The sequence below is a fragment of the Xanthomonas sp. BRIP62418 genome (assembly GCF_003993495.1).
GTDB classification, from domain to species: Bacteria; Pseudomonadota; Gammaproteobacteria; order Xanthomonadales; family Xanthomonadaceae; genus Xanthomonas; species Xanthomonas euroxanthea.
On the sequence record NZ_QEZG01000019.1, the window covers coordinates 56,594 to 171,575 of the forward strand.

Here is a 114,982-nt window from a genome sequence, read left to right on the forward strand (position 1 = left end):
TGGAAGGTGATGCACGCACACAGCTGGCCTCGTACCCGCGCCATCGCCGGCAGCAGGTCGGCCAGACGCTGACGCTCAACGCACTGCTCAGCGGCAACGATGCGCGCGGTGCCACCCTGCTTGCCGCACAGGCCGGGCAGATCGACACAGCGAGCCTGCGCGTGATCGATCCGCAAGGAGGCATCCGCACGGTACCGATGGCAGACGACGGGCAACACGACGATGGTGCTGCCGGCGACGGCGTGTATGGCGGCACGTTCCAACCGACGGCCGAAGGCACCTGGATTGCGCAGGTGATGGTGCGCGGTCACGACCAGGCCGGGCAGCCATTCGTGCGGACCAGCGAGCACGTGTTGCCGGTGCTGGACACCTCGCTGCGCCTGCTCGGCAATGCCCTGAGCGCACGTGCGGCCGACGGCACACGGCTCAACATTGCCTTGCCCATCGCCGCACGCGGCAAGGCCCCGTCGCATTACCGCGTGTTCGGCCAGGTCTGGGGCACCGATGCCAAGGGCAGGCAGGTGCCGGTGGCGTGGATCGGCGGCATGCTGACACCGCAGCAAGGCCAGCTGCCGCTGAGCCTGGACGAACGCTGGGTCGCGCGTGCCGGTGCGCGTGCGCCGTTCACGCTGCGCGGGCTGCGTATCGAAGATCCGGACCATTACATCCCGCTGGTGCAGGCCGACACGCTGCCCTTGCAGCTGCCCGCGTTGCGCCGTGCCAGCATCGCGCGGTCTGCCGGTGCGATCGACGAAAGCATGCGCATGGGGCCGCGCCCGACAACGCTGGCCAGTGCCAGCGCAGTGGCGCAACCGCAGGCAGCCGGCTCGCAATTGGTCCTGGTGCACGGCTATTGCTCCAACGGCGTGTGGCCGCAGGCGCAGTTCACCAATGCGTCCTCGTTCCTTGATGCCAAACAAAACCGCAGCAACGACCAATTCGCACAACGGTTGGCGCAGTTCGCCAGTCAGTGGTCCTCGTTCGCGACGGTGGCACACAGCCAGGGCGGCATGGCCGCGCTGCATCTGTATACCTACTACTGGAGCGGGCTGGATAACGCCACAGGTGGACGGGTGATGCAGTCGGTCGGCACGCCGTACCAGGGCACCAATCTGTCCGGCATCCTGGCGGCGGTGGGCTCGTGGTTCGGGGTGGGTTGCGGCACCAATACCGACATGACCTACGACGGCGCCAAAGCCTGGCTGGCCGGCATTCCGGCCGATGCGCGCGCCAAGGTCAACTACTACACCACCTCGTTCGCCAAGACCAACTGGTACACCAACGACTACTGCAACGCGGCCTCGGACCTGGTACTCAACGACCCGGAAGATGGCACCGTGGAGCAGGTCAACGCGCAGCTGCCGGGCGGCGTGAACCGTGGCCACACCACCGGGCAATGCCACACCACCGGCATGCGCGACCCGGCGCAATATCTGGACGCAAGCCGCAATGCAGTGATGAACGCCAACGCCGCGAAGTGATGCGGCATCCATTGCAGGGTCCGTGGCCGCCCACCACGCACGCCGTACATGCGTGCGTGGTGGTTCCGATGCGGCCTGCCGCCTCGGCTCCTGCGAAGGTAGGCGGACAAGCCCGCGCTGCGACGAGGTCCGCGTGATGCGGGCAGCGCGCACCGCGCTGCCCGCCATCCACCGCCTGCACGGGCTGCACGGTCCCGACGACGACATTGACGAGCCTGCACCCCACCCTTCGTAGGAGCGTGCCAGCGCGCGACGCACATTGCCGAAGAGTCACCGACTGCAGGTCGGTGACCCAGCACACTCACACCCTCAACCAACGCGTCGACACCGCCACGCCTACCATCAACACCGCGACACCAAGCAAGGCGCCGACCAGGCCGATGCCATGCGCGGCGAAACCGATCAGCGCCGGCCCGGCCAGGATGCCGGCGTAGCCCAGGGTGGTGACCGCGGTGATGGCGATGCTCTCCGGCATGCGCGTCTGGTTGCCGGCCAGCGAGAACAGGGCCGGCACGATATTGGCGCAACCCAGCCCGACCAGCACGTAACCGGCCAGCGATGCCTGCCACGGGCTCACCAGCGTGAGCACCAGGAAGCCGGCGCTGGCCAGCAGCGCGCCCACCACGATCGAGCGGATGCGCCCCAGGCGCTCCACCACCGCATCGCCGAGCATGCGCGTCACCGTCATGGTCAATGCAAACGCCACATAGCCCACGCCGGCGGTGCTCGCGGCAACCTGGTGCACATCGGCCAGGAACACCGAGCTCCAGTCCAGGATGGTGCCTTCGGCCAGGAACACCACAAAGGCCAAGATGCCGATGAACAACACGATGCCCCTGGGCAGGGCCAGCAACGGCCCCTGCTGCGCCACGCGCTCGGTGCGCCAGTGGCGCACCGACAGCACGCCGACCACGAGCATGGCGATCACCCCGGCGAGCGCCGCGCTCAGCGGGGAAACCCGCGCCGACAGCAGCAAGGTCATCGCGCCGGCGCCAACGAAACCGCCGATGCTGAAGAACGCATGGAATCCGGACATCATCGCGCGCCGGGCATCGCGCTCGACCACCACCGCCTGCATGTTCATCGCGCAGTCCATCGCGCCCACGCCGGCACCGAACGCGAACAGCACCGCGCCCAGCACCCACGGATTGGCGACAACGGCCAGCAGCGGCAGGCTGATGCAGATCAGCGCCGCCGTCACCGCCATGACCGCACGGAAGCCGAAGCGGGCCGACAAGGCACCGGCCAGCGGCATCGCCAGAAACGAGCCTGCCCCCAGGCACAACAGGATCAGGCCGAGCGCGCCATCGTCCACGCCGGTCCTGGCTTTGGCAAACGGCACCAGCACCGCCCAGATCGCGGCAGCAAAGCCGGGAATGAAGAACGCCGCGCGGGTGGCGTGCTGTTGCGCGCGAGCGCTGGAGCCGGGGACAAGCGACATGCAGGCAATTCCAGGAGGGAGTGGCGGACGGAATGCGACGGTGGCGCCAGGCCGGCGCGTTCGCGGGCCGGGGGGGGCTTGAGCACCACGCCACCATGCGTGCTGCACGCGTCCCTGCGCCATGCGCAACGGTGCGCTAGCGAAACACCACCGTGCGATGGCCATTGAGCACGATGCGGTGTTCGACATGGCGACGCACCGCACGCGCAAGCACCAGCGATTCGGTGTCGCTCCCCAGCCGCACCAGGTCGCGCGGTGTCATCGCGTGATCCACGCGCGCCACGTCCTGTTCGATGATCGGGCCTTCGTCCAGGTCTTCGGTGACGTAGTGCGCGGTGGCACCGATGATCTTGACCCCGCGTGCGTGCGCCTGGTGATACGGCTGCGCGCCCTTGAAGCTGGGCAGGAAGCTGTGATGGATATTGATCGCGCGCCCCGCCAATGCGCGGCACAACGCCGGCGACAGGATCTGCATGTAGCGCGCCAGCACCACCAGATCGATCTGCAGCGCTTCGATGAGGGCAAGCAGCTGCGCTTCCTGCGCAGCGCGCGTGTCGGCGCTCACCGGCAGATGGTGGAAGGCGATGCCGTAGGAGGCGGCCAGCGGCGCGAAGTCGGTGTGGTTGGACACCACGGCGGCGATATCCACCGGCAATTGCCGGCTGTGCATGCGGAACAGCAGATCGTTGAGGCAATGCCCCTGCTTGCTCACCAGCACCAGCAGCCGCGCGCGACGGCGCGCATCGTGCAGCTGCCAGTCCATCTGGAATTCCTCGGCCAGCTGCGCAAAGCGGCGTTCCAGCCCGGCAATCTCGGTGCCCGGCGGCTTGTCGAAGTGCACGCGCAGGAAGAAGCGGCCACTCTCGTCGTCGCCGAACTGCTGTGCGTCGAGGATGTTGCAGGCCAGGTCGAACAGCAGCCCGGTCACGCGATAGACGATGCCGGTGCGGTCGGGGCAGGACAGGGTAAGGATGTAGTCGGAGCGCATCGGCACAATGATAGCCAATGCACCCGGCTGCGGGCGCAGTGCTTGCGCCCGTAACTTTCCCGTGCGGCTCAGCGCGGCGGCAGGCGCAGCATCAGTCGCCGGTTGATGTCATCCAGTTGCGCCATCGATGCCTCCACCGAGGTTTCCATCGCTTCCTGGGTGGTGATGTGCGCACGCAGATGCGCGGGGTCGGCCAGTTCGCCACGCACCAGGAACACATTCTCGCCCACCTCGCCGACGTGCCGGCTGAGCACCACGTAATCCACCTGGTCGAAGCCATGCTGCTTGGCCAGCGGCAGCAGGCGCGCGGCCATGCGCACACTGGCCTCGTCGGTGGGTTTGTCCAACTCGGCATCGAGCACGGCCACCGCTTCGCGGATCTGCGCAAACAGATAGTGGTCCGGATGCTCGGGATGGTCCGGGCCCACCGGGCCCTGGTCGACGACCGGTGCGGCGGTCATCGTCTACCACCGGCGCAGCGCAGTGCGCGCGGTGTGCGCCCGGTCGAACCGAGCGTGATATGCAGGTGTCGCATCGCATCCTCCCTGGAGCGGCGGCTGTCACGAGCCGGCATTTTAGAAGGTCTGCTGCATGTTTAGGTGAGTGAGAGATGGGTTGTGCTGCTTCGAAGCGACGCGGCCTGAGCGTGGGCGGCAGATGTCGCTGACAGCATGCGACATCTGCTGCATGGGCTTCGCCCCGTACCCTCACCTTGACCCCCGCTCCGCGCCCCCTGCCCGCGCCGGAGCGCAGACGCTTCAAGGCACGCACGCCAGTGACGCGCAAGCGGTGCGTTCCCGCCTCGCCGAGAGCGGGGCTAGCTCCGCCTTGCGGATGCGGCGATCAGGCCTGCCCTGCCCGCCGCGCCGATACCTCTGCCAGCACGGCCCAGTCGGCGTTGCCGTCGCCATGGGCGATCGCCTCGTCCAGGCCGGTGCGCAGCAACTCGCCCAGCGGCATCGGCACCTGCTTGTCGGCACCGGCCTGGATCGCCAGGTCCACGTCCTTGCGCCCCAGGGTGGCGGTGAAGCCGGCCGGCAGATAGGCGCGCTGCATGATCAGGCGGCCATAGCCCTGGTACGCGGGTGCGGCGAACAGGGTGCTGGTGAGCATGCCCAGGAACTGGGTGGCATCCACGCCGTGGCCGCGTGCCAACGCGCTGGCTTCGGCCATGGCGCCGATCGCGCTGGCCAGGCAGAAGTTGGCCGCCAGCTTGACCGCATTGGCCTGCTCGGGGGTGCGGCCGATCTCCCAGGTGCGTTGACCGAGCACGTCGAACATCGGCTGCACGCGCGCCAACGCTGCCTCGTCGCCGGCGGCCAGGATGTTGAGCTTGCCGGCTTCGGCCACATCGACGCGGCCAAGCACCGGTGCGGCCACGTAGGCCACGCCGCGCTCGGCATGCAGGGCGGTCAACTCGTGCGCCAATGCCACCGAGATGGTGGCCATGTTGACGTGCACGCTGCCGGCCGGCAGCGCGTCCAGCACACCATGCTCCAGCAAGGTCGCGCGCACCGCGTTGTCGTCGGCCAGCATCGAAAACAACAGCGGGCCATGCGCGGCGTCGCGCGGTGCATCCACCACCGTGGCGCCGGCCTCGCGCAGCGATTGCGCGCGCCCGGGCGAACGGTTCCACACACTCAGTTCGAACCCGCCGCGCAGCAGGTTGTGCGCCATCGGCAGGCCCATCGTGCCCAAGCCCAGAAATCCTATCGGCATCTGTTTTCCTTATTCGATCTTGCGTCAAGAGCGGCAATCCAGACACCGCACGCTCTGCTTCTTTACCACTCCCCGCGTTAATCAGCTGGCGAACACGCCACGCGCATCGCGTGGCTCGCAGCGCAGGTATTGCGGCGCGGGTGTGACCGAGGCGCCCAGTGCAGCGGCGGCATGCCACGGCCAGCGCGGGTCGTACAGGATGCCGCGCGCCAGCGCGATCGCATCGGCCTGGCCGTCCTGCAGGATCGCCTCGGCCTGGGCCGGCTCGGTGATCAGGCCCACGCCGATCACCGGCGTGTCGACCTGCGCCTTGATCTGTTGCGCAAACGGAATCTGGTAGCCCGCCTGCACCGGAATCTGCTGGCGCGGATCCAGCCCGCCGCTGGAGACATGGATGTAGTGCGCACCGCGCGCATCCAGCGCCTTGGACAAGGCGATGCTCTGCTCGACATCCCAGCCGCCCTCCACCCAATCGGTGGCCGAGATGCGCACGCCGATGGCGATCTTGTCCGACACCGCCGCGCGCACCGCATCGAAGATGCGCAACGTCAGCCGCATGCGGTTTTCCAGCGAACCGCCATAGGCATCGCTGCGCTGGTTGCTCAGCGGCGACAGGAACTGATGCATCAGATACCCGTGCGCGGCATGCAGCTCGATCAACTCAAGACCCAGGCGTTCGGCGCGCTGCGCCGCATCGACGAATGCCTGCACCACCGCATCGATACCGGCATCGTCCAATGCCTGCGGCAGCGGCTGGCCGTCACCGAACGCCAGCGCCGATGCGGACACGGTCTGCCAGCCATGCGCGTGATCCGGCGCGATCGCCGCGCCGCCGTTCCACGGCAGATCGGTGGAGGCCTTGCGCCCGGCGTGTGCCAGTTGGATGCCGATCGGCATCGGCGACCAGCGCCGCACCGATTGCAGTACCTCATCCAGCGCCTGCTCGGTGGCATCGTCGTACAGGCCAAGGTCCGCATAGGAGATGCGCCCCTGCGGCTGCACTGCGGCCGCTTCCAGGATCAGCAGGCCGGCACCGGATTGCGACAAAGTGCCCAGATGGATGCGGTGCCAGTCGCTGGCGCGGCCGTCCTGCGCGGAGTACTGGCACATCGGGGCGATGACGATCCGGTTGGCGAGCACAAGCGGACCGAAGCGGATGGGGGAGAACAGCTGGCTCAAGAGGGCATCCACAGATGACACGGGGGTGCCCATTGCACTGCGCCGCGCGCGTGGGCACAACCGCTGCGATGGATCACTGCGTCATGCCGAGCGCGCACTGGCGTCATCGATGCTGCGTGCAAGCAACGGATCGAACGGCGCGTGCAGGAATGCCAACGCCTGCGCGCACGACTGTTCGACCTTCAGGCTGAGCAGCTCGTCCGCGCGGGTGCGCCCGAAGTTGAGCGCGGCGATCGGCAGGCCGTTGCGTGCAGCGGTCTGCACGAAACGAAAACCCGAATACACCATCAGCGACGAGCCCACCACCAGCACTGCATCGGCCGCCTGCAGATGCGCAAACGCACGCTCCACACGCTCGCGCGGCACGTTCTCGCCAAAGAACACCACATCCGGCTTCAGCACGCCGCCACACACCGGGCACGGCGGCACCGCAAAATGGTCGAAGGCCACATCGTCCAGGTCCGCATCGCCATCGGGCGCCTGCGCCGCGTCCAGGTCGGCCCAGCCGGGGTTGGCCTGTTCGAGCAGCAGCTGGAAGTCGGTACGCGGCATGCGCCGCTCGCAGCCCATGCAGCGCACCACATCGAGCCGGCCATGCAGGTCGATCACCGCCTGGCTGCCGGCCGCCTGGTGCAGGCGATCGACGTTTTGCGTCAGCAGCACTTCCAGCTGGCCGCGCGCTTCCAGTGCGGCCAGTGCGTGATGGGTGGCGTTGGGCCGCGCCAGGCCGAAACGCGGCCAGCCGACCAGGCTGCGCGCCCAGTAGCGCTGCCGCGTGGACAGCTCGCCCATGAAGGCCTGGAACGTCACCGGTTGCGGGCGCTTCCAGCCGCCTTGCAGATCGCGGTAATCGGGGATGCCCGAATCGGTGCTGCACCCGGCGCCGGTGAGCACGAACAGGCGCCGGTGGCCTTCGATGAAGTCCTGCAGCGCGTTGCCGTCTTGCACCGGTGACGCCGTCATCGTGCAACTCCGGTGGCCATGAGGTAACTGTGCAGCAACACCACCAGTTGCGCCTGCAGCGGCGCAATCCGCACAGCCGGCGCGCCATCCTCGAGCAGGCTCTTCAACGGCCCGGTGATGGCCGCCATGCCGATCTCGGCCACCGCCTGGCAATCGTCGAAGCGCACATCCGAGGCGGTGGCGAGCGCGGCGGCGAACGCCTGCTGCGAGCGCCGGCGCGCCTGCGCGCCCAGGATGGCGCCACCATGCAGCTCGGCAATGGCGTACAGCGCACGCGAGACATCCACATGCTGCAGCTTGGCCTGCACGAAGGCGCGCACCAGCGCCTGGCACTGCTGCGCAAGCGTGCGCCCGTGCTGTTGCGCGCAGGCCAGCTCCACTGCATCGATCACCGTCTGCAGATGCCACTGCAGCAGCGCGATCAACATCGCCTGACGATTGGGGTAGTACTGGTACACACTGCCGACCGACACGCCGGCGCGCTCGGCTACCCGCGTGGTGGTGCAGCCCTGCAAGCCGTCGGCCACCAACACCTGGATGCTGGCCTGGCGAATGACCTCCACGGTGGCGCGCGAGCGCGCTTGCTGCGGGGCTTTACGCGGTGCGGGCAGGGGCAGGGAGGTGCTCACGAATGCGAATGTCCACACGGATGGATGGCACATAGTCTGGGGGCCTTCTGCCTGATTCCAAGGAAGCGCCTCGTCCAGCTCCGCATCGGTGGCGTTGATCGCCGACGCCGGCCGCGCTCGATGCCTTCACCGTCTGCCACGTACGGTTGAACCCGCTTGAAAACAGGCGCCACGTCACAAATCGTGGCACCGACTCACGCGGTTAGCGTGATCCGGTGCACACGCAACGCTGCGGAAACATGGCGCCGCGACAGTGGGCAGCTCCCCGCTACCCCCCATCCCTGCCATGCCCTACACCCACACCCGGACGCGCTCCGGAGTGCGTCGTGCCGTGTCGCGTCGTCCGCTCGTCGTCGCGCTGGCACTGACCCTGGCCACCCCCGCGCTCGCGCAGGAAGCCGCGCCCGCCACGCCTGCCACCCGCAAGAGCGAGGACGGCATCTTCTCGCTGGACCGGATGATCGTCACCGGCGCCGGCCAGGCCCAGAACCAGTTCGATGCCTCGTACGCGATCACCGCGCTGACCGCCGAGCAGATCGACAAGCTGGCCCCGCTCAACCTCGCCAGCCTGATCGGCTCGATGCCGGGCATCTATGCCGAATCCACCGGCGGCGAAGTGCAGAACGTCTACCGCATCCGCGGCATTCCCGACGAAGGCGCGTTTGCGGTGATCCAGGAAGACGGCATCAGCCCCTACCCGGACAACAACGGCTACTTCTACAAGACCGAAGGCCTGGTGCGCCCGGACCTGATGGTCGAATCGGTGGAGACCGTGCGCGGCGGGCCCTCGCCGATCTTCGCCTCCAATGCCGCGGCCATCGTCAACTTCGTCACCCGCCAGGGCGGCGACACACCCGAAGGCGCGGTGCGCACCACCGTCGGCGACACCGGGCTGTACCGGCTCGACGGCTATTGGTCGGGCAAGCTGGCCGACGGCTGGTATCTGGCTGCCGGCGGCTTCGTGCGCCGCAACGACGGCTACCGCGACGTGGACTTTCCGGCCGACGAGGGCGGGCAGTTCCGCATGAACCTCACGCACACGCTGGACCACGGCAAGATCACCTTCACTGCCAAGCATCTGGACGACAAGAATGCGTTCTACATGCCGATCCCGCTGTACGACCCGCGCGACACCACGCGTTCGCTGGACCCGTTGATCGACCGCTTCACCGGCACCTTGAGCACCGCGCAACTGAAGCGCGCCAGCATCGTGTCCAGCGATGCCAACGGCGCGCCGCAGCGCGAATTGCGCGACCTGTCCGATGGCCGCCACATGAAATTCAACCATCTGGGCGCGAACCTGGACCTGGCCTTCGACAATGGCTGGAGCCTGTCCAACAAGGCCATCGTCAATCGCCTGGACATGACCTTCGACGCGCTGTATTCCAGCAATGCGCCGCAGGACGCCAGCGCGTATGCCAACAGCCGCCGCGCTGCCGCCAGCGCCGCGTTTCCCGGCCTGAGCTCGCTGGGCTACGTCTACACCGACGATGGCAGCCGCTTCGATCCGGCCAGCACCGACGGCCTGGTGATCCAGGGCCAGTACCGCGCCATGAACGTGCGTGCCGATTCGTTTGCCGACGACCTGCGCCTGCATCGCCGCTTCGACTGGGGCGGTGACACCCACGACATCACGTTGGGCGTGTACGGCGCCTACTACGCGCGCTCCTACAATTCACGTTACCAGAGCTATCTGTTGGAGATGCGGCAGAACCCGCGCACCATCGACCTGCTCGGCTACGACGCGGCCGGCAACGTGGTCGGCGGCGTGACCAAGGACGGTGTGGTGATCTATGGCGCCGACCGCACCCAGGGCAAGGCCTACACCAGCATGCTGGCGCCCTACATCGCCGACACCTGGCAGGTGACCGATGCGCTGCGCCTGGAAGCCGGCGTGCGTCACGAGCGCTACCGCTACCGCGCCTGGAGCATGCTGCGCAGCACCGGCAACCTGGGCATGGCCGACACCCTGGCCGACGATGCCGCACGCCTGTTCACCGGGGCCCGCGCGCACACCGCGCTGGACGTGGGCGTGACCAACTGGACCGCGGGTTTCAACTACGACATCAACCCGACGGTCGGCATCTATGGCCGCGCCTCGCGTGCGCACCGCGCGCCCAGCGAGGGCGCCAACGAAGGCAACGTCAACATCCCCACCGCCGACCAGTTCGAGCTCGGCACCAAGCTCAACTTCGACACCCTGGACGTGTTCGCCACCGCCTTCTACACCAAGTACGACCCATACAACATCGGCACCAGCGCGGTGAACCCGCAGACCGGCGCGGCCGAATCCAAGGACTACCGCGGCAGCGTCACCAACCCCGGCATCGAACTGGCAGCGGTGTGGACGCCGGCGCAGTGGCTGCGTTTGGATGCCAACCTGACCTACAACGACACCAAGGTCTCCGACCTCACCGAGGTGGTGGCCAACGGAGCAGTGGCGGTGGTCGATGTGGACGGCAACATGCCCAACCGCCAGCCAAAGCTGTACGGCAATGCGGGCCCGACGCTGTACTTCACCACCGGTGCGTTCGACTGGGAAACCTCGTTGCGCTACGCCTACGTCGGCAAGCGCTACGCCGACCTGGAGAACACCACCGAGCTGGCCGCCTACGACACCCTGGCGGCCAACATCCTGGTGCGCAACGGGCCGTGGGATGTGCAGCTGTCGGTCGACAACCTGACCAACACCTTTGCGCTGACCGAAGGCAACCCGCGCACCGACACCATCTCCGGCCAGGGCACGCGCGAACCGATCTACGGCCGGCCGATCTACGAGCGCAACTCGCGGCTGGTGGTGACTTACCACTTCTGAGTGCACCGACGTCCGGGGTGTCGCAGCCTCGCTACCAGCGCTCCACTTCCCGATCCATCGCCTGCAGCGTGGCGTACGCACTGCAGGCCACAAGGACTGCCATGACACCTTCCCCTCTTGCCTGTGCGCTGCTGTTTGCGGCAGCGACCTGTTCCGGCAATGCCGCCGCCTGGGGCCACCGTGCGCACGCGGCCATCGACAGCGCCGCCGTGCAGGCACTGCCCGACGACGGCCCGGTCTTCCTCAAACAATACGCGCAGGTGATTGCCGACGGCGCCACGCTGCCGGACGGCTGGCGCAGCGAGAGCGAACCATTCCTCAAGATCGAAGAAGACCCCAACCACGGCTGGTTCCGCGAGCAGTTCGCCTTCATGCAACACCCGCCGCGCTCGCGTTACGCCTTCGTGCTGGCGCTGTATGACGAACAGCGGCGCATCGCCAGCAGCGACCCGCAACGGGCGCAGCGCATGAACGTACGCTGGGCCGGCACCTTGCCGTATGCAGCCACCGAAGGCTACCAACGCATCGTGGCGACCATGCGGCAACTGCGCGCGCTGCGTGCCAAGGGCCAGGACACCCGCGAACTCGAACGCACCTGCGCGTTCTATGTCAGCTGGTTCGCGCACTACATCGGCGATGGCGCGCAGCCGCAGCACGACAGCATCCACCACGACGGCTGGCAGGGGCCGAACCCGAACGGCTACAGCACCGACCCGAAGGTGCACGGCAAGTTCGAGAGCGATTACGTGGACAAGATTGCGCTGACCCCGCAGGACCTGCTGAGCCGCATGCCGGCCCTGGCGCATCAGCAGGGCGATGTGTTCGAGCAGATCCTGGACTTTCTCGACGTGGGCACCGGCCGTGTCGAGCAGGTCTATCGCCTGGAAAAGGCCGGCGCGTTCGACGATGCCTCCAGCAGCGACGGCCGCGCGATGGTCTATCGCACTGCCGGCGATGGCGCGGCGATGCTGCGCGACCTGCTGGTGCGCGCCTGGCGCGAAAGCGCGCTGCAACCAGAAACATCCACGCGGCCGCGCAGCATGGATCCCAGCCATCCGCAGTACGACCCGGCCACCGGATCTGCACCTGCCGGCAGGTCGCCCACCGCATGACCGCCGTAGGCGACATCGGCTTCCGCTAGCGGCGTGCCGACCCGCGCGCCGGCACCGCTCGCTGCGCGCCTGTCGGCAGGACGGCGCAGCGGGCCCTGCGGCTCGGTCCTGCCGTCACGCGGCGTCAATGGACCTTGTTGAGCTGTTGGACAAAGCGCAGCAGATCCCGATTGACAAGCGCTGCCACCGGCAACCGCGCGCGCCAGCTTTTACGATTCCCGATTCCCGATTCCACCAAGCCAACCACCCGCATGCCGGGCACGCCCATGCAACGCGCAGCTGGCGTCCATATCGGCCTCGGTGGTTCCCGGATGCTCGCGCCGGGCGCTCCGCATCATTCGCCGCGTGCGGGATGTGGCGCAAAGCGCCCGTACGGCCGCGCGTCGTCGGCGCGCTGGCGCAGCACGTAGGCCGCCGCGAAGGCGAGCGCCAGCAAGGTCAGGCACATGCCGACCAGGGCGCCCCAGCCACCGTGCTGCCAGAACCAGCCGCCGAGCGCGCCGATCACGCTGGAGCCGGCGTAGTACGCCAGCAGATACAGCGATGCGGCATGGCTGCGGTGCGCACCGCCGAGCCGGCTCACCCACGCGCTGGCGGCCGAATGCGCAATGAAGAAGCCGATCGTCAACAGCACGATGCCGGCCACCACCAGCGCCAGCACATGCGCCAGGGTCAGTGCCACGCCGAGCACGCACAGCACGATACCGGTGCTGACCACCGGGCCGCGCCCGAAACGATCCGACGCCGCGCCGGCCACCGACGAACTGACGATGCCGAACACATAGGCGCTGAAGATCATGCCGATCTGGCTCTGGCTCAGGCCGAATTCCGGCCCGCCCAGCCGGAAGCCGGCGTAGTTGTAGAGGCACACGAACACGCCCATCAGCAGGAACGGCAGCGCGAACAGGAACGGCAGGTTGCGGTCGCGCAAATGCCCGGCCCAGGCGCGCAGATGGAAGCGCAGATTGATGCCGTGCCGGCGCACGAAGTTGCGCGACGGCGGCAGCAACCAGAAGAATGCCAACGCACACAGCAGGTCGAACACGCTCAACATCGCCAGTGCAGTGCGCCAGTCGTAGTGATCGGTCAGCACGCTCATCACGATGCGTCCGCTCATGCCGCCAAAGGCATTGCCGGCCACATACAGGCCGGTGGCCGCGCCCATCTTGTTGGCCGGCAGCTCTTCGCCCAGGTACACCATCGCCACCGCCGGCACCCCGCCCAGCGCGATACCGGACAAGGTGCGCACCAGCACCAGCGCGCCCCAGTGCGGCAGGAAGGCGGCGAGCAGGTTGAGCAGCGCGGCCAGCGCGATCGACACGAACATCAGCCCGCGCCGGCCCAGGTTCTCCGACACCGCGCCGGCGCAGAAGATCGCCAGGGCCAGCGCGCCGGTGGCCAGCGACAGCGGCAGCGAGGCGGTGGCCGCGTCCACGCCGAAGGCGCGCGCAAACTCGGGCAGCACCGGCTGCACGCTGTACAGCAGCGAGAAGGTGGCAAAGCCGGCCAGGAACAAGGCCAGCCGGATGCGGCCGCTGGCGGGTGCGTCGGCGGCGGGTGCGTCGGCAGGGCCGGCGTGCGTGCCCGGCGAGCTGCCGGCGTGGCGATCAGGAGAGGACACGGGCGCAGCATCGAGACAGGGACGGCGAGTATTCGCCCGCTACGACCCCCTGTCCAATATATGATGCTGGCAGTTGCCATATGCAGGACAGATAGCATGGAACTTCGCCACCTGCGCTATTTCCTGGCCGTCGCCGAAGAGGGCAACTTCACCCGGGCCGCAGCGCGGGTGGGGATCGGCCAGCCGCCGTTGAGCCAGCAGATCCAGGCGCTGGAGCGCGATCTGGGCACGCCGCTGTTCCGGCGCACCCACAGCGGCGCCGAGCTGACCCCGGCCGGCGAGGCCTTCCTGGTCGAGGTGCGCCGCGTGCTCGCCGACGTGGAGCGCGCCGCAGAAACCGCGCGGCGGGTGGCGCGTGGCGAATCCGGCCGGCTGCGCCTGGGCTTCACCGCCTCGGCCGCGTTCAATCCGGTGGTGCCGCATCTGATCCGCGACTTTCGCCGGCAATGGCCGCGGGTGGAGCTGTTGCTGGAAGAAACCAATACCGCCGGACTGCTGGTGGCCCTGGCCGAAGGCCGCCTGGACGCGGCCTTCGTGCGCTACGGCCTGAGCACGCCGCCCGACCTGCAACTGCTGCGCTTTGCCGACGAGCCGATGAAGATCGCCGTGCCCACCGCGCATCGGCTGGCCGCCCGCAACAGCGCGCCGTTGGCGGCGCTGGCGGGCGAGCCGTTCATCCTGTTTCCGCGCAGCTTCGGTTCCAGCCTGTACGACGAGATCCTCGCCGCCTGCCGGCAATCCGGCGTGACCTTGCGCATCACCCAGGAAGCGCCCCAGATGTCGTCCATCGTCAATCTGGTCGCCGCCGAACTGGGCGTGTCGGTGGTGCCCGCCTCCACCGCGCAGCTGCAACTGCCCGGCGTGCGCTATCTGGAGATCGAAGGCCAGATGCCGCTGGCCCGGCTGGCCCTGGCGGTGTCGCCGGGCGCCCTGGACACCGCGCCGCTGGTCCGGCATCTGTGGGCGCTGGCGGAAGTGCTTTAAGCGAGGTTGCGTTGCGCCAATAACAGCGAACGCACCGCGGCTGTTGTAGGAGCGCACCTGGGCGCGATGTGGCTGTCCCGGTAACGCCCTCGCGCACGAGTGCGCTCCTACCCGCAGGCAGGCTTACGTTGCTGGGTCGCGTTCCTCACCACGGGCTCTAGCGCTGGCTTTTTTGAGCCGACATCTGACTAACACACCCTGTCAGCCACACAAGCGACCGCTGATCTTGTAGAAGTGCGCATGCGCACGATGCGGCTGGCCTGCAGACATCATCGCGACTGAAGCCTCTGCCACAGACATCACGCGCCTCGCTATCGCTGGCAGATGCTCTACAGAATTCGAACACATGGCTTGACCTCAACCGCGATTGAGGTCGTTCAATGCCCGCTTCTTCCACCACCTGCGCCTGCCATGCATCTTCGTCATCTGTTGCTGCCCTGCCTCGACCCCGACCTCAGCCTGCGCTTCTATCGCGACGTGCTGCAGCTGCCGCAACACGGCAACAGCGTTCGCATCGGCTGGAGCACGCTGGAATGCGTACAGGCACAGCAGCCGGTGGGCAGTGTGCATCTGGCGTTCAACGTGGCGCCCTCGCGCTTCGACGCCGCTGCGCAGTGGATTGGCGCGCGCAGCAACCTGCTTGCCGATCCGCACGGCCGCCGGCAGTTTCGACAGGATGGCGTGTGGCAATCGCACTCGGTGTATTTCGCCGGCCCCGATGGCGCGGTGCTGGAGTTGATCGCGCGCCAGGCCGTGCAGGACGTGGTCACCGGCGACGGCGCGTTCCACGGCGAAGAACTGCTGTGTCTGAGCGAGATCGGGCTGCCCAGCAACGATGTCGCGGTGGTGACCAGCAGCGTCGCCCATCACTTCGGCGTGCGGCCATTTGCGCCGGCGGTCGAGGGCTTTGCCGCGCTGGGCGACGATGATGGCTTGTTGATCGTCGTCGATCAGGCACGCCGCTGGTTTCCACAGCAGCGGCAGCTGCCATGGGCCAGCGGTGTGCGGGTCAGCGTGGATGCACCGCAACCGGGGCTGCGCCTGCGCGATGCGCAGGGCTGGGAGTTGCTGGCGGCGTGATCGCCCACGCCGCGCACGTCATGCCGCGGCTGCAGGCGCAGGCAGACGGAAGAATGTCCGCGCGGCCGCCGTGCTGTTGGCCGCAGTCAGCGCCACGTCCTCGCCACGATCGCGCGCAAGTTCTTCGAGGATATGCGACAGGAACCTTGGCTCGTTGCGGCGATCCTTGGGCATCGGCTTGAGCGTGCGCGGCAGCAGGTAGGGCGCATCGGTTTCGATCATCAACCGGTTGGCCGGAATATTGCGCACCAGCTCGCGCAGATGCGCACCGCGCCGCTCGTCGCACAGCCAGCCGGTGATGCCGATGTAGTAATCGCAGTCCAGGTATGCGAACAGCTCATCGCGGGTGCCGGTGAAGCAATGCACCACGGCCGGGCCGAGCCGGCCATCGAAGCTGCGCATGATCGACAGGAAATCGTCGTGCGCCTCGCGCTGGTGCAGGAACAGCGGCTTGCCGTTGTCGGCGGCCAATTGCAGCTGGCGCTCGAAGGCCTTGTGCTGCGCCGGGCGCGGGGCGAAATCGCGAAAATAATCCAGCCCGCATTCGCCCACCGCCACCACCTGCGGATGCGCCTGCAGCGTGCGCATTTCGGCCTCGCATTCGGCGGTGAATTCCACTGCGTGATGCGGGTGCACGCCGGCGGTGGCATAGAGGAATCCGGGGTGCTGCTGGGCCAGCTGCAAGGCCAGCGGCGAATGTTCCCGGCTGGCGCCAGTGATCACCAGTTGCGCAACGCCTGCCTCGCGTGCGCGTTGCAGCACTGCGTCGCGGTCGCGGTCGAAGGAGTCGTGGGTGAGGTTGGCGCCGATATCGATCAACTGCATGCTGCGGTGTCGCCTGAAAGAGCAGATGTGATTGTACTGGGTGGACGTTGCTCGCATCCGCCCTGCGGGCACCTTCTTCCGCAGGCGGGAGAAGGGAAACGCACTGCGTCAGCTGCGTGTCATCGGCATACCTGCATGCGAATGGCGGTACCTGTATGCCCTCATCCGCCCTGCGGGCACCTTCTCCCGCAAGCGGGAGAAGGGAGACACACGGCGTCAGCTGCGTGTTATCGGCGGTGCCTGCATGCGAGTGGCGGTACCTGTATGCCCTCATCCGCCCTGCGGGCACCTTCTCCCGCAGGCGGGAGAAGGGAAACGCACTGCGCCAGCTGCGTGTATCGGCGGTGCCTGCATGCGAGTGGCAGTACCTGTATGCCCTCATCCGCCCTGCGGGCACCTTCTCCCGCAGGCGGGAGAAGGGAGACGCACTGCGCCAGCTGCGTGTTATCGGCGTACCTGCATGCGAGTGGCAGTACCTGCATGCCATCGGCCTGCACGAACGCACGGCCTTTCCCCTCTCCCGCCTGCGGGAGAGGGGCAGGGGTGAGGGCCGCTTGCGCAGCACACTCACCCCACCACCGGCACCACCATCGCATCGATCTTCGCCGCCAGCGCCTGGATCGCCAGCTGCGCCGAGCGCGAGAGTTGCCGCTGCGGGGCCACGCACAGCGCCAGCGTCATCGGCTTGGTCAGGTGGCGGCGGAACGGCACGAACGCCAGCCGGCCGTCGGCCACATCCGGTGCGGCATCCAGCCACGACATCAGGCCCACGCCGGCACCGGCGCGCACCAGCCCGCGCAAGGTGCGCACGTCGTTGCAGTGGGTCAGCCGCTTCACGTCGATGTGCTGGCGCTGGTACAGCACCTTGGCATGCTCGCCGACGATCAACGGCGCGGCCGGCAGCAGCAGGCGATGCTCCAGCGTTTCGCTCAGCTGCAGCTCGGTGCGGGTGCTGAGCGGGTGGCCGACCGGCATCGCGATGCCCAGCGGGATGTCGGCAAAGGCGCGCACTTCCAGGTCCACACTGCTCACCGGGTCCAGCAGCAGGCCGATGTCCACATCGGCCGAGGTCACCATTTCCATCACCCGCTGGTTGCGCGCGGTGGACAGGTTGAAGGTGATGCCGGGGTACTCCTGCACCAGCGCCGCCACCGCCGCTGGCACCACGCCCTCGCTGAGCGCGTCGATCATGGCGATCTCCACATGCCCGCGGCGCAGCCCCTTGAGCTCGTCGAAGCGCTCCAGGGTGCGGGCGTAGGCCTTCTCCCAGCCGCGCACGTCCACCAGCAGCAGCTCGCCGGCGGCGGTCAGGCGCAGCCGCCCGGGCAGGCGTTCGAATAGCTGCGCGCCCAGCTCCTCCTCGGCCTTGAGGATCTGCCGGTCGATCGCCGAGGCCGACACGTGCAGCACCTCCGAGGCCTTGCGGATGCTGCCGCAGCGGGCCACCTCGATGAAGTAACGGGTGAAGCGGGAAAAGGTCAGCATGCGACGGGGCCCGGTTGGTGTTGCATTTTTTGCAATGGCTTGGCTGAAAATCGATGTTTGATAACACACCCCCGGCTTCCTAGAGTCAATCCGGCACCGCTCCCGCCCTCCGCCAGAGACTGGACCCATGGATGTCGCCGTCCCCGCCCTGCCGCTGCACTGCACCTTCGCCGCCGCCGATTGGCAACGCCTGGCCCAGCACTGGCACGCGGTGGCGCTGAGCAGCGAGGTGGGCGAGGCGCCATTCAAGGCCACCCTGCTGGACGAGCCGCTGGTGCTGTACCGGCTGGGCGAGGAGCTGGTGGCCGCGCGCGATGTCTGCCCGCACCGCGGCGTGCCGCTGAGCATGGGCACCGCCGACGGCGGCGGCGTGGTCTGCGCCTATCACGGGCTGCGCTTCGGCGCGGGCGGGCGCTGCAACCACATCCCGGCCAGTCCCAATCAGAACATCCCGGCCAAGATGCGCCTGCACACCTATGCGGTGGCCGAGCGCTATGGCTTGATCTGGGTCTGCCTGGCCAAACCGGCCGGCGTCAGCGAGGCCGAGGTGCAGATCCCGCCGATGCCGGGCTGGGACGAGGAGGGTTTCCAGCAGATCGTCTGCCCGGCGTTCGATATCGGCGGCAGTGCCGCGCGCCAGCTGGAAGGCTTCATCGACGTGGCGCATTTCGCCTTCGTGCACACCGCCACCTTTGCCCAGCCGGACAAGCGCGAGGTGCCGGCCTACACCACCACCGAAACGCCGACCGGCTTCAATGCCGACTATCTGAGCTCGGTGGCCAATTATTCGGTGGACATGCCGCTGCCAGACGTGGACCCCGACTTCCAGTGGCTACGCCATTTCGAGGTGCACCTGCCGTTCACCGCCACCCTCACCATCCACTTCCCGGTGCCGGGCAAGCGGCTGGTGATCATGAACGCGGCCAGCCCGGTGTCCAAGCACAAGACGCGCCTGCTGGTGCCGATTGCGCGCAACTTCGACACCCATCTGCCGGTGGAGGACGTGCACGCCTTCAACCTGCGCGTGTTCGAGGAAGACCGCGCCATGGTCGAGGCGCAACGCCCCGAATACCTGCCGCTGGACCCGCTGCTGGAAGTGCATATCCCGGCCGACCGCAGTTCCATCGCCTATCGCCGTGGCCTGCGCAGCCAGGGCTATAGCGACTTTTTCCTGCGTTGACCGCCGAGGAGCACGCCATGCAGTTGCACGAGGTGCGCGTTGCCGAGGTCGTCGACCAGGGCCATCGCCAACGCGCGATCCGGCTGGAGCCGGTCGGCGCGCAATTGCCGGCCTTCGAGGCCGGCGCGCATGTGGATTTGCATCTGCCGGACGGCATGATCCGCCAGTATTCGATCGCCAGCGCGCCGCATGTGCGTGACCACTATCTGCTGTGCGTGAAGCTGGCCGACGCCTCGCGCGGCGGCTCGCGGCATCTGTGCGAGCAGCTGAGCACCGGCGACCGCCTGCGCATCTCCACACCGCGCAACCTGTTTCCCCTGCATCCGGGCGAGCGCCATGTCCTGCTGGCCGCCGGCATCGGCATTACCCCGCTGCTGTCGATGGCCGAAGCGCTGGAAGCGCGTGGCGAGCCCTTCGTGCTGCATTACTACGCGCGCCGGCACGCCGATGTGGCGTTCGGGCAGCGGCTGCAGCAGGGCTTCACGCATGGCCAGGTGCAGGTGCATCTGAGCGACGGCGGCGAAAGCCCGCGCGTGCATGTGCCCGACGAACTGGCACAGGCACGTGCGCGCGACCAGCTGTACCTGTGCGGGCCGGCCGCCTTCATGGACCACTTCACGCTGCTTGCCAGGGCGCACGGCTGGACGACGGAGCAACTGCACCGCGAACACTTCGCCGCCGCCGAGCCCGGCATCGCCCACGATGCCGACAGCGCCTTCGAAGTGGAGCTGGCCGCCAGCGGCCGCGTGGTGCAGGTGCCGGCCGAGTGCAGCATCGCCAGCGCGCTGCTGGATGCCGGCATCGAGGTACCGCTGTCCTGCGAGCAAGGCATGTGTGGCGCCTGCCTGACCGGCGTGATTGCCGGAACGCCCGACCACCGCGACAGTGTGCTCAGCGACAGCGAGCACGCGCAGAACCGGCAGATCACGCTGTGCTGTTCGCGTAGCCGCACGCCGCGGCTGGTGCTGGATCTTTGAAGGTGCCTGTCTGTCGTGACTGCCTAAGCACTGACATTGCCACCACGGCTGTGCACGCGTGACGACTGCACTGACCGATGCAGCCGGCGACCACGGCGCATGACAACCCGCGATGCCGATGAGCCCGACATGCTACCCAGCGTCGCAAGGGCACAGTGCCCGTCCGAGACAGCGATGCAATGCGCACCGCGCAGGCTCCCGCGCGTATCGTGTGCCCGACGTCGGAGAGCGCTCCGTCCATGCAGCGCGATTGTTTGCAATCGCCGCTGTGCGTGTCACGCCAACTATGCGGACGCGCAGCATGCAATGCAGCGCGTCCGCAAGCCGCAGCGCTGGAAGCAAGGCTCCGCATCTGGCGGGCGACATGCGCAGCTACTCACGCGTTACGTCATGCAGCGAGGGGATGTCTTGCAGCCTCACCCGTGCAACGTGCGCCCGGCGTGATCTCCCGTGCCAACCTAAACCACCTCAACCGCTGGCCGTCCACCGCGCTGCAAGGCATGCTTTGCGTCTACCGGCGCCGTGATTGCGCCATTGTTTTTTCTTTCCGAGTTCTCCAACGCATGTCCATCGTTCATCGCAGCCTGCTTTTGGCGTTATGCGTCCTGTTGCCCACCGCCGCGCAGGCACGCAACCAAGCCTCGCCTGCACAGCAACGCGAGCAGCAGGTGGCGCAGCTGTTGCGCACCGCCGCCGATCACCCTGCACAACTGCGTGCCTGGCTGCAGGCGATGCCCAAGGGCGGCGACCTGCACAATCATCTGTCCGGCTCGGTGTATGCCGAGGACTACCTGCAGTGGGCCAGCGACGATGGCGCCTGCGTGCAACTGGACGAGCTGAGCCTGCGCGCGCCGCCGTGCGCCAAGGGCCAGGAGCCCGCACGCGACCTGGCCACGCGCAATGCCGCGCTGTATGGCCAGCTGGTGGATGCCCTGTCGATGCGCAAGTTCCTGCCCAGCCCGTCGCAGCCCACCGGACACGACCAGTTCTTCAGCACCTTCGGCAAGTTCGACGCGGTGGTGCGCATGCGCGTTGCCGACACCGTGGCCGCGGTGCTGGAACAGGCCGCGCGCGACCGCGTGCCGTATGTGGAAATCATCGCCAACCCGCCACAGATGGACCAGGCGGCAAAACAGATGCAGGCGTTGCCATGGAAGGGCGACGACGACGCGGCCAACCTGCGCGCCCTGCAGGATGCCTTGCCACCGCTGGTGCAGGCCGCACAAGGCGCGCTTGCCGACACCGACGCGCAGGTGCGCCGTGTGCTGCACTGCGACCAGCCCACTGCGCGTCCCGGCTGCCAGGTGACGTACCGCTACGTGCCTTATGTGCTGCGCGTGTTGCCGCAGCCGATGGTGTTCGGGCAGATGGCGCTGGCGCACGCGCTGATCGCCGCCGGCGGCAGCCGCGCGGTGGCGCTGAACATCGTCGCGCCCGAAGACAACCCGGTGGCGCTGGCCGATTACACCCGCCACATGGCGATGTTCCGCTTCTTCGCCACACGCTATCCCGACGTGCCGCTGTCCCTGCATGCCGGCGAGCTGGCACTGGGCCTGGTGCCGCCGGCGCAACTGCGCTCGCACATCCGCCAGGCGGTGGATGTCGGTGCACGCCGCATCGGGCACGGCGTGGACCTGCCCTACGAAGACGACGTCGATGGACTGCTGCAGCGCATGCGCGACCAGCAGGTTGCGGTAGAGATCAACCTCACCAGCAACGATGTGATCCTTGGCGTCAAAGGCGCCGCGCATCCGCTGGCGATGTATCTGCGCGCCGGTGTGCCGGTGGTGCTGTCCACCGATGATGCCGGCGTCTCCCGCGCGGACATGACCCACGAGTATCAACGCGCGATGCAGGAACAAGGCATCGATTACCCCACGCTCAAGCAGCTGGCCCGCAACGGCCTGACCTACAGCTTCCTGCCGGGCGCCAGCCTGTGGGATGCCGACAGTAACGCTGCGCAGGCCTGCGCCACCGCGTTGCAGCGCGACACCGATGATGCTGCCTGTCGAGCATTCCGCCAGGGCAGCGAGAAGGCACGGCTGCAATGGCAGCTGGAAACCGACCTGGCGCAGTACGAACGCACGCTGTTGCATGTAGGAGCGCGCCCGAGCGCGAACGGGCTTTCCCGGTAACGCCACATCGCGCGCAGGCACGCTCCTGCCAACGCGCCTTCCGATCCATCGCCGCTGCAATGCATCCCACCTTCCACGACAAAAACGCAATGACTCACCCACACACCCCCTCCTCCAAACGCCGCGTCATTCTCGAAGACGACATCGATGGCTTCACGCCTGCGCAGCTGTTGCTGTTGCAGTCGCCCGAGGTCGAGGTGCTGGGCATCAGCGCGGTCAGCGGCAACATCTGGCGCGACGAGGTGCTGGCGCATACCTGCCGCCTGCTGGAACTGGCCGGTCATCCCGATATCCCCGTGCTGCCCGGCCCGGTGCATCCGCTGCTCAACAGCGAGCTGGCCACCGAGCGCTGGGAAGCGCTCTACGGCAAGCTGGTCTGGAAAGGGGCGTGGACCAGGCACTGGGTGGACGGCGACACCGTGCAGAGCGCGCCGCGCTATCACGCCCACGACGTGGTGCCGGAGCTGGCACTGGGCAATCCCAGCGTGGTGCGCGCACGTGAGGAGCCAGCCGCGTTGTTCATGCTGCGCATGGTGCGCCAGTATCCGGGCGAGGTGAGCATCATCGCCACCGGCCCGTTGACCAGCCTGGCACTCGCGCAATCGCTGGATCCGGCCTTCGCCACGCTGGCGCGCGAGCTGGTCTACATGGGCGGCAGCCTCAACCCGCGGCAGCAACGCAACAGCATCAGCGCGCAGCAGTTCGCACGCGAGTTCGTCAACTCGCCCCGCCGCGAATTCAATATCCGCTGGGATCCGGAAGCGGCCAGCATCGTCATGCGCGCGCCCTGGCGCAGGATCACCATGGTGCCGGTGGACCCATCGACCGCAACCGAACTCACCCCCGACCTGCTTGCGCGCATGAGCGCTGCCGATACCAGCATCGGCCACGCATTGCGGCGCCGCGAACCGGGCTTTCCGATGTGGGACGAGCTGGCCACCGCGGTATGGCTGCGCCCGGAGCTGGCGACACGGACCGAAACGCTCTATGTCGATACCAACACCGCCTTCAATGCAGGCTACGGCGACATCCTGTCGTGGGCACCTGGGTATCAACCGGGGCTGGGCGAGCAGGCGCAGACGGTGGTGCACGCGGTGGATGTCCAGGCGTTCGAACAACTCCTGGTAGAGCGCCTCACTGCGCCGCAACCACCGGCAGTCGGATTGCCGCTACCCCTTCTCTCACCGGGAGAAAAAGCCTCAGGGACGGATGAGGCAGCGCCCCCGAGCCGTGGCGATTGACTGGCAATGCTGAAACGCCGCGCCTGTCATCCACCTTGGTCGTGGCAGCAACCGCAGCTCACTTGACGCATCTGTGCATCCTGCACCATCCGCCGCAGCCCAGCAGCCGGTTCAGCAGCGGCGCATTCGCACCACCCACAGGCCGCGACATCGACTCCCGACTCCCAAATCCCGACTCCCAGCCCTCGACCAGGTGACCCCATGCAACTTCCAGCGCAGTGGCAGGCCGGCATCGATCGCAATACCGAGGTGCTGCGTGGCCACGCGCAGCTGCTCGCCAGCTTCAACGCGCCTCGCCCCGCAGCGCCGGACACCACCACGCCGCGCGGGCTGATCGGCTCCATCGTCAGCACCACCCGCAGCCAGCCCACCCTGGCTGCACGCCTTGCCACCCAGACGCTGGCGCGCATCAACCAGGCCAACGACAGCCTGCGCGCGATCACCCGCCTGCTGCCCGCACGCGCCGCCGCCGATGCCGCGCGCGTGCAGGCCGCGCTGGCCGGCGGCAGCGACGGCGGTGCGTTGGCCGGCGTGCCGTTCGTGGTCAAGGATCTGTTCGACGTCGCCGGCCAGGTCACCACCGCTGGCGCCGTCATGCGCGCGCAGTGCGCGCCCGCCAGTCGCGATGCGGCCGTGGTGCAACGGCTGAGCGATGCCGGCGCGTTACTGGTCGGCACCGCCAACATGGACGAGTTCGCCTACGGCTTTGCCACCGTCAACGCGCACTACGGCACCACCGCCAACCCGCACGATCATCGCCATCTGGCCGGTGGCTCGTCGGGCGGCTCGGCCGCCGCGGTGGCCGCCGGGCTGGTGCCATTCGCGCTGGGCTCGGACACCAACGGCTCCATCCGCGTGCCTGCCGCGCTGTGCGGTGTGTACGGCCTGCGTCCCACGCACGGCGCGCTGCCGCTGGAGGGCGTGTTCGGCTTCGTCGATGCGCTGGATGTGGTGGGCCCGTTCGCCACCTCCATCGCCGACCTGCGCCGCGTCTACGAAGTGATGCTGGGGCAGCCACTGGCCCACTGCACTGCCGGCAACTTGCGCATCGCCCGCCTGGGCGGCTGGTTCCAGCGCAACCTGGATCCCGCGCTGGACGCCGGCCTGGGCGCATTGCTCACCGCCTGCAATAGCACCGCCCTGATCGAACTCCCCGACGCAGAGCGCTCCCGCGCCGCCGCGTTCGTGCTCACCGCCGCCGAGGGCGGGCACCGCCATCGCGCCGGCCTGGGCACGCACGCCGAGCAATTCGACCCGGCCACCCGCGACCGCCTGCTCGCCGGCCTGCAACTGCCCGCCAGCGCGGTGGCCGATGCGCACCGCTTCGCGCAGTGGTTTGGCGCGGCCATGCAACGGCTCTGGGACGAGGTGGATGTGTTGATTGCGCCGGCCACACCCTGCGTGGCGCCGCGCATCGACCAGGACAGCATCCAGATCGACGGCCTGCCGGTATCCGCACGCGCCAACCTGGGCATCTTCACCCAACCGCTCGGCCTGGCCGCGTGCCCGGTGCTGGCCGCACCGTTGCCGCGTCCTGGCCGCCTGCCGCTGGGCGTGCAACTGATTGCCGCACCCGGCCGCGAAGACCGCCTGTTCGCGCTCGCCGCGCACCTCGAACGCGACGGCCTGCTCGCCTTCAGCCCGCCAGCGGAGACACGCTGATGCTGCATACCTTGCGCGCACGCCGCGGCATGGTCGTGGCCCCGCATCACCTTGCCGCGCAGGCCGGGCGCGATGTGCTGCGCGACGGCGGCAACGCCATCGAAGCGGCCATCGCCACCGCCGCCTGCCTGGCCGTGGTCTACCCGCACATGACCGGCATCGGTGGCGACGGCTTCTGGCTGATCCACGACCCCGACGGCCGCGTGCATGCCATCGACGCCTGCGGCCGTGCCGCACAGGCCGCGACCCTGGACTTCTATCGCGGCCACGCCAGCATTCCGTGGCGCGGCCCGGGCGCGGCCAATACCGTCGCCGGCACCGTCTCCGGCTGGGCGCTGGCCCTGCAGCAGGCGGGCGGCGGCCTCTCGCTGCAGCGCCTGTTGCAGGACGCCATCCACCACGCCGGCGATGGCGTGCCGGTCACGCTGGGCGGCGCGCACATCGCCGCCAGCAAGAGTGCCGAACTGCGCGTCCAACCCGGTGCCTACGCCAGCATCTTCGAACCGCACGGCGCGCCGCTGCACGAGGGCGCACTGCTGTATCAGACGCAGCTCGCACACACCCTGCAGCGGCTGGCCGACCAGGGCCTGGACAGTTTCTATCGCGGCGCACTGGCCGAGGACATCGCCGCCGACCTGCAGGCGCTCGGCAGCCCGCTGCGCGCGCACGATCTCGCAAGTCATCGCGCCGAGCCCAGCGTACCGCTCTCGGTCGCCATCCACGGCGCACGCCTCTACAACCACGCGCCGCCCACGCAAGGCCTCGCTTCGCTGCTGATCCTTGCCTTGTTCGATCGCCTGCAGGCCGAACACGCCGACAGCTATGCGCACCTGCACGGCCTGATCGAAGCCACCAAACAGGCCTTCCTGATCCGCGACGCGCACCTCGGCGACCCCGCCTGGATGACGCTGGACGCACAGGCGCTGCTCGATGACAGCGCCGCGCTCGATGCGCTCGCCGCACGCATCGACATGCGCAGCGCACTGCCCTGGCCGCAGCCCTCGCAGGCCGGCGACACCGTCTGGTTCGGCGCCATCGATGCGCACGGCCGCGCGGTCAGCTGCATCCAGTCCACCTATTTCGAATTCGGCTCCGGCCTGGTGCTGCCGCGCACCGGCATCACCTGGCAGAACCGTGGCTGCAGCTTCCGCCTCGCCGCCGACGGCTGGAACGCGCTCGCCCCGGGCCGCAAACCCTTCCACACCCTCAACCCGGCCCTGGCCACCTTCGACGACGGCCGCGTCATGGCCTACGGCACCATGGGCGGCGAAGGCCAGCCACAAACCCAGGCCGCGATCTTCTCCCGCTACGCGCGCTTCGGCATGCCGCTGCAACAGGCCATCACCGCGCCACGCTGGCTGCTCGGCCGCACCTGGGGCGAAGACAGCACGTCACTGAAGCTGGAAGACCGCTTTGATCCGGCACTGGTGCAGGCACTGCGCGATGCCGGGCATGCGGTGGAGCTGTTGCCCGCCTACACCTCGGTGATGGGACACGCCGGCGCACTGGTGCGCGAAGTGAACGGCGTGCTCAGCGGGGCAAGCGATCCGCGCTCCGATGGTGCGGCGGCCGGGTGGTGATGGTCGGGGCTTGTCGGCGCTTCCTGCATCTGCCTCGGTGAGGGGTGGACGTTGTTGGTAGCCAGCTGCGCCATCGCGCCGGAGCGGCGGCTTGTACGCTGGCAGAGGCGAGCGCTAGCGATCAGGACTCCAGCCAGGGCGGAACATGGCATAGACTCCGGGCATGCTCTCCAAGGCGATGATGGCGGACCCAGCCGCGCCGATCGCTGCACAGGACGCGCTTGCTTTTTTGGGCATGCGGGGCGATGAAGAGGGATGTCGCCGCGCTTATTCGACACACGCATCAACCCTTCCACCAAGGAGAGCCACATGACAGAGCAAGACGACAATCAACCGAACCTGGAGGACGTCAAGCTGGCGTTCGACGGCCAGAGCGTGGATTGGTATCTGCAGAAGCTGGTCGCCACCGTCAACACCTCGAACGTGCAGTTCGGCATCACGCTGTTTGTCGAAGGCATCATTGTGTCGGGCCAGCTGGTCAGCGGGAAGCAGTACTTCGAGGCATTTGCGCAGGAATTCTCTGCCGCCTATCCCGGCGATGCCGAGGAAAAAGAGGATATCCGTCGTGCGTTTGCCAGCCACGCCAGCATCTACGACACCGAGGAAGATGCCGAGCAGAGCAGCACGCCGCCGCAGTTCCTCCACCTGATCGACTCGCGTTGCTTCTCGCCCGGCGGCCAGCCCCTGCCCAGCAACCGTGGCGTGCTCTGGCGCGGCAAGCTCAATGCCGTGTCCGGCTTCACGCTGGGATCGCTGTCGGCGGATTGAGCCTGGCAAGCTCCACGTTGGTGTGAGGTGCCTGTCATCTCACATTGGACTGTTGGAAATAACGCCAGGAGCACGCTCACGGCTGCACAGCAGCCAAGCGTGCTTGCGCTTGCTGACAACGGTGCGCTCGCCAACGCCTTCCGTTGGCTCTCGGCATCAGACCGGCGCTGCTCGAATGGCAGCAGCGCCGCGCAGCAATGCCGACGCAGACAGCTTGAGCGTGGGCCGCGGGCTGTGGCCGATGGCAAACGTTACTGCCGCGCAAGGCACGCGCGCTCGTGGGCTTCGTGATGCGCTTCAGAAAATCCGCTACCGCCCTCGCGTCGTTGCGTGGCACGAACTGGCCTCCACGCACTGCGCGCTGCATCGCGCAATCGCCGGCACTCACGGCTGCAAACGATCGCCCCGCCCCGCAACCAGTGACGAGGCCAGCAGCAACACGCTGGCACCGACGAAGGTGGCGCCGATCGACACATGATCCAGCAGGACGCCGCCTGCGGCACCACCCAGCAGGATGGAAAGCTGGATTGCGGCCACCATCAGGCCGCCACCGCTTTCCGGTGCGTCCTTGACGCAGCGGCTCAGCCAGGTGGACCAGGCCACCGGCATCGCCGAATTGAGCATGCCCCAGGCAATCATCGCCACGGCCACGGCCCACACCAGATGGCCGGCCAGCAGCATGCTGATGGTCGCCACACCCAACGCAACCGGCAGCACGCTGAGCAGGGTGAACAAGCGCTTGGGCACCAGCGCGGTGGCGGCATAGGTCCCGACGAATCCGGCCAGGCCCAGGCCGAGCAGCAGCAACGACAGCTGCGACACATCGACCTGCGCGACGGTTTCCAGAAACGGGCGGAAGTAGGTGAACGCAGAAAACGCGCCGGCAAACCCGAGCATTATCGCCAGCATGGCGCGCGCCACATACCCACGCTTCAATAAAGTGACGATGCCACCCAGCGAGGTGGCGCCTCGCGCGGGCATCGACGGCAGGCTGCGCCATTGCCAGAGAATGGTCAGCGCCACCAGTGGCAACATGCCCCAGAACACCCCGCGCCAGCCGATGGTGGCGCCCAGGTAGCTGCCCAGGGGCGCGGCGAATGCAGCAGCGACCGCGTTACCGATAAATATGATGCCCAAGGCCTTGGGCACCGCATGCTCGGGCATGATGCGCATCACCGTGGCAGTGGACAACGCCCAGAACCCGCCGATGGTGATGCCGAGCAGCGCGCGTGCCACCATCAACATGCCAAAGCTGTGCGCGTTGGCGATCAACAGCAGCGACACCAACATCACCCCGGTCAGGGCGAGCAACACATGGCGCCGGTTGAAGCGCGACGACAACGGTGCGATCAGCAGGCTGGCGGCCACCGCGAACAGGCCGGAGATCGAAATCGCCTGGCCGGCCATGCCGGCACTGGCGTGCAGATCTGCGGCGATCGGCGTGAGCAGGCTGACCGGCATGAATTCGGAGGCGATCAGCAGCGCAACGCAGAGCGACATCGAGCCGACCGCGCTCCAGGTCTGGCGTGTTGCGACAGGTGCGGCGCGCGAAGATGGATCGGTAGCGAGCGAACTGGCTTGCATATTTGGCCCTTGTGCGAAGTGGGATGCGAGACGAACGCCACGCCGCAAACGCGCTGACGCGGCGCTCGATGGCGAACGTGGTGTCCGGAAGGAATGCGCTGCAGGCAGCGATGCACTGCATCGACCTGCCACCGCAGCGACGCACGACGGGCGCAATGCAGCAACGGATGCTGCGGCTAGTGCGTGCATGTGTCTGGAGGTGCCGCAGCTTACGCAGGCAGTGGGCGGCGATAAAGCTGGTGGATTGGCACAGGCCTATGAAGCCGGCTCATCAACCGCGCATCCGTAGGTGATCGTGCAGCGTGATGCGCCACCATCGTTCGACACCGACTTCGGTTTGCGCGAGTGCAGCGCAGGCATGCGCCCATGCTGCGATCGCACCGGAACGATCGGTCGGTGCCACCTGTGCCGGCTGCGCGCACCGGTGCTGCCGGCAACGCGGCAGATCCATCAGCCTTTGTAGCGCAAGGCGTCGACCACCAGGTTGAAGGCGGAGGAGGAATGTCGGCGGCTGGGGTAGAACGCGTGCAAGCCCGGCCAGGTCGGCGACCAGTCCTTCATCACCCAGCGCAGCCGCCCGGCTTTGATGTGCGGGCGTGCCAGATCCTCCTGCACGAACGCGATACCGAAGCCGTCCACCGCCGCGTCCAGTGCTTCGTAAGTGCCGTTGAAGGTCAGCTGGCCGTCCACGCGCACGATGACTTCGCGGCCGTCCTTTTCCAGCTCCCAGGCATAGATGCCGCCGGCGGTTTTCATGCGCAGGTTGATGCAGCTGTGCGCGGTGAGGTCCTGCGGCGTCCTGGGAACGGGGCGGCGCGCAAGATAGGACGGTGCGGCGACGATGGCCATGCGCATGTCCGGCGCGATACGCGCGGCGATCATGTCCTTCTCGACCTGATCGCCCAGCCGCACACCCAGGTCGTAACGGTCGGCGACGATGTCGGTCAAGCCGTTGTCGACCACGATTTCGACCTTGATTTCGGGGTAGTCGCGCAGCAGCCCGGACAGCTTGGGCCACAGGATCGCGCGCGCGGCGTAGTCGGTGGCGGTGATGCGCACGGTGCCTGCAGGGGTGTCGCGCATGTCGCCGAGCGCAACCAGCGCCTCCTCGATTTCCGCAAAGCGCGGCGCCACCGTCTGGATCAGCCGCTCGCCGGCTTCGGTCGGCGCCACGCTGCGGGTGGTGCGGGTCAGCAGGCGCACACCCAGCGTCGCTTCCAGCCCGCGGATGGTGTGACTCAGCGCCGACTGCGAAACCCCCAGCTTGGCGGCAGCACGGGTGAAGCTGCCCTCGCGAACGATGGCGATCAGCGCCAACAGGTCCTTGAAGTTGTCGCGCGCCATTGGTGAATCTCTTTCATGGAATACGGGAAACTGTAGCAGTTGGTGCCATGGGGACCGCGTGGACTGCGCTTCTCCCGCTGGGGACGCTGATGCAGCGCCTGCACGCGACGAGCGTGCTTGCAGTGGTGCGACCGCGCCGCCAGCGCGCACCGGGGCGCTGCGCGGAGGTTCGGGTGAGGGCAAGTGGCCAAGCAGGCGAGGTGTCACTTCTGATGCCGCGTGGCGGCGCGTTTGTCATTGCAAGGGCTGAGAGCCCTGTGTGGCGCCCCCTCATCCGCCCTGCGGGCACCTTCTCCCGACGGGAGAAGGTGCACAACGCTGTGCAAGCTGCCTGTCGCATTTTTTGCAACGCGCACCCCTAAAAAAACCGCTTTGGGGTGACAGGGCCGGTTCGTATAGTCGAATCGACAGGCGCCGCCTGCCACGCGCGCCTGTCGCCACGATGTCGCCGGGCAATGGACCGCCCAGCGTGCTCCCCCCTTTCCACGCCGCCTGCGGAGGCCTCATGCACCAGTTCCTGTCGCATCGCGGTCCTGGCAGCGCCGGCAGAACACCACATTCGCACGGCACCCCATGCTGAGCGCGCAACGCACCTCATCCGCCCCCTGCTCGGGCGCACGCGCGGTTGCCCGCTGCGATGCCCTGGGACTTGCGCCCTACAGCGACACACCCGCCGGGCTGTTCCGCGCCTGGCTCAGCCCGGCGCATCGCGCCGCCGTTGCACAGGTGGGCCAGTGGATGCACCAGGCCGGCATGCAGGTGCGGCTGGATGCAGCGGCCAATCTGGTCGGCCGCTACGAAGGTGCACGCGCCGACGCACCGGCGCTGCTGATTGGCAGCCATCTGGACAGCGTGCGCGATGCCGGGCGTTACGACGGCCCGCTCGGCATCCTGCTCGGCATCGAATGCGTCGCCGCGCTGCATGCGCAGGGGCGGCGCCTGCCGTTCGCAATCGAGGTGATCGCCTTCGGCGACGAAGAAGGGTCGCGCTTTCCTGCCTCGATGTTCTGCAGCCGTGCAGTCGCCGGCACGCTCGACCCCGCCACGCTGGCGGTCACCGATGCGGCCGGCATCGACGTGGCCAAAGCGCTGGCGGAGTGGGACCTGGATATCGCGCAGATCCAGCAGGCCGCACGCGCGCCCGGCAGCGTGCTGGCCTATCTGGAAACCCATATCGAACAAGGCCCGGTGCTGGAAGCGGCAGGCCTGCCGGTCGGCATCGTCACCGCGATCGCGGCGCAGCGGCGCTTTGCGCTGCGCTTCGACGGCCGCGCCGGCCACGCCGGCACCACCACCATGGCCCTGCGTCGCGATGCATTGAGCGCCGCTGCCGAGGCCCTGCTGGCGATCGAAGGGATTGCACGCGCCGGCAGCGACGATCTGGTCGCCACGGTCGGCAAGCTCAACGTCGCACCCGGCGCCACCAACGTGGTGCCCGGCCGGGTGGACTGCACGCTGGACGTGCGTGCCGGCGACGATGCAACGCGCGATGCGGCAGTGCTGGAGATCGAACGCGCACTGGCCCGTATCAGCAAAACCCGCAACATCGCCATCGCCATCGACCCGTTGCAGACGCTGGCCGCCAGCCCCTGCGCACCGGCGCTGATGACCCGTCTGCAACACGCAGTCGCCGCACAGGGCATCGCGCCACGCCAGCTGGTGTCCGGCGCCGGCCACGATGCGATGGTGATGGCCGCGCTCTGCCCCACCGCGATGCTGTTCGTGCGCTGCGCCGGCGGCATCAGCCATCATCCGGACGAACACGTGGCCCCGGCCGATGCCGAGCTCGCACTGGCGGTCATGCGCCACTTCATCGAACACCTGGGAGATCCCCTTGTCACCTGATCTGCGTCACCTGCACACCTTCGGCGAGCTCGATCCCCCGCAACGGCTGTTGATGGGCCCGGGCCCGGTCAATGCGCATCCGCGTGTGCTGCGCGCGATGGCGGCCGACCTGCTCGGCCAGTTCGACCCGGAAATGACCACCTACATGAACGAGGTGATGGCGCTGTACCGGCCGCTGTTCGGCACCGAGAATCGCTGGACGTTTCTGGTCGATGGCACCGCGCGCGCCGGTATCGAAGCGGCGCTGGTATCGCTGGTCAGACCGGGCGACCGCGTGCTGGTGATCAACTTCGGCCGTTTCGGCCTGCTGCTCACCGAAATCCTCGGCCGGCTCGGTGCCGACGTGCACACCGTGGATGCGCCCTGGGGCGACGTGGTGCCGCTTGCTGCAATCGCCGAGGCGATCGAGCGCGTGGCCCCCAAGCTGGTCGCTACCGTGCACGGCGACACCTCCACCACCATGGCCCAGCCGCTGGATGGCGTGGGCGCGCTGTGCCGCGCGGCCGGCGCGCTGAGTTACGTGGATGCCACTGCCACCATCGGCGGCATGGAGATCGCCAGCGATCGCTGGGACGTGGACGTGGTCACCGGCGGCCTGCAGAAATGCCTGGGCGGGCCGTCCGGCTCGGCACCGATCACCGTCTCCAACGCGGCGGCCGAGGCGATCTTCGCGCGCCGCCATGTCGAACGCGGCATCGTGCGCGCCGACATCGTCAACGGCAGCGGGCCGCGCATCGCCTCCAATTATTTCGATCTGGCGATGATCATGGATTACTGGTCCGACAAGCGCCTCAATCACCATACCGAAGCCACCACCATGTTGTACGGCGCCCGCGAATGTGCGCGCGTGGCGCTGCAGGAAGGCCTGGACGCCCGCTTCGCCCGCCACGCCGCCGCCGGGCGTGCGGTGAGCGCAGGCATCCGCGCGTTGGGGCTGGAGGTGTTCGGCGACGATGCGCACCGCATGAGCAATGTCACCGGCGTGGTGATTCCACCCGGCATCGACAGCGATGCGGTACGCCGATGCATGCGCGAGGATTTCGAAATCGAGATCGGCACCGCGTTCGGCCCACTGCAGGGCAGGATCTGGCGCATCGGCGCAATGGGCTACAACGCGATGAAGCACAAGGTGCTGATCACCCTGGCCGCGCTGGAAGCGGTGCTGCGCGCCGAAGGCTACGCCTGCACACCGGGGCTGGCGGTGGACGCCGCCCTGGCGGCCTGGCACGCGGAGCCGCATGCATGAACACCGCGCGCGACCTGGTCGGCTATGGCGCCACCCCACCTGCGGTGCAGTGGCCCGGAGGCGCACGCATCGCGGTGCAGTTCGTCATCAACTACGAAGAGGGCGCGGAAAACTGCGTGCTCAACGGCGATGCCGGCTCGGAAGCCTTCCTGTCGGAAATGGTCGGCGCCCAGTCGCAGCCCGGCGCGCGCGCCATGGCGATGGAAAGCCTGTACGAATACGGCAGCCGCGCCGGCTTCTGGCGGCTGCATCGGCTGTTCACCACGCGCAATGTGCCGGTCACCGTGTTCGGCGTGGCGCAGGCACTGGCCTCCAACCCCGAGGCGGTGGCCGCGATGCAGGCGGCCGACTGGGAAATCGCCAGCCACGGCCTGCGCTGGATCGACTACCAGCGGGTGGACGAGGCCACCGAGCGCGCGCATATCGCGCAGGCCATCGCCGTGCACACCCGTGTCACCGGCAGCCGCCCACTGGGCTGGTACCAGGGCCGCACCAGCCCCAACACCGCGCGCCTGGTCGCCGAAGAAGGCGGCTTTGTCTACGACGCCGACAGCTATGCCGACGATGTGCCGTATTACGACACGCGCCACGGCCGCGCGCAGTTGATCGTGCCGTACACACTGGACGCCAACGACATGAAGTTCGTCGCCTACAACGGCTTTGCCGATGGCGAGCCGTTCTTCCGTTACCTGCGCGATGGCTTCGAGCAACTGCGCAGCGAGGGCGGCCGCATGCTGTCGATCGGCCTGCACGGGCGCATCGTCGGCAAGCCGGCGCGTGCCGCGGCCCTGGCACGGTTTGTCGATCACGTGCTGGCCAGCGGCGATGCCTGGATTGCGCGCCGCATCGATATCGCGCGGCATTGGCTGCAGGTCCATCCGGCATGAGCATCGACACCACCGACATCGACCTGCCCGAGGTGATCGCGCAAGTGACCGCGGCCTTCCATGCCTACGAACAGGCCCTGATGGACGACGACATCGCCGCGATGGATGCGCTGTTCCACCCCGCACCCAGCACGGTGCGCTACGGCGTGGGCGAAGTGCTGTACGGCATCGAGGCGATCCGCGCCTTTCGCATCGGGCGCGGCGGCTCGCCGCAACGCCAGCTCGTGCAGGTGCAGGTGCACGGCTTCGGTCACGACTTCGCCACCACACATGCGGAATTCGTTCGTGCCGGCAGCAGCGCGCGCGGCCGCCAGAGCCAGAGCTGGGTGCGGTTCTCCGACGGCTGGAAGGTGGTCGCCGCGCATGTCTCGCTGCAGGGGACGCATGCATGAGCGCGCTCGACGACAACATGCTGGACGATGCCGCCTTCGTGGCGCGCTACCGCGAGCTGTTCGAGCATTCGCCGTGGGTGGTCGAACGCGCTGCACGGCGGCGCCCGTTCGCCGATGTGTACCGCGGGCTGATGCAGGTGGTGTTCGACGCGTCGCAGGAGGACCAGGTTGCGTTGATCCGCGCCCATCCGGAGCTGGCCGGCAAGGCGGCAATCGACCGCACGCTCACCGCCGCGTCGGCGGCCGAGCAGGCCGCGGCCGGATTGGACAGGCTCAGCGACGCCGAGTTCAAGCGCTTCCACGCGCTCAATCAGGCCTATCGCCACCGGTTCGGATTTCCGTTCGTGATCTGCGTGCGGCTGCACGACAAGGCCGGCATCCTGGCCGCACTGGAACGCCGGCTGGATGCATCGCGCAGCGAAGAACTGTCCACCGCCCTCGCCGAGATCGGCAAGATCGTATCCCTGCGCCTGGAGGCACTGCCATGAGCCTGGCCCAACTCGAACGCGAGCTCCACCACGATCTGCAACGCCTGGCCCACGGCGGCGATGCATGGACGCAGCCGCGCGTGCATCCGGCCGGGCACGTGTATGACGTGGTGATCGTCGGCGCCGGCCAGAGCGGCCTGGGCGCGGCGTTCGCACTGCAACGCGAGCGCGTGCACAACGTGCTGGTCATCGATGAAAACGCCGCGGGGCAGGAAGGTCCGTGGGTGACCTATGCGCGCATGCAGACCCTGCGCACGCCCAAGCAGATCACCTCGATCGACCTGGGCGTGCCGTCGCTGACCTTCCGCGCCTGGTGGGAAGCCCAGCACGGCAGCGCCGGCTGGGACGCGCTGGACAAGATTCCACGCGGCAGCTGGATGGACTATCTGCGTTGGTACCGCGCGGTGCTGCGCCTGCCGGTGCGCAATGCCACCCAGCTGGCACGCGTGGAGCCGGACGTGGCGCCGGGCATCCACCGCCTGCATCTGGCCATGGGCGCGCCGCTGCTCACGCGCAAGCTGATCCTGGCCACCGGCATCCAGGGCGGCGGCCAATGGATGGTGCCGGACTGGATCAGCCGCGCCCTGCCCGCAGAGCGCTACGCGCACACCTCCGGCCACATCGACTTCGCCGCGCTGGCCGGCAAGCGCGTGGGCATCCTGGGCGGCGGCGCCTCGGCATTCGACAATGCCTGTTTCGCGCTGGATCAAGGCGTCGCCAGTGCGGAGGTGTTCGTGCGCCGCAGCGCATTGCCGCGCATCAATCCGTTCCGCCACATGGAACAGGCCGGCATCATTCCGCGCTTTCTCACGCTGCCGGATGCGGACAAGTACCGGATGATGGCCAGCTTCTTCGCACACAACCAGCCGCCGACCAACGACACCTTCCAACGCGCCTGCGCGCATGCCGGCTTTGCGCTGCACCTGGGCGCGCCGTGGCTGGAGGTGGCCGAGCGCGATGGCGAAGTAGTGGTCCGTACGCCGCAGGGCGAGCATCGCTTCGACTTCCTCGCCGTTGCCACCGGCCTGGTCACCGACCCGCAGCTGCGCCCGGAACTGGCCGCGCTGTCCGGGCGCATCGCCTGCTGGGCCGACCGCTACCAGCCGCCGCCGGGCCAGGCCAATCCGGTATTGGATGCACATCCCTACCTGGGGCCGGGCTTCGAACTGCTGCCGCGCACGCCCGAGGATGCCGCGCTGCTGCATGGGGTGTTCGCCTTCAACTATTCGGCGCTGATCAACCATGGCCCGTCGGCGGCAGCGCTGTCCGGGCTCAAGGTCGCGCTGCCGCGGCTGGCCCGCGCGGTGGCCGATCAGCTGTTCCTGGACGACCGCCAGGCCATCGTCGACTGCTACCTGGCCTACGACCAGCCCGAATTCGTCGGCCAATGGCCGCAACCGACCCAGGCGGTGGCATGAGCACGCTGTCCACCCATGTGCTGGATACCGCCACCGGCCGCCCCGCCGCCGGCATCGCCTTGCGTCTGTTCGCCGACGCCGGCCTGCACTTTGCCGGGGTCACCAACCAGGACGGGCGTTGCCCCGAACTGGCCGCGCTCACGCTGCAACCCGGCCGCTACCGGCTGGAGTTCGAGGTGGCCGGCTATTGGCGTGCCACCGGCACCGCACTGCCGGACCCGCCATTCCTGGAGCAAATCCCGATCGCGTTCGGCATCGCCGACGACGGCCATTACCACGTGCCGCTGCTGCTTTCGCCGTACGGGTATTCCACCTACCGCGGCAGCTGAGCGTCCGCCGCTTCGGCAACGGACCGGCGGGGCATACGCCGCGTTGCGCATCGGCCCCGTAGAATGGCGCCTTTCCGGCGACAGGCCGGGGCCCCGGAATTGTCATGATCCACAACGATGTACTGCGCAGCATCCGCTACATGCTCGACCTCAGCGACGACAAGGTAGTGGAGATCACCCACCTGGCCGACCCGGAGTTCGCGCTCGACAAGCCGCAGGTACAGGCCTGGCTGAAGAAGGAGGACGAGCCCGGCTTCGAGCCCTGCACCGACGCGATGCTGGCGCGCTTCCTCGACGGCCTGGTGCTGCGTTTCCGCGGCCGCGACGAAAGCCAGCCGGTACGTCCGCTGGAAACCCGTGTCGGCAACAACCTGGTGCTGAAGAAACTGCGCGTGGCCTTCGAGCTGAAAGACGTGGACATGCACGCCATCTTCGCCAGCGCCGGCTTCCCGCTGTCCAAGCCGGAACTGTCCGCGCTGTTCCGCCAGCCCGGCCACAAGAATTTCCGCCCCTGCGGCGACCAGCTGTTGCGCGCCTTCCTCAAGGGCCTGACCGCCCGGATGCGCGAAGCGGGTTGACGACCTGATACCGAGGTCGGCCTGGTTTGGCCTGATCGTGCGACGACGCCGCGACTTGAATTCGCAGGTTTTTAGCGCAGTTTTCGTGTATCTCGAAGTGGCTGGATAGTGTCGATGGATCGATCGTGGAGCGGTCGATCTGTTGCTTGGCTGCACGGCCCTTGCCCGCCCACCATCGCAGGACACGCCGTGAATCCGTCCATGGAGGCTCTGGCGCGGCATCCATGCCGCTCAAGGTCCCGCGACGGTGGGCAGGCAAGGACCAAGCGAGATTGCAGGCAAAGTGTGCCTGCTCGCCGCGGCGCGTAACGCAAATCCAATGGCGCTGTCGATACGCTCGCGTTCAGCGCACACGGACGTGATCGGATGGAACCTGCAACACAGCACCGTCCACGCGATCGGCAAGGCGAACCCGCCCTTGCTATCTTGTTGGTGCTCGCACTGCATGGTGTATTCGCGCTTTGGCTAAGCCGCATACCACCGGTCGCTGTAACCGATCGCCAGCGCAGCAGCTCGCCGCGCATGACGCTGGTGTTTTTACCGCGCCCGCTGCAAGCAGCCGGTCCACAGGCATCACCGCCCGGCATGATCACTGGGTCGCCATCGTCGCGACGCGTGGTAAATACAGCGAGCGCGGCGATGCCTCGCAGCACGCAAACACTGCCACAGGTGGACATGCGGCGATCAGCACGCTCATCAGACAGCCCCGTCGCTACATCTGGTAATACTTCGCAGTCGTTGAATCTTTCACTACCGGCCACCGTCGTCGATACGGCAACGCCCACACGCAATTTCATGCAACGCGCCGCGCCGGTGGACTATCAGGCCACCCGCTTTGCTGGTGACTGGACGCCGGACGGCGGCGAGATTCAGCAGACCTGGGCCTTTCGTTCCAAGCTCGCCGGTGCCGCGCTGTCGCTGACCGGCGCGCTGGAACGACCCTGCAACCAACGCGAGCGCGATCAGCGATTGCGCAGATGCTTCGGAAAGCAGTACCAGGGCGATATGGATCCGCCAATCACGCGAGCGAAGTGACAGGACTGCAGAGTCTTCCCTAACCCAGGTCCTTCCACGCCGTTGATCAGTGAGACCGGAAACGGCATCACTACCGTCTCCGGGCCACTAAAAGGCCACGTGGACCTTGTTGGATTAGGCGAAACCGCTGACTGGCAAGGTCCAGGCATGATTATGTCGCACCTCAACAAGCCCTCATCAAAAACAGATACGCGCTTTTTTTATCATTCCGTACAAGCCTACGCACTGACGACTGCCGCTCTACGCACTTCGGCGCGAAGGGGCCCGATCAGGACCTCCCTCGCACCGACGGCAACCACGACATTCGTCGGTCACGCCGCAGCCGCCAGGCGCGGCCGGCGTGCATCCAGACGGAACACCGCTACCGCTTCGCTCAGTTCCACCGCCTGCTCTTGCATTGCACGTGCCGCGGCGGAGGCCTCTTCCACCAGTGCGGCATTGCGCTGGGTGGTTTCGTCCATGTCGTTGACCGTGCGGGCGACCTGCTCGATGCCGGACGACTGCTCGCGCGATGCCGCGGAAATTTCCGCGATCAAGGTGGTGACCTGCTGCACCGACTGCACGATCTGCTGCATCGTCTGCCCGGCCTGATCCACGCGCGCGCTGCCACGCTCCACGCTGTCCACCGAGGCATCGATCAGGTGCTTGATCTCCTTGGCCGCGCCGGCCGAACGCTGCGCCAGCGCACGCACTTCCGAGGCGACCACGGCGAAACCACGGCCCTGTTCGCCCGCCCGTGCGGCTTCCACCGCCGCGTTCAAGGCCAGGATGTTGGTCTGGAACGCGATGCCGTCGATGACGCTGATGATCTCGGCGATCTTCTTCGACGAGACCTCGATCTCGCCCATGGTGTCGACCACGCTGGCCACCATCTCGCCGCCGCGGCCGGCGATCTCCGCGGCCGCCTGCGCGCCGCGGCTGGCCTGCTGCGCGGTGTCGGCGTTCTGGCGCACGGTGGAGGTGAGTTCTTCCATCGAGGCGGCGGTTTCTTCCAGGTTGGCTGCCTGCTGTTCGGTGCGCTGCGCCAGGTCGTTGTTGCCGGCGGCAATCTCCGCCGAGGCGGTGCGGATGGTCTGCGCGGCCAGAGTGATGTCGCCGACGATATCGGTCAGGCGCTGCACGGTGGCGTTGGCATCGTCGCGCATGCGCGCGAACACGCCTTGCTGGTTGCCGTGCATGCGCGCGGTCAGGTCGCCATCGGCAATCGCCTTGAGCAGCTGCGACAGCTCGGCCAGGTTCTGGTCCACGTTCTGCATCAGGCCGTTGACGCCGCTGACCATGGCGCGGAATTCGAACTGGTAGGCCTCTGCATTTCCGCGCGTGGCGAAGTCGCCGGCCGCAGCCGCGTCGACCAGGCCACGGATTTCGCCGTTGATCGCCGCCAGGTTGCGCTTGGTGGTGTCCATCGCCTCGGTGATCTGCGCCTTCTCGCCCGGCAGGCGCGGCATATCCACCGACATGTCGCCCACCGCGTAATGCTGCATCACCTGCAGCATGTTGCCGATCAGACCGACCTGTGCGCCGATCAGGCCATTGGTGTCGTCGACCATGCGGCCGTACGCGCCCGGGAAGGCCTGCGCGTCCATGCGGTAACTCATCTGCCCGGCTTCGTGGCGCTGCGCCATGTCGGCCTGCGCGGTGGAGACATCGCTGAGCGTGTTGACCACCTGGCCCATGGCCTGGCCGAGCAGACCGATTTCATCGCGATTGCTGACCGCCGCACGCGCCGACAGATCGCCGGCTGCCACCTGGCGCGCCGCGCGTGCGACGTGTTCGATCGGGCGCACGATCGAGCGACGGATCCACCAGCCCAGCACCGCCACCAGGCACAACGCCGCCACGATGGTGGCCACCGCCGACAGCACCAGCTTGTGCTGCGCCGATTGCGAACCGGCCAGCACCGCGGCATCGGCCAGGGTCTTGCTGCGCGTCACCAGCGCTTCCAGCGTCTGGCTGGGCGCGCGGTCCTGGCCCTTGACCAGCTGGTCGCCGACCTGGGTGTCGTAACCGGCTTCGGCAAACCTGCCCAGCGCTGCTTCGTAGTGGCGCTGCAGGCCCAGATGCGCCTTGGCAAAGTCCTGCGCCAGCGTCCGCACCTGCGGGTCCCGGGTGGCCTTGGCCAGCGCCTCGGTGCCTGCCTGCACCTTCCTGCCCTGCTCGCGGAAGGCGCCCAGGTGCTTGTCCAGCTGCGCCGGGTCGCGCCCGCGGATCAGGACGTTCTTCCACTCCTGCACCTGCAGGCGGAAGTCGCGGGTGATCTCCTCGCTGCTGGAGGCCTGCGCCACCTCCGGCGGTACCTTGCCCGACAGGCTCAGCCACGCCGTGCCCAAACCACCGAGGGCACACAGCAGGATGACCGACAGACCCAGCGCGAGCGCGCCGAGCAGCTTGCTTTGCAGGCTGACGAATTTCGGTGTGGCAACAGACATGGGGCATCCAGAGTGGGAATTGCACCGGTTATCGACAGGTGTACTACCGATCTGAAGCAGCGCCCGGCGCCAGAATCTGCCTTGAATGCCCAAAGAGGTGAGCACTTCCGGATTCCCCGACATGCTTCACCCGTCCGCCCGACCATCGCGCCATCGGTGGTGGCCCCGTATCCTTCCCGCGCATGACCGAGCCTGCTTTTCCGATCTCCCCCCTGCTGCCGCAGCTGTGCGACAGCCTGGCCACCCATCCACGGCTGGTGCTGGAAGCCCCGCCCGGTGCCGGCAAGACCACCCAGGTGCCGCTGGCCTTGCTGGACGCGCCATGGCTGGCCGGTCGCAAGATCGTGATGCTCGAACCGCGCCGCGTGGCCGCCCGCAGCGCCGCCGTGTTCATGGCGCGCCAGCTGGGCGAGCCGGTCGGCGAGACCGTGGGCTACCGCATCCGCTTCGAGAACAAGACCTCCGCGCGCACCCGCGTCGAGGTCGTCACCGAGGGCATCCTGACCCGCATGATCCAGGACGACCCGATGCTGGAGCACGTCGGCGCGCTGCTGTTCGACGAATTCCACGAACGCCATCTGGCCGGCGACCTCGGCCTGGCGCTGGCGCTGGACGTGCAGGCGCAGGTGCGCGAAGACCTGCGCATCGTGGCGATGTCGGCCACGCTCGATGGCGAGCGCCTGGCCGGCTTTCTCGACGCGCCGCGCCTGAGCAGCGCCGGGCGCAGCTTCCCGGTGGAGGTCGCGCACTTCCCCGCGCGCCGCGACGAAGCGCTGGAGCCGCAGACCCGGCGCGCAGTGGAACACGCCCTGGCCGCCCATCCGGGCGATGTGCTGGTGTTCCTGCCCGGCCAACGCGAGATCGCACGCGTGCACGGCGCCCTGCAGGACGTGCTGGACCCGGCCGTGCAGGTGCTGCCGCTGCATGGCGAGCTGTCGGTCGAGGCGCAAAGCCAGGTGCTGCAACCGGACCCGTCGGGGCGCCGCCGCGTGGTACTGGCGACCAACGTCGCCGAGTCCTCGGTGACCCTGCCCGGCGTGCGCGTGGTCATCGACAGCGGGCTGGCGCGCGAGCCGCACTACGACCCCAACAGCGGCTTCTCGCGGCTGGACATCACCACCATTGCGCAGGCCTCGGCCGACCAGCGCGCCGGCCGTGCCGGGCGCGTGGCCAGCGGCTGGGCGTACCGGCTGTGGCCGCAATCGCAACGGCTGGAACCGCAGCGGCGCGCGGAGATCACCCAGGTGGAACTGGCGGGCCTTGCGCTGGAACTGGCCGCCTGGGGCAGCGCCGCGCTGCGTTTCGTCGATGCACCGCCGGCCGGCGCGCTGGCCGCCGCGCACGAGTTGCTGCAGCGACTGGGCGCACTCACCGGCAGCGGCGGCATCACCGCGCTGGGCCGGCGCATGCTCGCGCTGGGCACCCATCCGCGCCTGGCCGCGATGCTGGTGCAGGCCGGCGATGTGACCCGCGTGGCGCTGGCCTGCGACCTGGCCGCCTTGCTGGAAGCACGCGACCCGCTGCGTCAGGGCGGCGATGGGCTGGCCGCGCGCTGGCGCGCACTGGCTGCCTTCCGGCAAGGCCGCAGCGCGCACGATGCCAACCGCGGCGGCCTGGCCGCGATCGACAGCGCCGCCAAGCAATGGCGACGCCGGCTGCGCTGCGACAGCGCCCCGCCTGCCAGCGTGGAGGCGCATGCACTGGGCGACCTGCTCTCGCACGCCTTCCCCGACCGCATTGCCGCGCGCCACCCCAACGACCCGCTGCGCTACCTGCTCGCCAACGGCCGCAGCGCGCGCCTGTTCGACCACAGCGACCTGCGCGGCGAGCCGTGGCTGGTCGCCAGCGAACTGCGTTACGAAGCCAAGGACGCGCTGCTGCTACGCGCCGCGCCGGTGGATGAAGGCTACCTGCGCCGCAGCGTGCCAGAGCGCTTCGTGCAGCAGGACCTGGTGCAATGGGATGCAGACAAGCGCGCCCTGGTCGCGCGCCGGCAATCCAGCTTCGACCGCATCGTGCTCGACAGCCGCCCGGCCGGCCGCGTCGATCCGGCGCAAGCCGCCGGCGCCCTGACCGAAGCTGTGCGTCAGCTGGGCCTGGATGCCTTGCCCTGGACCGACGGCCTGCGCCAATGGCGTGCACGCCTGCAATCGTTGCGCGCCTGGATGCCCGAGCTGGCGCTGCCCGATCTGTCCGATACGGCGCTGCTGGACACGCTGGACACCTGGCTGCGCCCGGCCTTCGCCGGCAAGACCCGCCTGGATGCGCTGGACGACGCCACGCTGGGCGAAGCGCTCAAGGGCGCCCTGCCGTGGGACCGTCGCCAGTTGATCGACCGCCACGCGCCCAACCGCATCAGCGTGCCCTCGGGCATGGAGCGGCAGATCGTCTACGCCCTCGACCACGCCGGGCAGCCGGTGCCGCCGGTGCTGGCGGTCAAGTTGCAGGAACTGTTCGGCCTTGCCGAAACCCCGCGCATTGCCGACGGCCGCATCCCGCTGACCCTGCATCTGCTCTCGCCCGGCGGGCGCCCGTTGCAGGTCACCCAGGATCTGAAGAGCTTCTGGGTCACGACCTATCCGGATGTCAGGAAGGAGATGAAGGGGCGGTATCCCAGACATCCGTGGCCCGACGATCCTTGGACTGCGACTGCAACCCATAGAGCAAAACCACGTGGCACTTGAGGCCCCTCTCCCCGCGGGAGAGGGACTGGGTGAGGGTACGAGCGAAGCCACCTGCGGTTGAACAACGCGAGGGCTTCGCCCGTACCCGCATCCGCCCTTCGGGCACCTTTTCCCGGTGGGAGAAGGGAAGCGACGCGCATGCGCATCGCTCTGTTATTTACCGCTACTCAGACGCCCGCGCCCAATGCGCCCCACCGCATTACTTAACCGCAAGCCAAACAAGCTCCACCACCGCTAACACGGTCTATACGCATCAGCCCACACACTGCGGCCCACGTACTCAGAAAGGAAACGCCTCCAATGAGCAAGCTGACTGTGATCACCGAACGCGCCCTGGAGCGTGCCCTGGAACTGGCTGGCAATGCTGGCGACCACTTGCGTCACGCCGCATCCAATGCTGGTGATCAGGCCCGTCATGCAGGCAGCAGCCTGCGTCATTTCGGCCCGGGCGCCAGCGAATGGTTGAAGACCGGCGCAGCACTGGGTGCCGTGCGGACCGGCGGCAAGGTCGTTGGCAAAGCGGTCAAGCGCAACCCGGCCGTCACCGTGGCCGCTGCCGTCGCCGGCCTGGGCCTGATCGGTTATGCCGTGTATCGCAAACGCCAGCGTGACCAGCAGCTCCCCGGCGGCAACGTGCACCGCCTGGATCGCGAAAACGCCAGCAATGCCAGCGCGCGTCGTGCGGCCTACCAGCGCCGCGGCGCAGTGACGCCGAGTGACGGCATCGAATAAGCCGTACTGCCAAGCGAAGCGACAACGCCACGGCCCTGTGCCGTGGCGTTTTTGTTTGCGGATGACATCGGTGCGACCACCTCGCTAAGTCATCGACACCCACTCGCGCGGTCGAGGAATGCGGCACACCATGTGCGGGTCCAGACCATCACCGACCACGTGGGTCGCATTGCCTGTCCACACCCGCGCCCCTCTCAGCAAGCATGTCCTGAAGCACTGCGGGTCGAGGCATCGTTGGAATGGATCGGCCATCCAGACACGCAACCGTTGCATCCTTCCTGCGTTGCCAATCCAGCGGGTAATGCTGCATGGGCGGTGCAGTAAAGCGACCGGTGTACTGAATGCATCAACTCAGCGTCGCGTGCGGTGATGCTACCGCGGTACAGGATGCACCAGGCTCAGCGTCGTGTCCTGCCCGGCCGCGCCGCATGCGGCTGTTCGATGCGCCATTGGCCGGGCGCAAGCGCATCCAGTGTCCAGTCGCCGATCGCCACGCGGATCAGACGCAGGGTCGGAAGGCCGACCGAGGCGGTCATGCGCCGCACCTGGCGATTGCGGCCTTCGGTGATCTGCAGTTCCAGCCAGGCATCTGGCACGGTCTTGCGGGCCCGCACCGGCGGATCGCGGGGCCACAGGTCCGGTGCCGGGTCGAGCCTGCGCACCTTGGCCGGACGGGTCGGGCCGTCGTTGAGCAGCACGCCATCGCGCAAGGCCTGCAGGTGCGCAGGCGCCGGGTCGCCTTCCACCTGCATCCAATAGGTCTTGGGTTGCTTGTGGCGCGGGTCGGTCAGGCGATGCGCCAATGCGCCATCGTCGGTCAGCAACAACAAGCCTTCGCTGTCGTGATCCAGACGGCCCGCCGCGTACACATCGGCCGGCAAGCCGAATTCGGCCAGCGTGCGTTTGGGCGGCTGCGAGCGGTCGCTGAATTGCGACAGCACGCCATAGGGTTTGTTCAACAACACCAACATGCCAGTCCTGTTGCGCAAGAGCGTTGCATGCCACGCACGTGGCGCGTGGGTCGTGCACCGGATTGAAGAAGTCGCGCCGCGCGCGACGCCGAGGCGCTGCACCTGCCTGCAACGGCGATGAACGCTGACGTAGCGAGCATCGCGACGCGGGCCGTGCCGCAGCATTGGCATGCTGCGGGCGACCACCGCAGCGTCGGCCTGGCTGGCCGTCACTGTGCTGACTGCGCTATCTGTATGGCTGTGCGCCTGGTAGCGCCGTCATCGCATGGCGCACGTCGTTCCAGCAGCGACGCACCGCGACGGACCGCCAAAGACCTGCACGCCGACGCGCGATGCGTCGGCATGCAGGCAAAGCCTCACTGCTTGACGAACTTCAAGGTCATGCGGTCGCTCTCGCCGATCGCCTTGTACTTGGCATCGTCGGCCTTGTCGTGGCTGTTGCTCGGCGGCAACGTCCACACGCCACCGGGATAGTCCTTGGTGTCGCGCGGATTGGCGTTGACCTCGCTCTTGCCGGCCAGCTTGAATCCGGCCGCTTCTGCCATCGCAATCAACTGCGCCTGGCCGACATAGCCGCTCTTGTCGTCGGCCGGCACGTCGGCCTTGGCTCGGTGCTCGACCACGCCAAGCACACCGCCGGGCTTGAGCACCTTGTAGAAGCCGGCAAACATCGCCTCGGCATTGCCGGCCATGCGCCAGTTGTGCACGTTGCGGAAGGTCAGCACCAGATCGGCCGAGTTATCCACGCCGAACGAGGGCGTCTTGGGCACATAGGAGACGAACGACGGCTTGCCGTACACCTGCGGCTTGGCGGCAAACTTCTTCTCCAGCTCCTCGCGCCCGCGCTGTGCCGAATCGCGGCCACGGCCTTCCGGCACCGCCGCCGGGTCGACCACTGCCGCCACGTACTTGCCCTTGTCGCGCAGGTACGGCGCCAGGATTTCCGAGTACCAGCCGCCGCCCGGCGTGATTTCGATGACGGTCTGGGTCGGCTTGATGCCGAAGAACGCCAGCGTCTGGCCCGGATGACGATAGACATCGCGCTGCACGTAGACACGATCGCGCCAGTTGCCGTCGATGGCTTTCTGCAGCGCCGCGTCGGGCGCCGGCAGGCTGGCGCTATCGGCCGGTTTCATTGCCATTGCCAGTGGCGCGCTCATCGCCACTGCCATCCCCACCACACATGCACACACCAGCTTGTTGCGGATCATCGCAGCGCCCTTTGCGGGAAAAAGTAGCGCGAGCCTAGCATGCGGCCGGAAGCCTGCCATGTGCATGGATCAAGGCGCCGCATGACGCGTCGCACCAGGCGGGAAGCGACATGTTCAAATGATGTGAGTCGAGGAGGGCGATCGGCGGAACGCAGAATCCACGCAGGTGTCACACGCAACATCGACACGCATGACTATGCTGTCGGCAGTTCGAATCAGGAGCATCCGTGATGACCCATTCCCGCGCGTTAGGCCGCTCCGGCCTGCAGGTTCAACCGATCGTCTTCGGTGGCAATGTGTTTGGCTGGAGCGCCGACGAGACGACCTCGTTTGCGTTGCTCGATGCCTTCGTCGATGCCGGTTTCAATCTGGTCGACACCGCCGATGCGTACTCCGGCTGGGTGCCGGGCAACCGCGGTGGCGAGTCGGAAACCATCATCGGGCGCTGGCTCGCACGCAGCGGCAAACGCGACAAGGTATTGATCGCCACCAAGGTGGCCAAGTGGAGCGAGCATCCGGGCCTGTCGCCGGAGAATATCGCCGCTGCAGTGGACGATTCGCTGCGCCGTCTGCAGACCGATGTGATCGATCTGTACCAGGCGCACGAAGACGACGCATCGATTCCGCTGGAAGCCACGCTGGCCGCGTTCGGCCGCTTGATCGAGCAGGGCAAGGTGCGCGCAATCGGTGCGTCCAACTACAGCGCCGCCCGCCTGCGCGACGCCCTGGATGTTTCCGAGCAGTACAAGCTGCCGCGTTACGAAAGCCTGCAACCGGAATACAACCTCTACGACCGCGCCGGCTATGAAGCCGAGCTGGAGCCGCTGGTGCGCGAGCGCGAGCTCGGGGTGATCAGTTACTACTCGCTGGCCAGCGGCTTTCTGACCGGCAAATACCGCAGCGCCGACGACGCCGGCAAGAGCAGCGCGCGTGGCGCCTCGGTAGTCAAGCAATACGTCAATCCGCGCGGCCTGCGCATCCTGCAGGCGCTGGACGATCTGGCGGCCACCCACACTGCGACGCCGGCCCAGATCGCACTGGCCTGGCTGATCGCGCGTCCGGGCCTGACCGCACCGATCGTCAGTGCCACCAGCGTGACCCAGTTGCACGATGTGCTGGCCGCTGCACAGCTGTCGCTGAGCGCCGATCAGATTGCACAGCTCGATGCCGCAAGCGCCCCCGAGCCGGCCGACGCGGCCTGACGCATCGGTTTGCAGCACGCGCGCATCGCAGCGACGGACACACGTCTTCCCGCGTGCAGCCGCCAGCGCGGCTGTGCCTTCCGGCCGCGTACGCGCGGCCCTTTCCGCAAGGAATCCCCATGACATCGATCACCAACCGCCGCATCGTGCTGGCCTCACGCCCGCACGGCGAGCCGAGCGCCGACAATTTCCGCATTGAGGAGGTTGCCCTGCCGCCCACCGGGCACGAACAGATCCTGGTGCGCAATCGCTTCCTGTCGCTGGACCCGTACATGCGCGGACGCATGGACGACGGCCCGTCCTACGCCGCACCGGTGGAGATCGACGCGGTGATGGAAGGCGGCACCGTCGGCGAGGTGCTCGAATCGCACCATGCCGGCTATCAGCCCGGCGACCTGCTGGTGCTGCCCGGCGGTTGGCAGAGCCATAGCCTGCTCACGCCCACCACGCCGCTGCGCAAGCTACCCAAGGACGATGCCCTGCCGCCCAGCACCGCGCTGGGCGTATACGGCATGCCCGGCTTCACCGCCTACGCCGGCCTGCACGAAATCGGCAAGCCGCAGGCCGGCGAAACCCTGGTGGTGGCGGCGGCCAGCGGGCCGGTCGGCGCCACCGTGGCCCAGCTGGCGCGCCTGCAGGGCCTGCGCGTGGTGGCCATTGCCGGTGGCGAGGAAAAGGTGCGGTACCTGCGCGAGGTGCTGCGCGTGGACGTTGCACTGGACCACCGCGCCGACGACTTCGCCGAGCAGCTGCGCGCGGCCACCCCGGACGGGATCGACGTCTACTTCGAGAATGTCGGCGGCAAGGTCTTCGACGCGGTACTGCCGCAATTGAACGACTTCGCGCGCATCCCGGTCTGCGGCGTGATCGCCACCTACAACAGCCGCGGCCAGGCCTCGCCGGGGCCGGATCGCCTGCCGGAGTTCATGGGGCAGGTGCTGCGCAAGCGGCTGACCGTGCGCGGCTTCATCCAGCACGATTTCATCCGCCTGATGCCCGCCTTCCTGCGCGAGATGGGCCAGTGGCTGCGCGAGGGCCAGATCCAGTACCGCGAACACATCCTGCACGGCCTGGACAGCGCCCCGCAGGGCCTGATCAGCCTGCTGCGCGGCGAGAACTTCGGCAAGGCCGTTGTTGCCCTCGACTAGCTCGACTCGCAGCGCCGGATACGTTCCCCGCTTTTACGATTCCCCATTCCCGATTACCAAAGGAACACAATGACAGTCCCCGCATTCGGCCTCGGCACCTTTCGCCTCAAGGACCAGGTCGTCATCGACTCGGTGCGCAACGCACTGGCGTTGGGCTACCGCGCCATCGATACCGCGCAGATCTACGACAACGAAGAGCAGGTCGGCCAGGCCATCGCCGCCTCCGGGCTGCCGCGCGACCAGCTGTACCTGACCACCAAGATCTGGGTCGACAAGTTCGAACGCAGCGCCTTGCTGCCCAGCCTGCAGGACAGCCTGCGCAAACTGGGCACCGACCATGTCGATCTGACCCTGATCCACTGGCCTTCGCCGAAGGATCAGGTGCCGATGCGCGAGTATCTGGAAGCCTTGAGCCAGGCTCGGCAGCAGGGCCTGACCCGTGCGATCGGTGTGTCCAACTTCACCATCGCGCTGATCAGGCAGGCCATCGAGATCCTGGGGGCCGATGCCATCGCCACCAATCAGATCGAAGTGCATCCGTATCTGCAGAACCGCACCCTGATCGCGTTCTTGCGCGAGCAGGGTATCCATGTCACCTCGTACATGACACTGGCCGTGGGCGAGGTGCTGAAGGATCCGGTGATCCAGGCAATCGCTGCGCGCCACGACGCTACTGCGGCGCAGGTCACGCTGGCCTGGGCCTTGCAGCAGGGGTATTCGGTGATTCCGTCCTCGACCAAGCGCGACAATCTCGAAAGCAATCTCAAGGCGCAAACGCTGCGGTTGAGCGAGCAGGACATGACCGAGATCGCCGCCCTGGACCGCGGCCAGCGCCTGGCCAATCCGAAGGCCATCGCACCCGACTGGGATTGAGGTCCCGGTGTCGCCACGGATCGGCGCTGTCCGGTCCGTGGCCCCGCCACCGCGGCGACCGCTCGTCGTCGCGTGCTGGTTGCACACGGCAGGCGCTGCTACGGTGCCAGGCACAGGGGGGTAGCCTCGGCAACGGAGTCCTACCCATGCACAGCGCATCCGTCTTGACCCGCCGCACCGTCAATCTCGATACAGAGATCGCCTACTGGCGCAATGTTCACGCCGAAGGCCACCTGGGTGGCTACGCCTTTGCCGATTACGCCCGGTTACTGACGCTCGGCTACGAGATCTATCTGGCCTATCCGCGCGCGACCGAAGCGCAGCTGTACCGCGTGCTGCAGGACGCTTATTACCACTATCGACCGATGCTCTCGGTGCCCTGGGACCAGGCGCGCTGGATCGTGCGGCATGCGTGGCGCCATCTGGAAGAAACCGCGGTCCGGCATTGAAGCGACCGTCCTGACGTAACGTGACCACTGCGACCACTGCGCAGCCCGTGCGGCCGCGCAGCGCCTCAGCTCACTGCCCCAGCGCCATCGCCTGGCGATCGATGCGGTGCTTGTCGGCCAGTGCCTGCATGCCCTGCAGCGTGGCGGCGATCAGGCTGGCATAGCGCAACCGCCACAGCGTGGCGCGGGCATTGTCGTCGTGGGTATTGCCCAGGCCATCGAGCACCTGCGGCAGACGGCGGTCGGCCAGTGCGGAGGCGGCCAGGTACGGCTTTTCCGGTGCAATCACGTCCACCGGTGCGCGCCAGTCATTGGCAACCTGCTGGGAAATGCCGGCCAGATGCGAGAGCTGGTGCATGCCGATCAGCGTCTCGTGCAGCATCTCGCGGCACGCCCACTGCCAGAGCGCCACCTTCTCCGATGGGTCCTTGGCAATCTCGGTGAGTGCCAGATCAACCTTGTCGATGCGTGAGTCGCGCATTGCTAAGCTCCGATGCTGCTGTGCAACATAATTCACACCATACACCGTGAGTATCGAGTGAGCCAAACGTTTGGAAGATGTCGGCGCGCCGATGCTCGACCCCGCTCACGCGGTGCGCCATCGGCCCCGGCCGCCGCCGCGGCACCCTGACTTCCTGCCCATGGCAAGGCGCGCAGCCGCGCGCCATGCTGCCGCATCCCCGCTCCCAGGCATCGTCATGCGCTTGCCCACCGTCCTGGCCCCGCTCCTGCTGCTGGCGGCCTGTAGCGCACAGGCCACAGCCGCCAGGCCGCAGGTGTCCGCCGAGCAGTGCGATGTCAGGACCTCCTACGACGTGCTGGCCGACAGCGGTGGCATCTGGCTGCGTCGCAAGCAAGGCATACCGCGCGAGATTTTCTTCCACGGTGGCGAGCTCAACATCGACCGCCAGCCACAACCGGTCAGCGCTGCCGATGCGCAACGCCTGCGCGACCTCGAGCAAGGTGCCCGCGCCTTGATGCCGGCCGTGACCGCCATTGCCCGCTCGGTGGTCGACATCAGCTTCGACGCACTGGCCGGGGTGGTGCAGATGCTCACCGACAGTACGCGCCAGGAGCGCAAGGTCGAGCGCCTGCGCGGCACCGCGCTTGCGCAGGTCGATGCCACGCTGGGGCGTGGGCGCTGGGAACAGGCACTGTTCGACGAACGGTTCGAAGCCAGTGTCGAACGCGCTGCCGACGACCTAGCCGGCAGCCTGACCCGCAGCGTCATGTGGACGGTGATGACCGGACGCACTGCGCAGCTGGAGCAGCGCGGCGAACAACTGGACGCACGCATGGAGCAGCAGATGCAGGCACGCAGTCAGGCGCTGGAAGCGCAGGCACGGACGCTGTGCACGCAGGCGCAGGCACTGTATGGGCTGCAGCAGGCGCTGGAATATCGCTTCCAGGGCGAGCGGCTGCAGATGCTGGAACTCGACACGCACCGGCAGAACGACCAATCCGATCTACCGGCGTCCAATAGCGTCGTGGTGACGGCGGCGCACTGACAGCGGCGATGCAGTGCAGGCGGCATGGGCGTACCTGCAAATCGGTTCTCGCAGCACACTGGCTCGCGTCGGCTGTCCGGTTGCGGTGAGTGCGCATGACATGGTGCATGCATGCATCACGTGTCAGCCAACGGCGCGTTGATGGTCTTGCCAGAACCGCTGGTCTTGAGCTGGCTCAGTCCGCGCTGGTTGACGCCATCTGCCGCAGGGCGGTCGCACGGCCACAGGCGTGGTTGCGTCAGCTCGGCTGCCGCAGTCAGGCGAGCAACCAGTGGCGCAGCGCATCCGATACCGCCTGCGGCTGCTCCAGTGGCGACAGATGCCCGCAGGCAGGCACCTTTACCAGCCGCGCGTGCGCTGCCAGTGCGGCCATTTCCTCGTGCAATGCAGGCGGAGTGATCGTATCGTCCTGACCGCACAGCACCAGCAGCGGGCCGGCATAGGCGCGCAGCAGTGCGCGGCCGTCCGCCCGCTCCAGCCGGTTCTGCCGCAGGAATACCTCCACGCCCAGACGCTGGGTCATGCCACGCACCCGTTCCAGCAAGGCCTCGTCGTGCCAGCGCGAGGGGTGCACATAGTGCCGCAGCAGCCGTTCGCCGAATCCGTGGAAGGCACTGGCGCCACGCACGCTCGCTTCCTGCGCGCGCCGTTGTGCCGCGCGCTCGGGCGAATCGGCACGTGCAGAGGTATCCAGCAACGCCAGCCGCTCGACGCGCTCAGGGGCGATACGCAGGATGTCCTGCGCGACATAGCCACCCAGCGAAAACCCCGCCAATGCAAAGCGCGGCGGCATCTGCACCAGCAGCTGCGTTGCCAGCGCGCGCATGCTCTCGCCCCGGGTGAGGTCGCCGACCACGCAGTCGGCAACGTCGGCCAGTGCCGCGCGCTGGGCGTGCCACAACTGCGCATCGTTGAGCAGACCGGGAAGCAGTAACAAGGTGGGACGCGTCGCGCTCATGCGCAGCAGCGTCCGATCGAGGGCGCAGAAACAGGCACTGTCATCGCAACAGTGTGCCGCGCGGCGATGCACATCACCAGCACATGCATGCGCATCCAGATGCGCGTCGCATCGACTGCTATGGCGTCTCGTCCCGCAGGCGTGCCAGGTTGCGCTGTCGGCGACGCCGGTCGCCGGTGGTTCTGCGCAGCTGCGCCGCGCTGCTGCAACAAAACGGCCCGACGCATGCGCCGGGCCGTTTTCTGGCGCCACCCCATGGGCACGGGTGGCGATGCTGGCGTGGATCAGGCCAGGGTCAGGGTGACGTCGATGTTGCCGCGGGTCGCGTTGGAGTACGGGCAGACCTGGTGGGCCTTGTCGACCAGCGCCTGCAGTTCGGCCTGATCCATGCCCGGCACTGCGATGCGCAGTTCCACGGCAATGCCGAAGCCGCCCGGAATCTGGCCGATGCCGACGCTGCTGTCGATGCTCACTTCGCCCGGCAGCTTGAGCTTGTCCTGGGCCGCGACAGCCTTCATCGCGCCGATGAAGCAGGCAGCGTAGCCGGCAGCGAACAGCTGCTCCGGGTTGGTGCCATCGCCGCCGGCACCGCCCAGCTCGCGCGGGGTGGACAGCTTGGCGTCCAGGGCCTTGTCGGAAGACACGGCGCGGCCTTCGCGGCCACCGGTGGCAGTGGCGTGGGCGGTGTAGAGGACTTTTTCAAGTACAGCCATGGTGGTTCTCCAGGTGAGCGCTGTCAGCGCGTGATGTAAATGAATAGTTGGCGATTGAATCGTGTGCGATCTGTTGCATGGTACATAGGCACTGCTGGCTCGCCTTACCCCGCGCCGAGGTTGGAGCGTAATGTCTCCAGCTGCTGCTTGAGGTGACGCAATTCCTCCAGGGAGCACGCCGAGGCACAGAAGACCTGCTCGGGTACTGCGCCGGCCTTGGCGCGCAGCGCGCGGCCGCTATCGGTCAGCGCGATGATCACCTGACGCTCGTCGCTGGCAGCGCGCGTGCGGGTGACCAGTCCGGCGGCCTGCAGCCGCTTGAGCAGAGGGGTCAGCGTGGCCGAGTCCAGGAACAGGCGCTCGCCGATCTCCGACACGCTGCGGCCGTCGGTTTCCCACAGCACCAGCAGCACCAGATATTGCGGATAGGTCAGGTCCAGCGTCTTGAGCAGCCCGCGGTAGAGCTTGTGCATCGCCAGGTTGGCCGAATACAGCGCAAAGCACAGCTGGTTGTCGAGCTGTAGCAGCGCGTCGGTCCGGGCGGTGGGGGCTGTGGCGGTGTCCATGGCTGCAATCTACATCGCACGCTATTTAATAGCAAGCGATTTCCGATGTGCCGTTGTCGCGGGTAAGCGGCTGCGCCACTGCCACGCCACCGCCCTGAGCCACGGCTCAGGTGAACTGGATGAAGAAATGCCCCGCCGCAGCACCGTCGCCCAGCTTCCTGGCACGCTGGTCTGCAAACAGATAACCGGTGCCATCACCGAACAGGCCGGCGTAGCCGGGATCGACGCGGCGTAATTGCGACTCTACAAACTGGGCAAGGAAGTAGTAGCGCGGGCTCGTATGGATGGGATCGTGCACCCAGCACGGTCGCCCAAGTTGCTTGCTCATCCCTGCGCCGTTGTCGTCGTCTTCCAGTTCTTCGGCCATGTCGTCGTCATTGAATGGCTGCAGCCCGACCCAATGACGCCCGAGCAACAATGCACCGTCACCGACGCACACTTCCTGCGCGGCACGTCGATGCAGCAGCACCTTGCTGTGGCCCAGTGCGAGCTTGTCGCATTCACCTTGCTGATTGACGGTGAGCCTGCGGAGCGACGATCGGCTGTGACCGCCGCCAGATCGTTCGATCGAGGCGAAGACGGTCAGCGCCATCTCCTCGGGCAGATACGGCGTGGGCAGGAACGACCCGGTAAGCATGACGATGGGCAGCATCGGCTGTCCGGTCGCTGGATCCGTTGGCCATTGCGCGGCATCGTGCAACCAGGCACCGCCGCCGAACTGGCCCAGGCCGCGGTCTTCGTCGGCAACGACGATCTTGTGGAGTCCGGGGCCGGGGCGCGCCTGCATGCCTATGCGCGATGCGCGGTGGCCAGATAGTCGGCGCTCTGCATCTCGATCAGGCGCGAGGCGGTGCGCTCGAATGCGCCGGCCAGGCGCTGGCCGCTGTACAACGCCGGCGGGGCGTCCTGCGCGGTGCAGACCAGGTTGACATGGCGGTCGTACAACTCGTCGATCAGATTGACGAAGCGGCGCGCGGCGTCCTCGTTCATGCGGTCGAAGTGCGGGATGCCGCCCAGCAACACGGTGGTGAACTCACGCGCGATCTCGATATAGTCGCCCGGGCCGCGCGGGCCCTCGCACAGCGCGGCAAAATCGAACCAGGCGATGCTCTTGCCGCGCGCACGCACGGCAATCTTGCGCGCCTCGATTTCGATGTTGCCGCTGCGCGCCTCGGAATTTCCGCTCAGTTCGCCCCAGCGCTGCAGCAGCCACGCGTCGGCCTGCGCATCCAGCGGCGCGCGATACACCGGCGAGCGCGTCAGCGCGCGCATGCGGTAATCCTCGGTGCCTTCGGCATAGAGTTCCACGCAGAACTTCTGCAGCAGGCCGATCGCCGGCATGAAGCTGTCGCGTTGCAGGCCGTTGGCGTAGAGGTTTTCCGGCGCGGTGTTGGAGGTGGTCACCAGGGTCACGCCTTCGGCGAACAGGCGTTCCAGCAGGCGCGCCAGCAGCATTGCATCGCCGATGTCGGTGACGAAGAATTCGTCCAGCACCAGCACGCGCAGATTCTCCCGCCACTGCTGCGCGATCTTGGCCAGCGGATCGCTCTGCCCGGCGTGCTCGCGCAATTGCTCGTGCACCCCGCGCATGAAGCGATGGAAATGCGTGCGGTATTTCTGCTTGATCGGCAGGCCGTCGTAGAACAGGTCGACCAGAAAGGTCTTGCCGCGCCCCACCCCACCCCAGAAATACAGGCCGCGCACCGGCTCGGGCTTCTTCCAGAACGCCGACAGCCGATCCAGCCAGCCGTCCTGCGCGCTGTCCACCAGTGCCTCGTGGATACGATCCAGTTCCGCCAGGGCCGCCTGCTGCGCGGGGTCGGCGCGCCAGTCGCCGCGTTGTACGCCGGCGGCGTAGCGCTGCGACGGGGTCATCTCACTCATCGTGTTCTCCGCGGGCCGGCTGCTGCCTTGCCCGCTCAACGGCGCATCGCCGGGCGATACGCATGGGCCCTGCCGCAGTCAGACGGCGGCCGGCAACCAGCGCCGGACACCATGCTGGATCGCACCGCGCAGGTCGATCAACTTGCGGTGGAAAAAGTGGCTGGTGTCGGGCATGCGGACCAGTTCGGGCTGCTGCTCCAGGGTTTCCAACCAGTCGTACACCGCCTGCGGGTCGACGATTTCGTCGGCATCGCCCTGGATCACCAGCCAGTGCGCCGGCGGCTGCACGTCGCTGAAATCCCAGCGCCCGGCCGGCGGCGCGATCGAGATCAGCACCTGCGGCTCGAGCGAGCCGGCAGCACGCAACGACACATAGGCACCGAAGCTGAAACCGGCCAGCCACAGCGTGTCGCCCGGGCGCTGGCTGCGCACCCACGCGGCAACCGCGCGCAGGTCGTCCTGCTCGCCATCGCCATGGTCGAACGCACCGGCCGAATTGCCGACACTGCGGAAATTTAAGCGCACCACGGTGATCCCCAGCTCGCGCAGCGCGCGCGCCGCCATGGTGACGACCTTGTTGTGCATGCTGCCGCCCTCGGTGGAGAGCGGGTGGCAGACGATGGCGGTGACCGGTTGCACGGCGGCATCCGGCTCGGGCAGATCGACCGCGACATCCAGCGGGCCGACCGGCCCATCCAGCGTCAACGCAGCCGATTCGGTGGGGAATAAGGGGTTGGACATACCGTCATAATAGCCGCCCCGCCGGCCGCGTTCATCGCCCTGCCTGCACACTTCGTTGCGTTGCCCATGCATTTTCTGTTGTTTGCCGTCGTTTGCAGTGTCCTGGTGTCGGTGGTCCTCAAGCTGCTGCCGCGCTATCGCCTGGACGCTGCGCAGGCGATCACCTGGAACTACGCCACCGCCGCGCTGCTGGCGTGGCTGACCCTGCATCCGTCGCTGGACACGCTGCGCGCGCCGACCACGCCCTGGCTGGCACTGTTCGCATTGGCGGTTGCGCTGCCTGCGATCTTCATGCTGCTGGCACGTGCGGTCGTCACCGCCGGCATCGTACGCACCGACATTGCACAACGGCTCTCGCTCCTGCTCTCGCTGGCGGCGGCCTTCACGCTCTTCGGTGAACCGGTCAATGCCTGGAAGCTGGCGGGACTGGGTCTGGGCCTGCTGGCCATCGTCTGCATCCTGCAACGGCCACGTCACCACACCGCTGCGGATGCAACGCCGACCTCCTTCGGCTGGCCATGGCTGGCAGGCGTGTGGATGGGCTTTGCCCTGATCGACCTGCTGCTCAAGCACATTGCACAGGCCGGCACGCCCTCGTTGACGTCATTGACGCTGTGCTTTGCCATGGCATGGGTACTGATGCTTGGCTTGCAAGGCATCCGCCGGGGCAGTGTCGCAGGTCTGAGCTTGCGCAACCTGCTCGCCGGCGTACTCCTAGGCGCGCTCAACTTCGGCAACATCCTGTGTTACGTGCGCGCCCATCAGCTGCTGCCGCATAGCCCGGCCACCGTCTTCGCCAGCATGAACCTGGGCGTGGTCGTCCTGGGAGCGCTCGTCGGCAAACTGGGGTTTGGCGAGCACATCGGCCGCCGTGGATGGGTGGGGCTGTTGCTGGCGGCACCGGCAATTGCGGCGATCGCCTGGGGGATGCGGTTGGGCTGACGAAGGCATTCGGCCGGCGCGACTCCGGTTCGCAACTCGCCTCGAGGGCGCGGCAGCGCTGGCTATCATGCGTGCAGATGACCCACGGGAGTGTGTGATGCGCCTGAGTCACTTATTCGGCAGCCGTCCTCGTGTCGCGCCGGACCCGCACAGCGCCAACTCGACCGAAACGACGCCGTTGATTGCAGGCGCCTCACCCCAGCACCCGCTGTCTCGAGCCCCCAAGTCCGCCGCAGCACAGGGCACACCGAACTCGCATCGCGGCATGCTCGCCTCCGCGCGTAGATCGCTGGCATCGTTGCGCAAGCAGCTGCCGTTGACGTGCATGGGCTCCCCGACGCTTGAATCAGTGGAGAGCCCACCTGCACGCACGCCACCGGTGACGCCCGGTCGCACGCAGCAGATGCACGGGAAGCAAACCCGCGTCGATGAGCGTCGGCAACCACCCATGCCCCATAGAACGGATCATCAGCGGGTGCAGTGGCCGCGACCGCAGCAGGCGCCGCCCACCGGGCCGTCCGTTTCGATTCCGTCTAAGCCATCGCGTGCGCAGCAGCTGCACGGGCAGCAACGTCCCATCGATCCGAGAATGCAGGCGCCTGTTCCCGAAAGAATGCGCCGTGACGAGGGGCCACCGCCGCAGCACGGCATGCCGGCGTCGGATTCGGTGCCGATCACGCCCAAGCCCTCGCGATCGTCGGTGTCCTCTGCACGCCCCCAGCTCGGAAGGCCCCCCTCCTTGCGCAGCCTGGATCAGGAATTGGCCGAGATAACCAAGCGGTGCAGCGACATTCAAAAACAGCTGTTCATCGAGGACCGCGAGGCCACTCCGGAGGAGCAACAACTGCTCGAGACGCGTGCGGTCCTGATAGCCCGGCGCAATGAGGTCCGCGATAGTCAGCTCGATGCACTCTTGGTCGCGCTTGCACCGATGGAAGACATCCGTGCACCACGGACCACGACCAGCGGCCTGGCCATGGTCCAGATGGACGTCATGCAGCACAATCGCCGCGAAGTCCTCAAGGCACGGCGCAAATCCGTCGACAGAACTGCCCTGGCCAAAAACTATGCGCGCGCGGAACGACGCCTGGAGTCCCTGAAGAAAGGCGACGCACCCGACGACCAGATACGGCGCCTGCAGCGCATGATGCAGGGCTACCGAAACATGCTCGCGTTGGAACAGATCGTCAAAAACACCGACGACCAGTTGGAAAGGCTGGGAGCGCCACGGCTGATGGCCGGCATCCCCACCACCGCCGAAGAGCGCCGGCAGTCCGTCAGGAAAGAAAGGGATGCCCATCAGGAGGCCATCGACAACGGCTACTCCTGAGGGTCCGGACAGCGCTGCTTGCACGTGCGCGCTGCCCGGCTGCCGCCTGTGAGGCATGCGACGCGTCGCCACGTAGCGGCGCATCTGCACGCCACACCGGAGATGCAAGCCCGCAGCCGTTCGCATCCAGACAACGAACGACGGATGTCGACAGCGTAATCCAGCCCGCCATCAACGCTCCCAGTGCGGAAACGGATCGTCCAGCAGCTGCCACTGCGCCGGGCCCTGGCGCAGTTCGTAGTCGCTGAGCAGGCAGGCATCCAGCGCAGCGCGCGTGCGTGGCGCATCCATGTCCACGCCGATCACCGCCAGCTCCTGGCGGCGGTCGCCCCACAACGGGTGCCACAACCGCTGCATCGCGGCGTATTCGCCGGCATCGCCTACTTCGTGCAGGCGCGGCAGTGGCGCGGTCCAGCATTGCGTCTGCTGACGCTGCCAGCCGATATCGGTATACGGCAGTGGCGTGATGCTGGTCTGCAGCGGCTCGCCGATGGCGTGCGCATCCACCCGGTGGCGTGCGGCAAACCAGAAGCCGGCTGCATTGGTCTGGGTCGCGCCGCCGACGCTGGACAATTCGCCGACCCAATCCATGCGGCTGGCCAGCCAGAAAAAGCCCTTGCTGCGAATCACCTGCGGCAGCCCGCGCTGCACCATGCGCGCAAAGCGCTGCGGATGGAACGGCCGGCGTGCGCGATAGACGAAACTGCTGATGCCGTATTCCTCGGTCTCCGGCGTGTGCTGGCCGCGCAGTTCCTGCATCCAGCCCGGTGCCAGCTGCGCACGGGTGAAATCGAAGCGGCCGGTATCGAGCAACTGTTCCAGCGGTACCTGACCCTGCACGGCGTCCACGATCGCCGCCTCGCGATTGAGCGCACGCAACACCGCGCGCAGGCGTTGCAGCTGCCGTGCGTCGATCTGGTCGCACTTGCTGATCACCAGCACGTCGGCGAACTCCACCTGTTCGCCCAGCAACTGCACCAGCCCGCGGGTATCGTCCGGGCCGGCCTGCTGGCCGAGCTCGGCCAGCGTGGCGGCCGAGCCGAAATCCTGCAGGAAGCGGCTGCCGTCCACCACCGTCACCATGGTGTCGAGCCGGGCGATGTCGGCAAGGCTGAAGCCGTCGGCATCGCGCACCGCAAAGGTGGCCGCTACCGGCATCGGTTCGGCAATGCCGGTCGATTCGATCAGCAGATAGTCGTAGCGCTTCTGCTCGGCCAGCCGCCGCACTTCCTGCAGCAGATCATCGCGCAACGTGCAGCAGATGCAGCCATTGCTGAATTCCACCAGCGTCTCTTCGGTGCGTCGCAAGGCCGCACCGCCATCGCGCACCAGTTGCGCGTCGATGTTGATCTCGCTCATGTCGTTGACGATCACCGCCACGCGCAGGTCGGCGCGGTTGTGCAGGAGGCGATTGAGCAAGGTGGTCTTGCCTGCGCCAAGAAAGCCGGACAACACGGTGACGGGGAGGCGTGGATCGCGCTTGGGGGACAGGGACATCCTGAGAGCCTGGCTGAAGTGAAGTGTTACTATATAACACTTACTCGACAGGACCCCGCTCCATGCGCGTTACCGCTTCTGTGCTGGACAACTCGGCCATCGCTCTTTCCAGTCTGTGCCTGCTGCACTGCCTGGCCTTGCCATTGCTGGCCGCCGCGCTGCCGCTGCTGGGCGCGTGGAGCCGGGCCGAATGGGTGCATGTGGTGTTCGCCGCGGCAGCCGTGCCGCTGAGTGGCTATGCGCTATGGAGCAGCCATCGCCGGCATGCACTGCCTGCGCCGGTATGGGCACTGGCGGTCTTCGGGCTGGCCGGTCTGGTCCTGGGCGCAAGCGGCGTGGCCGGCGCGGCGCTGGAAACCCCGGTCACGGTGACCGGCAGCCTGCTGCTGGCCAGCACGCACCTGGTCAATCTGCGGCTACGTCGCCGGCATGGAAAGTGCGCGCGCTAGGAGCACGGCCGCCCACCGGCGCTGCTACAGCGAAAAGCCCAGCAACACCGGGTCGTGGTCGGAACTGCGCCACGGGCCGGGCAGGTTGCGCTTGGCGTAGCCGGCGTCGTCGCTGGCATCGGCGTTGATGTGCCATTCCACCGCGCCGCGCAGCTGCTTGGCCATCGCCGGGCTCAACAACGCATGATCCAGCCGTCCGCTCATGCCGTCGTAGACGTAGCTGTAGGGCTGCTTCACGCCGGCCACCGCGAAGGCGTCCTGCCAGCCGCTGGCACGCAGACTGCGCATCGGGGTTTCCATGGCGTAGGCGTTGAAGTCACCCAGCAGCACGGCCAGTTTGGTCTGCGCGCCGGTGGGGTCGGTCTGCAGCCACTGGTGCAGGCGCTTGGCCGACTCGGTACGGGTGGCGTTCCAGCAGGCCTGGCCATCGCGCTGGTCGGCATCGGCGCCGCTGGCGCTGCCGCAGCCCTTGGACTTGAAGTGGTTGGCGACCACCACGAAGGTCGCCCCGCGGGTGCTGCGGAAGGCTTGCGCCAGCGGCACCCGGCTATGGCTGTCGAACGGGCCGCCGGTCAGCGTGGCCGGCTTGCCGACCGGGGTGACCTGGGAACTGCGATACACGATGCCGACCCGGATGTCGTCATCGCCCGGGCCGCTGCCGGTGTCCACGAACTGCCAGTCCTTGTCGGTGCCGGCCGCGTTGAGCGCGGCGACCAGTTGCGCCACGGCCGCATCGGCGCCATTGCCGTCGTTTTCCAGCTCCATCAACGCGGCCACATCGGCGCGCAACGGCACGATGGTGGACACCAGCTTGGTCAGCTGGGCCTGGAACTGCTCATGCGTGCGCGCACCGCGCTTGGTCGGGAAGCCGCCGCCGCGACCATTGCCGTTGAAGAAGTTCTCCAGATTGAACGAGGCGATCCGCAGATCCCCGCCCACCTGCGGCGCCACCGCGGTCGGCATGGCCGGCAGCGTCAACGGGGTCAGCACCTGGATGCGGTAGTTGCCGTCGTAACGCTGGTCGACGATGCCATCGACCGACTTGAGCAGGCTGCCGGTGCGCAGCGCCGGATCGGCCGGCAGATAGGCCACCGTCTTGGGGCTGCGGCCGTTGCGTGCATCGTCCAGCAACACCCGGCGACGGGCGTTGTCGGCCTCCACCTGCGCAAAGGCCGGGGTGCCGGCGGCGGCCACTTCGCTGGGCTGCCACAGGCGCCCGCCGAAGGCGGCGACCAGCTCGCCGTCGGCGTCCAGGCGATCGCTGCCGTTGAGCGTCAGCGCGGCGATGCGCACGTGCTCGCCTTCCAGCGCTTCCCAGCTGGCCGGCGGCCCGCTGAGCATGCGCACCGGTACCGGCTGGCCGCTGGCGAGCCGCTCGATGCTGCTGGCATCCAGCGTGGTCAGACTCGCCTCGCCACCTGCCGACACCTCGCGCACCGTACCGACGATGCGCACGCGGTCGCCCACCGCCACCTCGGCATTGCCGGCACCGGTGACGAACAGGCCATGCGAGCGCCGCGGCTCGAAGCCGGGCTGCTGCACGAACAGCCCGCCCAGGCCAACGCGCGTATCGGCGGTGACGATGCCCTCCACGTCGACCACACGGCCGTCGTGGGGGCTACGGGTGTCTTCGCCCTGGACGTCGGCGATGGACAGACGTTGCGGCGCGCCCTCGGCGGCACTGCCCAGCAGTGGCACCAACAGACCGATCACACCGAGCACAACCAGCGAGCAACGCGACATCGACACACTCCGGAAAGACCTGGGCCACCTGCGGGCGCCGCCTTGAAGGCGGCGCGTGAGAACCGTGACAGGCTAGCAAAACGTTGCAAGTGGCGACCAGCTGCTGCGTGGATGACGTGGCCGGTGCACAGCTGCCGGCAATTGCGGTATTCCCCTAAAGCAACGGCGCTGAGGCGGTCGCGCAAGGCTGGCGTCGTCGTGCAAGCACGTCGCGCAGCGAGCGCAAACGCGCGCGCAATGCCTGCCGCCTATAAAAAAGCGTGCTCCCGTGCGCGCAGGCCTCGCGGTTGCCAGTCGACGCACCCGCGTACGGCATGCGGCCACCTGGCCACACACCGACTGCCTGTGTCAGCCACGTGTTCCAGGCGCTTGCTGCGTTAGAGGCCTACTTCAGATTGCTCAGCATCCAGTCGACCGTGGCCCGCACCTGCTCTTCGGTCAGCGCCGGGTTGCCGCCCTTGGGCGGCATGATGCCGCCATCCGGACCGGTGTAGCCCTCGATCGCGTGCTTGTACAAGGTGTCCTTGCCCTGGGCGATGCGCGCGTCCCAATGCGCATGGTCCAGCGTCGGCGCCTTGCCCACGCCGGTGGTGTGGCAGGCGGTGCACAGGTTGTCGAAGATGGTCTTGCCGTCGGTGCTGCCGCCGTAGGCAGACTGCGAGGCGGCCTTGGCCAGCGCTGCGGCCTGGGCTGCGGCCTGTGCGGACGCACCGGTGGTGCCGGCATAGACCGCGCCGGCCGGGGCGATGCGTTGCTGCACGCGTTTGGCCGCGGTGGGCGAGACTTCGTCGGGAATGGCGCGTTGCAAATAGGCTGCCAGGGCAATCAGGCCCAGGGTGATCACCACCAGTAGTCCGATCACCATCGAGAATTTCTTCAGGAACTCGAGGTCGTAATTCCGCACGCGCTCACCCCTGGCTGTTGGTCGAAGACCTCTGCTAGCGCCGGAGTATAGAGCACAGTTCGCGCCCGTCTGGCCACTGTGCATGACAGTTATTCCTGCGGTGTGCGCTGCGCCCTGCCGCGCTGTCTCTCTTGCCCGCGCGCCCGTCTGTAGCTGCGGATGAATTGCCGCAATGCCGCATGACACGTTGGTCTCGCTCGAGGGAATTGCGTATCATTCCCATCAATCCACGGTGACGCGGTTCTCGCCTCGCCCGGTCCCGCCTACGAGGAGTCGCCGCGATGAAGTCCTTCCTGCTGTCCTGCCTGGCCTTGGCCAGCATCAGCCTGTCTGCCCAGGCCCACGAGATCTGGATCGAGCGCGACGGCAGCGGCCCGGTGCGCATCTACTTCGGCGAGCCGGCGCAGGACACCCTCGACCATGGCGAAGACGAGATCAAGCGCGTGGTCAAGCCGACCGTGTTCGGCACGGCCGGCAAGGCCGGCGCCCTGCAGCGCGGCAACGCGTTCCTCACCGCGCCGCTGTCCGGCAGCGGCGATGCGTGGCTGAGCGACGACAGCGTGTTCGAGCCATGGAAGGGCGAAGCCGGCGGCTTCGAGACGGTGAGCTACTACGCACGCGCCGGGCGCGCCACGCCGTCGGCCAAGCTCGATTTCGAGCTGGTGCCCACCGCTGCCAACAGCAATACGCTGACCGTGCTCTATCGCAACAAGCCGCTGCCCAAGGTCGAGGTGACGGTGATCGACCCGCAGAAGTGGCAGAAGACGCTGACCTCCGATGCCAACGGCCAGGTGACCCTGCCCAAGCTGCGCGCCGGCCGGCACATCCTGGTCGCCACCAACAAGGAGCCGGTGAAGCGTGAGATCGCCGGCAAGCAGGTGGCGATGATCCACCACATCAGCACGTTGACCTTCCTGGCCGAGTAAGCCGGCCACACGCGCCGCCGATCCGATGGCTACCGCACCGTCCCTGCCGCTTCCCTGGTTCAGGCGCCCCTGGCTGGGCGTGCTTGCACGCACGCTGGCGGCGATGTTTGGCGGCTATGCGCTCGCCAGCGCCACCAATCTGCTGCTGGCGCTGGTGTTGCCGCTGCCACGCAGCGAAGCGGTGCTGACCAGCATGCTGGTCGGCATCGTGGTGTGTGCCTGCGCGCCGCTATGGGCCTTCGCCACCGCCAGCGTGTGGCGCGCCTGGGCCGGCATCGCCGTGCCGGCGGCGCTGATGTTCGCACTGGCCGCATGGCTGCAATGGGGCGTGGCATGAAGCAGGGATTCCGCCAGTCGATGGCGTGGCTGCACACCTGGACCGGGCTGCTGGTCGGCTGGGTGTTGCTGTTGATCTTCATGGGCGGCACGGCGAGTTATTACCGCGACGAAATCAGCCGCTGGATGCGCCCGGAACTGCCCACCACCACGGTGAGCAGCGCGACCGCGCTGCGCAGTGCCGAGCAGTATCTGCAGACGCATGCCGCCGATGCGCAGAGCTGGAACATCACCTTGCCGGACGCGCGCAATCCGGTGGTCAGCATGTACTGGCAAAACCCCGCGCCAACCGATGGCAAACCGGCCAGTCGCCGCGAGATGTATGGCAACGCCATCATCGACCCGGCCACCGGTAAGGAGATCGCCGCGCGCGACACCCTGGGCGGCGAATTCTTCTACCGGCTGCATTTCGATCTGCATTATCTGCCGGTGATGTGGTCGCGCTATATCGTGGGTTTCTGCGCGATGTTCATGCTGGTGGCGATCATCAGCGGCGTGATCACGCACAAGAAGATCTTCAAGGATTTCTTCACCTTCCGCCCGGGCAAGGGCCTGCGCTCGTGGCTGGATTTCCACAACGTCAGCGCGGTGACCGCGTTGCCGTACCACGCGATGATCACCTACACCGGCATCGTGACCTTGATGTTCATGTACCTGCCGTGGGGCATCAAGGCGCAGTACCCGGACAACGAAATGCGGTTCTACGAAGAATCCGCCAACCGGGTCGCCGATACGCGACAAGCGTCTGGTACCCCGGCGCGCATGCTGCCGCTGGAGCAATTCGTGGCGCGTGCGCGCAGCCACTGGCGCGGTGGTGAGGTCGGCAACGTGGCGGTGTCGCTGCCCAACGATGCGCACGCAGCGGTCGGCGTCACCCAGGTGTCCGATCGTCTGTCCACCAATGCGCCATCGATCCTGTTCGATGCGGTCAGCGGCCAGCGCCTGCAGCACAGCGGACCGCCCGGTGGCGCCAGCCAGACGCGCGGGGTGATGGTGGGCCTGCATATCGCCCACTTCGCCGGGCCATGGATGCGCGCGCTGTTCTTCGGCTCCGGCTTGCTCGGTTGCCTGATGGTGGCCAGCGGCGTGGTGATGTGGGCGGTGAAGGAACGCCCCAAACACCTGAAGGCCGGGCGCATCGGTTTCGGGCTGCGGCTGGTGGATGCGCTCAACATCGGCACGGTCGCCGGCTTGCCGATCGCCTTCGCCAGTTTCTTCTGGGCCAACCGGGTGTTGCCGGTGAGCCTGGAGGCGCGCGCGGCGATGGAGGCCAACCTGTTCTTTGCCGCATGGGCCGCTGCATTGCTGGCGGCGTTCGTGTGGCCACGGCGCGCGATGTGGAGCTGGCAGCTGTATCTGGGCGCGGCCTTGTTCGCCTTGGTGCCGGTGGTCAATGCGATCACCACCGATGTGCATCTGGGCGTGACGCTGCCGGCCGGGCAATGGATGTTGGCCGGGGTCGATCTGGTCTGCCTGTTCCTTGGCATGTCGCTGGGCGTGGCGGGCTGGCGCCTGCAGCAGTGGAAGGCACCGCAAGCCGCATCGGCGCGACGCGCACGCGCCACTGCCGCCGCGCCTGCGCAGGGCAGCGTGCCGCTGCAGGAAAGCGCATGAGCGTGTGGCTGCTGCTGGCGCTGAATTTTTCCGGATTCGCCGCGCTGTGCCTGGCGATGGACAAGCATCAGCAGGACGTCACGGGTCGCACGCTGGGCGCGGCGCGCTCGCGGCAACTGCGCGTGCTGGGCTGGCTGCTGGTGCTGCTCACCTTCGGCCTGGCGGTACACGCACAAGGCTGGGGCGTCGGCCCGGTGCTGTGGCTGGGCACATTGACCGGCGCTGCCGCGTTGCTGTCGCTGTGGTTGCTGCCGTATCGGCGTGGATTGATCCTGCCCACGGCAGTGGCCGCGCCGCTGCTGGCGGGTGCGCTGCAGCTGTTGGTGGGGTGAAGGACGTCCGTCGCTACGCCACGATCGGCGGATCGCCCCAGCTGCGCCCGTCGCGCGGCAGGCGACCGTCGTCGAGCACGCGCAACACGTGTTCGGGCTGCAGCATGTCAATGAACAGCACCACGTTGATGCCCTCCGGCAGCGCCATGCTGGGAAAGATCACGCCAGGAATCTGCGCCTCGCGCAGCAGGTCGCCGAGCACCCAGCTGACCGGTTCGATCTTGTTGACCAGCGCCTTGCGCCAGTCCTCGGTCCAGTCGGCCCAGAGCGGATCCCAGCTCGCATCGAGCAGGCGCAGATCGGCCAGCGCCGGCAGATCGGCGGCATAACTGACCAAGGTCAATGGCGGCAGGAACAGCGCCGCTTGCGCGTATTCGGCTGCGGCGGTCTCCAGTTGCAGCGATAGATACAGGGCCGGCTGTCCAAAGCGATTGAAGCGCCCGCCCGAGCGTGCCGCACCGGCGCCGCTCAACGGTTCGGCAGCCCAGCGCGGCGTGAAGGCGCGATACAGCGTGCAGTGCGCCGGAGCGCTCAGCTTCAACCGGCGGCCCCCGCGGCAACGGTGCGCAGATAGGTCAGCGCATCATCGGTGCGGCCCTGTTTGACCACTTCCAGCAGGGTGGCGAACTCGAACGCCGGAATCGGGGTGTTCTTGAGATGGAACACCACCTGGCGTTCGTCCGGCTGGACTTGCGTCATCGCCACCAGCAGGCGCGACAGGTTGCGCAGCAGGTCCTGTACGCGCGGGCTTTCCGGATGCACGCGCAGGCTGTTGCGATGCACACCGGCCAGCTCGGCCAGTTCCTGCTGCGACAGATCCAGCAGGCCGGCCATGGCCGAGGGCGACAGGATGGTGCGATCCGGCACGCGCAGGCGTTCGGTCAGGGCCAGGGGATTGAGAACGGCGACCATTGCACGACTCCGGCAGGGCGGGTGCACAGTATACGCACAGTTACCTGCCTCGGCATAGCCCAGCAGCACGCCCGGTCAGTGCACTGTCAGACCGCCGGCTGCCGCGCGCCCACCGCGCGCAGGCAGAACCCGCAGATCGCCTCGACCAGCTGCTCGCCCTGCTGCGGATCGCTGCGGCTGGGGGCGATCGGTCCCACCAGGGCCTCGGTGAAGGCGCCGACGATGCACGCCGCCGCCGCGTCCAGCGACTGTTGCGGGAACTCACCGGCCGCCACGCCTTCGGCGAGCAACTGGCGGAACACCTCGCCGAACAGGCGTCGGCCACGGATGCGCTCGGCATCCACCTCGCTTTCCACCGGCTCGGCAATGAAGGCGTACGCCAGCGCGGGGCCGGCCAGGGCCCGCCGCACGAACGTGGCGATCGCAGTGCGCAGGCGCTCGGCAGCACTGGCCTGGGTGGTGGCGATGGCGCGCAGGATGGTCATCTCGCGCTGCACCGCTTCGTTGAGAACTTCCACGAAAAGCTCGGCCTTGGACGGGAAATGACGATAGATCTGCCCGGTGGACACGCCGGCGGCAGCTGCGACGGCGGTCACCGGCGCGTTGCGGTAGCCGCCTTCGGCGATCAGGGCACGGGCCGCGTGCAGGATGCGTTCGCGGTTGCCGGCCAGGCGTTCTTCCATCAGGGCGGAGCGTCGATAAGCCATGGTCTGATTCTTGGTTCAATAGTTGAATTTTAGTTCACTTTTTCACTGCGGACCGCTAGGCTGCGCACAAGCGCCGTGCGGCCTGCCCGCTCCCACCCGGCACATCCCGATCCCTGCGGAGTCGCTCCATGCACGTGCCGTCCCTGAATTTTGCGCTTGGCGAAGACATTGATCTGCTGCGCGAAAGCGTGGCGGCCTTTGCCAGCCACCATATTGCCCCGCTCGCGGCCGCGGCCGATCAGGACAATGTCTTTCCCGCCCAGCTGTGGCGCCTGTTCGGCGAACAAGGCCTGCTCGGGCTGACCGTGGAGGAAGAATATGGCGGCAGCGGCATGGGCTACCTGGCACATGTGGTGGCGATGGAAGAAATCTCGCGGGCCGGCGGGGCGATCGGCCTGTCGTACGGCGCGCATTCCAATCTGTGCCTCAACCAGCTGCGCAAGAACGCAACGCCCGAGCAGAAACAGCGCTACCTGCCCAGGCTGTGCACCGGCGAGCACGTCGGGGCACTGGCGATGAGCGAGGCCGGCGCCGGCTCGGATGTGGTGTCGATGAAGCTGCGCGCCGATGCGCGCGGCGACCGCTATGTGCTCAACGGCAGCAAGATGTGGATCACCAACGGCCCGGACGCCGATGTGCTGGTGGTATACGCCAAGACCGACCCGGACGCCGGCGCACGCGGCATCACCGCCTTCATCGTCGAAAAAGGGATGAAGGGATTCTCCACCGCGCAGAAGCTCGACAAGCTGGGCATGCGCGGCTCCAACACCTGCGAGCTGGTGTTCAGCGATTGCGAAGTGCCGGCCGAGAACGTGCTGGGCACGCTCAACGGTGGCGTGCGTGTGCTGATGTCGGGCCTGGATTTCGAGCGTGTGGTGCTGGCCGGCGGCCCGTTGGGCCTGATGGCCGCCGCGATGGATGTGGTGCTGCCGTACGTGCACGAGCGCAAGCAGTTCGGCGCGCCGATCGGCACCTTCCAGTTGATGCAGGCCAAGCTGGCAGACATGTACGTCGGGCTCAACGCCTGCCGCGCCTATGTGTATGCAGTGGCGCGCGCCTGCGACGCGGGGCTGACCACGCGCCAGGATGCGGCCGGTGCGATTCTCTACGCCGCCGAAAAAGCCACCTGGCTCACCGGCCAGGCGATCCAGGTGCTGGGCGGCAACGGCTACATCAACGACTACCCCACCGGGCGCCTGTGGCGCGATGCCAAGCTGTACGAAATCGGTGCGGGCACCTCGGAGATCCGACGCATGCTGATCGGCCGCGAGCTGTTCGAACGCACCGCCTGACGGAGCCACCATGAGCGTGATCACCAGCCAGCTGCAGGCCAGCGGCGAAAGCTTCCAACATAACGCTGCGGCCATGCGCACGGTGATCGAGGATCTGCGCCGCACGCTGGCGCAGACCGCGCTGGGCGGCAGCGATGCCGCGCGTGCCAAGCACACCGCACGCGGCAAGTTGCTGGTGCGCGAGCGCATCGATGCCTTGCTGGATCCGGGCAGCGCCTTGCTGGAAATCGCGCCCCTGGCGGCACACGGCATGTACGACGATCAGGTGCCATGCGCCGGTGTGGTGGCCGGCATCGGACGGGTGTCCGGGGTGGAATGCGTGATCGTGGCCAACGACGCCACCGTCAAGGGCGGCACCTATTACCCGATGACGGTAAAGAAGCATCTGCGTGCGCAGGAAATCGCCCAGCAGAACCGCTTGCCATGCATCTACCTGGTCGATTCCGGCGGCGCGTTCCTGCCGTTGCAGGATGAAGTGTTTCCCGACCGCGACCACTTCGGGCGCATCTTCTACAACCAGGCCAATCTCTCGGCCAGCGGCATTCCGCAGATCGCCTGCGTGATGGGCTCGTGCACCGCTGGCGGTGCGTACGTGCCGGCGATGAGCGATGAAACGGTGATCGTGCGCGAGCAAGGCACCATCTTCCTCGGCGGCCCGCCGCTGGTCAAAGCGGCCACCGGCGAAGAAGTCAGTGCCGAAGAACTCGGCGGTGCGGATGTGCATACGCGCATCTCCGGCGTGGCCGATCACTTCGCCGACAACGACCTGCAGGCCCTGGCACGCGTGCGCGCCATCATCGCCCGGCTCAACTGGCGCAAGCCGGCGGCATCGCTGGCCCTGCAGGCACCGCTGCCGCCGCGCTATGCGGCCGACGAGCTGTATGGCGTGATTCCCGCCGATACGCGCAAGCCCTTCGATGTGCGCGAAGTGATCGCCCGCATCGTCGACGACTCGCAGCTGGACGAATTCAAGCCGCGTTATGGCAGCACCCTGGTCACCGGCTTTGCGCATCTGCATGGCTACCCGGTCGGCATCATCGCCAACAACGGCATCCTGTTTTCCGAGTCCGCGCTCAAGGGCGCGCACTTCATCGAGCTGTGCACGCAGCGCGGCATTCCGCTGGTGTTCCTGCAGAACATTACCGGCTTCATGGTCGGGCGCAAATATGAACATGGCGGCATCGCCAAGGACGGCGCCAAGCTGGTGATGGCGGTGGCCTGCGCCAAGGTGCCCAAGTTCACCGTGGTGATCGGCGGCTCCTTCGGTGCCGGCAATTACGGCATGTGCGGCCGTGCGTACTCGCCGAACTTCCTGTGGATGTGGCCGAATGCGCGCATCGGTGTGATGGGCGGGGAACAGGCCGCCAGCGTATTGGCCACCGTGCGCCGCGACGGTATCGAAGCCAAGGGTGGCGCCTGGTCGGGCGAGGAAGAGGATGCGTTCAAGGCACCGATCCGTGCCCAGTTCGAGCAGCAGGGCCATCCGTATTACGCTAGCGCGCGCCTGTGGGACGACGGCATCATCGACCCGGCCGACACCCGTCGCGTGCTGGGGCTGGGGCTGTCGGCCGCGTTGAATGCACCGATCGAGCCGACACGCTTCGGCGTGTTCCGGATGTGAGATGGTGATGCCCGCTTGTATGTGCGGCTCTTCATTGCCTGGCACTGCGCGTGCACCTGCACGCGCAGTGCCGCGTGTTGCCTGGAGCAGTGCATGAGTGCGCGCACGTTGCCTGATTCAAGCAGTGAGTTGCGTTCGCGCAGTGCGGCGTCGGCCATCGCATTGTGTCCCGCGTACTCCGTGCAGCCGTTTTTCCATCGCAGTGCCCGCCGCCATGGCGGGGTGCAGAGACCCTTGCCATGACCCAGCGCGATTCCACCGCCGCAGCAAGACAGCCGTATTTCGACAAGGTCCTGATCGCCAATCGCGGCGAGATCGCCTGCCGCGTCATCGCCACCTGCCGCAAGCTCGGCATCGCAACGGTGGCGGTGTACTCGGATGCCGACCGTGATGCGCGGCATGTGCGGCTGGCCGATGAAGCGATCCATATCGGTGCCGCACCGGCGCAGCAGAGTTATCTGCGTGGCGATGCGATCCTGGATGCGGCACGCAGGAGCGGCGCACAGGCAATCCATCCCGGCTATGGATTTCTGTCGGAAAACGCAGCATTTGCCGGTGCCTGTGCGCAGGCCGGCATGGTGTTTATCGGCCCGCCGGCGGCAGCCATCCGCGCGATGGGCGACAAGAGCGCGGCCAAGGCGCTGATGCAACGCGCTGGCGTGCCGCTGACGCCTGGCTACCACGGCGACGAACAGGCGCCGGCCTTCCTGCGTGCACAGGCCGACGCGATCGGCTATCCGGTGTTGATCAAGGCCAGCGCCGGCGGCGGCGGCAAGGGCATGCGCCGGGTGGATGCGAGCGCGGCATTCGAAGAAGCATTGGCCAGCTGCCAGCGCGAGGCGCAGTCGGCATTCGGCAATGCGCAGGTGCTGGTGGAAAAGTACGTCGAGCGGCCGCGCCATATCGAGATTCAGGTCTTTGGCGATACCCGGGGCGAGGTCGTCTATCTGTTCGAACGCGATTGCTCGGTGCAGCGCCGGCACCAGAAAGTGCTGGAAGAAGCGCCCGCCCCCGGCATGAGCGAACAACGTCGCGCCGCCATGGGCAAGGCGGCCGTGGATGCCGCACGCGCGGTGGGTTATGTCGGCGCCGGCACGGTGGAGTTCATTGCCGGCCCGGATGGCGATTTCTATTTCATGGAAATGAACACCCGGCTGCAGGTCGAGCACCCGGTGACCGAGTTGATCACCGGCACCGATCTGGTCGAGTGGCAATTGCGTGTTGCCGCGGGCGAACCGCTGCCGCTGCGTCAGCAGGAACTGCGCATCCATGGACATGCGCTGGAAGCGCGCCTGTATGCCGAAGATGCCGACCGCGGCTTCCTGCCTTCCACCGGCACGCTGCACCAGTTGCAGTTTCCCGCAGCAAGCGCGCATGTACGTATCGATGCCGGCGTGGAGCAAGGCGACAGCATCAGCCCGTACTACGACCCGATGATTGCCAAGCTGATCGTGTGGGATGTGGATCGCCCCGCCGCACTGGCACGCATGCGCCAGGCGCTGGCGCAGTTCCATGCGGTGGGTGTCACCACCAACAGCGCGTTCCTTGCGCGCCTGATCGGCACGGCGTCGTTTGCGTCGGCCGATCTGGATACCGCACTGATCGAACGCGAGCAGGCAGTGCTGTTTCCCGATGCGGTGAGTCCGGCCACTGCCTGGTGGTGCCTGGCAGCGGCGTTGATCGCCGAAGCGTTGCCGAAGGCCGCCGCCGATCCAGCCGACCCGTTTTCGCCCTGGCAGCACACCGATGGTTGGCGCATCGGCGCGCATGCGGCGCACACCATGACGCTGGAAGCCGCAGGCGAGCGCCGCCAGTTCGGCGTGCGCCCGCTTGACGATGGCTGGCAGGTGACGTGCGCGGGCGACACCCACACGCTGCGCTACCACGTACAGGACGGGGCACTGCGCGTGGAAATGGATGGCCGGCAATGGCGCATGCAGGCCCTGCGCGACGGCAATGCACTGACATTGCGCGATGCCACGCAGCGGGCGAGCTTCCGCCACCATGACGCGCTGCTCGAGGCCGATCAGCCCGCGCACGACGCCGGCGGCCTGACCGCACCGATGCCGGGTCGCATCGTGTCGCTGGTCGCCCCCGCAGGGCAGCCGGTCACCCGCGGGCAGGCCCTGGTGGTGCTCGAAGCGATGAAGATGGAGCACACCCTGCACGCGCCCAGCGACGGCACGGTGTCGGCGTATCTGGTGGCAGAAGGCGAACTGGTTGCCGAGGGTGTCGCGTTGGTGGAATTCGTGTCCGCGTCTGCGTAGCGGCGCCTCGCAGCGTGACCAACGGCACGTCCACAGGGATGGACCTTGGCTCTAGCGTGAGGAAAGCGGCTGGAATGGCCGCGCTCACGACCGGAGACCTCCATGCAACGCCTGCTTCTTGTTTCCAGCATGCTGCTCGCGCTGTCTGCCTGCAGCGATAAAACCGCGCCCGCCACCGACAAGGCCGCCACGCCGGCCCCGGCTGCTGCTGCGGCACCCGCGGCACCGCCCGAACTGATCACCCGCGATGCGCTGTTCGGCAACCCGGAGCGGGCGAACGTGAGCATCAGCCCGGACGGCAAGTACCTCAGCTGGGTCGCGCCGCTGGACGGTGTGCTCAATGTCTGGGTCGCCCCGGTGGATGCACCGGACCAGGCGCGCGCGATCACCAGGGACACCGCGCGCGGCATCCGCAATTATTTCTGGACCTATCAACCCAACACGCTGCTGTACCTGCGCGACAACGGTGGCGATGAAGACTTCCATCTGTTCTCGGTGAATCTGAGCGATGGCAGCAGCAAGGACCTCACCCCGTTCAAGAAGACCAACGCCGAGGTGTATCGCGTCAGCGCGCAGCATCCCGACTCGATCATGGTCGGCATGAACGACCGCGACCCCAAATGGCATGACCTGTATCGGGTGGACCTGGCTTCGGGCAAGCGCAGCTTGGTGCAGCAGAACACCGACAGCCTGGATTCCTACCTGCTCGATGGCAACTACCAGCTGCGCTATGCCACGCGTGCCACCGACGATGCGGGCAGGGAGCTGCTGGTGCCGGACGGCAAGCGCTGGAAGAGCGTGGACCGCATCCCGTTCGAGGATGTCACCAACACCTCGCCCGACGGCCTCACCGACGACGGCAAGACGCTGTACATGCAGGATTCGCGCAATCGCGACACCGCAGCGCTGTATGCCATCGACACTGCCAGCAACGCCCGCACGCTGCTGTTCGAAAACCCGCGCACCGATGTCGGCGCCACCTTGAACGACCCCAGGACCGGCGTGGTGCAGGCCGTGTCCACCGACTACCTGCGCGAGGAGTGGACGGCGCTGGACAACGGCATTGCTGCCGACCTAAACAAGCTCAAGTCGCTCGGCAGCGGCGATGCCAGCGTTGCCGCACGCACGCTCGACGATCGCATCTGGATCGTGGGGTATTCGGCGGCGGAAACACCGCTGACCTACTACCGCTACGACCGTGCAGACGGCGGCAAGCTGACCAAGTTGTTCTCCGCCCGCCCCGCGCTCGACGGCAAGCCGCTGGTGCCGATGTGGCCGCAGGAACTGACCGCCCGCGACGGCCACAAGCTGGTCAGCTATCTCACCCTGCCCGCCGAGGCCGATGCCAATCACGACGGCAAGGCCGACAAGCCGGTGCCGCTGGTGCTGTTCGTGCATGGCGGCCCGTGGTTGCGCGACAGCTACGGCTACGGGCCGTATGAGCAATGGCTGGCCAATCGCGGCTATGCGGTGCTGGCGGTGAACTTCCGCGGTTCCACCGGCTTCGGCAAGGCCTTCACCAACGCCGGCAACGGCGAGTGGGCCGCCAAGATGCACGACGACCTGCTCGACGCGGTGCAATGGGCGGTCAAGCAAGGAGTGACCAGGCCCGAGGACGTGGCGATCATGGGCGGCAGCTACGGCGGCTACGCCACGCTGGTCGGCCTGACCTTTACCCCGGACGCGTTCAAGTGCGGCGTGGACATCGTCGGCCCGGCCAACCTCAACACCCTGCTCGGCACCGTGCCGCCGTACTGGGCCAGCTTCTACAAGCAGCTGACCAAACGCATGGGCGACCCGGCCACCGACGCCGGCAAGCAGTGGCTGACCGACCGCTCACCGCTCACCCATGTCGACAAGATCAGCAAGCCGCTGCTGATCGGCCAGGGCGCCAACGACCCACGCGTCAAACAGGCCGAGAGCGACCAGATCGTCAACGCGATGAAGGCCAAGAACATTCCGGTCACCTACGTGCTGTTCCCGGACGAAGGCCATGGCTTCCGGCGCCCGGAAAACAGCAAGGCCTTCAACGCGGTGACCGAGGGGTTCCTGGGCCAGTGCCTGGGCGGCCGGGTGCAATCGATCGGCGACGACCTCGCCGGCTCCAGCATCACCGTGCCGGAAGGCGCCGACAAGGTGAACGGCCTGAGCGAAGCATTGAAGACGCATACGCAGGCGATTCGGCGGTAGGTCTGTCTGCGCGGTGGCTTGCTTTACATCTACGTCGGCGCTCGCCTGCAAAGACGAGCGACGACGGCTGTATCGATGTTCTCCAACGCGCCGCCACGCCGGCATTCCCGCCCAGCGATTCAGACAGGAAGATGCCTGACTTGGTTGCTCGCTAATGTGGGGCGATGTCCTTGGCGGCCTCTGAATCAAGACCAGCCGGCCACACTGCCCCACCGGGATCCAACTCGGTGTTGTTCATTTCCTCGCCCCGCCAACCGAACCCACAGATGGCGAGCGGGCCGTCCTGCAGGCCGTCCAGGCCAAGTGCCTGTTCGATATCCACCTCGTTGATTGCCGAGGTGACAAATGCGCCCAGGCCCAGGTCGGTCGCGCTCAGATACAGCGTCTGCGCAATATGGCCGACATCCAGAATCATCGCGCGGTAGGCCTTGGCGTGGTTCCGATACTTCCAGAAACTACGTAAAAACCGCGGCACCAGGATCACCAGCACCGGCGCATCGGCAAACCAGTGCTGCCCGGACACAGCGCGACGCGCGAACTCCGCAAGCGGCTGTGGTGGCGACTGCAATGGCTGCAATGCATGATCGACAGGGCGATAGTGATAGAGACCGCTCGTCATTCCCTCGACACGCTGGACCAGCAAGTAGGTTTCGGTGGGATGGAGACTGCCTCCCGAGGGCACCGGTTTCTTCAAGAATGCGGTGTCGTGCCCCACTTCGATCCGCGCACTTGCCATGACGCTGCGCTCAAGCATCTGGCCAAGCAAGCTGTGTGACAGTGGACGCTGCGTATCGAAGTTGCGACAGGTGACGCGACGCGACAGCAGCTCATCGAACGTGCCCGGGGTTGACCGTGGCAAGGCAATGCGCGCTTCGATGCCCCCCTCGCCTCGGTCTACGATCTCTGCTGGGGGGGCGCCCAGTCGGCCGACCATGCCTTCCGCAGTAGTCAGGCCGTGTGCTTCCATCGTCGCCACGCTGTCCTCGCCGCGCCAGCGCGCCGATCGATGCCACAACGCGGCTAGCGGCCACCAACGCTGCTGCTGCACGCACTCGTCGTTGCGGCGATGCTGAACGTGTTCTGGTTGATCGCTGACCACAAGACCTTGCTCGATCAAACGCTCCACCTGGAACGGCAAGGGCTGCATCTGATCGATGCGATGCCAGCGCGAGGGACTCAACCCGCCCAACCACTCGCGCTCGTCCTTGGAAACCTCCACATCTCCATCAAGATGAGGCGCCAGCGCCAGCCATCGTGTGCGGCGATTCACGCCATCTCCACCGGCAAGCAATCGTGCAAGATCAAACACCGCATCGTCGCGCAGCTCAAAAAACAACGTGGTACAGCGACGAATTTGCATAGGAACATCTCAAGGACGCATGAGCACGGTCGATATTGTGTCAGGTCCCATGTCATACAACACCACAGACCCTCACTCTCCAGGCAAGACACACCATGACCGACTCCGCCCCCCACACCCATCTTCCGTTTGATGCATCCACCGCCGACAAGCTGCTGGAGCTACTGGCAACCGACGACGACTTCCGCGACTGCTTTCAATGCAATCCGGCGCAGGCGCTTGCCCGGATCGGTGCACCTGGCGTGAGCGCCGACAATGCCGCCCCCAGCGCAGGACAGGCCTATTACTGCATGACGACCAGTCAGCTCGCGTCCAAGCAGGACATTGCAGCGGCTCGTGCCGAGCTGCAAAGCTACTTGACCGAAAAAGCCAATCACACCGTCATCTTCGCCTTCGAATCGGACAGCATGCGCTCTACCCTGCTGCGTAAGTAAGCAGGCAGGCCCGGTACGGGCCAGGCGCGCACGAATGCCTGCGCCTGTTCGCGCGCCTGCTGGGTATGGCCGAGTGCATGCAGCGACTCGGCCATCCAAAGCTGCGCCAGACGTGTATCGGCAACATTGAGCGGCTGCAGCGTTTGCGACGCATTTGCTTCTATATATGCACGCCCACGATGGAGATACAGCCAACGTGCTTGCTGCAACGCTTCAGCGTGCCGACCACTTTCGTGCAGCAGCATGTATAGCGTCACGCGCGTCTGGAAAAGATCGTCGTCCCTGATTGGCAGACGCGCGATGGCGGCCGCGCGGTCGCCCGACAGCGCCAGCTGCTGGGCTTCGACAATGGCGCGCAGTTCGGCAAGCACCGGCGTTTCATGCACAAGTGCCGGCTTGATCGCCGCAAGCGCGCGAACGGTGAGACTGTCATCGCCGGCCCGCTGCGCCTGGCTTGCCAGGATCAGCACCATTGCGGCATTGTCCTGCAGGTTTACCGTTGCCGATCCATCGTCGATGACTGCGGACACCAGCCGATCAAACGTCGGCTTGAGCGCTGCCGCTGTCGACAGGGATGGGTCGCCCAATGCATCGGTGGTCAGCGCAATGACCGAGAATTGGCGATGGTTGAAATCGTCGCCTTGCCTGCTGCGCCTCAGGCCTTGTGTGATTGCTGCGCGTGCGGCGGTCCAGTCGGCCTGATCGATCGCGATGCTGGTGCGATCGATCAAGGGCACCACATCATCGTTGGCATAGCCTTTCTCAACGATCCTGTCGAGTGCCTGTTTCGCTTCGGCATGACGATTCAGCACCGCAAGCGCGTTCGCTTGACGACGGAGCGGGCCGGCGCGATCGGCATCACCGGGAGCGGAAAAGCGCTGCAGAGCCGCTTCTGCCTTTCCCTGCGCCAGCAAAATACGTCCAACTCGATCAGTCGCAATCGCGCGCAGCGGGTCCTGCGGAACATCAGCCGCCTGCGCATACGGCAGCGCCTCGGCAAATCGATTGGCAACGAACAGGTGCCACGATGCATTGGCGGTACCGGCAAAATTGTCCGGGTAGAGCGAGCCCAACGTTCGCCACAGCGTCAGTGCCTTGTCGGGTGCAAGCAGCTCGGACGCCCATGCATCCAGATACAGTTGATCGCGCTCGGGCAAACGTTGGCGGAAACGAATTGCCTTCTCCAAATACGGGAGCGCGCCACGGCGATCGGAGACCGCCACCTTGATGCGTGCCGCGCCCAGATACGCGAGCGCAAACTCCGGATCTATTCCCACCGCGCGCTCGAACAGTTCCAGACCTTCTTTCCATTGGCCTTTCACCGTTGCATCGACTCCCAGGGCGTACGCCCGCAGTGCATCCAGGCTGGAGGTGGTCACAGCGGGTAACGGCACAGAATTCTTGTCTATCGAGGCCACCACCTCACCCAGGCCCTGCCTGAGCTTACGGGTGACCTGATCCACCGAGGACAGTGCCGATGGCAAGCCATCGCCTTGTACAAACTCCGAGTAGACCGTGGTCTGGGTACGTGGATCCACCAACTCCACGCTGAAACGAAGCTTGCCTCCAATCTCGGCGACCGTCGGCAGCAACACGGCGCTGGCACCATCACGCAGCGCCACTTCCGAGGCGATGGCGCGATCGACGATCACGCGATCCGGATCACGCTTCATCCGGGCCATGGTGTCGCGCACTTTCATATCGCTCAGGACATTGACATAGCGCGACTGTTCCAGACTGATGCGCAGCGCCTGATCAAGCGAACTGTCGAGCAATGTGTTGCCGGTCAGATTACGTAGATCGCCGACCACCACCCACCCACGTTCGGAAAACGCAATGGCTGGCTCGGAACGGGTGAAAAACCACACCGAAACACACACAGCGACGACCAATACCGTCTCCGCCAGAAGTGCCGCCGGCCGCCGCCACAGCGGAACATCGCGCCAGGCCTTCGCCGAATTCTTCGGCGTGCGCAATGGCGTCAGGCCGACTTCGCCGACTTCATAAATCTCCATTGGCGTGGGGACGCCCTTGAAGCGCCAGCGGCCGTGGGATTTCCACAGGATGCGTTCGCCGCGGTCGCCCAGTTCGCGTGCGGCGCGGTGGGTCAATGACTCGGCCACCGCCGACAACAGGATCTGCCCGGGCCGCGCCATCGACATCAGGCGTGCGGCGGTGGGCTTGGCCAGGCCTTCGACTTCCAGCGGTTTGGCACCGATGCTCACCGCTTCGTCGCTGTTGCGCCAGGTCAGCACTTCGCCGACGTGCAGGCCCTGGCGGGCGCACAGCGTCAGCGCGCGGGCATCGCCCATCGCCTTGAGGCCCCGCGCGTAATCCAGCGCAAAGCCCAGGCCGTCGATGGGGCGATCAAACAGCAACAGCAATCCGTCCGAACGGTCGATCAGCCGGCCACGCCATTGCTGCTGCAGCTTGACCACCAGCCGATCATGCTCGCGAAACAGCGCGGCGGCGGCGTTGTCACCGATGCGCTCGACCAGCGCGGTCGAATCGCACAGGTCGGTCAACAACAAGGTACGCAAGCGCGGTGCCTGGATCGCTTCCGACGACGCATCCTTGCGTGCGTGGGCGCGGGCGCTCATTGCTCAGCGATTGTCCGACGTGGTGGCGTTGCCGGATGGCGGCGTGAGGCCCGACGCCAGCGTGTCATGCATGCACAGCACGTTGCCGCCCTGTCGCTTGGCCTCGTACAAAGCGCTGTCGGCCAGCGTGTACCAATCGTTCCATGCCGCATCGGGGTCGATCATGCACAAGCCCAGGCTGACCGAGCAGCCCTGCTCGCTCTGGCCATTGCACAGGCGCGCTTCCACCGCGCGCACGATGCATTCGCCGATGTGGTGCAGCAGTTCCTGGGTGCCTTGCGCGACCAGCACACAGAATTCATCGCCGCCGAGCCGGCAGGCGAGGTCGCCGTCGGCGATCACCGAACGCAGCGCATGGGCGACGTTCTGCAGCACGCGGTCGCCGGCCAGGTGGCCGAACTCGTCGTTGATGCGCTTGAAACGGTCGCAATCGATCAGGATCAGGCCCACGCCGGGCACGTTGCCGGCGCGTCGGCATTCCTGCAGATGCAGGGCGAGCCCGCGGCGGTTGTGCAGGCCGGTGAGCTCGTCGGTGCGGCTGAGTTCTTCGGTGTGGTTGAGCTGGTGCGAGGTGACGTAGAGATTGTCCAGCGCCGCTTCCAGATCGTGGTTGCGGCGGCGCAGCTGGCGGATCAACAACTGCTCGTTGTTGACCACGCGCACGATGGAGCGGCGCAGAAAATGCGCCACCATCGATGGGTCGTGGTCGACCAGGCGCTGGAAGTCCTCGTGCGCCAGCTCGATCAGGCGGGTGTCGGTGGATGCCGTGGCGCCGGCACTGCGCGCATGGTCGCCGATCAGCAGGCCAAGTTCGCCGAAGAATTCGCCCGGGCCCAGGTGCTTGAGCATCAGGTCTTCGCCGAAATCCAGATCGATCTGGCCGCTGACCACGATGAACATCTGCGTGCCCACCGCCCCACGCTCGAACAGCGCCTGGCCGGCCGCCAACTCGCGGGCACGCCCGAAGCGGGCGAAAAACGCCAGCTCCTGGGCAGTCATCAGCGCATGCAGCCCGTCCGACAGCGTCTTTGCAACGCTCCCCGTCGGCTCTACTGCGCCGGCAGTGTTATGGCACGTCATCCAAATCCCTTAGACCGACCTGCAGCGCCGGCCTGCCCTGGCATCGTACAGCAGCGTTTTGTTCAGTACCAGGTCACACTCGTTCTCACAGCGCTCGAGACGAAATGACGGGTATCGGCAACAAAAATGGGCTCGGTTCTCCGAGCCCATCCCCCTCCCGGCAGCGGCCTGCCGGCCATCTGTGACAGACCACGAGCGATGCCGGCGTAGTTTCGCGGTGCTGGTACGGGCCTGCCGGTGGGCGTCGACCGCACGCTCCGAACCACCCCGCGGCCGCCGGGCGGCCGCCCCGTCGCCCCATACGCTGCCTTAGGCCGCCTTTTCGCCGTGAAACTGCTCTTCCTCGGTCGAGCCACGCAGCGCGGTGGTGGACGACTGACCCTGCTGGATCGCCTGCGTCACCGCGTCGAAGTAGCCGGTGCCCACCTCGCGCTGATGCTTGACCGCGGTAAAGCCCATCTCGGCCGCCGCGAACTCGGCCTGCTGCAACTCGACGAAGGCGCTCATCTGGCGGCGGGCATAGCCGTGCGCCAGGTTGAACATGCCGTAGTTCAGGGCGTGGAAACCGGCCAGGGTGATGAACTGGAATTTATAGCCATAGCTCGCCAGCTCGGTCTGGAACCTGGCGATGGTGGCGTCGTCCAGGTTCTTCTTCCAGTTGAAGCTCGGCGAGCAGTTGTAGGCCAGCAGCTTGCCGGGGAATCTGGCATGGATGGCTTGCGCGAAGGCGCGGGCAAATTCCAGATCCGGCTTGCCGGTCTCGCACCAGATCAGATCCGCGTACGGCGCGTAGGCCAGTCCGCGGCTGATCGCCTGATCCAGCCCGTTGCGGGTCTTGAAGAAGCCTTCGACGGTGCGCTGGCCGGTGGTGAAGGGCTGGTCGTTGGCATCCACGTCGCTGGTGATCAGATCGGCCGCCTCGGCATCGGTGCGTGCGATCAGCAACGTGGGCACGCCCAGCACATCGGCCGCCAGACGTGCGGCATTCAACTTTTCGATCGCCTCGCGGGTGGGCACCAGCACCTTGCCGCCCATGTGGCCGCACTTCTTCACCGATGCCAATTGATCTTCGAAGTGCACGCCGGCCGCGCCGGCTTCGATCATCGCCTTCATCAACTCGAAGGCGTTGAGCACGCCGCCAAAGCCGGCTTCGGCATCGGCCACGATCGGCTGCAGGAAATCGATGTCGTCGTTGCCTTCGGCGTGATGCAGTTGATCGGCGCGCAACAAGGTGTTGTTGATGCGCTTGACCACCGCCGGCACCGAGTCGGCCGGATACAACGACTGGTCCGGATACATCTGTCCGGCCAGGTTAGCATCGGCGGCGACCTGCCAGCCGGACAGGTAGATCGCCTTCAACCCGGCCTTGACCTGCTGCATCGCCTGGTTGCCGGTCAACGCGCCCAGCGCATTGACGAACGGCGTGGCGTGCAACGCGTTCCACAACTTGTCCGCGCCCAGCCGCGCCAGCGAATGCTCGACATGCACGGTGCCGCGCAAGCGCACCACATCGGCGGCGGTGTAGTTGCGGGTGATGCCGGCCCAGCGCGGGTTGCTGGCCCAGTCGTGCTGGATCTGTTCGGCGGTCTGCAGTGTGCTGCTCATGGTGCGTTCTCCTGGCAGGAATACGACGGATGCAACGAGGAAGGACGGTGCGTCACGGCGCGCGTGAGGCATGGCAATGCCGTCGTTGCGCGCATCGGCGCAACGGGCGGTGTGGTGCATTACGTGGACGGATTGCAGCGACAGCGCGCGGACGCCGGCGTGTCGCTGCCGCGTTGGCTCACTCGATCAGGCGGTATGCCGGCACGGTGAGGAAATCGGCCAGCGCATCGGCACGGCTGAGTGTGTCCAGCAATGCAATGGCGTCGCCGATGCGCGCGGCGCCCGGCAGTGCATCGGTCGCGCCCAGGCGCGCCGGCAGCGCACGCAACGTGGCCTGCAACAAGGGCTGGTCGATCGCGGTGCCGTCGTCCAGATGCTGGCCGTGATGCAACCACTGCCACAGCTGCGCGCGGCTGATCTCGGCAGTGGCCGCGTCTTCCATCAGGTTGTGGATCGGCACGCACCCATTGCCATCCAGCCAGGCGGCCAGATAACGCACGCAGACTTCGACATTGCCTTCGAAACCGGCGCGGGTGATGGTGCCCGGCGAGGGCGCGATCAGCATGTCGCGCGTCACCTGCACGTCGTTGCGCAGGACATGCTGCTGATGCGCGGTGGGCATGTGCTCGTCGAAGATCTTCATCGCCACCGGAATCAACGCCGGATGCGCCACCCAGGTGCCATCGTGGCCGGCGCTGACCTCGCGCAGCTTGTCGGCACGCACCCGTGCCATCGCCTGCTCGTTGGCGGCCTCGTCGTGATTGATCGGAATCTGCGCGGCCATGCCGCCCATCGCATGTGCGCCGCGACGATGGCAGGTCTTGATCAGCAGTTCCGAATACGCCTTCAGGAACGGCTGGGTCATGGTGACCTGGCCACGTTCGGGCAGCACGCGGTCGCGATGCGCGCGGAAGGTCTTCAGGTACGAAAAGATGTAGTCCCAGCGCCCGCAGTTGAGCCCGACGATGCGCTCGCGCAGCGCGTGCAGGATCTCGTCCATCTCGAACACCGCCGGCAGCGTCTCGATCAGCACGGTCACCTTGATCTGGCCATGCGGCAGGCCGAGCATGGCTTCGATATGCGTCAGCGCGGTTTCCCACAGCGCGGCCTCTTCCATGCTCTGCAGCTTGGGCAGATACAGATACGGGCCGCGATCCCTGGCCAGCAGCGCGCGGCCGTTATGGAAGGCGAACACCGCCGCGTCGAACAGCCCCCCGGCCAGCGTTTGGCCATCGATGAGCACATGCTTCTCATCCAGATGCCAGCCACGCGGACGCACGATCAGCACGGCGCGCTCGGCTTCCGGGCGCAGCGCGTAATGCTTGCCGTTGGGCGCATCGAAGCTGAGATCGCCACGCACCGCAGCGGCCAGCGTGCGCTGGCCGGCCAGCAGGTTGCGCCAGGTCGGCGCGGTGGAATCCTCGAAGTCGGCCATGAACACCTTGGCGCCGGAATTGAGCGCGTTGATGACCATCTTCGGATCGGTGGGGCCGGTGATTTCCACCCGGCGGTCCTGCAGCGCCGCCGGTAGCGCGGCCACGCGCCAGTCGCCATCGCGGATGGCGCGGGTGTCGGGGCGGAAGTCCGGCAACTGGCCGGCATCGAACTCGGCCTGGCGGACGCGCCGCTGTGCCAGGCGCTGCTGGCGGCCGGGCTCGATGGCCCGGTGCAGCGACACCAGCAGGGCCAGCGCGGCGGCCGGCAGGAGGTCGGCCTGGCCTGCGACCTGCGTGGTCAGCGACAGACCGGGCGTGGCGCGTTCGGTGGGACGTGGGGCGAAAGCGGTGGCAGACATGTCGGGAGTCCTTGTGCATCCGGACCTGCACCGTGCGCCGCATGCAACTATTTGACAAAGCAGTTTTATCAATGCTGTAAATAAGGCAGGCTTATACAGCGTCGTTGCAGGCATCCAGATGGCGCCAACTCCTAGATTTTCCTACAAATCCGACCGGCTCAAGCCGCTGCGTGCGTTCTGCCAGACAGTGCGCCTTGGCTCTGTCTCACGGGCGGCTGAGGCGCTGTATGTGAGCCAGCCGGCAGTGACCTTGCAGCTCCAGGCGCTGGAACGTGACCTGGGCGTGGCCCTGTTCGAGCGCTCGGGGCGACGCATGGCACCCAGCCGCGAGGGCCAGCTGCTCTACGACATGGCGCTGCCGCTGGTGGAGAGCCTGGACGGGCTGGAGGCCAGCTTCCGCGAAAAGGTGCGTGGCCTGGATGCCGGCGAGCTCAATATCGCCGCCAACAGTTCCACCATCCTGTACCTGCTGCCGCGCATCGTGGCGAAGTTCCGCGCGCGCCACCCGGACGTGCGCCTGACCCTGCACAACGCCATCAGCGCCGACGGCACCGACCTGCTGCGCGAAGATGCAGTGGACCTGGCGATCGGCTCGATGCTGGACGTGCCGGCCGACCTCAATTACGCGCCGGTGTATCGCTTCGAGCAATTGCTGATCACCCCGCACGACCACCCGTTGGCCGGCACGTCCACGGTCACGCTGCAGGACCTGTCGCCGTATCCGCTGATCCTGCCGCCGCGCCGGCAGGTGACCTATCGGCTGGTCGACCTGGTCTTCCAGCAAGCGCGCGTGCCCTACACCGTGGCACTGGAAGTGGGCGGCTGGGAGGTGATCAAGCAATACGTGGCGATGGGCATGGGCATCTCCATCGTCACCGCGATCTGCGTCACCGAGGCCGATCGCGACACACTCGCCACCCGCTCGCTGAAGGATTACTTCCCCACCCGCAGTTATGGCGTGGTGGTGCGCAAGGGCAAGTATCTGTCGCCGCAGGCACGCGCCTTTATCGAGCTGATCCAGCCGGATCTGTTTCCCCCGCGCGGGTATGACGAAAGTGGTGACTCGGAGCGGTGAGTCTTGTGACTGCTGCAGGCGTGAGTTCGCATGGCGCCTGAGCTTGCTCGCCATGCGCTGCGTCTGAGGTCACCATGCGCTCTTCATCGGCGATGCCGTGTGCGGTATGCGGTACGCCATTGAAGGCGTCGCTTGATCAAGCCATGCGAGCGCAGCACTGACGGTTGATTCCAGCGTGCAGCGCGAACCACTCCGGATTGCGCTGCATCGATGTCGGCCCGATCTACTGCACGATGGTTGTCGTCATAGACTAGGCCGATGCTGTGGGTATCACTGCAGGTCATCAACGGCTGGTCAATCCGGGGACTCACTGACCAGATGCGTAGCCGTCCCGCACCGCGGGGCGAGCCGACTCAACCAACCAAGGCTGACGCAATGAATCCGACCACGTTATTGCTGGTGCAGTTGGCGCTGATCCTGGGCGCGGCACGTGCGTGCGGCGCGCTGCTGCAGCGCGTCGGGCAGCCGCCGGTGATCGGCGAAATGGCCGCCGGCCTGCTGCTGGGGCCGATCGCATTCGGCGCGTGGCTGCCGGAATTGCATGGCATGTTGTTCGCCGCCAGCAGTTTGCCGCCGCTGTCGGGCCTGGCCAACATCGGCGTGGTGCTTTTCATGTTCATCGTCGGCGTGGAGCTGCGCGCGCCGGAAGGCACCACCGCGCAGGTGCGTGCGTCGGTGCTGGTGGGGCTGTCCGGCATCGTGCTGCCGTTGCTGCTTGGGCTGGCCGCCGCACCGTGGTTGTTTGCGCGCTTTGCACCGCAGGGCATCGGCTTCTGGCCCTTCGCCTTGTTCATTGCCGCGGCGATGTCGGTGACCGCGTTTCCGGTGCTGGCGCGCATCCTCAAGGATCGCAACATGACCCGCACACCCGCAGGCCGGTTGGCGCTGGGCGCGGCGGTGATCGACGATGCCACGGTGTGGATGTTCCTGGCGATCGTGCTCACCCTGACCGGCGGCAACAACCATGGCGGCGTTGCGTTTACTGCGACAGCTGCGGTGGTGCTGATTGCGGTGGTGTTCGGCGTGTTGAAGCCGCTGTATGCGCGCGTGCTCAAGCCGCGCGCACGCGATGGAGGCTATGCGCCAACCGCGCTGGTGTGGGTGCTGATCGGTCTGCTGGCCTGCGCCGCAGTGGCCGAATGGATCGGCCTGCATGCGATCTTCGGCGCATTCCTGTTCGGCGTCTGCGTGCCGCGCGACGACCGCCTGCTGGAACACCTGGCCGGGCGCATCGAACCCCTGGCGATCACCTTGCTGATGCCGGTGCTGTTTGCGGTCGCCGGCCAGACCGCCAGCCCCGGTGTGTTCGTCGGCGCAGGTGTGGCCGGCTTTGCGTTGGTGGTCGGCGTGGCGGTGACCGGCAAGCTGGCCGGCTGCACCCTGGGCGCGCGCCTGAGCGGCCACGACTGGCGCGACAGCCTGAGCGTGGGTTCGCTGATGAACGCACGCGGGCTGATGGAACTGGTGGTGATCAAGATCGGCCTGGACAGCGGCGTGATCGGGCCGGACCTGTTCACGCTGCTGTTCGGCATGACGCTGGTGACCACAGTGATGGCCTCGCCGATGGTGGCCTGGTGCCAACGCAGCCGGCAGGCCGCCACTGCTACCGGGCTGGGTGCGGGCCAGTCGCCGCAATGACGGGGCAGCGCTGAAACACGGTGCGGCGTCGTTGCGCGACATGGCGCGTCACGTCTGCCCGCGCATCGCAGGCCATCACGCGCGCCCGTACAACCCCAGGAACATCGCCACCGCCGATTCGGCCACTTGCGTGCGTTGCTGCGGCGACAGTGGCGGCTGGCCCATGGCGATCTGCGGCCAGAACGCGAAGCCCTTGATCAATGCCTGCAGTTGCTGCGCGCCGACCTCCGGCTCCACGCCTGCCAACCGGCCATCGGCCAATGCGGCGCGCACCCAGGTGGTGGTGCCTTCCTCCTTGCTGCCCAATTGCGCGATCAGTTCGCGCGCGCGCGCGGGCGAATGGATGCCTTCGGCAATGGCGACGCGCGACAGGTCGATGAACGCCGGGTCGTCGAGCAGGTGCAGTTTCTGCTGCAGCAGCTGGATCAGCTGCGCACGCAACGGCTGGTCGGGCCGGTAGACCAGAGTCACTGCATCGGCGCTGCGCTGCCACAGCCCGCGCAGGATCTCGCCAAACAACGCGTCCTTACTGGGGAAGTGGTTGTAGACGGTGCGCTTGGAGACGCCCGCGGTGGCCGCCACGCGGTCCATGCTGGTGGCCTCGAAGCCATGCTGGCGGAACTCGGCAATGGCCGCCTCGACGATGGCGAGGCGCTTGCGGTCGGTCAGCCGTTGCGGCGCAGTCGGGGGGGAAGATGCAGTCGACATCGGGTCATTTTACACCGGACAGTTTACTTTCAGCCCGATGAAACTACACTGTTCAGTGTAACTTTTCCCTGTTGTCACCCCCTGCCCGGTCGGACTTCCCAATGGCTTCCTCGCGCCCTTCCCGCTATGCCGCTTCGCCACAGTTTCGCGATGGCCGGTTCCGCAATGCAGTGCCGCTGCCGACCACCGTGCTCAGCCTGCGCGAGCAGATTGGCCTGATATGGAGGTTCTTCTTCGACAAGCCCAGCACCACGGTGCCGTCCACGCCGCTGCCGGTGCAGCCGCTGACCCGCGCGCAGCTGCTGGCTGCGCCCGACCGCAGCCTGTATCGCCTGGGCCATTCCACCGTGCTGATGAAGCTAGCCGGCGGCTTGTGGCTGACCGATCCGGTGTTCTCCAAGCGCGCCTCGCCGGTGCCCTTTGCCGGGCCAAAGCGCTTTCATGCGCCGCCGATCGCGCTGGACGCGCTGCCGCCGCTGGCCGGGGTGATCCTGTCCCACAACCATTACGACCATCTCGATCGCACCAGCATCCGTGCGCTGGCCGACCGCGTCGGCGTGTTCGTCGCGCCCTTGGGCGTGGGCGATCTGCTGGTGCGCTGGGGCGTGGACCCGGCCAAGGTGCGCCAGCTGGACTGGTGGGACACGATCACCATCGATGGCCTGCAATTCACCGCCACCCCGTCGCAGCATTTTTCCGGGCGCGGCCTGTTCGACAGTGGGCGTTCGCTGTGGTGCTCCTGGGTGATCCAGGACCGCGAGCTGCGGCTGTTCTTCAGCGGAGACGGCGGCTACGGCCCGCACTTCAAGACCATCGGCCAACAGCTCGGGCCGTTCGACGTGGCGCTGATCGAAAACGGCGCCTACGACCAGCAATGGCCACACGTGCACATGCAACCGGAGCAGAGCCTGCAGGCCTATCTGGACGTCGGCGGGCAGACCCTGCTGCCGATCCACAACGGCACCTTCGACCTGGCGATGCACGCGTGGCAGGAGCCGCTGGACCGGATCGTGGCACTGGCCGACGGCGCCGGCGTTGCGCTGGCGACGCCGCGCATGGGCGAGCGGGTGGACCTGGAAGCGCCCGCCAATCGCCTGCGCTGGTGGCGACAGGAAGCTGCGACGCAAGCCTCGGACGGCCTGGTGGCAACGCGCTAGCTGAGTACATCGCAGCGTTGGCGTTGGCGCATGAGCGGGCGGCGTTCACGCGCTGCCTTGCGCCATCGCGGCGGCGTGCGCGCTTGCGGCCTACAAAACTCTGCGCTGCTTCGTCAGCGCAGGGCGCTAATGCCGCCGCTTCGGATCATGTGCAAGCGCGCACCACGCATCACAGGCGCTGCCACTCCAGATGGGGCAATCGCACCCCCGTCACCTGATGCACCAGCCGCAAACAAGAACGGGATGGCGCGTGGCCATCCCGTTGCGATTGCTGACTGCAGCAAATACACACGCATGCGCCCACGACGCATGCACATCACTCGGTCACTCACTCGGTCAGACCGCGATTTTCCAGCAGCGCCTTGACGCTGGGGTCCTTGCCGCGGAAATCGCGATACAACGTGGCCAGGTCGACCGTGTTGCCGCGCGAAAGGATCTTGGCGCGGAAGATGTCGCCATTCTTGCGGTTCAAGCCGCCGTGTTCCTTGAACCATTCGAACGCGTCGTCGTCGAGCACTTCCGACCAGAAATACGCGTAGTACCCGGCCGAATAACCGCCGCCCCAGATGTGGTCGAAATAGCTGCTGCGGTAGCGCGGCGGCACTTCGGCCAGGTCCACCTTGAAGCGCTTCAACGCATCGGCTTCGAACTTGCTCACGTCCTGCAACGGCGCGTCGGCCGGCTGGGTGTGCCAGGCCAGGTCGAGCAGCGCGGCCGACAGGTACTCGGTGGTGGCGTAGCCGCTGTTGAAGGTCTTGGCCTTCTTGATCTTCTCCACCAGCTCGGCCGGCATCGCTGCGCCGGTTTGATAATGCTTGGCGTAGTTGGCGAAGACCTTGGGATCGGAGGCCCAGTGCTCGTTGAACTGCGAGGGAAATTCCACAAAATCGCGCGAGGTGCTGGTGCCGGCGATCGAGGGATACTTCACCTTGGAGAACATGCCGTGCAGCGCGTGGCCGAACTCATGGAACAGCGTGGTGACGTCGTCGAAGCTCAGCAGCGCCGGCTGGCCGGCGGCCGGCTTGGTGAAGTTGCAGACGTTGTAGACCACCGGCTTGGCACCGGTGAGGCCGTCCTGCTCGACGAACACATCCATCCAGGCACCGCCGGACTTGCTGTCGCGCTTGAAGTAGTCGGTGTAGAACAGCGCTATCGAGGTGCCGTCCGCATCGAACACTTCATACACCTTCATGTCGGCGTGATAGGTCGGGATGTCGGTGCGCTGCTTGAAGGTGATGCCGTACAGCTGCGTGGCTGCGTAGAAGACGCCGTTCTGCAGCACGTTGTCCAGTTCGAAATACGGCTTGATCTGCGCCTCGTCCAGGTCGTACTTGGCCTTGCGCACCTGCTCGGCATAGAAATCCCAATCGGACGCGGCGAGTTTGAAACCACCCTTCTGCGCGTCGATCACCTTCTGCATTTCGGCCACTTCGCGGCGTGCCTTGGCGGTGGCGGCCGGCACGGTGTCGGTCAGCAGCTTGAGTGCGGCATCCGGGCTCTTGGCCATCTGGTCGCCCAGGCTGTAGGCGGCGTAGTTGTCGAAGCCGAGCAACTTGGCCTTTTGCGCGCGCAGCTGCGCCAGGCGCTGGATGGTCTGGCGGGTGTCATTGGCATCGCCCTTTTCCGCGCGCGTTTCCGAGGCCTTGAGCACCTCGGCGCGCAGCTGGCGGTCCTTCAGCGAGGCCAGCACCGGCTGCTGGGTGGTGTTCTGCAGGGTCAGCAGGTACTTGCCATCGAGCTTGCGCGCCTTGGCCGCATCGGCGGCGGCGGCGATATCGCCCTCGCTCAGGCCATCGAGCCTGGCCTTGCCGTCCACCACCACCGCGCCGGCGGCCGAGGCGGCGACCAGGCGGGTATGGAACTGCGTGGAGAGCGTGGTCTCCTCGATATTGAGCTTGCGCAGGCTGGCCTTGTCGGCCTCCGACAGCTGCGCGCCGGCGCGCACCAGCTCTTCGTAGTCGCGTTCGACCAGGCGCTTCTGCTCCGGCTCCAGGCTCAGCGTGTCGCGCTGGTCGTAAATGGTCTTGACCCGCGCAAAGAGCTTCGGGTCGAGATTGATCTCGTCCTGGTGCGCGGCCAGCTTGGGCGCGATCTCTTCCTGGATCTTCTGGCGTGCGTCGCTGGTATCGGCCTGCACCAGGCCGAAGAAGATGCGCGACACGCGCGTGAGCGTTTCGCCGCTGCGCTCCATCGCTTCGATGGTATTGGCGAAGCTGGGCGGCTCGGGGTTGTCGGCGATCTTGCGGATGTCGGCCAGGTGCAGGCGCATGCCTTCCTCGAAGGCCGGCAGGTAATCGGCGTCCTTGATCTTGTCGAACGGCGGCGCCTGGAACGGCAGCGTGCTGGCGGTCAGCAGCGGGTTCGGCGCGGCATCCGCGGCCGGGGTGGTGGCGGTCTTTTCGGGCACGGTGGTGGACTCCTTACCGGACGGCTCTTTTCCGGAACAAGCGGCCAGTGCCAGGGTGATGGCAGCGGCCAGAACGACGGTACGCGACATGGCGTGTGATTCCTGAGTGGGTAGTGCAGCCGGCCACGCTAGCGGGTTTGCGCAGCGTCGGCATGTGCCGTTGGATTGGATGGAGGGGCGCGGTCGAGGATGCGCGCTACAGCGTCTCGTCCTTGAAGATGGCCACGTGCGGGGTGCCGTCGGCGCCGATCCAGCCGCGGTACATGCCCTCGGTATTGAACGGGAATGCGGCGTTGCCCTGTGCGTCCAGCGCGATGGCGCCGCCGTCGCCGCCGGCCTTGGGAATCTGCTGGTCGATCACCGTCTCGGCCGCCTGTTGCAAGGACTGCCCGGCGTATTTCATGCGTGCGCAGATGTCGTAGGCGGCCACCGCGCGGATGTAGAACTCGCCCCAGCCGGTGCCGGACACCGCACACTGGCCGTTGGCGTAGGTGCCGGCACCGATGATCGGCGCATCGCCGACGCGGCCGTAGCGCTTGTTGGTCATGCCGCCGGTGGACGTACCGGCGGCCAGATGGCCGTCGCGATCCAGCGCCAGCGCGCCCACGGTGCCGAAGTGCTTGGCGGTTTCCAGGTCCAGTTCGGCCTGCGCCTGACGGTCGCCGGCTTCGGCCTTAAGCGCTTTTTGCAGCTGCTGCCAGCGCTTGTCGGTGCGGAAATAACTGGGGTCGACCAACGTGACGCCCTGCTCGCGCGCGAATTGTTCGGCGCCGTCACCGACGAGCATCACGTGCTTGGAATGGTCCATGACGCTGCGCGCCAGCTGGATCGGGTTCCTGACCGTGTGCACGCCGGCAATCGCACCGGCCTTGCCGGTGGCGCCATCCATGATCGCGGCATCCAGCTCGTTCTTGCCGTCATGGGTGAACACCGCACCGCGCCCGGCGTTGAACTGCGGCGCGTCCTCCAGCACGGTGATGGTGGCCGCCACCGCGTCCACTGCACTGCCGCCACGTTGCAGCACCGCATGCCCTGCGCGCAGCGCGCGTTGCATCGCCTCGCGCGCCTGGGCCTGTTCCTCGCTGGAAAGACTGGATTTCTCCACGCCTGCGCCGCCGTGGATCACCAGCATCGGCGTGGCCGCCCATACCGGGCCGGCGGCGAGCAGGAGAGAGATGGACAGACACAGTGCACGTGCGGACAGGCCAATCATGGTGTTCCCTCGATGGAGGTCGCAACGTGCCTGGCGACGCCAGGCATGGATGCATGCGACCGGGAGCGACAAAAACCCCGGCGCGGTGGCAAACGGACGTGGTCCTGGCGATCGGTCATCGGCACTCGGGATCGGCACGCAAGGTCGCGCCTGCCAGCACCTGCGCGCGCACAGCCCGCCCTTCGGCAGCGATGTGTGAGGTGCATGAGCGCCTTGCCGCCCGCGGGGGGCACGCTCACAACGTATCGCGATGCTTGCCGCGCCACGGCCGGTACCAGGCGCGGATGGCGGCGATATCGGCGGCCATGTCGGTGCCGGTCCAGAACGGCTCGCCGATGCCCACGGTCTTGCTGGGGTAGTCGAAATACACCGGCAGGATCGGCACCTTGGAATCGGAGGCGATCTTCCAGAAGCCGGCCTTCCAGTGCTCCACCCGCTTGCGGGTGCCCTCGGGGGTGATCACGTACCACATCTGCTCGGAATTACGGATCAGCCGCACCGCCTGGCCGATGGTGCCCTGGGGCGAGCTGCGGTCCAGCGGGATGCCACCGAGCTTGCGCAGCAGCGGGCCCAATGGCCACCAGAACAGCTGCGCCTTGCCCAGCACGCGCACATCGAAGCCCAGCGCGAACTTGGCCGCAAAGCCCAGGAAGCCGTCCCAGTTGGACGAGTGCGGGGCGACGATCATCACCAGCTTGGGTTCGTCGGGCAGTCGCCCGAGCAGGCGCCAGCCGGTCAGGCGCAGCGCCGTGCGCCCCAGCCAGCGGCCGAAGCGGCCGTGGGCGCGGGGCATTCTGGGTGGAGAGGGCTGCAGCAGGATGTTGGCCTGTGTTACCGGTGGCAACGACGGGTCGGTGTGACTCACGCTTACTCCCAGTGGGACGCAGAGCGTCCACGCTTGATATGACTGCGCTCACGCTTGGCATCCAGCCGCCGCAGCTTGGCACCATGACTCGGTTTGGTGGCGACCCGGCGCTTGGGCACCGACAGGCAGGCACTGATGATCTCGGCCAGCCGCTCGCGCGCATCCTCGCGGTTGCGGTCCTGGGTGCGGAAGCGCTGCGCGTCGATCACCAGCACGCCCTCGGCGGTCATGCGCCGGTCGCGCCGCGACAGCAGCCGCGCGCGCAACGGTTCGGGCAGCGACGGCGAGCCGGCCACGTCGAAGCGCAGTTCCACCGCAGTGGAGACCTTGTTGACGTTCTGCCCGCCTGCGCCGCTGGCGCGCACGAAGCGCTCGACGATCTCGCTGGGCGGGATCGTCAGGCTGGGGGTGATCTGGATCGGGTCGCTGGCCATTCAACCCGATTGTATCGGCACCGGCATGGACGCGCGCGCGAACGCCGGCTTCCCGTATGCTGCGGCCGGTTCCCCAGCCTGCAGGATGCTCCGATGACCCCACCCCGTTCCGTCGCCACCGCCCGCGCCTTGGCGCGCCGCCTGATCGTGCTGGCTGCGCTGGCACTGGCCACGCCCGCCGCCTTCGCGCAGGCGCCCAGCGATGCCGACATCAACCGCCTGCTGGCCGCCTCGCGCGCGCAGACCATGCTGGACACGATGCTGCCGCAGATCGAGGCGATGCAGCAGCAACAGTTCGCCCAGCTCACCGCCCAGCGCCAGCTCGACGCCGACCAGCAGGCGCAGCTGCAGCGCATCCAGGAGCGTACCCGCCAGACCGTGCGCAAGGCGCTGTCGTGGTCGGAGCTGCGCCCGATGTATGTGGACATCTACAAGCGCTCGTTCTCGCGCGAGGACGTGCTGGCCATGGCCGAGTTCTACGAGAGCTCGGCCGGCCAGAGCCTGCTGGACAAGACCCCGGCATTGACCCAGAACCTGATGGGCGCGATCCAGCAGAAGATGCTGCCGCTGTTTGCCGATTTGCAGAAGGATCTGGAGAAGATCGTCAACGAGCCGGCGGCGGCACCGCAGAAGCCCTGACGGGCGGGGATTGGGGATTCGGGATTGGGGAGTCGCAACGGCGTGCTTGCTGCGGCGGTTGCGACTCCGGGGTTGAGTGCGTTGCCGGTTATCGCAATGCTTCAACTTTTCCGCTGACCGAAGCAGCCCTCCCCCATTGGGGAGAGCCGCGGTCCTGAGGCTCGGTGGCGATCAGGCCCCCATCCGCCCTTCGGGCACCTTCCCCCGCAAGCGAGGGAAGGAAGCAACTTGGAAGGTGAGCGGAGAAGGCGGCAACGCGGGAACGCGGGGAAGGCGGGCAGTGGGCGTCGTGCTTGAGCCCCTCCCGCCTGCGGGAGAGGGGTTGGGGTGCGGGGACGCTTGCGCAGATTTCTTGATGCCGAGTGGATGTCTCGATCTCTGGACCAGGCACGCCCCATCACGCCGCCGGCATGACTCCCAACCCCGGCATCTCCCACCCGAACAACGCGCAGGCCTTGGCGAATTCCACATCCAGCGGCGCAGTGACGCTGATGCGCCGTCCATCGGCCGGATGCGGGAATCCCAGGCGCTCGGCGTGCAGCAGCATGCGGTGGATGCCAAGCATGCGGAAGCTGCGGTTGTGCCGGCCATCGCCATGGCTGGTGTCGCCGATCATGTGGTGCGACAGGTGTTTCATGTGCCGGCGGATCTGCCGGAACCGCCCGGTCTGCGGCTGGCAGCGCAGCAAGGCATAGCGCGAGGTGGCAAAGCCGGTGGACGGGATCTCCAGCTCGCCGGTGGCCAGGCGCTGGAAGTGGGTCACCGCCGGCTTCTTGACCGGCTTGCCGGGGCCGCCGTCCAGGTCGTGGTCGACGCTGAAGCGCTCCTCGGCCGGCCAGCCGCGGCACACCGTCAGGTAGTCCTTCTCCACTTCGCCGGCCATCAAGGCCTTGCCCAGCGCACTGGCGGCCTCGCGATCGAACGCCAGCAGCAGGCAGCCGCTGGTGGCGCGGTCGAGCCGGTGCACCAGGAAGATCGGCCGGCCCAGCTGTTCGCGCAGGCGGTCGGCCAGGAAGTCGTCCTCCCCGCGCGCCAGCTTGCTGTCGTGGACCATCAGCCCGGCGGGTTTGTCGACGACGGCCAGGAGCTCGTCCTGGAAGAGAATCTGCAAGTGCTTGGAGGATGTGCTCACCGGCGGATTATCCGCGCCGTGGGCAGCGCATGCCACTGCGCCGGCGCGCCATGACGCCGTTGACCGCACCCGGCGCCGTCAGAGCAGGTGGCGCACGCCAGCCGTGCGGCTTGGGGCGTGAGGTCTGGCAGGTGGGCAGTGCACGCTCAGGCCCCGCCGCCGCACACCGCCAGCAACTCGCCCTTGCCCACCGGCACCACGCTGCAGGTGACTGCCGGATCGGCAGCCAGCAGCGCGCTGAACGGCGCCAGTTCGTCCGCATGCGAGAGCGCATTGTCGACCACCAGCAGGCCGCCGCTGCGCAGCACGCGGCGCAGTGCCGGCCACCAGCGTACATACTCGCCGCGCGCCGAATCCAGAAAGACCAGATCGATGCTGGCGCTGGCCGCCTGGGCCAGCCACGCGCCGCCATCGCCGTGCACCAGCTCCACCGATGCCGCCAGGCCGCTGCGTGCCAGCGTGGCCTGCGCCAGGGCCACCTTGTCGGCCGCAAGTTCCACCGTGGTGACATGCCCACCGATCGCCGCGGCCGCTTCGGCCAGCCATAGCGTCGAATACCCGTTGGAGGTGCCGATCTCCAGAACGCGCCGCGCAGCGGTGGCACGCACCAGCACCGCCAGCAACTGCCCGGTGTCGGGCGTGATGTTGAGCATGCGCCGGTTGCGCGCCGGCTGCTGCGCATCGTTGTCGCTGCCGAACCGTGCCAATTCGTCTTTCAACGCCTGCAGATCGATCATCACCACCTCGCCGGGAACGGCCTCGTCATCGTGCTGCTGCAGGCACTGCCGCTACCCAGCCGGATGCAGCAGGCCACCTGCGGCAGTGCTTCAGCATTAGTGCTTCAGCGCCGCAGCCAGGCGACCAGCAGGGCCACCGAGCCGGCCGCGCCGCTGATCCAGCTCCACACCGGCACCGTGCCCAGGTACCAGCCATTCGGGTGCAGGCCATACAGCACGGCGGCCACCACCAGCAGGCCGCTGCCGGTGATGGCGGTGACCACGCGCGTCTGCAGCTTGCGCAGGCTCAGGTCCAGCGCGCGCAGCTCGGCCGAGCGGATGTCGAGCTGATGGCGGCCCTCGACCTGCTGCTTCAACCAGCTGTGCACCAGGCGCGGCATGTCCGGCGCATGCGTCATGATTTCCGGCAGCCGCTTGCGCAACTCGCCGAGCACGCGGCGCGGGCTGTAGCGCTCGCGCAGGATGCGTTCGAGCACCGGCCGTGCCACGGCCCAGATATCCAGCCTGGGGTCGAGCTGGCGGCCGACGCCTTCGATGTTGAGCAAGGTTTTCTGCAACAGGATCAGCTGCGGCTGCAGCGTCAGTTCGTAGCGCTGCGCGACGCGGAACAGCTTGATCAGCACTTCGGCCAGCGAAATCTCCGACAGCGGCCGGGTGAAGTAGGGCTCGCACACCGAGCGCGCGGCCGCTTCCAGTTCGTCGATGCGCACGTTGTCGGGCATCCAGCCCGCCTCCACGTGCAGTTCGGCCATGCGGCGGTAATCCTTGTGGAAGATCGCCATGAAGTTCTCGGCCAGGTAGTACTGATCTTCCTGCGAGAGCTGGCCCATGATGCCGAAATCCAGCGCGATGAAGCGCGGATTGAGCCGGCGCTCCGGATCCGAATCGACCCAGATGTTGCCGGCGTGCGCATCGGCATGGAAGAAGTTGTCGCGGAACACCTGCGTATAGAACACGCGCACGCCCTTGGCCGCCAGCGCCTTGCGATCGATGCCGGCCGCATCGAGCCTGGCGATGTCGTCGGACGGAATGCCGTACACGCGCTCCAGCGTGAGCGCACGCTCTGCGGTGTGCGACCAGATCACCTCGGGCACGTACAGATCGTCCGAGCCTTCCCAGAACCGGCGCAGCACGCTGGCGTTGGCGCCTTCGCGTTGCAGATCGAGTTCGGCCGACAAGGTGCCTTCGATCTCGGCCACCACCTCGCGCGGCCGGATCTTGTCCGCACGCGGGTGGGTGCGCTCGACCAGCGTGGCCAGCGACTGCAGCAAGGCGATATCGGCATCGATCTGGCGCTCGATGTCCGGGCGCAACACCTTGACCACCACCTCGCGGCGCACGCCGTTGGCATCCGGCGGCAAGGTGGCTGCATGCACCTGCGCGATCGAGGCCGAGGCCAGCGGTACGGTGTCGAACGCGGCAAACGCCACACTCACCGGCAGGCCCAGCGCGCGCTCGACGATCAGCCGCGCCGCTTCGCCATCGAAGGGCTTGACGCGGTCCTGCAGCAGGGTCAATTCATCGGCCACGTCGGCCGGAATCAGGTCGCGCCGGGTCGACAGGATCTGCCCGAACTTGACGAAGATCGGCCCCAGTTCCTGCAACGCCAACCGCAGCCGCGCACCGCGCGATTGCGCGGCGATCTCGGCACTGGCGCGTGGCACGAACGGCTTGGCCAGGCGCAGCCAGCGCTCGGCCGGGGTGTCCTGCAGCAGGTCGTCCAGGCGATAGCGCAGGATCACCCGGCCGATGCGGCTGGCCCGCAGCAGCGCCTTCATGCCGCACCTCCGGCCGCGCGCAGGCGCGCCACGCGTGCGGCCAGCCGTTCGACGTCGTCGCGCAGTTCGTCGACATCGTCGTGGAAGGCCTCCAGTTCGGCGCGCGGCACCACATCGCGCGATTCCTCTGTCACGAATTCGGCCGCGCTCTGCGCCAGATCCACCGCGCTGCGGCGGGCCTGCTGCAGCGCTGCGCGCACCGCATTGGCGATCTGCACGCCGAGGATCTGCCCGAACACCGCCACGAACGGCAACTGCCAATCCGGATCGAAACGGCCGGCCAGTTGCTGCAGCTGGCGCGCCAGTTCGGCATCGCCGGAGACCTTGAGCCGCCCGGCCGGTGCGCCGCTGCGGCGCGCATTGGCCAGGAACGGCAATTGGCCGAGCAAGCCGGCCAGGCTGCTGCGCACGGCCAGATCCGGCTCCTGCGCCTGGTCCACCGGGCCGACCAGCAAGCGGCGCTCGTGCACGCGGATCTGCAGGGCCAGCGCAGGCGCCTCCAGCGTCAGTGCGATGCGTTGGCCTTCCAGCGGCAGCAGGGCGTCGCGGGTATCGGGGTCCAGTGCCAGCGCGCGGTTGAGCGCGGCTTGCAGGGCCTGGCCGGCGAGCGGCTTGAGTGAGTTGAACAGGGATCCGGGCATGGGCGCATTCTACCGTCCCTGCATGTCGCTACTGCTTGATGGTGTGTGGCAGGTGCAGGCCGGAGACCAGGATGACGCGCATCGCAGGGCGCCTCGGCAGCCAGGCCGCTGCAATCGCAGCCGCATCCCCACAACAGACAGACCCGGCCGTTGACCGTGCACCTGCCCTGGATCGCCACACCGCATACGGCGGCGATGCAGGACTTCCGTCGGCGCGCCTGCCGCGGGCATGCTGGCGACCTCATCACGCCAGGTGGCAGGAGCAGGCAATGCGCAAGATCCGGGTCGGTCTCATCTTCGGCGGCAAGTCGGCCGAGCACGAAGTCTCGCTGCAGTCAGCGCGCAACATCCTCGATGCGCTGGACCCGCAGCGCTTCGAGCCGGTGCTGATCGGCATCGACAAGCAAGGCCAGTGGCACGTCAACGACCCCGACAGTTTCCTGCTCAATGCCGACGACCCGGCGCGCATCGCCCTGCATCGCAGCGGTCGCGGCGTGGCTTTGCTGCCGGGCGCGCAGCAACAGCAACTGCGTCCGACCCAGCCGGAGCAGGCGCTGGCGCAAATCGATGTGGTCTTCCCGATCGTGCATGGCACGCTCGGCGAAGACGGCTCGTTGCAAGGGCTGCTGCGTATGGCCAACCTGCCCTTCGTCGGCTCCGGCGTGCTCGGCTCGGCGCTGGCGATGGACAAGGACCTGGCCAAGCGCGTGCTCCGCGATGCCGGGCTTGAGGTGGCGCCGTTCGCCTGCTTCAACCGCCATACCGCCGCAGGTGCCGACGTGGATGCGTTGATCGCGCAGTTGGGTTTGCCGCTGTTCGTCAAGCCGGCCAACCAGGGTTCGTCGGTTGGCGTCAGCCAGGTGCGCAGTGCCGATGGATTTGCCGACGCGCTCGCATTGGCGCTGGCATACGATCACAAGGTATTGGTGGAAGCGGCGATCGCCGGGCGCGAGATCGAATGCGCCGTACTGGGCAACGCCAGCCCGCAAGCCAGCGTCTGCGGCGAAGTGGTGGTGCACGACGCGTTTTATTCCTACGAGACCAAGTACATCAGCGAACACGGTGCCGACATCGTGATCCCGGCCGACATCGACGCGCCGACGCAGCAACGCATCCAACAGATTGCGCTGCGGGCCTACCAGGCGCTGGACTGCGCCGGCATGGCGCGTGTGGACGTGTTCCTGTGCGCCGATGGCCGCATCGTGATCAACGAGGTCAACACATTGCCGGGCTTCACGCGGATCAGCATGTATCCCAAGCTCTGGCAGGCAAGCGGGCTGGACTACCGCAGCTTGATCACGCAGTTGATCGAGCTGGCGCTGCAACGGCATGCAGACGATCAGGTGCTGCGCAGTGCGGTCGGCCCAGGCGCATGAGCCGGGCACATGTGCGTGCGGTGCAACGCGACGACCACCGCGCACTGCTCGCGCTCAATAATGCCCATGCCACCGAATTGTCGCTGCTGGATGCCGATGGACTGGCCGCATTGCTGCAACTGGCCTGGCACGCACGCATGGTCGCGCCTGCGGATGGTCTGCTGATCGCGCTGGATCAGCGCGCCGCGTACGCCAACCCGAACTTCGCCTGGATGGCGCAACGCTTCGCGCGCTTTGTCTACATCGACCGCATCGTGATCGCTGCGCATGCACACAGGCGCGGGCTTGCCAGGCAGCTGTATGACGAACTCATCCACGCCGCACGTGCAGCGGCGCAGCCGCGCCTGGTTTGCGAGGTCAACCTGATCCCACCCAATCCGGCATCGCTGGCGCTGCATCTGCAGCTGGGTTTTCAGCCCATCGGCGATGCGCTGCTGGGCAACGGCAAGCACGTGCAGTATCTCGAAAAACTGCTTTGAAGCAGCCGTAATTGAATTTTTGAGTATCCACAACGCACAGGGCCCGCCTCCTTGCGGAAGCGGGCCCTGTGAGCGTCCGCCGGCAGCGCCGCTGCCGTAACGTATCGCAGCTAGGCGTTATACCTTGCCGCGACGGAACATCGAGATCACTGCCAGGATCAGGAACACCACGAACAGGATCCAGGCGATATTGGTCGCCGCACCGGCGATACCACTGAAGCCCAGCACGGCGGCGATGATGGCGATGACGAAAAAGATGATGGCGTAATGCAGCATGGCAAGGATTCCAGAAGTTGTCGTGCCGAATCGGCGCAGACGTATCCTGAACGCCTGACGGTCTTTATCGAGTGATGGCGATGTCGTTGGAAGATGAGGATCGCAGCCGTTGCAGTCCTTCCTCGATGCTGACCTGCGGAACATAGCCGAAATCACGGCGTGCCGGTTCCATGCTGTACCAGTGCGGCGTACACAGCTGTTCCACCAGAAAACGCGTCAACGGCACTTCGCCAGGCAGACGCAACAGTGGCCACATGGTCTCGCAGATTGCACCGATTCTGTACGCGGTCTTGAACGACAGCGAACGCGTCACTGCCGGTGCATCCACCGCGGCCAGCAGGCGATTGAGCAACTCGCGCATCGGCAAGGGCTCGCCGTTGGAGATGAAGTACGCCTTGCCCGCACACGCGGCACCGGGAGCGAGATGCGCGAACGCATCGAAATGCGCCTGCGCGGCATTGTCGATGTAGGTGCTGTCCACCAGGTTGCTGCCGTCGCCGACCATGCGCAGGCGGCCGGCACGCGCACGCGCGGCCAGGCGCGGCAACAGATGATTGTCGCCCGGCCCCCAGATCAGGCGCGGACGCAAGGCCACCGTCGCCAGTTGCGCATCGTTGGCCGCCAGCACCGCGCGCTCGGCGATCGCCTTGGTTGCGGCATATGCCGCGCGCAGATCCTCGCCATACGGCACTTCGTCGGCGCCCAGGCCTTCCACCGGATTGGTGGCGCGATGGGTCACGCTCGGTGTGGAGGTATAGATCAGGCGCGGCACACCGTTGGCCCGACACGCGTCGAGCACGTTCTGCGTGCCCACCACATTGGCCTGGTGATAGCTGTCATAGCTGCCCCATGCACCGGCCTTGGCGGCGTTGTGGAAGACCGCATCGATGCCGGCGAAGGCATGCCGCACCGCCTGCGGGTCGGCCAGGTCGCCACGGATCTGGCCCACGCCCAGGGTCTGCAACACCGGGTAGTCGCCGCGCTGGAAACTCACCACCTCGTGGCCGCGCGCGCGCAGGCCGCGGCACAACGCCTGGCCAAGAAAGCCACCACCACCGGTCACCAGGATGCGCACGCATCACCTCCATCGCAAGGACGCACACGATAACGGGCGCGGCCGGAATTGGCGATGCGGCCAGCCGCCTGCGCGATGTGCATCGACAGCTCAGCCACGTTGCTGCGCCGCCCAGATCGCCAGCGTTTCGCGGCCAATCTTGGCATTGTGGCGGATGTCCACCGGAAACCCGGAATGGCGCAGGAAACGCGTGATGCCTGCGGTGTGCGGATGCGCCGCGCCCAGCGCGCGCAAGGCGGTTTCCACTTGCGCAAACGCCGATGCCGCAACGCCTGGCTGTAGTTCCACGCACAGCACCGGCTGCTGCTGTCCGGGCGCGCCGACACCGACCAGGGCAGTGCGCCGCACCTGCGGGTGCACGTTGAAGACCGGTTCCACCTGCTCGGTGTAGAGCGGGCCGGTGGCGGTTTCCACGCGGTGGGTCTTGCGCCCGCAGAACCACAAGCGTCCTTCGACATCGAAATACCCCACATCGCCCATGCGATGCACGATGCGTTCGCTGCCATCCGCGTTGCGCTCGCGGATCTTGGCAATCCGCGTGGCCGCGTCGCGGTTGAAGTAGGTGTCGGTGGTGGTGGGACCGGCGACGGTGATCTCGCCGACCTCGCCCACCGCCAGCACGCGCGCGCCGCTCCATTCGGGAATGGCTGCATCGTCGATGGCGATGATGCGTACCTCGTTGGGCGCGACGACCTGGCCGACACAGGTACCGGCGCCGGCCTCGGTGGCCGCGCGGGTGGCATCCAGCGTGCGCCCTTCGATCGCCGCCACCGGCAGGCATTCGGTGGCGCCATATGGCGTCCAGAATTGCGCATCTGCCGGCAACAGCGTGCGGATCTTGGCCACCACATCCGGCGGCACCGGCGCACCGGCCGAGGTGGCCAGGCGCACGTTGGGAAGCGGCTGCCCATAATCGGCCAGCACGCGCATCAACGCCGGCGAGCCGAACAACTGCGTCACGCCGAAGCGGTCGATCGCATCGTGCAATTTGCGCGGATCGGCGGTGGCCGGGCGGGTCGGATCCATGTCCGGAATCACCGAGGTCAGCCCCAGTGCCGGATCGAACAACGCAAATGGCGGGAACGTCGGCAGATCCACGCCGCCGGGCTGCATGCCGAAGGCATTGCGCAGCAACTCGATCTGGCCGACGAAATGCCGGTGTCGGTACACCACGCCCTTGGGCACGCCGGTCGAGCCGCTGGTGAACAGGATGGCGGCCACATCGTCCGGCCCGGTATTGGCCAGCTGACTGCCGGCGCCGGCGCCATCGCGCTCCACGCGCGCCAATGTCACCCCGCCCCAGCCGTAACGGCCGCCGACGCTGACGATCTGCTTTGCAGAACGCGCCCAACGCAACAGGCGACGCGCCAGCTGCGCAAGCGGAATGCCGATAAAGGCCTGCGGCTGCGCTTCGTCCAGGCATTGCTTGAGCGCGCGCTTGTCGATGCCCGGATCCACCAGCACCGGCACCGCGCCGGCCTTGAACAAGGCAAACATCAGCAGGAAGAATTCCGGCGACGGCCGCACCATCACCACCGCGCGCGCACCGCGTGCGATGCCGTGCAGCGCCAGCCCGGCGGCGATCGCATCGCTGCGCGCATCCAGCTCGGCATAGCTCAAGGTCACATCGTAGGCGGCAAACCCATTGGCGCCGCGGCGGCCCGGGCAACGGATGGCGATCTGGTCGGGGCGCTCGCGCGCGAGCTCCGGCAGGGTGGCGGCGATATTGCAAAGAATGGTCATTGCCGCATTATCACCCATCCGCCGACGGTACCGGCCGCTTGCATCCTGCGCAACGTCGCAGATGCACGCGACGCTCGGCGACGGCACAACGATGGTTTTCCCTGCAAGGCAACCAGGCCTTGGCAGCGCAAGTGAGCAGTAATCACTGCCACCTCCGCGCCTGCGTCTTTTATTTTCAGGCGCATTGCAACGTGGTCGAGTGCCTGCGAAAAGCGCGCGTCAGCGATTCCCCCGGTCGCTGGTGATCGTTCTACACGCGATCACTCTGGCGATGCCGACGCGGCAGGCGGTCGTCAGCACCCGATAGGCAACCTGCTCGCCCCCAGCGCGCACCGCTCCTCCGGCGCGCACGCGCATGAATCACTAACCTGCCGCCGCGATGCGCCACTTGTATCGCGCCGTGGTTCGGTCAGAATGCCGCGCTCTCCACGTTGTTTTGCCGCGCAAGGCCCGGCATTCCATGGCACATCCCTGCCTTACCTGCGGCGCCTGCTGCGCCTACTTCCGCGTCAGTTTCCACTGGAGCGAAGCCGACCCCGCATTGGGCGGCAGGGTGCCGATCGAGCTGACCGATGCGCTGCGCACGCACGAGCGGGTCATGCGCGGCACGTCGCAATCGCAGCCGCGCTGCATCGCGCTGGACGCAGACATCGGCCGCTACAGCCGCTGCAGCATCCATGATCGCCGGCCCTCCTCCTGCGCCGCCGTACCGGCCTCGCTGGAGTTCGGCCAGCGCAGCGCGCAATGCGACAAATCCCGGTTGGCGCACGGCCTGCATGCACTGACCGAAGCCGACTGGCTGGGCGTGGACGATGCCCAGCGCAATCCGCTGCCGCCGCTGTAGCGACTATCGCTGCGGGTGCATGCACGTCTGTTTACGGCGCGCGGCACCGCACGCGACGCGGCCGATGCCCGGCATCGGCCTGGCCACTGACCTACTCCAGCCCCGGCGCGTGCCCGCACCTACCTGCCGGGCGCCCGCGGCATCCTGGTGACCGGGTCAGAGCGGATTGCGCTCCAGGAACGCACGGATCGCCGGCACCAGCACTTCGTGCTTGTCTTCCAGCACGTAGTGATTGGCATCGTCGAACGCGGTGACTTCGGCGTTCGGCAATGCCTTGCGAAAGCCGGCCAGGAAGTGCTTGTCGAAGCAGATGTCGCGCAATCCCCAGGCGATAAACGCCGGCCGGTCGGCGAACGCGGGCAATGCCTGCGCCGAGCGCTCCAGCAGCGACCAGGCCTGGTCGGCCGGCGACAGCGGAATATCCTGCATGAAGCGAATGGTGGAGATGCGGTTGCGCCAATTGTTGTACGGCGCCACATACGCACGGCGCACCTCGGCCGGCATCCGCCGCGACACGCCGAACCAGGACGCACCGGAGGAAAACGCATTGAACGTGCGGATGAACCACTCGCCCGGGCCCCAATGCCGGCCCATCGCGATCTGCCACGGCATCGGCTTTTCCGGCGGCAACGGGAACGCAGCGGTATTGGTGATCACCAGCCGCTTGACCTGCGCATGATGCGACAACGCCCAGCCGAACCCGATCATGCCGCCCCAGTCGTGTACCGCCAGCGTGACCGGGCCGGTGATGCCCAGATGCCGCAACAGCGTGTCCAGGTCGTCCACGCGCGACTGCAGCGTGTAGTCGTAACGTGGCTGCGCGTCGGGCGCATCGTCCGGCTTGTCGGACAGCCCCATGCCGATATGGTCCGGCACGATGCAGCGGTAACGGTTCGACAGGCCGCTCACCAGATTCCGCCACAGGTAGCTCCACGACGGATTGCCGTGCAGCATCACGACCACCTCGCCATCGCGCGGACCTTCGTCCAGATACGACATCGCAATACCGGGACGCACCTCAAGGCGCTGGGGAGTGAAGGGATAGCCGGGGTAGGTCATGGATCTCTCTATTTGCTAAAGCTTGGACTGGGTGCGTCTGGCACGTCGCCAGCTACATCGCCACGACAGTATCGAACATACGCCAGGTGTCTCTGCATCGTCGGGAACGGCCGTGCGCAAACGAATCGCTCACAGCGGCTGCGCTCCTTCGCTGAGGATGTCGAGATAGGCGTGATAGGCAAAAATACGATGCCGCTGCTGGCCGGTGAGTTCGTTGACGATTTCCAGCTCCTGCAGGGTGCGTACTGCGGCACGGATGGTGGGCGCACTCAACGACAGGGCGGGCGCCACTTGCGGCACCGCCAACACCACGCGCCGCGCGAACTGCTCAAACAACAGGCCGACGTTACCTGCTCGCTGGCCCAAAGCGGCAATGCGGGCCCGATCACGTGCCAACAGTGCCAGCAGGCGCTGCGCGGTGTCGACGGCTTGTTGCGCGGTCTCTGCCACACCATCCAGAAAGAAACTCAGCCATCCTTCCCAGTCACCGTTGAGTCGCACCGCATTGAGGCGGTCGTAGTAATCGGCGCGACGGCGCTTGAAATACAGGCTCAGATTCGACATCGTCGACAGGCACGCCCGCTGCCGCATCCATCTCGAACAGCAACAGGTCCGAGAGCGATGACTGGGTCCCTTCGATCTGGGACGACAGCAAGGCTTCCTTGCGGATGTACTGATAAAGAAACAGTTCCGGGTCCGGCAGCATCAGCGTGATGCCGTCCAGTCGCCCTAATGCCTGGTCGGCGCGCTCCTTGCGGGCCACCAGTTCGGCCTGTGCGAAATGCAGTGCCGGCACTGGCGGCAACGGATCAGGAACGAACGCCTGGTAACGGCTCCCTGCGAGAGCGCCAGCCACGTCGTGTCCGGTGATGCGCTGAGCCATCGTCTTACAGACCGCATGCATTCCTGCAAGGAAACTTAGATACCACTTCTACCTAAGCAGTAATATTGCCCGGCGTACAAGAGCAGCGACCGGGCACTATCACACGCATCACCAGACCACTTCGGCCATCGAGCAGTTCAGCCCCGAGCCGATCCCCATCAACGCGATGCGGTCGCCCTTCTTCAGGCGGCCGAGTTCCTTGAGCTTGCTCAGCACGATCGGTACCGAAGCCGGGCCGATGTTGCCGTGTTCGCCGAAGATGGTCATGACCTTGGCCGGATCGATACCGAACGACTTCACGAATGAAGCGGTATGCGGGCGGCTGACCTGGTGGATGACGAACTGGTCCAGTTCGTCCACCGCCCAGCCCATCGCCTGCTTGGCGGCCAGGAAGGTCTTCTGTGCCAGCTTGATGCCTTCGATCAGCAACAGGCGGGTGTCGGTGACCATGCGGTCCAGGTTGCCGCGACACAGCTTGTTCCACTCGGTGGCCGACCGGGTCACGCCACCCTTGTAGCGCGGCGCGTCGGGCACCAGCTCGGTGCGCGCCATCACCATGGCCGCGGCACCGCAACCCAGGGTCAACGCAGCGAGTTCATTGCGGAACTCTTCTTCGGTGACGTCGGGCGAGGTCATGCGCTCGAGGGTCTTCTCGTACACCAGGTTGGCGGTTTCACCGTCGACGACCAGCGCGTAGTCGATCTCGCCGCGCTCGAGCATGCGGGCGGCGATGTCCATGCCGTTGATGAAGGCGAGGCAGGCGTTGGCCACGTCGAAGGTGACGCAGTGATCGCCGACCCCGAGGTTGCCGGACACGATGGAGGCCGTGGACGGCTCCAGGTAGTCGCGGCTCACCGAGGTGTTGACCAGCAGGCCGATCTTCTCGATGCCGATGCCGGCGTCGAGCAGTGCCTTGCGTGCAGCCTGGGTGGCGGCGTCCGAGGCCTGGACATCCTGGTCCCACAAGCGCCGTGCATGGATACCCGCAACGTCGCCCAACACGTCGGTCCGAATCCCGAGGCGGTCGTAGGTCGGTTGCAGGCGCTCGTTGATTTCCTTGGAAGTCAGCGTGTGCGGCGCATCAATATGCGCCAGTCCCGCGATGGAGACATTCTGGAAGAGCATCGAAGTAGCGCCATGGCGTCAGGCGAGGGGGCGCTAGTCTAGCCGCTGGCTCGTTTTACCGCATCTTTACAATTGCAGCAGCCGCGCCCCAGCCCAACGGTTCAGCGCGGCGGGCAGCGGAAGGCATTGAAACGCTGGCTGCCATCGGCCGGCTGACCCTGCGCCTGGACCGTGTTGGCATTGGCGCCCGGCGCCTCGTTGCGTGCCAGCGTTTCCAGCTCTTCCTGCACCCGCAACGGGTTGCGGTTGTAGAAGCCGACCTTGCTCTTGACCGACACCACCACCTCGCCCTGCTGCTGACAGCCAGCTGGCACAGGGCCTGCGGGCAGCACCTGCACGTTTTTGCCGCTTTGTTCGATGGGCACCCAGGTGCAGGCCGCGGTGGTGGCGGCAACCAGAACAGACAGCATCAGCACGCGCATAAGTCGTAGACCCCTGAGGAGGAAGCCGGATTGTGCCGCAGTTGCCGGCCGGCGATCGGATTGCTCGCACGGCCGCACGCCGCTCGTTCAGCGCACTGAACATCGCCCCGATCGTCGTGTTTTCTCGATCCCAGCGGTGTCCGGCGCCCGTACACACGTCCGGGTGTCCGGACGCGGACACCGCCTCCTCGCATAAATCCCTTGCAAAACAATGATCTGCCACTGGCACGTTGCTTGCTCCATGTCATGGGCAGGCAACGAACCCGGTTGTCTCGACGACTGAAAATGACTGCAAGCTGAATAAATAAAATCGTGTCGCGAAAGTCGTTGCGCTTACCGAAACGGTGTACTACCTTACTACCACACCACTGATCACCCACACCAAGAGACCTCGCCATGAAGACCCAGACCCTGCGCATCGCCCTCTCCGCCGCCCTGCTTGCCGGCACCACCCTGGCCGGTTTCGCCCAGGCCGGCAGCCTGACCACGCTGGACACCGTGCAGGTGCGCCCATCGGCCGACCAGCTTGCCCAGCAGACGCTGGAACGCACCAGCGCCATCCGCACCCTGGCCGCCGTGCAGGTGCGTCCGTCCGCCGATCAGCTGGCCGCCTTGGCCGCCGAACAGGCCGGCCCGCGCGTCGTCACCCTCGCTGCGGTGCAAGTGCGTCCGTCGGCCGACCAGCGCGCCGAACTGGTGACCCGCAGCACCGCTGCCACCGCGCAGAGCACCTCCGGCCAGGCTGCCGCTGCCATCGGCGCGCTGATGGGCCAGGTCATCGTCAACCTGCCGGTGCCGCAGCTGCAGCCGGCGCCGGTCGAACTGGAAGCGCTGGTCAACGCCGCCATCAGCCTTTGAGCATGCGCGCAGCTACACTGCGCGCATGTCAGCCCCCGTCCTCGATGTCATCCTGTTCCAACCGGAAATTCCGCCCAATACGGGCAACGTGATTCGCCTGTGCGCCAACACCGGCGCGCGCCTGCACCTGATCGAGCCGCTCGGCTTCGACCTCAGCGACAAGCAGCTCAAACGCGCCGGCCTGGACTATCACGAATACGCCACCCTGCAGGTGCATGCCGACCTGCCCACCGCCCTGGCAGCGATCGCGCCCAAGCGCGTGTTTGCACTGAGTACGCGCAGCACCGTGCGTTACGACGCACCGCAGTTTGCCGATGGGGATGCCTTCCTGTTCGGCCCGGAAACCCGCGGCCTGCCCGCCGACGTACTGGAGTCGATCCCGCCGCAGCACCGGCTGCGCCTGCCGATGCGCCCGGACAACCGCAGCCTCAATCTGTCCAACACCGTTGCGGTGATGGTGTTCGAAGCCTGGCGCCAGTGGGACTTCAGCGGCGGCAGATAGCCGCGGCGATGCGGACGGCTGCCTGGCGGGGAATCCGTCCGCCCGCTGCCGACGCGCTGCATGCCGCACACGGCGGTCCAGCGTCCGGCGCATGCTCCACGCGCATGACCGCCCCGGGCGTTGCGGTTTGCTTGCCGCGCGGTGCCCGTGCCAACGCCTCACTGCATCACCCGGCATCGGTTGCTGCCTGCAGCATGCCACGGCAGCCTGCCCACAACGCCACCGCCAGCACGGCGATGCCGCCCAGCGCCAGAAACGCGATGCGATAGCCGAAGGCATGCGCCAGCCAGCCACCCAGGGCCGGGCTCAGCGCCGCGCCCACGCACTGCACCGTCATCACCGCGCCCTGGCCGACATTGACGCGCCCGGTGCCCTGCAGCAATCGCGCCACCAGCGCAGGCACCACCACGGCCTGCAGGCCGGCGCCGAGTCCGTCGAGGATCTGCACCGGAAACACGCCCCAGCCCTGGATCAGCGACGCCGCCACCAGCGCACGCAGTGGCAAGGCCATGAAGGCCGCCAGCAGCACCCACCAATGCCCGTGCACGCGGATCCAGCGCATCGCCAACAATGCCACCACCACCATCGTGGCCTGCGCGACCACGATGGTGGTGGCCGTCAGCGCGTTCGCATCGCCTGCATGCGCAGCCACGATGGCCATGCCGTAGAGCGGCAACATCGCCGCATTGCCCAGGTGGAACAACCCCAGGGTGATGGCCAGCAAGGCCAGCGGTCGGCAGGTCAACAACACCCGCCAGCCGCTGAGGCTGTCCGCGCCATCGGCCTGGCCCAGGCCGCGCGCGGCGCGGTGGTCGATGGCCGCAGACGGAATCAGCAGCACCGCCGCGATCGCCAGCACGCCGAAGGCGGCAGTGAGCACGAACACCGCCGCAAACCCGAAACGCCACCCCAGCCAGCCGGCCAGCACTGCGGCCAGCATGTTGCCGGCGTGGTTGGCAACCTGATTGCGCGCCAGTTGATGATCGAACCCGCGCGCGTGCACCAGGCCCAGGGTGATGCCGGTGAGCGCAGGGCCAATACCGGCTGCCGCCAATGCCGAAACGATCTGCGCGGTGACCACGCCGGAGGACGTCGGGTGCAGCCAGATCAGCGCCGTGGCCAGCAGGATCGCCAGGCAGCCAACCACCACCACGGCGCGCTTGCGCCGGGTGGTGTCGACCAGTGCGCCGGCCGGGGTGGTGGCAAGCATGCCGGCGATGCCGCCCACACTCATCACCGTGCCGATCGCTGCCACCGACCAGCCCCTGGATTGCAGGAACACGCTCAGAAACGGCCCCAGCCCGTCCTGCACGTCGGCCACGCTGAAATGCAGCGCCTCCAGTGCGCGGCTGCCACGGGGACGCGGTGTGCTCATGCGCATCGGCGCTCTCCACGAAACGATGAACGGCGACTGCGCGCGCTGGGCTGCATGGGCAACCCGATGCCGATCGCATCGCGCCAACGCGGCAGTCGCATTGCGTGCTGCTAGTGTTTCGGCTTCGGCTTATGCGCACCCGGGCCATGCGGATGCTCGATCTGCTTCAGCGACGCGGCCTTGGTGCCCAGCGCATGCGCGTGGATCAGCACGCCGTGCGGGGTTGTCCTGGTATCGCCTTCGGCCACCAGCGTCTTGCCGACCACCAGTTGTTTGGCGAAGTCCGCACCGGCGTGCGGCGGAAACCGCACCGTGACCTCGTCGTCCAGCAACACGCCATGCACCTGCCCATGCGGGCCATGCAGCAAGCGAGCGATGGTGCCGCTGTGCTGGCTGAGCTGCGGCTTGGGCGGCTTGCCGGCGGGCGGTTTGGGCTTGGGCTTGGCGTGCGGCCCGTGCGGGCCGTCATCGACGATGCGTTTGCCGCCTTCCGGATCGATCGCCAGGGCCACCAGCATGTCCACATAACGCGGCTTGAGGCCACGCACGCTCAAGGTGCTGCCGGGCTTGAGCGCCTTGAGCAAGGCGGCGGACAGATGCGGCGGCGTGTGCACTTCGGTGCCGTCGGTCAGCAGCAGGCCGTCGATATCGGCCTTGGGGTTGAGCAGAAAGCGCGCCAGCGTGCCGCGGGTTTCGGGGAGGAAATCAGGATCGACCCAATGCATGAAAAAACTCCAGAGAAAGGAAGGACCGGCCACTGCCGGCAAGCCGCGCCCGCCGCCACGCATGACACGTGGCGGAAGGCGCATAAAGGAAAGCGCAACGGAGGTACGCGCCACCGCGTGGACGGCGACGCCGTGAATCAACGCGGCGCCGGAGCTGGCGCTGGCGGTGCGGCCGGCGGGACAGGCGGCGCCGGTGGTGCGGGCGGCACCGGGCCGTCCGGGCGCGGCGGGCTGAACAACGCGCGCTGCGAGGCGCGATCGCGGCCCAGTTGCGTGGCTTCGATGGCGCGGCCGTTGGCGGTGGCCACCCCGAACCCGCTCACGCTCAACGGCGCGCCGGCCCGCAGCAGATCGCCGAACTGCAGCGCCAGGTGCGGCGGCATCCGCACCAGCGTGCCATCGCTGAGCAATGCACCATTGGTCTCGCCACCCGGGCCGTAGACCAGCCGCTCGATGCGGCCTTCCGCCTGCAACGGCGTCAAGGCCGCAGGTGCCGGGGGCGCTGGCGGCATGGCGGCGGTTGGCGGGCGATCGACCACCTCACGCCCTCCACGATTGGAACGGATGCTGCTGGCGCGCAGCACCGGCAGGCTGCCCAGGCGATAGCCCTGCACGCTCACCGTATCGCCACGGCGCACCGCTTCCTGCAATTGCCCGGACAGATGCGGCGCAAACGCCACCTGGGTGCCATCGCGCAACCACAGGCCATCGACCTCGCCGTTGGGATTGAGCATGAAACGCTCGACCGTGCCGGTGATGCGCACTGGCGTGGCGGCCAGCGGGGCAGGCGGTGCGGGCGGCAGCGGTGGTGCCGGCGGTGGCGTGCCGACCGGCGCACGCGGTGCCACCGGTGCCGCAGGCGGTGTGGGAGCCTGCGCGGCAGCGGTCGCCACGCTGCAGGCCAGCGCGAAAGCAAGTGCGGTCTGACGAATCATGCGATATCTCCAACGCGGCAGGGATGCCGCTCGCCCGGGATATAAAGCAGCAATCGTGCCAACGTCGAGCCCGTTGTTTTACAAGGGGTTTGCAGGTGCACGCTTACGGACAGGCGTCTGCGTTTCATACACCGCTGTCCGCTTTGCAGACACTTTGTAGCCTGGGGTGTGCGTCGACTCTGCAGGGCAAGAACGTATTGGACACGGTCAACGGCGGCGCGCGCGTGCGGATGTCAGGGCTGGATTCAAACGTGTGGTGCTGCACTTTCGGCTGCACCGTTTGACTGTTTGCTGGTGGAATGCCCTTGGCCAATGCTGCGAGTGGCAGCGGCGGCAAGCAACCAGCAGCAGTGCGCGCGACAACAAGTGCGCGTGCTGCTGTGCGCTTCCTGCTTGGTGACCAACGCGTCATCCTGCACACATGGCGTTGGGCCTGATCGCTGCGACTACTGCAAGCCGTACTCATCGAGCTTGCGGTACAGCAGCTGGCGATGGATGCCGAGCCGGCGCGCGGCTTCGGCGCGGTTTCCGCTGCTGTGCGCCAGTGCGTCCTGGATCATCTGCTTCTCCAGCCGCGCCACTGCCTCGGGCAGGGTGCCTTGCAGCGGCGCGGCCGTCATGGGTTGCTCGGCACTGTGATCGAGCGCGTCGTCCAGATCCGCGGCAACGATACTGTGGCCGCGCACCAGCAGCTGGCTGCGTTGCATGACATTGCGCAGCTCGCGCACGTTGCCGGGCCACGGGTAGGCCAGCAGCCGCGCTTGCGCATCCGCCGACAATGCACGCGCCGCACCGTCGCCGGTACGCAGGAAGTACTGCGCGAGCAGCACGATGTCCTGCCCACGCTCGCGCAGCGGCGGCAGTTCGATCGGCACCACATTCAGGCGATAACGCAGATCGCTGCGGAACTGCCCTGCGGCCACCCACGCGGCCAGATCGCGGTGCGTGGCCGCCAGCACGCGCACATCCACCTTCTGCGCGCCGCGCCCGCCCAGCGGCGTCACCTCGTCTTCCTGCAGGAAGCGCAACAACTTGGCCTGCATCGGCAGCGGCATGTCGCCGATCTCGTCCAGAAACAAGGTGCCTCCATCGGCTTCGCGAATCAGGCCGATGCGGTCGCTGGTCGCCCCGGAAAAGGCGCCCTTGCGATGGCCGAACAATTCGCTTTCCATCAACTCCAACGGAATCGCCGCGCAATTGACCGCAACGAATGCCGCCGCCGCGCGCGCACTGGCGCGATGCAGGGCGCGCGCGACCAGTTCCTTGCCGGTGCCGGTTTCGCCGGTGATCAACACCGGCAGATCGGAAGCCGCCGCCAGCCCGATGCGTTTATGCACGTTGCGCATGGCCGGGCTGTGGCCGACCAGGCCATCGTCATCGGGTGGTTCGCTGGCTCCGGCATCGGTGTGTCCATCGGCGCGACTTGCCAATGCACGCTCCACCACCTCGACGATATCGGCACGCCCCACCGGCTTGACCAGATGATCGAATGCACCCAGCGTCATCGCCTCGATGGTGTTGCCGCTGGACGCGTACGCGGTGAGCATCACCAGCGGCACCTGGCGCGCGCGCGGATCGTCCGCACGCGCACGTAGCACCTGGATCCCGTCCATCCCGGGCATGCGGAAGTCCACGAACGCCAGCGCGATGCCGCCCTCGCTCAGGCGCATCAATCCATCGGCGCCGTTATCGACCGCGATCACCGTATGGCCGAGCGAGCGCAGCGTTGCCTGCAAGGTGGCCAGAAACGCCGCGTCGTCGTCGATGATCAGGATGCGCGCCATGGCAGCTCCAGGATGAAATGGGTCATGCCGTCGGCGTGTGCGTAACGCACCTGCCCGCCATGTGCGCGGGCGATCTCACGC

General features: G+C 67.0%; 102 protein-coding genes and 1 pseudogene (2 of these 103 cut by a window edge). 49 read left to right on the forward strand and 54 right to left on the reverse strand.

What is annotated here, in order from left to right:
• Positions 1–1,481, forward strand: the 3' portion of a protein-coding gene (locus EO174_RS00410) for a choice-of-anchor X domain-containing protein (RefSeq protein ID WP_164740020.1). Its footprint begins 478 nt before the window's first position; only the last 1,481 of its 1,959 coding nucleotides appear in the window; its start codon lies beyond the left edge, outside the window; the stop codon is at positions 1,479–1,481.
• A gap of 301 nt (positions 1,482–1,782) precedes the next feature.
• On the opposite strand, the gene EO174_RS00415 is transcribed toward EO174_RS00410, so the two are convergent.
• From EO174_RS00415 to EO174_RS00445, 7 genes are all read right to left on the reverse strand, one after another.
• Positions 1,783–2,922: an MFS transporter gene (locus tag EO174_RS00415; RefSeq protein ID WP_126941591.1), complete on the reverse strand. Its 1,140-nt coding sequence runs from the start codon at positions 2,920–2,922 to the stop codon at positions 1,783–1,785.
• Positions 2,923–3,058: 136 nt separating this feature from the next.
• Positions 3,059–3,910 (reverse strand): formyltetrahydrofolate deformylase, encoded by an 852-nt coding sequence (gene purU, locus EO174_RS00420; RefSeq protein ID WP_164740035.1) that lies wholly within the window; start codon positions 3,908–3,910, stop codon positions 3,059–3,061.
• 68 nt (positions 3,911–3,978) lie between these two features.
• A complete protein-coding gene (locus EO174_RS00425) occupies positions 3,979–4,371 on the reverse strand; it encodes an XVIPCD domain-containing protein (protein ID WP_104583895.1) in 393 nt (130 codons plus the stop codon).
• Between the two features lie 382 nt (positions 4,372–4,753).
• Entirely contained in the window at positions 4,754–5,629 is an 876-nt protein-coding gene (locus EO174_RS00430) for an NAD(P)-dependent oxidoreductase (protein ID WP_126941593.1), read from the reverse strand.
• 81 nt (positions 5,630–5,710) lie between these two features.
• Positions 5,711–6,829 (reverse strand): NADH:flavin oxidoreductase/NADH oxidase, encoded by a 1,119-nt coding sequence (locus EO174_RS00435; RefSeq protein WP_164740036.1) that lies wholly within the window; start codon positions 6,827–6,829, stop codon positions 5,711–5,713.
• A 60-nt stretch (positions 6,830–6,889) separates the two neighbouring features.
• Positions 6,890–7,771: an NAD-dependent protein deacetylase gene (locus tag EO174_RS00440; protein ID WP_126941595.1), complete on the reverse strand. Its 882-nt coding sequence runs from the start codon at positions 7,769–7,771 to the stop codon at positions 6,890–6,892.
• Entirely contained in the window at positions 7,768–8,388 is a 621-nt protein-coding gene (locus EO174_RS00445) for a TetR/AcrR family transcriptional regulator (protein WP_119129464.1), read from the reverse strand. The genes EO174_RS00440 and EO174_RS00445 overlap by 4 nt, the downstream gene beginning before the upstream one ends.
• A gap of 343 nt (positions 8,389–8,731) precedes the next feature.
• Here EO174_RS00445 and EO174_RS00450 point away from each other — a divergent pair, with 343 nt between their 5' ends.
• Positions 8,732–11,215: a TonB-dependent receptor gene (locus tag EO174_RS00450; protein ID WP_241239954.1), complete on the forward strand. Its 2,484-nt coding sequence runs from the start codon at positions 8,732–8,734 to the stop codon at positions 11,213–11,215.
• A gap of 101 nt (positions 11,216–11,316) precedes the next feature.
• Positions 11,317–12,327 (forward strand): nuclease, encoded by a 1,011-nt coding sequence (locus EO174_RS00455; protein ID WP_126941596.1) that lies wholly within the window; start codon positions 11,317–11,319, stop codon positions 12,325–12,327.
• A gap of 334 nt (positions 12,328–12,661) precedes the next feature.
• On the opposite strand, the gene EO174_RS00460 is transcribed toward EO174_RS00455, so the two are convergent.
• On the reverse strand, positions 12,662–13,948 hold the full coding sequence (locus EO174_RS00460; protein WP_206515025.1) for an MFS transporter: 1,287 nt from the start codon (positions 13,946–13,948) through the stop codon (positions 12,662–12,664).
• A gap of 96 nt (positions 13,949–14,044) precedes the next feature.
• On the opposite strand from EO174_RS00460, the gene EO174_RS00465 reads away from it, so the two are divergent.
• Positions 14,045–14,932: a LysR family transcriptional regulator gene (locus EO174_RS00465; protein ID WP_115675692.1), complete on the forward strand. Its 888-nt coding sequence runs from the start codon at positions 14,045–14,047 to the stop codon at positions 14,930–14,932.
• Positions 14,933–15,343: 411 nt separating this feature from the next.
• Positions 15,344–16,012 carry a hypothetical protein gene (locus EO174_RS00470; protein WP_126941597.1) on the forward strand — a complete coding sequence of 223 codons (669 nt, stop codon included), beginning with the start codon at positions 15,344–15,346 and terminating at the stop codon, positions 16,010–16,012.
• Positions 16,013–16,030: 18 nt separating this feature from the next.
• Here the strand turns inward: EO174_RS00470 and EO174_RS00475 are convergent, their stop codons facing one another.
• Both EO174_RS00475 and EO174_RS00480 read right to left on the reverse strand, forming a co-directional pair.
• A complete protein-coding gene (locus EO174_RS00475; RefSeq protein WP_126941598.1) occupies positions 16,031–16,837 on the reverse strand; it encodes a TatD family hydrolase in 807 nt (268 codons plus the stop codon).
• Positions 16,838–17,404: 567 nt separating this feature from the next.
• Positions 17,405–18,322: a LysR family transcriptional regulator gene (locus EO174_RS00480; RefSeq protein ID WP_104583904.1), complete on the reverse strand. Its 918-nt coding sequence runs from the start codon at positions 18,320–18,322 to the stop codon at positions 17,405–17,407.
• A 127-nt stretch (positions 18,323–18,449) separates the two neighbouring features.
• Between EO174_RS00480 and EO174_RS00485 the strand changes: the two genes are divergently transcribed.
• The 7 genes from EO174_RS00485 to gvpU all read left to right on the forward strand — a co-directional run bounded on the left by EO174_RS00485 (position 18,450) and on the right by gvpU (position 27,865).
• On the forward strand, positions 18,450–19,502 hold the full coding sequence (locus EO174_RS00485; protein ID WP_115675689.1) for an aromatic ring-hydroxylating dioxygenase subunit alpha: 1,053 nt from the start codon (positions 18,450–18,452) through the stop codon (positions 19,500–19,502).
• Positions 19,503–19,519: 17 nt separating this feature from the next.
• Positions 19,520–20,479 (forward strand): PDR/VanB family oxidoreductase, encoded by a 960-nt coding sequence (locus tag EO174_RS00490; RefSeq protein WP_164740022.1) that lies wholly within the window; start codon positions 19,520–19,522, stop codon positions 20,477–20,479.
• A gap of 563 nt (positions 20,480–21,042) precedes the next feature.
• Positions 21,043–22,614 carry an adenosine deaminase gene (locus EO174_RS00495; RefSeq protein WP_164740023.1) on the forward strand — a complete coding sequence of 524 codons (1,572 nt, stop codon included), beginning with the start codon at positions 21,043–21,045 and terminating at the stop codon, positions 22,612–22,614.
• An 89-nt stretch (positions 22,615–22,703) separates the two neighbouring features.
• The gene (locus EO174_RS00500; RefSeq protein ID WP_126941600.1) at positions 22,704–23,855 is read left to right on the forward strand and encodes a nucleoside hydrolase; all 1,152 of its coding nucleotides are present in this window, start codon (positions 22,704–22,706) and stop codon (positions 23,853–23,855) included.
• Between the two features lie 201 nt (positions 23,856–24,056).
• Entirely contained in the window at positions 24,057–25,517 is a 1,461-nt protein-coding gene (locus tag EO174_RS00505) for an AtzE family amidohydrolase (protein WP_126941601.1), read from the forward strand.
• On the forward strand, positions 25,517–27,097 hold the full coding sequence (locus tag EO174_RS00510; protein WP_126941602.1) for a gamma-glutamyltransferase family protein: 1,581 nt from the start codon (positions 25,517–25,519) through the stop codon (positions 27,095–27,097). Before EO174_RS00505 ends, EO174_RS00510 begins: the two co-directional genes overlap by 1 nt.
• 309 nt (positions 27,098–27,406) lie before the next feature.
• A complete protein-coding gene (gvpU, locus tag EO174_RS00515) occupies positions 27,407–27,865 on the forward strand; it encodes a gas vesicle accessory protein GvpU (protein WP_104583975.1) in 459 nt (152 codons plus the stop codon).
• Positions 27,866–28,249: 384 nt separating this feature from the next.
• Here gvpU and EO174_RS00520 read toward each other — a convergent pair whose 3' ends face one another.
• Positions 28,250–29,449, reverse strand: a complete 1,200-nt coding sequence (locus tag EO174_RS00520) for an MFS transporter (protein ID WP_126941603.1) — start codon at positions 29,447–29,449, stop codon at positions 28,250–28,252.
• A gap of 450 nt (positions 29,450–29,899) precedes the next feature.
• A complete protein-coding gene (locus EO174_RS00525) occupies positions 29,900–30,793 on the reverse strand; it encodes a LysR family transcriptional regulator (RefSeq protein ID WP_119129328.1) in 894 nt (297 codons plus the stop codon).
• A 573-nt stretch (positions 30,794–31,366) separates the two neighbouring features.
• Between EO174_RS00525 and EO174_RS00530 the strand changes: the two genes are divergently transcribed.
• The 9 genes from EO174_RS00530 to EO174_RS22840 all read left to right on the forward strand — a co-directional run bounded on the left by EO174_RS00530 (position 31,367) and on the right by EO174_RS22840 (position 39,011).
• Positions 31,367–32,638: an allantoate amidohydrolase gene (locus EO174_RS00530; protein ID WP_104583913.1), complete on the forward strand. Its 1,272-nt coding sequence runs from the start codon at positions 31,367–31,369 to the stop codon at positions 32,636–32,638.
• Positions 32,628–33,884 (forward strand): alanine--glyoxylate aminotransferase family protein, encoded by a 1,257-nt coding sequence (locus tag EO174_RS00535; protein WP_126941604.1) that lies wholly within the window; start codon positions 32,628–32,630, stop codon positions 33,882–33,884. The genes EO174_RS00530 and EO174_RS00535 overlap by 11 nt, the downstream gene beginning before the upstream one ends.
• Positions 33,881–34,771: an allantoinase PuuE gene (puuE, locus tag EO174_RS00540; protein ID WP_126941605.1), complete on the forward strand. Its 891-nt coding sequence runs from the start codon at positions 33,881–33,883 to the stop codon at positions 34,769–34,771. The genes EO174_RS00535 and puuE overlap by 4 nt, the downstream gene beginning before the upstream one ends.
• Complete coding sequence (hpxZ, locus tag EO174_RS00545; RefSeq protein ID WP_104583916.1) at positions 34,768–35,163, forward strand: oxalurate catabolism protein HpxZ; 396 nt, start codon at positions 34,768–34,770, stop codon at positions 35,161–35,163. The genes puuE and hpxZ overlap by 4 nt, the downstream gene beginning before the upstream one ends.
• Positions 35,160–35,651 carry a 2-oxo-4-hydroxy-4-carboxy-5-ureidoimidazoline decarboxylase gene (uraD, locus tag EO174_RS00550; RefSeq protein WP_126941606.1) on the forward strand — a complete coding sequence of 164 codons (492 nt, stop codon included), beginning with the start codon at positions 35,160–35,162 and terminating at the stop codon, positions 35,649–35,651. The genes hpxZ and uraD overlap by 4 nt, the downstream gene beginning before the upstream one ends.
• Positions 35,648–37,069 (forward strand): FAD-dependent urate hydroxylase HpyO, encoded by a 1,422-nt coding sequence (gene hpyO, locus EO174_RS00555; protein WP_126941607.1) that lies wholly within the window; start codon positions 35,648–35,650, stop codon positions 37,067–37,069. The genes uraD and hpyO overlap by 4 nt, the downstream gene beginning before the upstream one ends.
• Positions 37,039–37,398: a hydroxyisourate hydrolase gene (gene uraH / locus EO174_RS00560; RefSeq protein WP_053046052.1), complete on the forward strand. Its 360-nt coding sequence runs from the start codon at positions 37,039–37,041 to the stop codon at positions 37,396–37,398. Before hpyO ends, uraH begins: the two co-directional genes overlap by 31 nt.
• 104 nt (positions 37,399–37,502) lie before the next feature.
• The gene (locus EO174_RS00565; protein ID WP_016901421.1) at positions 37,503–37,976 is read left to right on the forward strand and encodes a DUF1456 family protein; all 474 of its coding nucleotides are present in this window, start codon (positions 37,503–37,505) and stop codon (positions 37,974–37,976) included.
• Positions 37,977–38,498: 522 nt separating this feature from the next.
• Positions 38,499–39,011, forward strand: coding sequence for a hypothetical protein (locus EO174_RS22840; RefSeq protein WP_164740019.1), 513 nt, complete (start codon positions 38,499–38,501; stop codon positions 39,009–39,011).
• Between the two features lie 311 nt (positions 39,012–39,322).
• Here the strand turns inward: EO174_RS22840 and EO174_RS00580 are convergent, their stop codons facing one another.
• A complete protein-coding gene (locus tag EO174_RS00580; RefSeq protein ID WP_164740025.1) occupies positions 39,323–41,440 on the reverse strand; it encodes a methyl-accepting chemotaxis protein in 2,118 nt (705 codons plus the stop codon).
• A 182-nt stretch (positions 41,441–41,622) separates the two neighbouring features.
• On the opposite strand from EO174_RS00580, the gene hrpB reads away from it, so the two are divergent.
• Positions 41,623–44,124, forward strand: a complete 2,502-nt coding sequence (gene hrpB / locus EO174_RS00585; protein ID WP_126941609.1) for an ATP-dependent helicase HrpB — start codon at positions 41,623–41,625, stop codon at positions 44,122–44,124.
• 300 nt (positions 44,125–44,424) lie between these two features.
• Positions 44,425–44,856, forward strand: coding sequence for a hypothetical protein (locus EO174_RS00590; RefSeq protein WP_104583920.1), 432 nt, complete (start codon positions 44,425–44,427; stop codon positions 44,854–44,856).
• Positions 44,857–45,254: 398 nt separating this feature from the next.
• Here EO174_RS00590 and EO174_RS00595 read toward each other — a convergent pair whose 3' ends face one another.
• Both EO174_RS00595 and EO174_RS00600 read right to left on the reverse strand, forming a co-directional pair.
• Entirely contained in the window at positions 45,255–45,827 is a 573-nt protein-coding gene (locus EO174_RS00595) for a pseudouridine synthase (protein ID WP_126941610.1), read from the reverse strand.
• Between the two features lie 356 nt (positions 45,828–46,183).
• Positions 46,184–47,038, reverse strand: coding sequence for a class I SAM-dependent methyltransferase (locus EO174_RS00600; RefSeq protein ID WP_126941611.1), 855 nt, complete (start codon positions 47,036–47,038; stop codon positions 46,184–46,186).
• Positions 47,039–47,268: 230 nt separating this feature from the next.
• Here EO174_RS00600 and EO174_RS00605 point away from each other — a divergent pair, with 230 nt between their 5' ends.
• The 4 genes from EO174_RS00605 to EO174_RS00620 all read left to right on the forward strand — a co-directional run bounded on the left by EO174_RS00605 (position 47,269) and on the right by EO174_RS00620 (position 50,710).
• Positions 47,269–48,240, forward strand: coding sequence for an aldo/keto reductase (locus EO174_RS00605; RefSeq protein ID WP_126941612.1), 972 nt, complete (start codon positions 47,269–47,271; stop codon positions 48,238–48,240).
• Between the two features lie 119 nt (positions 48,241–48,359).
• Entirely contained in the window at positions 48,360–49,388 is a 1,029-nt protein-coding gene (locus EO174_RS00610) for an NADP-dependent oxidoreductase (RefSeq protein ID WP_126941613.1), read from the forward strand.
• A gap of 69 nt (positions 49,389–49,457) precedes the next feature.
• Entirely contained in the window at positions 49,458–50,261 is an 804-nt protein-coding gene (gene dkgB / locus EO174_RS00615) for a 2,5-didehydrogluconate reductase DkgB (protein ID WP_126941614.1), read from the forward strand.
• A gap of 146 nt (positions 50,262–50,407) precedes the next feature.
• Complete coding sequence (locus tag EO174_RS00620; RefSeq protein WP_126941615.1) at positions 50,408–50,710, forward strand: hypothetical protein; 303 nt, start codon at positions 50,408–50,410, stop codon at positions 50,708–50,710.
• A 70-nt stretch (positions 50,711–50,780) separates the two neighbouring features.
• Here the strand turns inward: EO174_RS00620 and EO174_RS00625 are convergent, their stop codons facing one another.
• Positions 50,781–51,191: a hypothetical protein gene (locus EO174_RS00625; protein ID WP_164739289.1), complete on the reverse strand. Its 411-nt coding sequence runs from the start codon at positions 51,189–51,191 to the stop codon at positions 50,781–50,783.
• 160 nt (positions 51,192–51,351) lie between these two features.
• On the opposite strand from EO174_RS00625, the gene EO174_RS00630 reads away from it, so the two are divergent.
• Positions 51,352–52,218: a DUF2884 family protein gene (locus EO174_RS00630; protein ID WP_126941617.1), complete on the forward strand. Its 867-nt coding sequence runs from the start codon at positions 51,352–51,354 to the stop codon at positions 52,216–52,218.
• Positions 52,219–52,474: 256 nt separating this feature from the next.
• On the opposite strand, the gene EO174_RS00635 is transcribed toward EO174_RS00630, so the two are convergent.
• The 6 genes from EO174_RS00635 to EO174_RS00660 form a co-directional block, all read right to left on the reverse strand.
• On the reverse strand, positions 52,475–53,176 hold the full coding sequence (locus EO174_RS00635; RefSeq protein WP_126941618.1) for an alpha/beta fold hydrolase: 702 nt from the start codon (positions 53,174–53,176) through the stop codon (positions 52,475–52,477).
• 284 nt (positions 53,177–53,460) lie between these two features.
• Complete coding sequence (locus EO174_RS00640) at positions 53,461–53,889, reverse strand: organic hydroperoxide resistance protein (RefSeq protein WP_104583929.1); 429 nt, start codon at positions 53,887–53,889, stop codon at positions 53,461–53,463.
• Positions 53,890–53,993: 104 nt separating this feature from the next.
• A complete protein-coding gene (locus EO174_RS00645; protein ID WP_104583930.1) occupies positions 53,994–54,455 on the reverse strand; it encodes a MarR family transcriptional regulator in 462 nt (153 codons plus the stop codon).
• A gap of 106 nt (positions 54,456–54,561) precedes the next feature.
• Positions 54,562–55,242, reverse strand: coding sequence for a hypothetical protein (locus EO174_RS00650; RefSeq protein ID WP_241239955.1), 681 nt, complete (start codon positions 55,240–55,242; stop codon positions 54,562–54,564).
• A gap of 2 nt (positions 55,243–55,244) precedes the next feature.
• Positions 55,245–56,339, reverse strand: coding sequence for a cell division protein ZapE (zapE, locus tag EO174_RS00655; protein WP_104649585.1), 1,095 nt, complete (start codon positions 56,337–56,339; stop codon positions 55,245–55,247).
• Between the two features lie 78 nt (positions 56,340–56,417).
• Complete coding sequence (locus tag EO174_RS00660) at positions 56,418–57,080, reverse strand: alpha/beta hydrolase (protein ID WP_126941619.1); 663 nt, start codon at positions 57,078–57,080, stop codon at positions 56,418–56,420.
• 66 nt (positions 57,081–57,146) lie between these two features.
• Here EO174_RS00660 and EO174_RS00665 point away from each other — a divergent pair, with 66 nt between their 5' ends.
• Positions 57,147–58,022 (forward strand): EamA family transporter, encoded by an 876-nt coding sequence (locus EO174_RS00665; protein WP_164740026.1) that lies wholly within the window; start codon positions 57,147–57,149, stop codon positions 58,020–58,022.
• A gap of 97 nt (positions 58,023–58,119) precedes the next feature.
• Entirely contained in the window at positions 58,120–59,352 is a 1,233-nt protein-coding gene (gene xopR / locus EO174_RS23370; RefSeq protein WP_126941621.1) for a type III secretion system effector protein XopR, read from the forward strand.
• Between the two features lie 171 nt (positions 59,353–59,523).
• On the opposite strand, the gene EO174_RS00675 is transcribed toward xopR, so the two are convergent.
• On the reverse strand, positions 59,524–60,849 hold the full coding sequence (locus EO174_RS00675; RefSeq protein ID WP_126941622.1) for a GTP-binding protein: 1,326 nt from the start codon (positions 60,847–60,849) through the stop codon (positions 59,524–59,526).
• Positions 60,850–60,911: 62 nt separating this feature from the next.
• Between EO174_RS00675 and EO174_RS00680 the strand changes: the two genes are divergently transcribed.
• Entirely contained in the window at positions 60,912–61,298 is a 387-nt protein-coding gene (locus tag EO174_RS00680) for a MerC family mercury resistance protein (protein WP_115675662.1), read from the forward strand.
• A gap of 24 nt (positions 61,299–61,322) precedes the next feature.
• Here the strand turns inward: EO174_RS00680 and EO174_RS00685 are convergent, their stop codons facing one another.
• Positions 61,323–63,041, reverse strand: coding sequence for an ExeM/NucH family extracellular endonuclease (locus EO174_RS00685; RefSeq protein ID WP_126941623.1), 1,719 nt, complete (start codon positions 63,039–63,041; stop codon positions 61,323–61,325).
• A 385-nt stretch (positions 63,042–63,426) separates the two neighbouring features.
• Positions 63,427–63,945 carry a c-type cytochrome gene (locus tag EO174_RS00690; RefSeq protein ID WP_016902056.1) on the reverse strand — a complete coding sequence of 173 codons (519 nt, stop codon included), beginning with the start codon at positions 63,943–63,945 and terminating at the stop codon, positions 63,427–63,429.
• 281 nt (positions 63,946–64,226) lie between these two features.
• Here EO174_RS00690 and EO174_RS00695 point away from each other — a divergent pair, with 281 nt between their 5' ends.
• From EO174_RS00695 to EO174_RS00710, 4 genes are read left to right on the forward strand one after another with little or no spacing between them, the layout of a single operon-like run.
• Positions 64,227–64,871, forward strand: coding sequence for a DUF4198 domain-containing protein (locus EO174_RS00695; RefSeq protein ID WP_126941624.1), 645 nt, complete (start codon positions 64,227–64,229; stop codon positions 64,869–64,871).
• Positions 64,872–64,896: 25 nt separating this feature from the next.
• A complete protein-coding gene (locus EO174_RS00700) occupies positions 64,897–65,208 on the forward strand; it encodes a DUF3649 domain-containing protein (protein WP_104583936.1) in 312 nt (103 codons plus the stop codon).
• The gene (locus EO174_RS00705; protein WP_104583937.1) at positions 65,205–66,821 is read left to right on the forward strand and encodes a PepSY-associated TM helix domain-containing protein; all 1,617 of its coding nucleotides are present in this window, start codon (positions 65,205–65,207) and stop codon (positions 66,819–66,821) included. The genes EO174_RS00700 and EO174_RS00705 overlap by 4 nt, the downstream gene beginning before the upstream one ends.
• Complete coding sequence (locus EO174_RS00710; RefSeq protein WP_104583938.1) at positions 66,818–67,153, forward strand: DUF3325 domain-containing protein; 336 nt, start codon at positions 66,818–66,820, stop codon at positions 67,151–67,153. Before EO174_RS00705 ends, EO174_RS00710 begins: the two co-directional genes overlap by 4 nt.
• A 13-nt stretch (positions 67,154–67,166) precedes the next feature.
• On the opposite strand, the gene EO174_RS00715 is transcribed toward EO174_RS00710, so the two are convergent.
• From EO174_RS00715 to EO174_RS00725, 3 genes are all read right to left on the reverse strand, one after another.
• Positions 67,167–67,694, reverse strand: a complete 528-nt coding sequence (locus tag EO174_RS00715) for an RES family NAD+ phosphorylase (protein WP_104583939.1) — start codon at positions 67,692–67,694, stop codon at positions 67,167–67,169.
• Positions 67,691–68,065, reverse strand: a complete 375-nt coding sequence (locus EO174_RS00720; RefSeq protein WP_010370465.1) for a hypothetical protein — start codon at positions 68,063–68,065, stop codon at positions 67,691–67,693. The genes EO174_RS00715 and EO174_RS00720 overlap by 4 nt, the downstream gene beginning before the upstream one ends.
• Before the next feature lie 86 nt (positions 68,066–68,151).
• The gene (locus EO174_RS00725; protein WP_119129307.1) at positions 68,152–68,772 is read right to left on the reverse strand and encodes a TetR/AcrR family transcriptional regulator; all 621 of its coding nucleotides are present in this window, start codon (positions 68,770–68,772) and stop codon (positions 68,152–68,154) included.
• 128 nt (positions 68,773–68,900) lie between these two features.
• On the opposite strand from EO174_RS00725, the gene EO174_RS00730 reads away from it, so the two are divergent.
• From EO174_RS00730 to EO174_RS00745, 4 genes are all read left to right on the forward strand, one after another.
• The gene (locus EO174_RS00730; protein WP_126941626.1) at positions 68,901–70,064 is read left to right on the forward strand and encodes an isovaleryl-CoA dehydrogenase; all 1,164 of its coding nucleotides are present in this window, start codon (positions 68,901–68,903) and stop codon (positions 70,062–70,064) included.
• 10 nt (positions 70,065–70,074) lie between these two features.
• Positions 70,075–71,685, forward strand: a complete 1,611-nt coding sequence (locus EO174_RS00735; RefSeq protein ID WP_126941627.1) for a carboxyl transferase domain-containing protein — start codon at positions 70,075–70,077, stop codon at positions 71,683–71,685.
• A 239-nt stretch (positions 71,686–71,924) separates the two neighbouring features.
• Positions 71,925–73,952 carry an acetyl/propionyl/methylcrotonyl-CoA carboxylase subunit alpha gene (locus EO174_RS00740; RefSeq protein ID WP_126941628.1) on the forward strand — a complete coding sequence of 676 codons (2,028 nt, stop codon included), beginning with the start codon at positions 71,925–71,927 and terminating at the stop codon, positions 73,950–73,952.
• Positions 73,953–74,054: 102 nt separating this feature from the next.
• Positions 74,055–76,142 (forward strand): S9 family peptidase, encoded by a 2,088-nt coding sequence (locus tag EO174_RS00745; protein ID WP_126941629.1) that lies wholly within the window; start codon positions 74,055–74,057, stop codon positions 76,140–76,142.
• A 151-nt stretch (positions 76,143–76,293) separates the two neighbouring features.
• On the opposite strand, the gene EO174_RS00750 is transcribed toward EO174_RS00745, so the two are convergent.
• Positions 76,294–77,502: a putative peptide maturation dehydrogenase gene (locus EO174_RS00750; RefSeq protein ID WP_104583945.1), complete on the reverse strand. Its 1,209-nt coding sequence runs from the start codon at positions 77,500–77,502 to the stop codon at positions 76,294–76,296.
• 95 nt (positions 77,503–77,597) lie between these two features.
• Here EO174_RS00750 and EO174_RS00755 point away from each other — a divergent pair, with 95 nt between their 5' ends.
• A complete protein-coding gene (locus EO174_RS00755) occupies positions 77,598–77,936 on the forward strand; it encodes an NHLP-related RiPP peptide (RefSeq protein ID WP_104583946.1) in 339 nt (112 codons plus the stop codon).
• Here the strand turns inward: EO174_RS00755 and EO174_RS00760 are convergent.
• The 4 genes from EO174_RS00760 to aceB form a co-directional block, all read right to left on the reverse strand.
• Entirely contained in the window at positions 77,876–80,536 is a 2,661-nt protein-coding gene (locus EO174_RS00760) for a putative peptide modification system cyclase (protein WP_126941630.1), read from the reverse strand. The genes EO174_RS00755 and EO174_RS00760 overlap by 61 nt on opposite strands.
• 3 nt (positions 80,537–80,539) lie before the next feature.
• Positions 80,540–81,616: a GGDEF domain-containing protein gene (locus tag EO174_RS00765; protein ID WP_104583948.1), complete on the reverse strand. Its 1,077-nt coding sequence runs from the start codon at positions 81,614–81,616 to the stop codon at positions 80,540–80,542.
• A 309-nt stretch (positions 81,617–81,925) separates the two neighbouring features.
• Positions 81,926–83,221, reverse strand: coding sequence for an isocitrate lyase (gene aceA / locus EO174_RS00770; RefSeq protein ID WP_016902041.1), 1,296 nt, complete (start codon positions 83,219–83,221; stop codon positions 81,926–81,928).
• A gap of 178 nt (positions 83,222–83,399) precedes the next feature.
• Entirely contained in the window at positions 83,400–85,016 is a 1,617-nt protein-coding gene (gene aceB, locus EO174_RS00775) for a malate synthase A (protein WP_126941631.1), read from the reverse strand.
• Positions 85,017–85,134: 118 nt separating this feature from the next.
• Here aceB and EO174_RS00780 point away from each other — a divergent pair, with 118 nt between their 5' ends.
• A complete protein-coding gene (locus EO174_RS00780; protein ID WP_104583950.1) occupies positions 85,135–86,091 on the forward strand; it encodes a LysR family transcriptional regulator in 957 nt (318 codons plus the stop codon).
• A 375-nt stretch (positions 86,092–86,466) separates the two neighbouring features.
• The gene (locus EO174_RS00785) at positions 86,467–87,729 is read left to right on the forward strand and encodes a cation:proton antiporter (RefSeq protein ID WP_126941632.1); all 1,263 of its coding nucleotides are present in this window, start codon (positions 86,467–86,469) and stop codon (positions 87,727–87,729) included.
• A 75-nt stretch (positions 87,730–87,804) separates the two neighbouring features.
• On the opposite strand, the gene EO174_RS00790 is transcribed toward EO174_RS00785, so the two are convergent.
• Positions 87,805–88,437: a TetR/AcrR family transcriptional regulator gene (locus EO174_RS00790; protein WP_119129297.1), complete on the reverse strand. Its 633-nt coding sequence runs from the start codon at positions 88,435–88,437 to the stop codon at positions 87,805–87,807.
• A 101-nt stretch (positions 88,438–88,538) separates the two neighbouring features.
• Between EO174_RS00790 and EO174_RS00795 the strand changes: the two genes are divergently transcribed.
• Positions 88,539–89,594 (forward strand): MBL fold metallo-hydrolase, encoded by a 1,056-nt coding sequence (locus tag EO174_RS00795; protein WP_126941633.1) that lies wholly within the window; start codon positions 88,539–88,541, stop codon positions 89,592–89,594.
• A gap of 328 nt (positions 89,595–89,922) precedes the next feature.
• On the opposite strand, the gene dcp is transcribed toward EO174_RS00795, so the two are convergent.
• The 4 genes from dcp to arfB all read right to left on the reverse strand — a co-directional run bounded on the left by dcp (position 89,923) and on the right by arfB (position 94,513).
• Entirely contained in the window at positions 89,923–92,091 is a 2,169-nt protein-coding gene (gene dcp / locus EO174_RS00800; RefSeq protein WP_164740027.1) for a peptidyl-dipeptidase Dcp, read from the reverse strand.
• A gap of 106 nt (positions 92,092–92,197) precedes the next feature.
• Positions 92,198–93,214: an isoaspartyl peptidase/L-asparaginase gene (locus tag EO174_RS00805; RefSeq protein WP_164739941.1), complete on the reverse strand. Its 1,017-nt coding sequence runs from the start codon at positions 93,212–93,214 to the stop codon at positions 92,198–92,200.
• 235 nt (positions 93,215–93,449) lie between these two features.
• Positions 93,450–94,079 (reverse strand): lysophosphatidylcholine acyltransferase, encoded by a 630-nt coding sequence (locus EO174_RS00810; RefSeq protein WP_104583954.1) that lies wholly within the window; start codon positions 94,077–94,079, stop codon positions 93,450–93,452.
• 2 nt (positions 94,080–94,081) lie between these two features.
• A complete protein-coding gene (gene arfB / locus EO174_RS00815) occupies positions 94,082–94,513 on the reverse strand; it encodes an alternative ribosome rescue aminoacyl-tRNA hydrolase ArfB (RefSeq protein ID WP_104583955.1) in 432 nt (143 codons plus the stop codon).
• A gap of 93 nt (positions 94,514–94,606) precedes the next feature.
• Between arfB and EO174_RS00820 the strand changes: the two genes are divergently transcribed.
• Positions 94,607–95,152, forward strand: coding sequence for a DUF2059 domain-containing protein (locus tag EO174_RS00820; RefSeq protein WP_104583956.1), 546 nt, complete (start codon positions 94,607–94,609; stop codon positions 95,150–95,152).
• Between the two features lie 397 nt (positions 95,153–95,549).
• Here EO174_RS00820 and EO174_RS00825 read toward each other — a convergent pair whose 3' ends face one another.
• The 4 genes from EO174_RS00825 to EO174_RS00840 form a co-directional block, all read right to left on the reverse strand.
• The gene (locus tag EO174_RS00825; protein ID WP_164740028.1) at positions 95,550–96,320 is read right to left on the reverse strand and encodes a pseudouridine synthase; all 771 of its coding nucleotides are present in this window, start codon (positions 96,318–96,320) and stop codon (positions 95,550–95,552) included.
• A 110-nt stretch (positions 96,321–96,430) separates the two neighbouring features.
• Complete coding sequence (locus tag EO174_RS00830; protein ID WP_126941635.1) at positions 96,431–97,021, reverse strand: class I SAM-dependent methyltransferase; 591 nt, start codon at positions 97,019–97,021, stop codon at positions 96,431–96,433.
• A 104-nt stretch (positions 97,022–97,125) separates the two neighbouring features.
• On the reverse strand, positions 97,126–98,799 hold the full coding sequence (gene ubiB, locus EO174_RS00835) for a ubiquinone biosynthesis regulatory protein kinase UbiB (protein ID WP_104583959.1): 1,674 nt from the start codon (positions 98,797–98,799) through the stop codon (positions 97,126–97,128).
• Entirely contained in the window at positions 98,796–99,440 is a 645-nt protein-coding gene (locus tag EO174_RS00840; protein ID WP_104649612.1) for an SCP2 sterol-binding domain-containing protein, read from the reverse strand. The genes ubiB and EO174_RS00840 overlap by 4 nt, the downstream gene beginning before the upstream one ends.
• A gap of 269 nt (positions 99,441–99,709) precedes the next feature.
• Between EO174_RS00840 and ddlA the strand changes: the two genes are divergently transcribed.
• Entirely contained in the window at positions 99,710–100,816 is a 1,107-nt protein-coding gene (gene ddlA, locus EO174_RS00845; protein WP_104649613.1) for a D-alanine--D-alanine ligase, read from the forward strand.
• Positions 100,813–101,295 (forward strand): GNAT family N-acetyltransferase, encoded by a 483-nt coding sequence (locus tag EO174_RS00850; protein ID WP_126941636.1) that lies wholly within the window; start codon positions 100,813–100,815, stop codon positions 101,293–101,295. Before ddlA ends, EO174_RS00850 begins: the two co-directional genes overlap by 4 nt.
• Positions 101,296–101,412: 117 nt before the next feature.
• On the opposite strand, the gene EO174_RS00855 is transcribed toward EO174_RS00850, so the two are convergent.
• The 3 genes from EO174_RS00855 to oleC all read right to left on the reverse strand — a co-directional run bounded on the left by EO174_RS00855 (position 101,413) and on the right by oleC (position 104,389).
• Positions 101,413–101,571, reverse strand: coding sequence for a DUF1328 domain-containing protein (locus tag EO174_RS00855; protein ID WP_003468167.1), 159 nt, complete (start codon positions 101,569–101,571; stop codon positions 101,413–101,415).
• Between the two features lie 64 nt (positions 101,572–101,635).
• Positions 101,636–102,646: a 2-alkyl-3-oxoalkanoate reductase gene (gene oleD / locus EO174_RS00860; RefSeq protein WP_104649615.1), complete on the reverse strand. Its 1,011-nt coding sequence runs from the start codon at positions 102,644–102,646 to the stop codon at positions 101,636–101,638.
• 90 nt (positions 102,647–102,736) lie between these two features.
• Complete coding sequence (gene oleC / locus EO174_RS00865; protein ID WP_126941638.1) at positions 102,737–104,389, reverse strand: olefin beta-lactone synthetase; 1,653 nt, start codon at positions 104,387–104,389, stop codon at positions 102,737–102,739.
• A gap of 460 nt (positions 104,390–104,849) precedes the next feature.
• Here oleC and EO174_RS00870 point away from each other — a divergent pair, with 460 nt between their 5' ends.
• Complete coding sequence (locus EO174_RS00870; RefSeq protein WP_104585398.1) at positions 104,850–105,233, forward strand: YkgJ family cysteine cluster protein; 384 nt, start codon at positions 104,850–104,852, stop codon at positions 105,231–105,233.
• Positions 105,234–105,389: 156 nt separating this feature from the next.
• On the opposite strand, the gene EO174_RS00875 is transcribed toward EO174_RS00870, so the two are convergent.
• The 4 genes and pseudogenes from EO174_RS00875 to EO174_RS00890 form a co-directional block, all read right to left on the reverse strand.
• Positions 105,390–106,292, reverse strand: coding sequence for an alpha/beta fold hydrolase (locus EO174_RS00875; protein WP_126941640.1), 903 nt, complete (start codon positions 106,290–106,292; stop codon positions 105,390–105,392).
• 129 nt (positions 106,293–106,421) lie between these two features.
• Positions 106,422–107,175: pseudogene (locus EO174_RS23395) on the reverse strand (Fic/DOC family N-terminal domain-containing protein).
• A 108-nt stretch (positions 107,176–107,283) separates the two neighbouring features.
• On the reverse strand, positions 107,284–108,300 hold the full coding sequence (locus EO174_RS00885; protein ID WP_016903994.1) for a 3-oxoacyl-ACP synthase III: 1,017 nt from the start codon (positions 108,298–108,300) through the stop codon (positions 107,284–107,286).
• Between the two features lie 101 nt (positions 108,301–108,401).
• A complete protein-coding gene (locus EO174_RS00890; protein WP_104649618.1) occupies positions 108,402–108,722 on the reverse strand; it encodes a DUF4156 domain-containing protein in 321 nt (106 codons plus the stop codon).
• A 396-nt stretch (positions 108,723–109,118) separates the two neighbouring features.
• Here EO174_RS00890 and EO174_RS00895 point away from each other — a divergent pair, with 396 nt between their 5' ends.
• A complete protein-coding gene (locus EO174_RS00895; RefSeq protein ID WP_119129287.1) occupies positions 109,119–109,580 on the forward strand; it encodes a hypothetical protein in 462 nt (153 codons plus the stop codon).
• Between the two features lie 25 nt (positions 109,581–109,605).
• Positions 109,606–110,082, forward strand: a complete 477-nt coding sequence (locus EO174_RS00900) for a tRNA (cytidine(34)-2'-O)-methyltransferase (protein ID WP_104585404.1) — start codon at positions 109,606–109,608, stop codon at positions 110,080–110,082.
• A gap of 166 nt (positions 110,083–110,248) precedes the next feature.
• On the opposite strand, the gene EO174_RS00905 is transcribed toward EO174_RS00900, so the two are convergent.
• From EO174_RS00905 to EO174_RS00925, 5 genes are all read right to left on the reverse strand, one after another.
• The gene (locus EO174_RS00905; protein WP_126941642.1) at positions 110,249–111,463 is read right to left on the reverse strand and encodes an MFS transporter; all 1,215 of its coding nucleotides are present in this window, start codon (positions 111,461–111,463) and stop codon (positions 110,249–110,251) included.
• Between the two features lie 104 nt (positions 111,464–111,567).
• A complete protein-coding gene (locus tag EO174_RS00910; protein WP_126941644.1) occupies positions 111,568–112,182 on the reverse strand; it encodes a hypothetical protein in 615 nt (204 codons plus the stop codon).
• A 137-nt stretch (positions 112,183–112,319) separates the two neighbouring features.
• A complete protein-coding gene (locus EO174_RS00915; protein WP_104585410.1) occupies positions 112,320–113,117 on the reverse strand; it encodes a hypothetical protein in 798 nt (265 codons plus the stop codon).
• A gap of 446 nt (positions 113,118–113,563) precedes the next feature.
• On the reverse strand, positions 113,564–114,901 hold the full coding sequence (locus EO174_RS00920; protein WP_126941646.1) for a sigma-54 dependent transcriptional regulator: 1,338 nt from the start codon (positions 114,899–114,901) through the stop codon (positions 113,564–113,566).
• A protein-coding gene (locus EO174_RS00925) for an ATP-binding protein (protein WP_126941648.1) crosses the window boundary here: on the reverse strand, positions 114,886–114,982 show its end. It continues 1,346 nt past the right edge of the window; 97 of the gene's 1,443 nt are visible here — the last part of the coding sequence; the start codon falls outside the window, past its right edge — the gene reads right to left on this strand; its stop codon occupies positions 114,886–114,888. Before EO174_RS00925 ends, EO174_RS00920 begins: the two co-directional genes overlap by 16 nt.

Bases quoted from the DNA above. Each gene is read 5' to 3' on its own strand.
- EO174_RS00415 (WP_126941591.1), bottom strand. From the start codon at position 2,922: ATGTCGCTTGTCCCCGGCTCCAGCGCTCGCGCGCAACAGCACGCCACC.
- purU (WP_164740035.1), bottom strand. From the start codon at position 3,910: ATGCGCTCCGACTACATCCTTACCCTGTCCTGCCCCGACCGCACCGGC.
- EO174_RS00425 (WP_104583895.1), bottom strand. From the start codon at position 4,371: ATGACCGCCGCACCGGTCGTCGACCAGGGCCCGGTGGGCCCGGACCAT.
- EO174_RS00430 (WP_126941593.1), bottom strand. From the start codon at position 5,629: ATGCCGATAGGATTTCTGGGCTTGGGCACGATGGGCCTGCCGATGGCG.
- EO174_RS00440 (WP_126941595.1), bottom strand. From the start codon at position 7,771: ATGACGGCGTCACCGGTGCAAGACGGCAACGCGCTGCAGGACTTCATC.
- EO174_RS00455 (WP_126941596.1), top strand. From the start codon at position 11,317: ATGACACCTTCCCCTCTTGCCTGTGCGCTGCTGTTTGCGGCAGCGACC.
- EO174_RS00465 (WP_115675692.1), top strand. From the start codon at position 14,045: ATGGAACTTCGCCACCTGCGCTATTTCCTGGCCGTCGCCGAAGAGGGC.
- EO174_RS00470 (WP_126941597.1), top strand. From the start codon at position 15,344: ATGCATCTTCGTCATCTGTTGCTGCCCTGCCTCGACCCCGACCTCAGC.
- EO174_RS00475 (WP_126941598.1), bottom strand. From the start codon at position 16,837: ATGCAGTTGATCGATATCGGCGCCAACCTCACCCACGACTCCTTCGAC.
- EO174_RS00480 (WP_104583904.1), bottom strand. From the start codon at position 18,322: ATGCTGACCTTTTCCCGCTTCACCCGTTACTTCATCGAGGTGGCCCGC.
- EO174_RS00485 (WP_115675689.1), top strand. From the start codon at position 18,450: ATGGATGTCGCCGTCCCCGCCCTGCCGCTGCACTGCACCTTCGCCGCC.
- EO174_RS00490 (WP_164740022.1), top strand. From the start codon at position 19,520: ATGCAGTTGCACGAGGTGCGCGTTGCCGAGGTCGTCGACCAGGGCCAT.
- EO174_RS00495 (WP_164740023.1), top strand. From the start codon at position 21,043: ATGTCCATCGTTCATCGCAGCCTGCTTTTGGCGTTATGCGTCCTGTTG.
- EO174_RS00500 (WP_126941600.1), top strand. From the start codon at position 22,704: ATGACTCACCCACACACCCCCTCCTCCAAACGCCGCGTCATTCTCGAA.
- EO174_RS00505 (WP_126941601.1), top strand. From the start codon at position 24,057: ATGCAACTTCCAGCGCAGTGGCAGGCCGGCATCGATCGCAATACCGAG.
- EO174_RS00510 (WP_126941602.1), top strand. From the start codon at position 25,517: ATGCTGCATACCTTGCGCGCACGCCGCGGCATGGTCGTGGCCCCGCAT.
- gvpU (WP_104583975.1), top strand. From the start codon at position 27,407: ATGACAGAGCAAGACGACAATCAACCGAACCTGGAGGACGTCAAGCTG.
- EO174_RS00520 (WP_126941603.1), bottom strand. From the start codon at position 29,449: ATGCAAGCCAGTTCGCTCGCTACCGATCCATCTTCGCGCGCCGCACCT.
- EO174_RS00525 (WP_119129328.1), bottom strand. From the start codon at position 30,793: ATGGCGCGCGACAACTTCAAGGACCTGTTGGCGCTGATCGCCATCGTT.
- EO174_RS00530 (WP_104583913.1), top strand. From the start codon at position 31,367: ATGCTGAGCGCGCAACGCACCTCATCCGCCCCCTGCTCGGGCGCACGC.
- puuE (WP_126941605.1), top strand. From the start codon at position 33,881: ATGAACACCGCGCGCGACCTGGTCGGCTATGGCGCCACCCCACCTGCG.
- hpxZ (WP_104583916.1), top strand. From the start codon at position 34,768: ATGAGCATCGACACCACCGACATCGACCTGCCCGAGGTGATCGCGCAA.
- uraD (WP_126941606.1), top strand. From the start codon at position 35,160: ATGAGCGCGCTCGACGACAACATGCTGGACGATGCCGCCTTCGTGGCG.
- hpyO (WP_126941607.1), top strand. From the start codon at position 35,648: ATGAGCCTGGCCCAACTCGAACGCGAGCTCCACCACGATCTGCAACGC.
- uraH (WP_053046052.1), top strand. From the start codon at position 37,039: ATGGCCGCAACCGACCCAGGCGGTGGCATGAGCACGCTGTCCACCCAT.
- EO174_RS00565 (WP_016901421.1), top strand. From the start codon at position 37,503: ATGATCCACAACGATGTACTGCGCAGCATCCGCTACATGCTCGACCTC.
- EO174_RS22840 (WP_164740019.1), top strand. From the start codon at position 38,499: ATGACGCTGGTGTTTTTACCGCGCCCGCTGCAAGCAGCCGGTCCACAG.
- EO174_RS00580 (WP_164740025.1), bottom strand. From the start codon at position 41,440: ATGTCTGTTGCCACACCGAAATTCGTCAGCCTGCAAAGCAAGCTGCTC.
- hrpB (WP_126941609.1), top strand. From the start codon at position 41,623: ATGACCGAGCCTGCTTTTCCGATCTCCCCCCTGCTGCCGCAGCTGTGC.
- EO174_RS00590 (WP_104583920.1), top strand. From the start codon at position 44,425: ATGAGCAAGCTGACTGTGATCACCGAACGCGCCCTGGAGCGTGCCCTG.
- EO174_RS00595 (WP_126941610.1), bottom strand. From the start codon at position 45,827: ATGTTGGTGTTGTTGAACAAACCCTATGGCGTGCTGTCGCAATTCAGC.
- EO174_RS00600 (WP_126941611.1), bottom strand. From the start codon at position 47,038: ATGATCCGCAACAAGCTGGTGTGTGCATGTGTGGTGGGGATGGCAGTG.
- EO174_RS00605 (WP_126941612.1), top strand. From the start codon at position 47,269: ATGACCCATTCCCGCGCGTTAGGCCGCTCCGGCCTGCAGGTTCAACCG.
- EO174_RS00610 (WP_126941613.1), top strand. From the start codon at position 48,360: ATGACATCGATCACCAACCGCCGCATCGTGCTGGCCTCACGCCCGCAC.
- dkgB (WP_126941614.1), top strand. From the start codon at position 49,458: ATGACAGTCCCCGCATTCGGCCTCGGCACCTTTCGCCTCAAGGACCAG.
- EO174_RS00620 (WP_126941615.1), top strand. From the start codon at position 50,408: ATGCACAGCGCATCCGTCTTGACCCGCCGCACCGTCAATCTCGATACA.
- EO174_RS00625 (WP_164739289.1), bottom strand. From the start codon at position 51,191: ATGCGCGACTCACGCATCGACAAGGTTGATCTGGCACTCACCGAGATT.
- EO174_RS00630 (WP_126941617.1), top strand. From the start codon at position 51,352: ATGGCAAGGCGCGCAGCCGCGCGCCATGCTGCCGCATCCCCGCTCCCA.
- EO174_RS00635 (WP_126941618.1), bottom strand. From the start codon at position 53,176: ATGAGCGCGACGCGTCCCACCTTGTTACTGCTTCCCGGTCTGCTCAAC.
- EO174_RS00640 (WP_104583929.1), bottom strand. From the start codon at position 53,889: ATGGCTGTACTTGAAAAAGTCCTCTACACCGCCCACGCCACTGCCACC.
- EO174_RS00645 (WP_104583930.1), bottom strand. From the start codon at position 54,455: ATGGACACCGCCACAGCCCCCACCGCCCGGACCGACGCGCTGCTACAG.
- EO174_RS00650 (WP_241239955.1), bottom strand. From the start codon at position 55,242: ATGCAGGCGCGCCCCGGCCCCGGACTCCACAAGATCGTCGTTGCCGAC.
- zapE (WP_104649585.1), bottom strand. From the start codon at position 56,339: ATGAGTGAGATGACCCCGTCGCAGCGCTACGCCGCCGGCGTACAACGC.
- EO174_RS00660 (WP_126941619.1), bottom strand. From the start codon at position 57,080: ATGTCCAACCCCTTATTCCCCACCGAATCGGCTGCGTTGACGCTGGAT.
- EO174_RS00665 (WP_164740026.1), top strand. From the start codon at position 57,147: ATGCATTTTCTGTTGTTTGCCGTCGTTTGCAGTGTCCTGGTGTCGGTG.
- xopR (WP_126941621.1), top strand. From the start codon at position 58,120: ATGCGCCTGAGTCACTTATTCGGCAGCCGTCCTCGTGTCGCGCCGGAC.
- EO174_RS00675 (WP_126941622.1), bottom strand. From the start codon at position 60,849: ATGTCCCTGTCCCCCAAGCGCGATCCACGCCTCCCCGTCACCGTGTTG.
- EO174_RS00680 (WP_115675662.1), top strand. From the start codon at position 60,912: ATGCGCGTTACCGCTTCTGTGCTGGACAACTCGGCCATCGCTCTTTCC.
- EO174_RS00685 (WP_126941623.1), bottom strand. From the start codon at position 63,041: ATGTCGCGTTGCTCGCTGGTTGTGCTCGGTGTGATCGGTCTGTTGGTG.
- EO174_RS00695 (WP_126941624.1), top strand. From the start codon at position 64,227: ATGAAGTCCTTCCTGCTGTCCTGCCTGGCCTTGGCCAGCATCAGCCTG.
- EO174_RS00700 (WP_104583936.1), top strand. From the start codon at position 64,897: ATGGCTACCGCACCGTCCCTGCCGCTTCCCTGGTTCAGGCGCCCCTGG.
- EO174_RS00705 (WP_104583937.1), top strand. From the start codon at position 65,205: ATGAAGCAGGGATTCCGCCAGTCGATGGCGTGGCTGCACACCTGGACC.
- EO174_RS00710 (WP_104583938.1), top strand. From the start codon at position 66,818: ATGAGCGTGTGGCTGCTGCTGGCGCTGAATTTTTCCGGATTCGCCGCG.
- EO174_RS00720 (WP_010370465.1), bottom strand. From the start codon at position 68,065: ATGGTCGCCGTTCTCAATCCCCTGGCCCTGACCGAACGCCTGCGCGTG.
- EO174_RS00725 (WP_119129307.1), bottom strand. From the start codon at position 68,772: ATGGCTTATCGACGCTCCGCCCTGATGGAAGAACGCCTGGCCGGCAAC.
- EO174_RS00730 (WP_126941626.1), top strand. From the start codon at position 68,901: ATGCACGTGCCGTCCCTGAATTTTGCGCTTGGCGAAGACATTGATCTG.
- EO174_RS00735 (WP_126941627.1), top strand. From the start codon at position 70,075: ATGAGCGTGATCACCAGCCAGCTGCAGGCCAGCGGCGAAAGCTTCCAA.
- EO174_RS00740 (WP_126941628.1), top strand. From the start codon at position 71,925: ATGACCCAGCGCGATTCCACCGCCGCAGCAAGACAGCCGTATTTCGAC.
- EO174_RS00745 (WP_126941629.1), top strand. From the start codon at position 74,055: ATGCAACGCCTGCTTCTTGTTTCCAGCATGCTGCTCGCGCTGTCTGCC.
- EO174_RS00750 (WP_104583945.1), bottom strand. From the start codon at position 77,502: ATGCAAATTCGTCGCTGTACCACGTTGTTTTTTGAGCTGCGCGACGAT.
- EO174_RS00755 (WP_104583946.1), top strand. From the start codon at position 77,598: ATGACCGACTCCGCCCCCCACACCCATCTTCCGTTTGATGCATCCACC.
- EO174_RS00760 (WP_126941630.1), bottom strand. From the start codon at position 80,536: ATGAGCGCCCGCGCCCACGCACGCAAGGATGCGTCGTCGGAAGCGATC.
- EO174_RS00765 (WP_104583948.1), bottom strand. From the start codon at position 81,616: ATGACGTGCCATAACACTGCCGGCGCAGTAGAGCCGACGGGGAGCGTT.
- aceA (WP_016902041.1), bottom strand. From the start codon at position 83,221: ATGAGCAGCACACTGCAGACCGCCGAACAGATCCAGCACGACTGGGCC.
- aceB (WP_126941631.1), bottom strand. From the start codon at position 85,016: ATGTCTGCCACCGCTTTCGCCCCACGTCCCACCGAACGCGCCACGCCC.
- EO174_RS00780 (WP_104583950.1), top strand. From the start codon at position 85,135: ATGGCGCCAACTCCTAGATTTTCCTACAAATCCGACCGGCTCAAGCCG.
- EO174_RS00785 (WP_126941632.1), top strand. From the start codon at position 86,467: ATGAATCCGACCACGTTATTGCTGGTGCAGTTGGCGCTGATCCTGGGC.
- EO174_RS00790 (WP_119129297.1), bottom strand. From the start codon at position 88,437: ATGTCGACTGCATCTTCCCCCCCGACTGCGCCGCAACGGCTGACCGAC.
- EO174_RS00795 (WP_126941633.1), top strand. From the start codon at position 88,539: ATGGCTTCCTCGCGCCCTTCCCGCTATGCCGCTTCGCCACAGTTTCGC.
- dcp (WP_164740027.1), bottom strand. From the start codon at position 92,091: ATGTCGCGTACCGTCGTTCTGGCCGCTGCCATCACCCTGGCACTGGCC.
- EO174_RS00805 (WP_164739941.1), bottom strand. From the start codon at position 93,214: ATGATTGGCCTGTCCGCACGTGCACTGTGTCTGTCCATCTCTCTCCTG.
- arfB (WP_104583955.1), bottom strand. From the start codon at position 94,513: ATGGCCAGCGACCCGATCCAGATCACCCCCAGCCTGACGATCCCGCCC.
- EO174_RS00820 (WP_104583956.1), top strand. From the start codon at position 94,607: ATGACCCCACCCCGTTCCGTCGCCACCGCCCGCGCCTTGGCGCGCCGC.
- EO174_RS00830 (WP_126941635.1), bottom strand. From the start codon at position 97,021: ATGATCGATCTGCAGGCGTTGAAAGACGAATTGGCACGGTTCGGCAGC.
- ubiB (WP_104583959.1), bottom strand. From the start codon at position 98,799: ATGAAGGCGCTGCTGCGGGCCAGCCGCATCGGCCGGGTGATCCTGCGC.
- EO174_RS00840 (WP_104649612.1), bottom strand. From the start codon at position 99,440: ATGCCCGGATCCCTGTTCAACTCACTCAAGCCGCTCGCCGGCCAGGCC.
- ddlA (WP_104649613.1), top strand. From the start codon at position 99,710: ATGCGCAAGATCCGGGTCGGTCTCATCTTCGGCGGCAAGTCGGCCGAG.
- EO174_RS00850 (WP_126941636.1), top strand. From the start codon at position 100,813: ATGAGCCGGGCACATGTGCGTGCGGTGCAACGCGACGACCACCGCGCA.
- EO174_RS00855 (WP_003468167.1), bottom strand. From the start codon at position 101,571: ATGCTGCATTACGCCATCATCTTTTTCGTCATCGCCATCATCGCCGCC.
- oleC (WP_126941638.1), bottom strand. From the start codon at position 104,389: ATGACCATTCTTTGCAATATCGCCGCCACCCTGCCGGAGCTCGCGCGC.
- EO174_RS00870 (WP_104585398.1), top strand. From the start codon at position 104,850: ATGGCACATCCCTGCCTTACCTGCGGCGCCTGCTGCGCCTACTTCCGC.
- EO174_RS00875 (WP_126941640.1), bottom strand. From the start codon at position 106,292: ATGACCTACCCCGGCTATCCCTTCACTCCCCAGCGCCTTGAGGTGCGT.
- EO174_RS00885 (WP_016903994.1), bottom strand. From the start codon at position 108,300: ATGCTCTTCCAGAATGTCTCCATCGCGGGACTGGCGCATATTGATGCG.
- EO174_RS00890 (WP_104649618.1), bottom strand. From the start codon at position 108,722: ATGCGCGTGCTGATGCTGTCTGTTCTGGTTGCCGCCACCACCGCGGCC.
- EO174_RS00895 (WP_119129287.1), top strand. From the start codon at position 109,119: ATGAAGACCCAGACCCTGCGCATCGCCCTCTCCGCCGCCCTGCTTGCC.
- EO174_RS00900 (WP_104585404.1), top strand. From the start codon at position 109,606: ATGTCAGCCCCCGTCCTCGATGTCATCCTGTTCCAACCGGAAATTCCG.
- EO174_RS00905 (WP_126941642.1), bottom strand. From the start codon at position 111,463: ATGCGCATGAGCACACCGCGTCCCCGTGGCAGCCGCGCACTGGAGGCG.
- EO174_RS00910 (WP_126941644.1), bottom strand. From the start codon at position 112,182: ATGCATTGGGTCGATCCTGATTTCCTCCCCGAAACCCGCGGCACGCTG.
- EO174_RS00915 (WP_104585410.1), bottom strand. From the start codon at position 113,117: ATGATTCGTCAGACCGCACTTGCTTTCGCGCTGGCCTGCAGCGTGGCG.
- EO174_RS00920 (WP_126941646.1), bottom strand. From the start codon at position 114,901: ATGGCGCGCATCCTGATCATCGACGACGACGCGGCGTTTCTGGCCACC.